Annotated in this window: 89 protein-coding genes (2 of these 89 running past the window's edge); 26 read left to right on the top strand and 63 right to left on the bottom strand. The window is 40.4% G+C overall.

The window, feature by feature from the left end; all coding sequences use genetic code 11:
• Window positions 1–112 carry the beginning of a hypothetical protein gene (locus FLL46_RS12255; protein ID WP_210418685.1) on the bottom strand. Its footprint begins 1,190 nt before the window's first position, so 112 of the gene's 1,302 nt are visible here — the first part of the coding sequence; it begins with the start codon at window positions 110–112; its stop codon lies off the left edge, out of view.
• Between the two features lie 207 nt (window positions 113–319).
• Window positions 320–1,219 carry a sensor domain-containing diguanylate cyclase gene (locus FLL46_RS12250; RefSeq protein ID WP_142893813.1) on the bottom strand — a complete coding sequence of 300 codons (900 nt, stop codon included), beginning with the start codon at window positions 1,217–1,219 and terminating at the stop codon, window positions 320–322.
• Between the two features lie 401 nt (window positions 1,220–1,620).
• On the opposite strand from FLL46_RS12250, the gene FLL46_RS12245 reads away from it, so the two are divergent.
• From FLL46_RS12245 to FLL46_RS12235, 3 genes are all read left to right on the top strand, one after another.
• The gene (locus tag FLL46_RS12245) at window positions 1,621–2,757 is read left to right on the top strand and encodes an efflux RND transporter periplasmic adaptor subunit (protein ID WP_142893812.1); all 1,137 of its coding nucleotides are present in this window, start codon (window positions 1,621–1,623) and stop codon (window positions 2,755–2,757) included.
• A complete protein-coding gene (locus FLL46_RS12240; RefSeq protein WP_142893811.1) occupies window positions 2,750–5,893 on the top strand; it encodes an efflux RND transporter permease subunit in 3,144 nt (1,047 codons plus the stop codon). Before FLL46_RS12245 ends, FLL46_RS12240 begins: the two co-directional genes overlap by 8 nt.
• Before the next feature lie 141 nt (window positions 5,894–6,034).
• On the top strand, window positions 6,035–6,895 hold the full coding sequence (locus FLL46_RS12235; protein WP_142893810.1) for a hypothetical protein: 861 nt from the start codon (window positions 6,035–6,037) through the stop codon (window positions 6,893–6,895).
• Window positions 6,896–7,103: 208 nt separating this feature from the next.
• On the opposite strand, the gene FLL46_RS12230 is transcribed toward FLL46_RS12235, so the two are convergent.
• The 6 genes from FLL46_RS12230 to FLL46_RS12205 form a co-directional block, all read right to left on the bottom strand.
• Complete coding sequence (locus tag FLL46_RS12230) at window positions 7,104–8,030, bottom strand: M14 family metallopeptidase (protein ID WP_142893809.1); 927 nt, start codon at window positions 8,028–8,030, stop codon at window positions 7,104–7,106.
• Window positions 8,031–8,196: 166 nt separating this feature from the next.
• On the bottom strand, window positions 8,197–9,354 hold the full coding sequence (locus FLL46_RS12225; protein ID WP_246119307.1) for a MalY/PatB family protein: 1,158 nt from the start codon (window positions 9,352–9,354) through the stop codon (window positions 8,197–8,199).
• A 325-nt stretch (window positions 9,355–9,679) separates the two neighbouring features.
• A complete protein-coding gene (sigZ, locus tag FLL46_RS12220; protein WP_142893808.1) occupies window positions 9,680–10,201 on the bottom strand; it encodes an RNA polymerase sigma factor SigZ in 522 nt (173 codons plus the stop codon).
• Between the two features lie 222 nt (window positions 10,202–10,423).
• The gene (locus tag FLL46_RS12215) at window positions 10,424–11,146 is read right to left on the bottom strand and encodes a glutathione S-transferase family protein (protein WP_142893807.1); all 723 of its coding nucleotides are present in this window, start codon (window positions 11,144–11,146) and stop codon (window positions 10,424–10,426) included.
• A 218-nt stretch (window positions 11,147–11,364) separates the two neighbouring features.
• Window positions 11,365–12,609 (bottom strand): acetyltransferase domain-containing protein, encoded by a 1,245-nt coding sequence (locus FLL46_RS12210; protein WP_142893806.1) that lies wholly within the window; start codon window positions 12,607–12,609, stop codon window positions 11,365–11,367.
• A complete protein-coding gene (locus FLL46_RS12205) occupies window positions 12,602–13,546 on the bottom strand; it encodes a hypothetical protein (RefSeq protein WP_142893805.1) in 945 nt (314 codons plus the stop codon). Before FLL46_RS12205 ends, FLL46_RS12210 begins: the two co-directional genes overlap by 8 nt.
• A 49-nt stretch (window positions 13,547–13,595) precedes the next feature.
• On the opposite strand from FLL46_RS12205, the gene FLL46_RS12200 reads away from it, so the two are divergent.
• Window positions 13,596–15,203, top strand: coding sequence for a winged helix-turn-helix domain-containing protein (locus tag FLL46_RS12200; RefSeq protein WP_142893804.1), 1,608 nt, complete (start codon window positions 13,596–13,598; stop codon window positions 15,201–15,203).
• 3 nt (window positions 15,204–15,206) lie between these two features.
• On the opposite strand, the gene FLL46_RS12195 is transcribed toward FLL46_RS12200, so the two are convergent.
• The gene (locus FLL46_RS12195) at window positions 15,207–15,962 is read right to left on the bottom strand and encodes a hypothetical protein (protein ID WP_142893803.1); all 756 of its coding nucleotides are present in this window, start codon (window positions 15,960–15,962) and stop codon (window positions 15,207–15,209) included.
• Between the two features lie 401 nt (window positions 15,963–16,363).
• On the opposite strand from FLL46_RS12195, the gene FLL46_RS12190 reads away from it, so the two are divergent.
• Together FLL46_RS12190 and FLL46_RS12185 are read left to right on the top strand one after the other, a co-directional pair.
• On the top strand, window positions 16,364–17,167 hold the full coding sequence (locus tag FLL46_RS12190; protein ID WP_142893802.1) for a coiled-coil domain-containing protein: 804 nt from the start codon (window positions 16,364–16,366) through the stop codon (window positions 17,165–17,167).
• Between the two features lie 182 nt (window positions 17,168–17,349).
• Window positions 17,350–18,528 carry a serine hydrolase domain-containing protein gene (locus tag FLL46_RS12185; RefSeq protein ID WP_142893801.1) on the top strand — a complete coding sequence of 393 codons (1,179 nt, stop codon included), beginning with the start codon at window positions 17,350–17,352 and terminating at the stop codon, window positions 18,526–18,528.
• Window positions 18,529–18,603: 75 nt separating this feature from the next.
• Here FLL46_RS12185 and FLL46_RS12180 read toward each other — a convergent pair whose 3' ends face one another.
• Window positions 18,604–20,358, bottom strand: coding sequence for a hypothetical protein (locus FLL46_RS12180; RefSeq protein ID WP_142893800.1), 1,755 nt, complete (start codon window positions 20,356–20,358; stop codon window positions 18,604–18,606).
• A 214-nt stretch (window positions 20,359–20,572) separates the two neighbouring features.
• Between FLL46_RS12180 and FLL46_RS12175 the strand changes: the two genes are divergently transcribed.
• Together FLL46_RS12175 and FLL46_RS12170 are read left to right on the top strand one after the other, a co-directional pair.
• Window positions 20,573–20,998, top strand: a complete 426-nt coding sequence (locus FLL46_RS12175; protein ID WP_142893799.1) for a hypothetical protein — start codon at window positions 20,573–20,575, stop codon at window positions 20,996–20,998.
• 346 nt (window positions 20,999–21,344) lie between these two features.
• On the top strand, window positions 21,345–21,755 hold the full coding sequence (locus FLL46_RS12170) for an ExbD/TolR family protein (protein ID WP_142893798.1): 411 nt from the start codon (window positions 21,345–21,347) through the stop codon (window positions 21,753–21,755).
• Window positions 21,756–21,912: 157 nt separating this feature from the next.
• On the opposite strand, the gene FLL46_RS12165 is transcribed toward FLL46_RS12170, so the two are convergent.
• Window positions 21,913–22,269, bottom strand: coding sequence for a hypothetical protein (locus FLL46_RS12165; RefSeq protein WP_142893797.1), 357 nt, complete (start codon window positions 22,267–22,269; stop codon window positions 21,913–21,915).
• A 102-nt stretch (window positions 22,270–22,371) separates the two neighbouring features.
• A complete protein-coding gene (locus FLL46_RS12160) occupies window positions 22,372–23,001 on the bottom strand; it encodes a gamma-glutamylcyclotransferase (RefSeq protein ID WP_142893796.1) in 630 nt (209 codons plus the stop codon).
• 187 nt (window positions 23,002–23,188) lie between these two features.
• On the opposite strand from FLL46_RS12160, the gene FLL46_RS12155 reads away from it, so the two are divergent.
• Together FLL46_RS12155 and FLL46_RS12150 are read left to right on the top strand one after the other, a co-directional pair.
• Window positions 23,189–23,974: a cobalamin-binding protein gene (locus tag FLL46_RS12155; RefSeq protein ID WP_142893795.1), complete on the top strand. Its 786-nt coding sequence runs from the start codon at window positions 23,189–23,191 to the stop codon at window positions 23,972–23,974.
• 716 nt (window positions 23,975–24,690) lie between these two features.
• A complete protein-coding gene (locus FLL46_RS12150; protein ID WP_142893794.1) occupies window positions 24,691–25,419 on the top strand; it encodes a hypothetical protein in 729 nt (242 codons plus the stop codon).
• 152 nt (window positions 25,420–25,571) lie between these two features.
• On the opposite strand, the gene FLL46_RS12145 is transcribed toward FLL46_RS12150, so the two are convergent.
• Both FLL46_RS12145 and FLL46_RS12140 read right to left on the bottom strand, forming a co-directional pair.
• Window positions 25,572–26,159 (bottom strand): hypothetical protein, encoded by a 588-nt coding sequence (locus FLL46_RS12145; protein ID WP_142893793.1) that lies wholly within the window; start codon window positions 26,157–26,159, stop codon window positions 25,572–25,574.
• Between the two features lie 117 nt (window positions 26,160–26,276).
• Window positions 26,277–26,654 (bottom strand): hypothetical protein, encoded by a 378-nt coding sequence (locus FLL46_RS12140; RefSeq protein ID WP_142893792.1) that lies wholly within the window; start codon window positions 26,652–26,654, stop codon window positions 26,277–26,279.
• Window positions 26,655–27,660: 1,006 nt separating this feature from the next.
• Between FLL46_RS12140 and FLL46_RS12135 the strand changes: the two genes are divergently transcribed.
• Both FLL46_RS12135 and FLL46_RS12130 read left to right on the top strand, forming a co-directional pair.
• On the top strand, window positions 27,661–28,902 hold the full coding sequence (locus FLL46_RS12135; protein ID WP_142893791.1) for an efflux RND transporter periplasmic adaptor subunit: 1,242 nt from the start codon (window positions 27,661–27,663) through the stop codon (window positions 28,900–28,902).
• Window positions 28,899–32,036, top strand: coding sequence for an efflux RND transporter permease subunit (locus FLL46_RS12130; RefSeq protein WP_142893790.1), 3,138 nt, complete (start codon window positions 28,899–28,901; stop codon window positions 32,034–32,036). The genes FLL46_RS12135 and FLL46_RS12130 overlap by 4 nt, the downstream gene beginning before the upstream one ends.
• 76 nt (window positions 32,037–32,112) lie before the next feature.
• On the opposite strand, the gene FLL46_RS12125 is transcribed toward FLL46_RS12130, so the two are convergent.
• From FLL46_RS12125 to FLL46_RS12105, 5 genes are all read right to left on the bottom strand, one after another.
• On the bottom strand, window positions 32,113–32,568 hold the full coding sequence (locus FLL46_RS12125; RefSeq protein WP_142893789.1) for a GNAT family N-acetyltransferase: 456 nt from the start codon (window positions 32,566–32,568) through the stop codon (window positions 32,113–32,115).
• Window positions 32,569–32,801: 233 nt separating this feature from the next.
• Complete coding sequence (locus tag FLL46_RS12120) at window positions 32,802–35,015, bottom strand: TonB-dependent receptor plug domain-containing protein (protein WP_168204142.1); 2,214 nt, start codon at window positions 35,013–35,015, stop codon at window positions 32,802–32,804.
• 251 nt (window positions 35,016–35,266) lie between these two features.
• Window positions 35,267–38,233, bottom strand: coding sequence for a S8 family serine peptidase (locus tag FLL46_RS12115; protein ID WP_142893787.1), 2,967 nt, complete (start codon window positions 38,231–38,233; stop codon window positions 35,267–35,269).
• A gap of 605 nt (window positions 38,234–38,838) precedes the next feature.
• A complete protein-coding gene (locus FLL46_RS12110; RefSeq protein WP_142893786.1) occupies window positions 38,839–40,476 on the bottom strand; it encodes a YfiR/HmsC family protein in 1,638 nt (545 codons plus the stop codon).
• Window positions 40,477–40,795: 319 nt separating this feature from the next.
• A complete protein-coding gene (locus tag FLL46_RS12105) occupies window positions 40,796–43,429 on the bottom strand; it encodes a GEVED domain-containing protein (protein WP_142893785.1) in 2,634 nt (877 codons plus the stop codon).
• A 1,072-nt stretch (window positions 43,430–44,501) separates the two neighbouring features.
• On the opposite strand from FLL46_RS12105, the gene FLL46_RS12100 reads away from it, so the two are divergent.
• Entirely contained in the window at window positions 44,502–47,489 is a 2,988-nt protein-coding gene (locus FLL46_RS12100) for a TonB-dependent receptor (RefSeq protein ID WP_142893784.1), read from the top strand.
• A 137-nt stretch (window positions 47,490–47,626) separates the two neighbouring features.
• On the opposite strand, the gene FLL46_RS27400 is transcribed toward FLL46_RS12100, so the two are convergent.
• From FLL46_RS27400 to FLL46_RS12085, 3 genes are all read right to left on the bottom strand, one after another.
• Window positions 47,627–51,445: a collagenase gene (locus FLL46_RS27400; protein ID WP_142893783.1), complete on the bottom strand. Its 3,819-nt coding sequence runs from the start codon at window positions 51,443–51,445 to the stop codon at window positions 47,627–47,629.
• A gap of 709 nt (window positions 51,446–52,154) precedes the next feature.
• The gene (locus tag FLL46_RS12090) at window positions 52,155–52,730 is read right to left on the bottom strand and encodes a HutD/Ves family protein (RefSeq protein ID WP_142893782.1); all 576 of its coding nucleotides are present in this window, start codon (window positions 52,728–52,730) and stop codon (window positions 52,155–52,157) included.
• Between the two features lie 64 nt (window positions 52,731–52,794).
• On the bottom strand, window positions 52,795–53,145 hold the full coding sequence (locus FLL46_RS12085; RefSeq protein WP_142894189.1) for a RidA family protein: 351 nt from the start codon (window positions 53,143–53,145) through the stop codon (window positions 52,795–52,797).
• A 268-nt stretch (window positions 53,146–53,413) separates the two neighbouring features.
• Here FLL46_RS12085 and FLL46_RS12080 point away from each other — a divergent pair, with 268 nt between their 5' ends.
• On the top strand, window positions 53,414–54,028 hold the full coding sequence (locus FLL46_RS12080) for a LysE family translocator (RefSeq protein WP_142893781.1): 615 nt from the start codon (window positions 53,414–53,416) through the stop codon (window positions 54,026–54,028).
• A 210-nt stretch (window positions 54,029–54,238) separates the two neighbouring features.
• Here FLL46_RS12080 and FLL46_RS12075 read toward each other — a convergent pair whose 3' ends face one another.
• Both FLL46_RS12075 and FLL46_RS12070 read right to left on the bottom strand, forming a co-directional pair.
• Window positions 54,239–54,577 (bottom strand): hypothetical protein, encoded by a 339-nt coding sequence (locus tag FLL46_RS12075; RefSeq protein WP_142893780.1) that lies wholly within the window; start codon window positions 54,575–54,577, stop codon window positions 54,239–54,241.
• Between the two features lie 142 nt (window positions 54,578–54,719).
• Window positions 54,720–55,052 (bottom strand): hypothetical protein, encoded by a 333-nt coding sequence (locus FLL46_RS12070; protein ID WP_142893779.1) that lies wholly within the window; start codon window positions 55,050–55,052, stop codon window positions 54,720–54,722.
• A gap of 255 nt (window positions 55,053–55,307) precedes the next feature.
• Here FLL46_RS12070 and FLL46_RS12065 point away from each other — a divergent pair, with 255 nt between their 5' ends.
• Entirely contained in the window at window positions 55,308–55,640 is a 333-nt protein-coding gene (locus FLL46_RS12065) for a hypothetical protein (protein ID WP_142893778.1), read from the top strand.
• A gap of 45 nt (window positions 55,641–55,685) precedes the next feature.
• On the opposite strand, the gene FLL46_RS12060 is transcribed toward FLL46_RS12065, so the two are convergent.
• The 6 genes from FLL46_RS12060 to FLL46_RS12035 form a co-directional block, all read right to left on the bottom strand.
• The gene (locus FLL46_RS12060) at window positions 55,686–56,153 is read right to left on the bottom strand and encodes a restriction endonuclease (RefSeq protein ID WP_142893777.1); all 468 of its coding nucleotides are present in this window, start codon (window positions 56,151–56,153) and stop codon (window positions 55,686–55,688) included.
• A gap of 110 nt (window positions 56,154–56,263) precedes the next feature.
• Complete coding sequence (locus FLL46_RS12055) at window positions 56,264–57,130, bottom strand: hypothetical protein (protein ID WP_142893776.1); 867 nt, start codon at window positions 57,128–57,130, stop codon at window positions 56,264–56,266.
• 163 nt (window positions 57,131–57,293) lie between these two features.
• On the bottom strand, window positions 57,294–58,583 hold the full coding sequence (locus tag FLL46_RS12050; RefSeq protein ID WP_142893775.1) for a hypothetical protein: 1,290 nt from the start codon (window positions 58,581–58,583) through the stop codon (window positions 57,294–57,296).
• A 174-nt stretch (window positions 58,584–58,757) separates the two neighbouring features.
• Window positions 58,758–60,278 carry a GAF domain-containing sensor histidine kinase gene (locus tag FLL46_RS12045; protein WP_142893774.1) on the bottom strand — a complete coding sequence of 507 codons (1,521 nt, stop codon included), beginning with the start codon at window positions 60,276–60,278 and terminating at the stop codon, window positions 58,758–58,760.
• Between the two features lie 2 nt (window positions 60,279–60,280).
• Window positions 60,281–60,826 carry a heme NO-binding domain-containing protein gene (locus FLL46_RS12040; RefSeq protein WP_142893773.1) on the bottom strand — a complete coding sequence of 182 codons (546 nt, stop codon included), beginning with the start codon at window positions 60,824–60,826 and terminating at the stop codon, window positions 60,281–60,283.
• Window positions 60,827–60,882: 56 nt separating this feature from the next.
• Window positions 60,883–61,455: a response regulator gene (locus FLL46_RS12035; protein ID WP_142893772.1), complete on the bottom strand. Its 573-nt coding sequence runs from the start codon at window positions 61,453–61,455 to the stop codon at window positions 60,883–60,885.
• A gap of 162 nt (window positions 61,456–61,617) precedes the next feature.
• Between FLL46_RS12035 and FLL46_RS12030 the strand changes: the two genes are divergently transcribed.
• Window positions 61,618–62,919, top strand: a complete 1,302-nt coding sequence (locus FLL46_RS12030; protein WP_142893771.1) for a response regulator — start codon at window positions 61,618–61,620, stop codon at window positions 62,917–62,919.
• 147 nt (window positions 62,920–63,066) lie between these two features.
• On the opposite strand, the gene FLL46_RS12025 is transcribed toward FLL46_RS12030, so the two are convergent.
• Window positions 63,067–63,561 (bottom strand): YcxB family protein, encoded by a 495-nt coding sequence (locus FLL46_RS12025; RefSeq protein ID WP_142893770.1) that lies wholly within the window; start codon window positions 63,559–63,561, stop codon window positions 63,067–63,069.
• A gap of 124 nt (window positions 63,562–63,685) precedes the next feature.
• On the opposite strand from FLL46_RS12025, the gene FLL46_RS12020 reads away from it, so the two are divergent.
• The 3 genes from FLL46_RS12020 (at window position 63,686) to FLL46_RS12010 (ending at window position 67,491) form a co-directional block, all read left to right on the top strand.
• Window positions 63,686–64,528, top strand: a complete 843-nt coding sequence (locus FLL46_RS12020) for an AAA family ATPase (RefSeq protein ID WP_142893769.1) — start codon at window positions 63,686–63,688, stop codon at window positions 64,526–64,528.
• A 56-nt stretch (window positions 64,529–64,584) separates the two neighbouring features.
• Window positions 64,585–65,760: a vWA domain-containing protein gene (locus tag FLL46_RS12015; RefSeq protein WP_142893768.1), complete on the top strand. Its 1,176-nt coding sequence runs from the start codon at window positions 64,585–64,587 to the stop codon at window positions 65,758–65,760.
• A 285-nt stretch (window positions 65,761–66,045) separates the two neighbouring features.
• Window positions 66,046–67,491, top strand: coding sequence for a transporter substrate-binding domain-containing diguanylate cyclase (locus tag FLL46_RS12010; RefSeq protein WP_142893767.1), 1,446 nt, complete (start codon window positions 66,046–66,048; stop codon window positions 67,489–67,491).
• Window positions 67,492–67,536: 45 nt separating this feature from the next.
• On the opposite strand, the gene FLL46_RS12005 is transcribed toward FLL46_RS12010, so the two are convergent.
• Window positions 67,537–67,935: a hypothetical protein gene (locus tag FLL46_RS12005; protein ID WP_142893766.1), complete on the bottom strand. Its 399-nt coding sequence runs from the start codon at window positions 67,933–67,935 to the stop codon at window positions 67,537–67,539.
• A 294-nt stretch (window positions 67,936–68,229) separates the two neighbouring features.
• Here FLL46_RS12005 and FLL46_RS12000 point away from each other — a divergent pair, with 294 nt between their 5' ends.
• The 3 genes from FLL46_RS12000 to FLL46_RS11990 all read left to right on the top strand — a co-directional run bounded on the left by FLL46_RS12000 (window position 68,230) and on the right by FLL46_RS11990 (window position 73,113).
• Window positions 68,230–68,664, top strand: a complete 435-nt coding sequence (locus FLL46_RS12000; RefSeq protein ID WP_142893765.1) for a MarR family winged helix-turn-helix transcriptional regulator — start codon at window positions 68,230–68,232, stop codon at window positions 68,662–68,664.
• Between the two features lie 166 nt (window positions 68,665–68,830).
• A complete protein-coding gene (locus FLL46_RS11995) occupies window positions 68,831–69,988 on the top strand; it encodes an efflux RND transporter periplasmic adaptor subunit (protein WP_142893764.1) in 1,158 nt (385 codons plus the stop codon).
• The gene (locus tag FLL46_RS11990; protein WP_142893763.1) at window positions 69,988–73,113 is read left to right on the top strand and encodes an efflux RND transporter permease subunit; all 3,126 of its coding nucleotides are present in this window, start codon (window positions 69,988–69,990) and stop codon (window positions 73,111–73,113) included. Before FLL46_RS11995 ends, FLL46_RS11990 begins: the two co-directional genes overlap by 1 nt.
• A 125-nt stretch (window positions 73,114–73,238) precedes the next feature.
• Here FLL46_RS11990 and FLL46_RS11985 read toward each other — a convergent pair whose 3' ends face one another.
• From FLL46_RS11985 to FLL46_RS11910, 17 genes are all read right to left on the bottom strand, one after another.
• Entirely contained in the window at window positions 73,239–75,599 is a 2,361-nt protein-coding gene (locus FLL46_RS11985) for a glycosyl hydrolase family 18 protein (RefSeq protein ID WP_142893762.1), read from the bottom strand.
• A gap of 238 nt (window positions 75,600–75,837) precedes the next feature.
• Entirely contained in the window at window positions 75,838–76,590 is a 753-nt protein-coding gene (locus FLL46_RS11980; RefSeq protein WP_210418684.1) for a type 1 glutamine amidotransferase domain-containing protein, read from the bottom strand.
• Window positions 76,591–76,947: 357 nt separating this feature from the next.
• Entirely contained in the window at window positions 76,948–77,508 is a 561-nt protein-coding gene (locus FLL46_RS11975) for a thioredoxin domain-containing protein (RefSeq protein WP_142893761.1), read from the bottom strand.
• 223 nt (window positions 77,509–77,731) lie between these two features.
• Window positions 77,732–79,876, bottom strand: a complete 2,145-nt coding sequence (locus FLL46_RS11970; protein ID WP_142893760.1) for a DUF1631 family protein — start codon at window positions 79,874–79,876, stop codon at window positions 77,732–77,734.
• A gap of 108 nt (window positions 79,877–79,984) precedes the next feature.
• Window positions 79,985–80,389 carry a VOC family protein gene (locus FLL46_RS11965; protein WP_142893759.1) on the bottom strand — a complete coding sequence of 135 codons (405 nt, stop codon included), beginning with the start codon at window positions 80,387–80,389 and terminating at the stop codon, window positions 79,985–79,987.
• A gap of 20 nt (window positions 80,390–80,409) precedes the next feature.
• Entirely contained in the window at window positions 80,410–81,993 is a 1,584-nt protein-coding gene (locus FLL46_RS11960; protein WP_142893758.1) for a cation:proton antiporter family protein, read from the bottom strand.
• 105 nt (window positions 81,994–82,098) lie between these two features.
• Window positions 82,099–82,446 (bottom strand): hypothetical protein, encoded by a 348-nt coding sequence (locus tag FLL46_RS27395; RefSeq protein WP_210418683.1) that lies wholly within the window; start codon window positions 82,444–82,446, stop codon window positions 82,099–82,101.
• A gap of 225 nt (window positions 82,447–82,671) precedes the next feature.
• Complete coding sequence (locus FLL46_RS27385) at window positions 82,672–82,833, bottom strand: hypothetical protein (RefSeq protein ID WP_210418681.1); 162 nt, start codon at window positions 82,831–82,833, stop codon at window positions 82,672–82,674.
• 435 nt (window positions 82,834–83,268) lie between these two features.
• Complete coding sequence (locus FLL46_RS11950; RefSeq protein ID WP_142893757.1) at window positions 83,269–83,880, bottom strand: hypothetical protein; 612 nt, start codon at window positions 83,878–83,880, stop codon at window positions 83,269–83,271.
• Between the two features lie 623 nt (window positions 83,881–84,503).
• Window positions 84,504–85,196, bottom strand: a complete 693-nt coding sequence (locus FLL46_RS11945; protein ID WP_142893756.1) for a hypothetical protein — start codon at window positions 85,194–85,196, stop codon at window positions 84,504–84,506.
• Between the two features lie 366 nt (window positions 85,197–85,562).
• Window positions 85,563–86,435 (bottom strand): hypothetical protein, encoded by an 873-nt coding sequence (locus FLL46_RS11940; protein ID WP_142893755.1) that lies wholly within the window; start codon window positions 86,433–86,435, stop codon window positions 85,563–85,565.
• 3 nt (window positions 86,436–86,438) lie between these two features.
• A complete protein-coding gene (locus FLL46_RS11935; protein ID WP_142893754.1) occupies window positions 86,439–86,816 on the bottom strand; it encodes a hypothetical protein in 378 nt (125 codons plus the stop codon).
• Between the two features lie 1,065 nt (window positions 86,817–87,881).
• On the bottom strand, window positions 87,882–88,103 hold the full coding sequence (locus tag FLL46_RS11930; RefSeq protein WP_142893753.1) for a hypothetical protein: 222 nt from the start codon (window positions 88,101–88,103) through the stop codon (window positions 87,882–87,884).
• A 17-nt stretch (window positions 88,104–88,120) separates the two neighbouring features.
• Window positions 88,121–88,600, bottom strand: a complete 480-nt coding sequence (locus FLL46_RS11925) for a hypothetical protein (protein WP_142893752.1) — start codon at window positions 88,598–88,600, stop codon at window positions 88,121–88,123.
• A 247-nt stretch (window positions 88,601–88,847) separates the two neighbouring features.
• Window positions 88,848–89,828, bottom strand: a complete 981-nt coding sequence (locus FLL46_RS11920; protein ID WP_142893751.1) for an endonuclease/exonuclease/phosphatase family protein — start codon at window positions 89,826–89,828, stop codon at window positions 88,848–88,850.
• A 197-nt stretch (window positions 89,829–90,025) separates the two neighbouring features.
• On the bottom strand, window positions 90,026–90,856 hold the full coding sequence (locus tag FLL46_RS11915) for a hypothetical protein (protein ID WP_142893750.1): 831 nt from the start codon (window positions 90,854–90,856) through the stop codon (window positions 90,026–90,028).
• A gap of 31 nt (window positions 90,857–90,887) precedes the next feature.
• Window positions 90,888–91,589, bottom strand: coding sequence for an FRG domain-containing protein (locus tag FLL46_RS11910; RefSeq protein ID WP_142893749.1), 702 nt, complete (start codon window positions 91,587–91,589; stop codon window positions 90,888–90,890).
• Between the two features lie 778 nt (window positions 91,590–92,367).
• On the opposite strand from FLL46_RS11910, the gene FLL46_RS11905 reads away from it, so the two are divergent.
• The gene (locus tag FLL46_RS11905) at window positions 92,368–92,769 is read left to right on the top strand and encodes a tetratricopeptide repeat protein (protein WP_168204141.1); all 402 of its coding nucleotides are present in this window, start codon (window positions 92,368–92,370) and stop codon (window positions 92,767–92,769) included.
• A gap of 22 nt (window positions 92,770–92,791) precedes the next feature.
• Here FLL46_RS11905 and FLL46_RS11900 read toward each other — a convergent pair whose 3' ends face one another.
• The 14 genes from FLL46_RS11900 to FLL46_RS11835 all read right to left on the bottom strand — a co-directional run bounded on the left by FLL46_RS11900 (window position 92,792) and on the right by FLL46_RS11835 (window position 111,961).
• A complete protein-coding gene (locus FLL46_RS11900) occupies window positions 92,792–93,646 on the bottom strand; it encodes a HEPN domain-containing protein (protein ID WP_142893747.1) in 855 nt (284 codons plus the stop codon).
• A 174-nt stretch (window positions 93,647–93,820) separates the two neighbouring features.
• Window positions 93,821–94,084: a hypothetical protein gene (locus FLL46_RS11895; RefSeq protein WP_142893746.1), complete on the bottom strand. Its 264-nt coding sequence runs from the start codon at window positions 94,082–94,084 to the stop codon at window positions 93,821–93,823.
• A gap of 226 nt (window positions 94,085–94,310) precedes the next feature.
• Window positions 94,311–96,509 carry a hypothetical protein gene (locus FLL46_RS11890; protein ID WP_142893745.1) on the bottom strand — a complete coding sequence of 733 codons (2,199 nt, stop codon included), beginning with the start codon at window positions 96,507–96,509 and terminating at the stop codon, window positions 94,311–94,313.
• A 1-nt stretch (window position 96,510) separates the two neighbouring features.
• Entirely contained in the window at window positions 96,511–97,674 is a 1,164-nt protein-coding gene (locus tag FLL46_RS11885) for a hypothetical protein (RefSeq protein WP_142893744.1), read from the bottom strand.
• A gap of 36 nt (window positions 97,675–97,710) precedes the next feature.
• Window positions 97,711–100,890 carry a type I restriction endonuclease subunit R gene (locus FLL46_RS11880; RefSeq protein ID WP_142893743.1) on the bottom strand — a complete coding sequence of 1,060 codons (3,180 nt, stop codon included), beginning with the start codon at window positions 100,888–100,890 and terminating at the stop codon, window positions 97,711–97,713.
• 11 nt (window positions 100,891–100,901) lie between these two features.
• The gene (locus FLL46_RS11875; protein WP_142893742.1) at window positions 100,902–101,894 is read right to left on the bottom strand and encodes a Fic family protein; all 993 of its coding nucleotides are present in this window, start codon (window positions 101,892–101,894) and stop codon (window positions 100,902–100,904) included.
• 60 nt (window positions 101,895–101,954) lie between these two features.
• On the bottom strand, window positions 101,955–103,691 hold the full coding sequence (locus FLL46_RS11870) for a hypothetical protein (protein WP_142893741.1): 1,737 nt from the start codon (window positions 103,689–103,691) through the stop codon (window positions 101,955–101,957).
• Window positions 103,684–105,099, bottom strand: a complete 1,416-nt coding sequence (locus tag FLL46_RS11865; protein WP_142893740.1) for a restriction endonuclease subunit S — start codon at window positions 105,097–105,099, stop codon at window positions 103,684–103,686. Before FLL46_RS11865 ends, FLL46_RS11870 begins: the two co-directional genes overlap by 8 nt.
• Window positions 105,092–106,825 carry a class I SAM-dependent DNA methyltransferase gene (locus tag FLL46_RS11860; protein ID WP_142893739.1) on the bottom strand — a complete coding sequence of 578 codons (1,734 nt, stop codon included), beginning with the start codon at window positions 106,823–106,825 and terminating at the stop codon, window positions 105,092–105,094. The genes FLL46_RS11865 and FLL46_RS11860 overlap by 8 nt, the downstream gene beginning before the upstream one ends.
• Window positions 106,826–106,979: 154 nt before the next feature.
• Complete coding sequence (locus tag FLL46_RS11855; RefSeq protein ID WP_142893738.1) at window positions 106,980–107,783, bottom strand: 5'-nucleotidase, lipoprotein e(P4) family; 804 nt, start codon at window positions 107,781–107,783, stop codon at window positions 106,980–106,982.
• A 95-nt stretch (window positions 107,784–107,878) separates the two neighbouring features.
• Entirely contained in the window at window positions 107,879–108,754 is an 876-nt protein-coding gene (locus FLL46_RS11850; protein WP_142893737.1) for an SGNH/GDSL hydrolase family protein, read from the bottom strand.
• 158 nt (window positions 108,755–108,912) lie between these two features.
• Window positions 108,913–109,626: an ion transporter gene (locus FLL46_RS11845; RefSeq protein ID WP_142893736.1), complete on the bottom strand. Its 714-nt coding sequence runs from the start codon at window positions 109,624–109,626 to the stop codon at window positions 108,913–108,915.
• A gap of 526 nt (window positions 109,627–110,152) precedes the next feature.
• A complete protein-coding gene (locus tag FLL46_RS11840; protein WP_142893735.1) occupies window positions 110,153–110,893 on the bottom strand; it encodes a hypothetical protein in 741 nt (246 codons plus the stop codon).
• Window positions 110,894–111,088: 195 nt separating this feature from the next.
• Window positions 111,089–111,961 (bottom strand): hypothetical protein, encoded by an 873-nt coding sequence (locus tag FLL46_RS11835; RefSeq protein ID WP_142893734.1) that lies wholly within the window; start codon window positions 111,959–111,961, stop codon window positions 111,089–111,091.
• A gap of 754 nt (window positions 111,962–112,715) precedes the next feature.
• Between FLL46_RS11835 and FLL46_RS11830 the strand changes: the two genes are divergently transcribed.
• From FLL46_RS11830 to FLL46_RS11820, 3 genes are all read left to right on the top strand, one after another.
• Entirely contained in the window at window positions 112,716–113,084 is a 369-nt protein-coding gene (locus tag FLL46_RS11830; RefSeq protein ID WP_142893733.1) for a MerR family transcriptional regulator, read from the top strand.
• A 12-nt stretch (window positions 113,085–113,096) separates the two neighbouring features.
• Complete coding sequence (locus FLL46_RS11825) at window positions 113,097–114,257, top strand: isovaleryl-CoA dehydrogenase (RefSeq protein ID WP_142893732.1); 1,161 nt, start codon at window positions 113,097–113,099, stop codon at window positions 114,255–114,257.
• 186 nt (window positions 114,258–114,443) lie between these two features.
• On the top strand, window positions 114,444–115,343 hold the 5' portion of the coding sequence (locus FLL46_RS11820) for an acetyl-CoA C-acyltransferase (RefSeq protein ID WP_142893731.1). It continues 285 nt past the right edge of the window; 900 of the gene's 1,185 nt are visible here — the first part of the coding sequence; it begins with the start codon at window positions 114,444–114,446; its stop codon lies beyond the right edge, outside the window.

Below are 115,343 nucleotides of genomic sequence, written 5' to 3'. Positions count from 1 at the left end.
GCGGCGGTGTTGTAGTGGTGGTTGTCGAAGTGGTTCCTCCACCGCCGCCACAACCAGCCAACATCCACAGAAAAAATGCAGGAATAAAAGACAAGATGACATACTTCTTCATAGTAACTACCCTCAACCCGGTGATTTTCGACTTAATTGGCATTGATTTCGCAATCAGATAAATAATTATGTCTCAACTTACGATTTGTTGTGGTAAGGCTGGGTCAGCGATTGTAAGGGTTTGTCAGGAATTTAAAGACCGGAGAAAACGAGTAATATGAAGCTTACTCAGAGGAAAAGGGAAATGGGTTTAAATACGTTCGGAAAACTACGCGTTAACTGCAGATAAACCTGCAAACCTGTAACAATTTCTGCCCGATTTTTTCGCGTCATACAGCGCATGATCAGCCGCTTTTATCAAATCGTTAAAATCAGAGTTTTCATTACTCAGCGACGCAATACCAACACTAACCGATACAGACACCTTTTTCTGATCAAGCTGAATTTCTAACTTTGACAACTCATCAAAAAACTTCTGAGTCCAGAGAGTAACTTGAGCAAGATCCGTATTAGGCATCACAATCGCAAATTCTTCACCGCCGATTCTCGCCAAAATGTCAGATTCTCTCGCACAGGAAAGGCAAAACTTACCGAAATCAGCAAGTACCTTGTCCCCTGCCGGATGTCCGTATAAATCATTAATATTTTTAAAGTGATCGATATCGAAAACGAGTACTGTCAGCGATTGCTCATATCGCTTACTATAAGCAATCGCTTTTTGTGCCAGTTCGAAAAAAACACGGCGATTGTACAAACCAGTTAGCGAATCATACTCTGCATGTTTTCTTAAATTTTCCTCAAGCCGTTTTCTATTTGTCATATCTCTGGCAACAGCAATAATAACTTTTTCCCCGGCGTAAACGCCCTGATTAATAATAACTTCTTTTGGAAAAATGACGCCATCGCAAGTCTGAGTCCAGAATTCAAACCGTTGTGGCTGACCATCAATACATTTTTCCCAATACTGCCTAATTTGCTTCAAATCGTTATAGCCGGGCACTGCGAAGTCCGCAGGTGTTTTTCCGATAAAGTAATCGTGTGGATACCCATAAGTTTTCTCGACTGCCTTATTGACTTCAATAAATTTCCCTTCAAAATCATGAATATAAATACAATCTTCAATAAGCTGAAAAAGGCAATGAAAACTATCAGCCATATCATTTTTCATAACAAGGGCTCACAATACACTTGAGTGTCGGAAATTGAGGGTTCAACATTTTGGGCGTAGTACTCTACAACATTTCAATTCGAGATGGGAAAGAAGATTATTTAATAACGCGGCATCATTGCTCAAGTGAATTATTTCACAAGTTAATTTTATTTTTCGCAGGCTTCACAGCGAAAAATCGGGCTACCGAAGGAGCTTAGTAGTTTACTCATTGATTTTTAATGATAAAATTTCAGGGTGTCTGACTTTACGCTAATTTGACGTGTTAGAATGATGTAATACCGCGCTGATAGCAAAGGAAAGCACATCTCATTAATTATTCGTAACATTTACTAATAATTCCAAAGGTAACTTACCGGTACAATACACCAACACTCTGCGAGACTATCAGGAATTTTCAATTGGCCATATCAACAGTTCTCACCAAAAAACCCTGGATCATCGCTATCGGCGTCATTGCAATTCTGACTATCTGGATGATGAGTGGTAGCAAATCAGAAAATAATGCGAAGGAATCTGCCGAAAAGCTCGAAAACAAAACACTCACCAAAGTCCGTGTAGAACGTCGACTAGCCACCGAAATAGCGAGCGTTATCGAATTACACGGCAGAACTGAAGCTGACAGACGAGCCAAATTAAGCGCGGAAACTTCAGGACGAGTAAAATCAATCCTGGTTAAACGCGGCGAAGTGGTGGAAAAGTCTCAAGTGTTAATTAAACTCGATGAAAAAGACAAACAATTACGCTTGCAACAGGCTAAAGCCACACTGAAACAGAGAGAACTTGAATTTCAAGCCGCTAAGAGACTACGCAAAAGTGGATTAACTGCGCAAACCCAAATGGCAGAAAATCAGGCGAACCTTGAATTAGCAAAAGCCGAAGTCGAACAAGCTGAACTCGATTTAGCTTACACAGAAATACGGGCGCCTTTTGCCGGGATCTTTAATGATCGCTACGTTGAAATTGGTGATCTGTTATCTGTCGGCAGTGAAATTGGAGAAATCCTGGATGTTAATCCCATCATCGTCCGCGGTGATATTCCCGAGTTAGCCGTTGCCAACGTGTCTATCGGGCAAGTCGGTACCGCTAACTTAATCACCAAACAAAAGATTGAAGGTAAAGTTCGATATCTTTCCGCAGCTTCTGATGACGCGACCCACACATTTAAAGTTGAACTTGCATTAGATAACCAGGAATACAAAGTCCCGGTTGGTGTGAGTGCTACCATTGAACTACAAACTGATCAGGTCCTTGCCCACAAAATATCACCGGCGGCGCTGTCTTTGAGTAAAAATGGTGGTTTAGGCATTAAAGTCATCGACAGTAAAAATCAGGTTTTATTTAAGCCTGTCGAAATTGTTCGCTCAGAAAAAGACGGCGTCTGGTTGTCAGGCCTGAACACCAACGAAAATATTATTACAGTTGGCCAAGGATTTGTTGATGACGGTGATATCGTCGATCCTGATTTTACTTTAAATGACTCTGACACTGCTGTTTCCGAGGTGAACAAAACCGCGGGAGCAACCACCAATGAATAATTTGATTGGCGGTCTTTTAGATAAATCACGTGCGGTTATCCTGGTTTTCCTGTTAATTTTGATTGCGGGTGCCGGCCTGCTTTCATCTATCCCTAAGGAAGCAAACCCAGACGTCCCTATTCCGTATATTTATGTTTCACTGGTCCATGAAGGAATTTCCCCGGAAGATGCTGAACGCATGCTGATTCGTCCGATGGAAAATGAGTTAAGAAGTCTCGAAGGAATAAAAAAAATGACCTCGCGGGCCAGCGAAGGATCGGCTTCCGTGACACTGGAGTTTTACCCCGAAGTGGATGCCGAAAAAGCACTGGCTGATGTCCGAGACGCGGTAACCCTGGCAAAGGCCAAATTGCCGAGCGAGTCAGAAGAACCGAGTATTCACGAAATTACCATGGCAGAACAAAACCCGGCTATTTCTGTGATTTTGTCCGGCACTGTGCCCGAATATACCATCGCAGCGCTAAGTCGAAATCTGCGCGATCAATTAGAGAGCTTAACAGAAGTACTCGAAGTTAAAATCAATGGTGCGCGAGAAGATATGCTTGAAGTTGTGGTTAATCCACAAATTATGGAAAGCTACAATATCACACCACAAGAACTGTTCAGCCTGGTTGGTAACAACAATAAATTAGTAGCTGCAGGGACATTGGACACGGGAAGCGGTCGATTTGCCGTCAAAATTCCAGGATTGGTAAAAGACCTGCAAGACATGTTAAGTATGCCGGTTAAGGTGGTTGGTGAAAAAGTAGTGACTTTTTCAGACATAGCGACCATCCGCAGAACCTATAAAGATGCCCGCTCTTTCGCCCGTCTGGATGGTGATAAAGCCATCACGTTGCAAATCATAAAACGCCCCGGCGAAAACACCATTGGCACCGTTGATAAGGTCAAAGAAATCGTTAAAACTAATTTCGACCAATGGCCCTCCGGAATCACTGTTAACTTCACCGGTGACTCCTCAAAAGATGTAAAAAGCATGTTAGGCGACCTTGGTAATAACGTTTTATCAGCCATTCTTCTGGTCAGTATTGTCATTATTGCCGTGCTTGGATTACGTTCCGCCGCGTTAGTGAGTTTATCAATTCCCGGTGCCTTTTTGGCGGGCATAACAGTGTTAGCTACATTTGGTGTCACACTCAACAACGTAGTTTTATTTGCGCTTATTATGGCGGTGGGAATGTTGGTAGACGGTGCCATCGTGGTTATCGAATATGCTGACAGAAAAATGAGCGAAGGCGTGCCCAAAAAGTATGCTTATCTTGAAGCATCACAAAGAATGTCCTGGCCGATTATTGCATCCACTGCGACAACACTCGCAGCCTTTGCTCCCCTCTTGTTCTGGCCAGACATTATGGGCGAATTCATGAAATATTTGCCCATGACTTTAATTGCTGTATTAGGAGCATCTTTATTGATGGCTCTGGTGTTTGTACCAACATTGGGCTCAGTGTTTGGCAAGCCTCGTTATATCAGTGAAGCAACGAAGAAAAACTTGCTAGAAGCGGAAGACGGCGATCTGGATAAAGTGACTGGATTCACCGGCAGGTATATAAAAATGCTGCGAGTTGCTACCGGACGACCAGTATTAGTTTTATTTATTTCAATTGGCGTACTCCTTAGCGCTTTAGTGGGATACGGTATCTTTGGTCACGGTGTCGAGTTTTTCCCGAATACAGAACCCAGCGGTACTTCCGTATTGGTGAAAGCGCGCGGAGACTTGTCAATCGATGAAAAAAATATCCTGGTCAAGCAAGTTGAAGAACGCCTACTGGATCTTACTGACGACGTTTCTACATTCGTCACCCGCGGCGGCGGCGAAGATGTGATTGGTCGCGTTAAACTGAATTTTAAAGAATGGGACCAACGCAAAAAAGCCGCTGAAATTTACAAAATGATCACGGAAAGGACCAAAGACATTTCTGGCATTCAAGTCACAATTCGTCAACAACAAAATGGTCCTGGCGGTGGACGAGCATTTGATCTGGAACTCAGCTCAAAAATTCCAGCGCTGGTTGATGAAACGATTGAGAAAGTTCAGCAAAAGATGATGGAAATTGGCGGGTTTGTTGACATTGATGATGATCGCTCTCTTGCAGGCATCGAATGGCGTTTGCAAGTTGATCGAGAAAAAGCAGCCAGATTTGGTGCCAGCGTTCAAGCGGTCGGTAATGTGGTTCAGCTAGTCACCAACGGTATTAAAGTCGCTGAGTATCGCCCGGACGACGCTGATGAAGAGGTGGATATTCGCATTCGATATCCAATCGATACGCGAAATATTGAGCAACTAGACAACTTACGTATTGCAACCAACCAGGGATTGATACCTGTTGGTAATTTTGTGAAAAGAATTGCCGCACAAAAAGTTGATACTATTCGTAGAATCGAAGGAAAGCGCGCTAACCGAATTACTGCAGATATGGCACCCGGGGAAAACTTTGCGCAGAAGCTTCAAGAACTTCAGGCTGCGATCCCTGAAATGAATATTGACCCAAGAGTCAGTTTTAATTTCCGCGGGCAAAACGAACAACAGCAAAATTCACAGGCGTTTTTGAAAAATGCATTTATGATTGCACTGGCAGTGATCTTTATTATTCTGGTGGCTCAGTTTAATAGTCTTTACCAGTCATTTCTTATTCTTAGTGCAATTTTATTTTCGACCACCGGTGTATTCATTGGACTGCTAATCATGAATCAACCCTTCGGAATAGTTATGTCAGGAATCGGTGTGATCTCGTTAGCCGGAATAGTGGTGAACAATAATATTGTATTAATTGATACTTACAATCATCTGCGTAAGCAAGGCATGCCGGTGCAGGAAGCTATTTTAAGAACTGGTGCGCAGCGGCTTCGGCCAGTATTGTTGACTACAGTCACCACTATTTTAGGATTAATGCCGATGGTGCTTCAGGTCAATATCGATATTCTCTCTCGTGATGTTTCCTATGGCGCACCTTCAACAGAATGGTGGGTACAATTGTCCTCCGCAGTGGCTGGTGGATTAGCCTTCTCTACCCTGCTTACGCTGATTGTTACGCCCAGCATGTTAATGATTGGTCACAGAACTTCAAAATTCTTTAACCGGTTATTATCAAATCGAAAAGCAGTAACCGCCCAAAAAGCTTCTGTGTCTCAATAAAGCAACTCTACCAATGGATCTCTATCTTGTTAGTTCAAATAGAGATCCAATTATTCTCCGAATTTTTTAACTGATTCTTACAGAAAATTACCAAACTAAGCGTTAATATGACGAGTTCACAATATTAATAAGTAGGAAAACATGAGCATTATTCCACTGATTATCGGTAGTATTTTTGTCGTATTTGGCGCCCATATTATTATTCAATTTTCTCGCTTCAAAAATGAAGGTATAAAAATTTCCGGTTATGTGAAGGGAATCGAAAAGTACGTCTCAACCACAAGAAACTCAAATGGCGCTCGTAGCAGTATGTTGATGTTTCGCTCGATCGTTGAATACACTTTCAACGGTCAAACACGTTTTGTTAAAAGCGTTAGTACTAACGAAATTAGACACCGACTCAATCAAAAAGTACCAGTCGTGGTAATTGAGACTGAGGACGGAGGCATTCGAGCCAGAATTGATGATGCTATGCATTACTTTTTGGGTTTTATCTTCCTGGCTGTTGGATTAATAGCTGTCGCTGTCTATCATTTTTCTGAAAATAGTTCGTCTGTTCTCACAGCAATCTTGTTAATCGGATCGTTGGGAATTGCTTATTTCATCAGCCCTCTTCTACAGAAGTTTAAAGTTCAGGTGAAGTCTGATGACGATGATCAGTTTATCGGCGAAGGTTCAACATTACTTGAAACGCAAGAAGATTACCTCAAGGAACTCAATACCCACGGTTTCGTAGGAAAAATAATCGCACTAGTCGCCTTGTTTATTGGTGTTGGTTTAATTTATTGGGGTTTTTCCTATTTGTCGGGACCACAATTTAAAGCCGGAGAACTACAGGCACTCTTGTCTGATATCGGCGGCTTGATTGGACTAATAGAGTCTGGAAACCTGCCTTCCAAATGGGAAAAGCCCCTGATACTAATTGGTATGGGAGGTTTATTCTTCTTATCGGCAATACATTCTTTTTTCTATCAACGGCGCAAACATCGGAAGCTGACCTGATAGAGAATTTTCTGAGCCAACAAACAAGTTAAATATCTTCTGCTTGAAAAATCAGAAATTGAAAAACAACTTGAGTTGTTGTCTCTTGAGAAATTCTTAAAACCAGCAATCTTTTTACATTGTCATGTTCTTTTACAACGCATTTCCTCCCAATGAGTGCCCAGTTTAAAACGGGCACTTAAACGGCAAATTCAAATGACAAATTTAGTTAAGTTTTCTCAATCAAGTAATCAAGCCCACCTTTTATCGCCGCCACCTGCGCCTTTACACAGTCCTCATCGGTAGCCTTCGGGCTATCGGGGTAAACCTCAGTTGTCGTCGGATATTGACTATTAGTAAAGCCAGCGCATAACCCTAGTTTCTTTTTAGCGTAGTTGATAACGCCTTCCTGGGTAATTGGTTCACCGATAATTTTTCCATCTTCGTCACAGGGTGCGATATGAGTCACTTTTTTAACTGATTCAATAATAGAGGTCTGGAAGTCATCAACTGGATTTTCCGTATCGCCGACCAGATAAAAACCATCAGGAATATTCCATTGTTCTTGTTCAATTCCATCTCTGGCCGCCAGCGCAGGTCTGAAGACCGTGTTATCGGTATCAGTCGTTTCATGAAGATCGATATGGGCCACAATTTCGGTGTTAAGGGAAGCAACTGCTTTCATTAAAGCCGCTGATTCTTCTGCAGGGCTATCCGCTTTAAATGATCGATTTGGATCAATGGCATTAGGATTCCAGCGATTAATAGTTTCATAGCCCCAGGGGCTGACACAAGGTGCTACAACAATATTAAACTGCCCGGCATAGTTGAGCGCTTCAGTTTCCAGAAAACTCAATGCACCATGTACGCCGCTAGTTTCATATCCATGCACACCGCCGGTCACCAAAATAGTCGGTTTTTGCTTATCCCATTCCTGTGGTTTAACAATAAACAAAGGGTAGTTATCCGGCGCACAAGGTAGCGTGCCATATTGCTCAATTTGAAATTTATCTTTTAGCCGATCCAATCGGGCAACAACATCTTCAAGGTATGAGCGCTGAATAGTTTGTTCCGCAAACCAGGCGGACTTCTCCTTATCCCCCCATTTTACGGTGTTTTTATTATTCGTATTTGTATTAGCTGTTGTATCGCTCATAAAATTACCTTCATTGACATCTGATTGCCTTGATATTCTGTAATGTACCAAATGATAATAGAAAATCAGGCAATTGTCTTATCAATAGTCCATGGCAAATCGATTAATGAGCAGATACACCTTGTTTAATAAACTCCAAGAAATTCCACGCGTTTTATAAAAAGATTCAGTTTAATTTTAAACGCCTGAAGTTTTCCTGAATTTTCGCGAGTGGTGATGCGATATTCATTCTAAAAAAATTTTCATGTTCGGCATCAAACCAGTTTCCAGGGGTTAGCCCTATCTTTGCTTCCAGCAACGCAGCTTTAACTTCCTCGGGAGTACGACCAGTCTTCGAAAAATCAAGCCATATCTGATAGGTACCTTCAACCGGAAACATTTCAACGAGTGGGATTTCTTTCTCGATAAATGACTGAATCCAGCTTAATGTTGTTTGCAAATACTCTAACAGCGAATCCAACCATTGATCGCCTTTCGAAAACGCAGCAATAGTCGCATATGTCGTCATCGCATTACCATGGCCTAAATACATAGAGTCAACAACAGCTTTGACTCGTTCGAATAATTCTTTGTTTTGAGAATAAATATATCCATTAGAAATACTCTGCATGCCAAAAGTTTTAGCCGGAGATCCGATAAGTGATACATGATTGCCTTCGGTGTAAGATGCAATGCTATTAAATTGGTGCCCGCTATAAATAATATCTGAATGAATTTCGTCACTAATAATAGAAATATCATGCGCATTAGCTAACTCTACCAGTTTATCCAGTTCACTTTTACTCCAAACCCTCCCAACCGGGTTGTGTGGATTACAAAGTATCATTGACTTAACATTGCCTGAGGCAAACTGATTAGCAAGATCCTCATAATCCATTTGATACTTTCCATCTTCGATTTTTAAAGGACTCCTGATGACATTTCTATCTGCTGTTGTAATAAGGCGCTTAAATTGATGATAAACAGGAGTTTGAATGAGCACCCCATCGCCAGGTTCAGTTAGCTCTCGAATCAACAACGCAATGCCTGTCAACACGCCTGGCACCTGAACAAATAATTCCTTTTGTAGGCTGATATCATGTCGACGTTGATACCAGTTAACGATGGCGCTGTAGACACTCTGGCTATCAAACTCGTAGGCAAATCGACCTCGAATTGCCAGACGCTTCAACTCATTAATTATTGGTTCCGCTACCTCAAAATCCATGTCCGCAACCCAGTATGGTTCCAACTCAGTTGCCCCAAAGATCGATTTGAGCATATCGGGATTATGTCTAATAAAGTTATTCTCAAACTCTTGATTACTATCGTCAAAATTTATCAAAAGAAGACCTCTTAATCTCTAAAAAAGTAAATTGAAATGTGCTTTTACATAAATTAAGACGTTCATTGGTCACAAAAGACGAAATTTTTTTCAACTATATCAATGGTAAAATTTTTTCGCCTCGATATAGCCTGTTCCTTTTCGGCGTTATCGTAAAAGCAGGCTTCATCTTTTAGAAAAAAAACACTCAAATAGTGAGAAAGGTAAAATCAAATTACAATGGAGAAGTAACCGACGACGAGTGATATTATTTGAGCAGTATCGAAAACCCAAAGCATCCAATAACTTTGCTCTTAGTGAATATTTTACCGCGCTTACTAATTGTCTACTTACGCTCGCAATCAATAACGTCGCCACGATTATTCTTGGTGAAGTGACAGCAACCTTCAAAGAGCTCGCGCAATTTTACCCGGCTTTTTTGCACCCTGGATTTTAAAGTTGAATAGGATATTCCCATTTCACTGGCAATCATTTTCTGAGACACTCCTTCGATATCAACTTTTCTCAGTAATTCTCGTTCATCTTCGGGAAGTGCATTAATAAAAGGTTCTATGCATGACAACATTTCTTGTCGAAACTCGGGGTCATCTCTCTCGTACCAAAGGTCATCCACCGATAAATCTTTTTGTCGAGCACGTTTTCGATAGAAGTCAACAATGATATTGTTGGTTACTTGAAATAGCCAAGGCTTAATACCACTTTCAGAACGGATATTATTGATATTATTTTGAATTTTAATCAATATTTCCTGTGACAAATCCTCAACGTCTTCTGGGCTAGAAACTTTAGAATGAAGAAAAGCTCTCACCGCAGATTCGTATTCGTTCCAAATAGTCGTTAGTTCCATATCAATTGCTAAAAGCCCCAATCATTTTAACATTAATTTAAAGCGAGTTTTCTATAACCCACACTCTACTAGAAGTGATTAATATTAAGGGATCCGACTTTAGAAATAAATAGAGAAAAACTACTCAGAGCGAAAATATCGCATTACAGAAACAATAGTGCTCTCGATAAAAAGCATGCTCGAAATACAATTCAAACATGCTTCATACTATCAAATGATAAACTAGCAACAGCCATACTCGTCCAGCCCAACGCAATTGCTTTTAGATTCTGCGGTTTCATCCTTGTTATTACACACGATTTGACCTAAATAGGTGCTATCCGCTAAATAAAAACCAGTAAAAGCTTCCTCAAAATCTTTTGCTACAGTTTTATCTGCCAGCCCAGTTGCAAGTAATGCTTCTTGCCATGCTTTTATTTTGGGAAAGTCCTCAATAAAATCATAACAGGTATGCTTTCTTATTATCGCTGCACGATGAAGCAAAGGCAGCCAGGCAATATCGACGTTGCTTAATGTTTCTCCTTTGAAATAAGGCCCATTGCCAAGCTTTTTCTCAACTTTTTCGAACGCCTTCGCTAATTTTCCCGCGCGCTCTATCAGTAATTCTTTATCGGGACTACGTTGTGCCGAACACTGAACAAGGTAATGCTTACTTGCTTGATAACTCCAGGCACGATCCTTTGCCCGTTGTTCAGGTGTAACTCCCGGTTCTAGTGGTGTAGTCACTTCATCAATGTATTCAATAATTGCATCGGACTCAAACAATGCTTCACCAGACTCGGTTACTAGAATCGGAACTTGCCCTGTCGGCGAAATATCTAGAAACCACTGCGGTTTATTTTTCAGGTCAATATATTCAAGCTCATAGGGTACACTCTTCGCTTCCAGTAACGCTGTAACTCTTTGTACAAAAGGACATATTTTAAAGCTTACTATTTTAATCATAAATAACTCCGACAATTCAAAATTTTAATGGCTTTACCTATAAGACGAGAAGCTTTTGGAAAAGACGAAATTTAATGCGGAAAAAAATAGCAAGATACAAAATAATATTTGAGTTGTTCTAATAATGAAGACTTGGACAGTCAGTTCTATTACCTACAATGAGCATAATCAATGGGGCTACCAGAATGTAGCCCAACATTAGCGATATCGGCTATCAACTATAAGTAACTAAGCAACCGACTTTCAGATTCTCGTTTAATCTCACCGAAACGCTTACAAGGATAATAAAGCAATCCAACTAGAATACACCAGGCTACATACACTAATAGTAGATTTGGCGTATACCCTTCAGGCCACACCGACTGACCATAAAAGAAATTGACCGCTTCGCCATAACGAAAATAAGTGTAAATATGCGCACTAATATTAATAATCGGTACGTGCAGTAAATAGAAAAATAATGGCACGGCACCAAAAACTTTTAACCAGCGAAATAATCGATAAGTTCTACCTGAGCGTTCTATTCTATCTAGCAATGCCAACAGGACCAACCCAGGGCCTAATGTCATCAACAGGAACTGAAGCGAGGCAGGATACTTGGTTGTGTTCAAAAACGAGAGCCAGGATAAAATACTGTCTGAATTATTTTGCCAGATACTTGGATCACCATATCCCCCACTCGCTCGTAATAAAATAAAAACCAGAGAAAAACTCACTCCCATTAATAAAAGTGCCCTTTGCCTCTCAATTGGCTTTTTATTAAATAAATGGCCAACAACATAACCAAGCGCCATAACCGAAAACCATGGGAGCAATGGGTAAGTAACCACGAGATAAAATTGTGTGTCGAAAAGCCGAAAAGCATTTCGTTGATGGAGAACGCTCCACAACCAATTACTCTCTCCAAATAACCGAGCCATTTCTGCGTCATTAAATAAGTTATGCAGTAATATAAATGGAACAGTCAAAATCAATATCCAATGATTCGGCAGATAAATGAGTATGGCCAACACCAGCATTGAAAATCCGATTGCCCAAATGACCTGAATAAACATCAGGTTCATTCCAAACTGCCAACTGATATTGACCAGGGTAATCTCTAGTAATATTAACCAGATCCCACGGCTCAATAAAAAGTTTCTGAGTTCACGTTTTGACCGTACTTTCTGCCCGTAAAGAAAAGCACTCATACCGGTTAAAAATACAAATAAAGGGGCACAAAGATGCGTCACCCAACGCGTAAAAAACCAGGATGGACTGGTTTGAGAGAGATCCGTTGGGCTAAATCCTGCAGCCCCCCAAAAATCCCTTGTATGATCTAATGCCATTAAAACAATGATAAGCCCTCGTAAGATGTCGATGGCGACTAGTCGATTGCCGGGTTGGTTAGCGCCAGCATTAATTGAATTTCCTTTGTTCAATGATTTAGTGATTGAACCATTATTCACTGCGACATTATTCATAAATCTCTTTCCTGTTATTTTTTAACGCTTCAGAAATAAGTGCAGACCAACGACCTGTGTGTTGACCATCCTTTGAGCGAGCATAAATGGTTAAACGAGTCTTATCAGTTACCTTGAGACTACGGATATCAATAACGCCGGAAAAGCGGCTTTCGTCTCGATAACCCAAGTCAAAACTGGCTAACTTGTCGGGCCCCTGATTGATTTCAGCCCACACATTCGCATTGTCACTGCGCCAGATGCCATCGCGGCTTAAAGCACAGCCGCACAACATTCTTACGCGAGCGCTGATATTCAGTTGTGCATCATTGAGATTAAACTTGTTTTTCGTTAGCTCAAACTGGCCTTCGACAATATAACCAGCGAGTTTGACGAAAACCGGCGTGTCTTCAACGCCCGGAAATAGCCAACGAGAAAGACTTTGCTGATGGATAGACTGCGGAAAATTCATCGGCGCACTAACTTCTATCGAAATTGGCGTTGGTTGTTTTATCGACAAACGAGCAAGATAAAAAGCGGCATCACTGCTTATAGTTTGTTGCATTGATTCAGCATTAATAATTTGCTCAGTGTTCCCTGTTCCGCCTGAAGTAATCCCCCGGGACAATATTTCACCCGTTTCACGATGTTTAATTACCACTTGCGCGCCGCCGGTAAAATCTCCAATAAACTTGGCGTCCTGCGCCATAACGTAAACGACCAGGCGAGTTTCAGTCGCATCACTATCAAGGGAAAAGGCTGATAAAAAAACAAACAGACTAATCACGAATAAATGTCGGTTCAGCTTGCAATACATTGATATCTCCCGAGTGATTATCTGCCAAGTTTGAGTCGCGCCGGGATAAGCAGCGTCGACCTTTGAATGACTATAATACTGAATGCATAAAGATACCTGACAAAGCAGGTTAAATTGGGTGACATAAGGTGACATCATCATCAAGCCCTTGTATTATAAAGACTTTCGTTAGTCGACAATAAACTTCTTTATGGGCAAACTTCAAATCGGTGACGACCTGGTCATCGACCGAAATCAGCGAACCATCTACAAGAATGGCACTGAGCTTGCCCTTCCAGAACGCTCTTATCGCTTGTTGCTTGCCCTGGTTGAAAATTCTCCCGAAATAGTCAGTCATGACAAACTGATCGAAGCTGTTTGGCAGGAACAGGTCGTTTCAGACGAAAATCTTAAACAACGAATTTCTCGGTTACGACGCTCACTTGCGGATACGTCGGAGACTGCGACTTACATTGTGGCTGAACGTGGCATTGGTTATCGTTGCATTGCACCGGTGAAACAATTAGTCGAAACGGAAATTAAGCCAGTCCCCACTATTCAACAAACCGACAAACTCTCTGCGCCAAATAAGTTATTATCGCGCCTTACCAACTTTAAGGTGTTAATGGGTTTCGGATTAATCTTGTTAGCAGGATTTATCATAATATTCTGGCATCCGAACGCCACGATAGCCCCCGATGCCAAAATAGGTGATTTTACTGCCAGAGATTATAACAACCAGGCGAAAGAATATTATTACCGGTTTAAACCACAAGATAACAAAACCGCGATTAAACTGTATCAAAAAGCAGTAGCAACTAACCCGAACGACAGTCTTGCTTACAGTGGATTAGCGAACGCTTACGCACAGGGCTATTATCAATTCGGACAAAACGAAGACTGGCTGCAACAATCCATTCATTATTCACGCCGAGCCATCGAAACCGAGCCGGAGCAGCCATGGGGATATAAATCACTCGGCTTAGGGCTTCATCTTGGCGGGCAATTCGAGCAATCGTTAGCCGCTTATAATCAAGCTATCAAATTAGCGCCATGGTGGTCAGGTCCGGTCAATAATAGCTCTCTTGTTCATCTGGAAGCTGGTCGTCTGGTACTCGCCTATCAAGACGCGGTTACTGCAGTAAAAATGGATCCCACCGATCCTATTCCTTATCTTTTTCTCGGACTCTGTTACCGCGATCTGGACATGAGCGAACATGCACTAAGCGCAATCGAAAAATCGGTCGAATTAAAACCTGATTATTTACTAGCTCACAACTATCTCGCGGAATATTATTTAATTGTCGGCAATGATAAAAAGGCAGAGGAACTACTTAGCCAAACATTACAGCAAGCGCCGGAAAATCAATTTTCTTTCTGGTTAAATGCGCAACTTTATTTGCGCCAGGGAAACCAGTCTAAAGCTGCGCAAAATTTCGCACGAGCGGCAGAACTAGGTGGCCGCTATCAATTACCAGCAAAAATTAACCTTGCCATTATCAATCGCGAGACAGGCCAACTCGATCAGTTTTATCAAGCGTTAGAAACTAAAATTAACCAGGGCAATATCTGGTCAGAACTGGTATTCAGTCAAGCATTAATATTGACTGCCAACGGAGACTTTCAATCAGCGGTAGCGAAGCTTCAAAAAGCAATCGACTCAGGTTTGAGTCATGCTTATCGGCTACAAAACTCTACATTGTTCGAATCAATTGCAGATCAATCAGAAATTAAAAGCCTGATTTTGAAACTCGATAATAGAAAAAAAGCGTTTCGCCAAAAGGTGATGCAACTCGAAAAAAATCAAAAAGTATTATAACCGTTAGAGCGTAGCTTCGGAACTTTTGACTATGGTTTTTTCGATAGCGACCTGGTGCAAAGCTCTGAATCGTCGATGGCAAATCGGCGCACCGACTTTATCTTGCCATAAAGTTTCAAATCCCTCATTCAAAATATCAAACCGTCCAAAGGTAATCCATTTTCCTAAGTGTTTTATTTCGAGAAATGGCCCATTGAGATTCAAAGCATCGGCCAGATACTTTTTTAACAAAGAATCTCTAAATACATTCGACTCTACTTTTGCATCCGATGAAAACTCGACTGTTTTGTTTTCCTCAACAGGAGGATTAATCACATTAAATTGTGGGATCTTTTCTGACAGATGGCCAACATGGCCTGCGCTGATAAATACGGCGAAGTTGGACGATTGTGGCGCAGCTTGATGAATAATTTCAGCGGCAATAGTGTCAAAGCCACCTCCCCACCTAAAGTAGTTTTGTGCCATAAAACTGCAACTTCGAATATTGACGTAGGCCTTGTCAGACAATCCATGAACACGAATATCTTTATCTCTTAACCAGGTTATCAGTTTCAAATAAGCGTCAACAAGCAAAGGCTTTCGTCTGGCGCTCATATTAGTAAACTCTTGTTTTAACAATGACTCGTTGTTTGGTGGGTCACTGGTCAGAAATTCCACAAAGACAACTTCTGGTTTTGGTTCGCAAACGGCTATAAATTTAATAAAAGCTTCAATGTTTGCAGGATCTTCCGGATTATGATCCAAAAACAAACTTGGCATTTTAGCCACTTACCTTAACCCCGTATCGAAGGACCGTGGCTCTCAAATTACTGCAAAACACCGGCTAATAAAATTACAGGCAATTACATGTTCAAATGCTAGCAAACTGCAGCTCCTGATGACTCACTACATCTTTCTATCGGCATTTCCATGCCATACCAGCTCTGGGCATGTTTGAATTGGCATAGAAGGTAAGCATTTGATTTATAAAACAAATTACTCCATTAATGAAAACCTGTTGATTATTCGAGCTATTCAGTGTTGCCGCCTGACCGGATAAAAACACTATCTAACCGTTTGGTTTCGTCCGATTGCAACAATTAGCGTGACAACTTCACTTTTTTGATAAGGGCTGGCGTGGTATCCTCGCCTTTTAATAATAACTCAACCAATAAAACCATATGAAAAATCGTTGTATAGGGTGCAAAAGAGAGATTGCAAAGGGTCAGCGTGAGTGCCATATTTGCGGTTCATCCCAAAGTTTTGTTCGCTATCACATGAAGAGCGGAATTATTTTTCTGTTATTGCTTGGCTCTCTGGCATGGGCTGCTCAATGGTATATTAATACTTCAACCAAACAAGCCGAACTAAAAACCAATAGCCTGGTAGAAAAGAAAACGGCACAAGCAAATGCAAGGATCCAACAGTTGGAAGCAATGCTTGAAGCGGTAAACGAAAAGCTCGCACAAGCGGACGAAAAAATTAAACAGGCCGAAGCAAGCGTATCAGAAAATTCTTCTCAAACGAATAAGTTGACGGCTCAACTTAAATCAAAGCTCGACGACGCTGAAAAACGCGCCAAAAAACAAGAGGATCGCGCAGGCTGGTTAAGCCGTGAAAACCGTCAGCTGAAAGCTCAAATCAAAAAACTCTCAGATGAAAATCAACAATCCAAACAAGAAAACCTCACAACTGGCAGCGTAGAAAAAACCACAAATACAACCATTGCTTCGTTAAGACAAAACCTGGTTACCTTTGAAAATCAAAAACAAATGCTGGCTAATCAAATTGCTTTGAAGAAAAAAAAACTGGAAGACAATTGGCAACAGACATCAGATGGAAACAATAGTCCCGAGATACTTGCGCAACGAGAACAAGCCGTTAAACAAGCCACTCAAAATGAACAAACTCAATTAGACTCCCTGGAAAATCAAATTACAGCCATTAAGAAACAAATCCAGGAACTTGAAGCTGTTAATGGATAACCCTTTGCACTAATTTGTTTAACCAGTATTACTCAGTAAAATTACTACATCATCGTTATTCTCATTTCATAGTACAAAATCAACATCATTCTTCACAACTAGCACTATTCACAACAAACACTATAATTAATTAAAGATAAATACTTTATTCGTATTCATATTCAAAAAATAAGCGCAAAGCAATGCACAATCTACCGGTCTTACTACTAATAGTTTTTGTATTCACTGGCTGCGGCGGCAGTGGCAGCGAAACAACAGCACCGCCACCTGATACAAGCATCAATATGAATAAAGTACTGGATGACTTTATTGCGAATAACAGCCACATTGCTTCAATATCAATGTTAGTGGTAAAAAACGGTAATGTTATTTTTAGCCACGGTGCAGGATTTTTCGACGCGGAAAAAAGCAAAGTTCCTACTGAAGAGACCCTTTACAAAACATCGTCAATTGCAAAGCTAATAATCTCGGTAGCTGTAATGCAATTAGTCGAATCCGACCAGTTGAATATTGACCAGGACATCAGCCAATATCTTGATTTCCAGGTCCGTCACCGGGACTTTCCTGAAAAAGTAATCACAACAAAAATGTTAATGCAACACGCAGCGAGTCTGGCTAACCCCGCACCTGGAGAGGTAGTCGACGACCTATTTTTATCATTTGATCCCACCGATATTTTACAACTACATCCATTAATTGAAGACGTACTCACACCTGGAAACGCCGCTTACAAAGAAACTATCTGGCTAACAGAAGAACCAGGTACTCTCTACAAAAATTCTAATTTCGGAATGGTTTTACTCAGCTATTTAGTCGAAAAGTTGTCTGGGCAACATTTTATTGATTACTGTCAACAGAACATATTCGGACCACTTAACATGAACAACACCAGCCATTACTTTCCAGCGCTGGCTCTTAACCATGTAGCGACACTTTATGACGGAAATAACAGTATTACCGCCCCCAGCTCCAATTGGTTTTACCCGATAAGTGGCCTTTATACATCCACTGGCGACTGGGCAAATTTTATGCGCGCGATTCTCAACGGTGGCAGCCTGAATGGTAGCCAAATTTTACAATCTGACTCTGTTAATCAATTATTAAATATGACCACACCAACTAACAATCAGCTCGCTTACAACTCCAGTATCGGGCTTATCTGGCGGCAAGCACAAGCCAACCCGGGTTGGGTCGGGCATACCGGTGCAGGAACACAGGTGACTCATGTAACTGAACTCAATCCTGAAAATAATATCGGGTACGTTGTCTTTACTAACGAAGGAAGAATTGACGCTTTAATCGGACCAGGGGGGAGTTTAAATGTTGTCATTCACCAGTGGCTACAGCAGCAAATAGATTAATTGCCCCAAATTAGGGTTCGCTTTTTTTAACTCTCTTCGCTACCAATGATTAGTCTTTCAAAACCAATGCCAGCGTTATGGCTCGGACATCAAGTTATAACCACAATTACTGAGCAGACAAATACCGAAGTCTTTGACAAATACCTGAGTTCCAATAGAAACATTCATGCCAAAAAAACGATGCCTCTCAACTTCCTCTTCAACCGTCTTAAAGACTTCTTTTCCGTTCACTAAAAAATAAAGATTCGATTCTTTTCGGCAAATACTCAAGGTATTTTCGCCACTGTCAAACCCGTTAATTTTTTCATCGGATTGCCAGCCACGATTTAATTTGGTCACTGGCCGAGAACCGCTGGCTGAAAACCGCTTATAAACAGTAAATTCTGTTCGATTGCTAGCGCCTGCATCTTTACTTAAGAAAAATTCATACCCCTGACGCTTATCATCTCGCCACAAACTGATGCTGTACCTTGGCCGCTTTTCTTCAGCTGCAAAGTCGCCCCCCTTATATGTCCCCCTAATACAACCATTACCATAAAAAACCATCGGCGACATGTAATAGGCAACTCGAAGCCTTTCATAGGCGAGATAAGGCACATTAATCCAGTTGTCTTCCACTTGTTTAGATAACCGATTAAGTGCCACCGGTTCAAATTGATTTTTGACAGCGAGATTAGGTTGGCTTTGTGATCCTTCATCTCCACCAGGAACTATTGGTTTAATTTTTTTGTAGAAATTTGACGCCTGCTCATAAGCACCGCTCGATATTAGTTGGCTTGCCAAACGGACTTTGACTGCTGGCTCGATGGCAACATTACTAACATCTAGCCGTTCAATTATTTCTTGTACGTTTGACCAATAAGTAAATTGATCACTAATTCCTTTTTGCTCATTTGACAACACATGCCTGACGTAATAGCTGGCATCTTCCAGATTGTTCATCAGGATTCTCTGCGCATCCAGCTGATCTTTTAAGTTCTCGCTAGACAAAAGTTCATTCAATTTACGCACGACATAATCTCTATCCTGCCCCGCGAAAATACTACCAGCAGCCAAAGCCTGTGGAAATAGCGCAAGCCTCTGTTCAATAGGCACTTTAGTTTTCCGATAGCTTCCACTTGCGAGCCAGGGAATTTCTTTTAAACTCTCTTCACCTTGAACCTGTCGCTTTAACCGCCCTATTTTTCCAATAGGATCTTCCTCATCTGGCATGTACAAAACGTGATAAGGTAGTCCAGATAGAAGTTCTTCATCAGTAAAAGAAAGTTTGAATCGTTTTTTTAACAAACGGCGGTCTTTGACGGATTGATTTTCCCCAACGCTATCAGTCATCCGCGATGGTTTGGTTTCTTCATAGACTTGCTGAAAGACAAAATAAAAGTCGCTTAGAGATTGATCGTTAATTAACACCCATTCGTGCCGATACTCATCGCTTAAACCTTTGTCAATTTTGGAGTAAAACTTATCGGGTTGATCAAGGGTAATAGAGTGAGAAATTCCTGCCAGTTCTGAACCACCAAGCGGAGAGTAATTTTTTAAACCACTAAAATAACCTTTGACCAAAGGGTCACCAGATTTGTGTTCAAGAAAGAATTTTTGCGCAACCCAGACAATCACTAACACGGTTGCCAGAACAAACACGCCATATAAAATGATTCGATGGTTACGCTGATAATATAACCGCTCTTTATCATTTTTTGCAGTATCAATATTTCGTTTTGCTACCGTCCATAAAATCAATGCAAAGAAAACAAATAACGCATAAGGGCCGTATTGCGCCAATTGTTCTATCCAGAAACTCATTTGTTGGGTGTCAGTCGCGTCAATCATAACAAGATCCATTTAGTAATTTGATTTAACTTCTTTTTGTTTTTCTTCTAGGATTGTAGCTTAAGGCGCCATAAATTACCTCAAAATTAACCGCATGCCTCAGTCAATGGAAAGTTTAGAATCACTCTAACTGTGCGATACCGACCCCTTGTATTCTCGTTGTCAATACTCCAAAATATTCACTAACTAATCGTCTGGATAGTCTGTGGAAACGATGCACTTAAAAGCAAAACTTAAAATCTATTACTTCACTGCCATATTTAGCGTCTTTTTTGCAATTGCTGGTTTCTCGTACAACACCTGGCGAATGGAAGTAACAGAAGACAACAATAATATTCGAACCGCTGCATTTGAAGTGATTATTGTGCTTGCAGAACTGGAGCAAGTCATTTACGCCGCACACTACGATCAAAATGAGTCAGAAGGAAATCCTCGAGTTGGGTGGGTAAAAGTTGGACTCGCCTCAGATTTGAGTGCCCTGGTCGGCCCCGAAATAGAAAACAGCATGAAAAAAGTTACCGCAGAGTGGAGTGATGCTTCGCCTTATTTGACTGACAGAGATACAAATGTCAAACCGCTGATTGATTCAATTACCGAAGTTAGGATGAAAATAAAACATGTGTTAAAGACCCTTGATTAGCATTTTCCAATGCGCGAATTTTCATAAATAAATTTCCATAGATAGATTCCCATAGATAGATTTCTACAGATAATCCCTCCACAGATAAATTCCTATAGTCATTTCAATCGAAAACTTCAATATCAGCGCCCTAAATACTTTCAACCCGTATTCAAGATCGCGCAAAGTGCCTGATGGCCTTTCTCTATTCGTCAGTTAAATGGTTGCTTATTCAATTAAACAGTGTTTATCGGTCTAGTTGACACCGAAAACTCACACTGATAGCATAGCTATTACATTCGTAACAGATGAGAGACCAGCGTCATCAGCAGAACGACGATTCCAGAGACCAAAAGGGGGAAACATTATGCGAATTCGTAGAAAACACAACGCAATTGAGCCGGAAGTTGATATGACACCAATGTTGGATATCGTTTTTATTATGCTGATATTTTTCATTGTAACCACATCATTTGTCAAAGAAAGCGGAATTACCCTTAGTAGACCATCCCCTAATCAAACCACCAATCCTATTGATGACCCTAAACAACCTATTGTGTTGGAGATTGGCAGTCAAAATACGATCACTTTAGCAGGAAGAATTATCGATCAAGATTCTATTCGAGCCAATGTCGAAGCTGAGAGAGCGAGAAAACCAAGCGCGCCTGTTGTGGTTCGGGCACATGAATCTGCAACTACAGGTGTTGTTATCCGTGCGGTCGATCAATCAAAGCTAGCGGGCGCTAGCCAAGTGACAGTAGTAAAGCCAGGAAGTTAGACATTTAGAATAGAATTTCTACTAAATATTGAATACGTTTTCCCTCCCTCTAGCTCCCTCCCAAAAGGAGGGAGAACACAATTCTGCGCAGCCTGGTGAGTAGTAAATCAGGGAGAGGTCGAAAACACTGGGATCGGAACAAAGAAATTATCGACGCCTACTGCACGGATTTCGTCAGCTTCGCCAATCGCGTTCGTATTTGAAAAATGCCCATGGCATTCGCCTGTTCAGGATTATTTTCATCAAGCGCGAAATAAATATTCTCCAGCCGAAGCGTATTAAGATTCACTCGCACAATCTTTTTCTGACCTTGTTTGAGCTCTCCGTCTGCGCGCTCAGCCCACTCATACTTAGCTTTTGCATCAGAATCGATTGAGTCGATGGTGACACAAAGTGAATAAACGTTATCCCATTTTCCGCACCATTTACCAACAAATGATTCATCAGTGATCTCTTCTCCGTCAGCGGAGTAGGAAACAAGAAGAAGTAAAAAACAGAGCGATAATTTTTTCATTAATAAATTCCTATTTTTTAGCTGATAAGCTTTGATTATTCTCGTTTCAATATTGCGCTAGAATAGAACATTTTATTAACAAATGCTGCACCTATGTCCCATTTATTGATCGACTACCAAATTTGGGTGCTTGATAGAGCCACAACCAAAATCATTTTTGGCATCCATTAGTTGTTTCAAATATCCTTCTATAGCAAATACATGATCATCTCTAGCATTCAAATCACGCAAAGACTCAGCTAACTGAAAAACATAATCTCGATTGTGTCCACTCGGCCCACAACTGTATGCAATCTGCTTGGCAATGTCATAACTTGACGAAGGGCCTAAAAATGCAGCGTTATCTTCGGGCGCAATATAGACTAGTCCCGTTTTTTTTAATGAAGGCGAAAAGTGAATATCAACTTCAAACCGCAAGTATCCATTCTTTTCCCGGTGATCAAGATGATCAAACACCTCGTGAGTCACCCGATACGCCATACCGACGCATTCATCCGAATCTAATTCAGAACGGACCAAGGTCACCACTCGTCCAGGGCGTTCAGGAGTGCCACGATGATCATGACTCCCCTGCCAAAATCGACGCACCCAGCCCTTAATACTCGCCGATGCTTTTTCTAAATAAGGAAAGTCGACTTTATAAATTAATGAGCCATAGCCGAATACCCAAATCTCGTCATAGTTTTGCAATTCTTGGCGTGTTTTGTTTTCTGATGTTGTATCAAATGACATATTAGTGAGACCGAACCGATTATCGCTATGAAACAAATACCCGATTAAAATCGTTAGAAAAAGGCATATTAACATCAGAGTCCATATAACGCATTTGAATTCTGTATCCTTTCCTTTCCCTTGAATATTTTAATGATTTATACAATCATAGCACCTCCAAATAAAATCTTATTGTCAAAGGCCCGTTGTGCAAATCGACTACCCATCTCGCATTGTTTGTTTAACTGAAGAAACCACCGAAACCCTTTATCTGATGGGAGAGTCCGAGCGAATAGTGGGTATTTCAGGCTTTACGGTGCGCCCTCCTGAAGCAAGGAAGGAAAAACCCAAAGTATCTGCATTTACCTCCGCTAAAATTGATAAAATACTTGATCTTAAACCCGACCTTGTACTCGGCTTTTCCGACATGCAAGCAGATATCGCCGCTGCGTTAGTTAAGGCAGGAGTTCAAGTTCATATTTTTAATCAGCGGACGATCACCGGCATCCTACAAATGATCCAAACTTTAGGCGGACTAATTGGCGAACCACAAAAAGCCGCAGTGCTAATTGGTGAATTAGTAGACAAGATTGAAACAGTGAAAAACTTAACCAACACCAAGAAGACAAAACCAAAAGTTTATTTTGAAGAATGGTATGACCCTTATATCGTTGGCATTACCTGGGTTTCTCAGCTTATTCAACTGGCGGGCGGCGAAGATGTATTCGCTGACATTGCTAAAAATGGTCAAGGGAAAGATAGAATTCTCGCCGACGGCCAACCGGTTATTGAAAGCAACCCAGACATCATTATCGGTTCCTGGTGCGGGCGGCATTTTCGGCCTGAAATAGTGAAAAAAAGACCAGGCTGGCAAACAATTAACGCGGTTAAAAACGAGCGTCTTTACGAAATAAAATCTCCATTAATTTTACAACCGGGACCAGCATGTCTTACCGATGGACTGGATGAGATGATAAAGATTATCGGTAGCTAAATCTAGTATTTAATATCAGTCTCAAAACACGAAAAAGTGACATTTTCGCTTTTTCTGTGTTTTCTACTTCCCAATCAAGATAAGAACTCCTAACGAGTAAACCACCCACATAACTTTAATTTTTCATTCGTATTTTCCCGGATCGCGTTCTAAACAAGTGCTCCTAACCTGTGACTAATTTTCACGCCCTTTACTGAGTCTTCTCCTCATTGTCATCTCGACCGCAGTGGAGAGTTCTCCCAAAGATTGCATGATATTAAAATGCTAGAACTAATCGATACTCAAGCGCCATCCTTAATGAAAAAAAGCGAAAGCTGATAGATTTCTAATGCCTGATGGAGATCTCTCCACGTTGGTCGAGATGACAAGCGTCGTTTACCTGGACACTCATTAGGAACACTTATTTAGCAACATTCCAATAATTCAACTTGTTTTTCAAGTGGCAATGCTTTTGAGATAAAACAACATAGTGAGATTTAATTTCAAACAGTTCCACTATTAGCGCCCTCCTGTAAAAACTTTTCATTTTTCTGTCATCAAATATAGCAACAATAACTCAGACGTGACTTATTTTTGTGAGTCTGCCTTACTAAGTGTTTTTTACTCCTTCACGGACCAAAGAACGTAAAAGTCAGTCAACAATTTAAAGTTGCGCCTCATAAATACACTTTAGCAAGATAACTTGAAATAAATTATTTATTCACGGAGAAGAAAAAATGAAATATCGAAGTTCTCAACTTTTTAAAACACCAAAAAAGATTTTTCAACTATTATTTTTTAGCGCCATACTTAGCGTTTCTTTTTCAAGCGTAGCCGATAACCTCGAAAGTACGAGCCCTCGGCTGGAAGTTCAATCTCCGGACTTTTCTGCTTCACCAGAAAAATATGAAGGGTCAACCAATACACTCGCGGCGGCAACAGACACATTCAAAAATAAAGGTCATCAAAACTATGAACCTGGGTTTATTTCAACCTCAGCCGAAGCGATCATCACCGACAAAGCAGAACAAACCTATCAAAACGAGCTTATGGGCCGCGCTCCCCTATATCGATATTGGAACCCGGGAATTGGCGATCATTTCTACACAACAAACTTCAGTGAGCTTCGCTATGGAAAAAATGGATGGACGCTAGAAGGCATTCAAGGCTACGTTGAAAGCTCTCCAGTCAACGGCTCTACGCCTTTGTTCCGCTATTGGAACCCAGGAATCGGCGATCACTTTTACACCACAAATTGGGGCGAGCTCGGCACAGGAAAAAATGGATGGCGATATGAAGGAATTCAAGGGTATGTATTTCCATCGCCACAAACCGGAACGGTTCCGCTTTATCGCTATTGGAATCCCGGAATTGGCGATCACTTTTATACTACTAACTGGAGCGAACTTGGCGCGGGGAAAAATGGATGGAACCTGGAAGGAATTCAGGCATATATTTATCCATAAAAATTATCAATATTAACTGATATCAGTTTAAGCTTTTAAATCCCCCTCGGTCTTTTATTATTTTATTCTACTAAAAAGTAATGAAAGGCCGACTTCTTTAAGTTTAATCAGTGAGTAAAGTCTAGGTCGAAACAGTATAAATTAGTTAACCGTTATTGAACTTCAATCATATCCAGGGGCATCTCCGGTACAATCCAGCCTTCATTAACCGCATTGGCATATTGGGTTCTTATTGCTAACTCTTGTTCGATAGTTAAATTATTTAAGTGACTCAACAATTGCTTTGCAATATTGGAATCCCAGTGGCTTGTCTCAACGGCTTGATTAAGCAACTGTTCAGCAGCTTGGTAAGACAGCACCTGCTGCTCAGTGTTTTCTTGAAGTAATTCTTGACTACCTTCCGCCTTATTGTTTTGACTAAATTGTGTTCTTTGATTTAATAACTCGTTTGGAAAAGCCGAGCGTTCACTCAAGTACACCGACAACTGTTTTTCTATTTCGTCACGAATAACTGCTTCGACAAATTTTTTAAATTTAATATTATTGCTATGCCTGCTTAATTGGTTTTCGCTCGTATAATTTTGCTGGTTGCTATCTAGTTCGATAGTTTCCGATACATCATTACTTTTATCGAGCTGTACATCTGAGGATTGCCACAAAGGTATCACTACCACTCCTAACAATACCCCACAGCAGATGTACACAATTCGGTTGAACAAATCAACAACTGATGGTTTCATTTGACTAAGATCCCACAATTTATGAATGCCACAACCGCTTCCCCAAAACATGGCTTATACTCGAACATGTCTATTTCAAAAATACCAATCACTGAAATACAACCTGATGGTATTGAGTTAGAGTTCTTTAGGCGCAAACAAAGATCCTTTATAAACTCTAACCGTATTGCAGGTTCCCCCAGAGTGTGAAGAAATCAAATAAGAATTCGATGTTGCAGAACGAAGTGCTGCTAAATGCCCAGCATTATTTGTCGTACAAGATCTAATATCCCCAGCGGCGTTCCGTGCCCAGATAGTTGCGATGCTTCCAGTATCACCGATATGTAACACCTGCACGTTATCAGCAGAGTTACGAGCAGAGCCAAAACTACCAGCAATTGTCGTGTTAGTCGCAGTGACATTGTAAGTGCTTTTAGTTCCGGCGAAAGCTTGAAGTGACACTACTGCAGATAAACTAACTAAAATTGATAAAGACTTTTTACTAATGTTTTTCATAAGATCATCCTTTCTTAAACATGTCAAAAATCAACTAGATTATTTTCAATATTGCATGAGCAGCTAGTATCATGTAACAAACCGGTATCGCGTGACAAACCAGTATCATGTGATAAACCAGTATCACACAAAAGAACTCTAACCAAAACTGTTCAATGCAATTTCAGGCAACGGAAAAATAATGAAAAAGCAATAAAAGGGAGCCAAAAAGAAGTGTTAAAACGATAAAAACTTTTAGGATTGATTAGAAACAACCCTGTTTGCGTCCCTGCTATTTTTAAATCAATATCTTTACCCGGAAAATATTATAGCGAGAATTGCGTCGATAACAAATCATAAGTTGCGATATTATTTCAGATAATTTTTGCTCACCTAGAACTCACTGAATTAATTAAACTTTATTGGATATAAAACTAAATAAAAAAATCATATACGCAATATCCTTTTTTAAATCCTCCAAAAACTCAACGAAATGCAACTAAAAAATATCAATACAATTCAATTCTTAAGCTTGAGATATCACCATAAACAAAAGACTTTTCATTATGAAACCACCTCTTCTACTTTTCACTCAATAAATTCCAACCACTACTCTATAAATTCCAACCACTATATCTTGACTCAATTGATAGCCACAACTCGGTGATTTATTTTAAAGTCGACACCAGGTTATTTTTATCAATAAAAAACCTTCAGGAATCACTTAAAAAAAACAATTGCAATAGACTTAACGAAACAACAAAGCTATGCCGAAATTTGTTCATTTAACTTTGGTCAACATCATCGATGAAAAAAATTGACTAAAAAATATATTTTTAATATTTTATTTCGTTAACTGAATGGCGCCTTTTATTTGCGCTAATTGTAAGGGGATATTTCAAATACCCCACACTCCCCGCCCTGTCTGGCTTCCCGCACAGTTTTAAGTTTTTAATTCAATGCAAACAAAATTGTTCTGTATTACGTCTTAAGAACTAATATTTGCAAATAATCCATGAGTGATCACATGAAAGGAATAATAATTAAGGTCGTCGCACCCATTGCAATTGTTCTCGTTGGCTTCGGCGCCGTCAAGTTACTAGAAGCCAGCAAACCCCAACCGGAAAAGAAAACTGAAGCCATCAGACCTGTTAGCGTGTATGTCGAACGTGCGAAACAGTCAAATGTACCTTTACTGGTTTCTACTCAAGGAGAAGTTAGAGCGCGCACTGAGGTAGCTCTGGTTGCACAGGTTGCCGGGCGTATAAAGTCAATATCCTCAGAATTTACGGAAGGTGGTATTGTCACTTCAGGTATTGCACTGATTAGCATTGAAGATACCGATTACAAACTTGCCCTTTCCCAGGCACAGGCGGCTGTCGCCGCCGCCGAAGTTGAACTTCAGGAAGCATTAGCTACAGCAGATGTCGCGCGAAAACAATTGATTAATCCCGCAAAAGCCTCCCCGCTCGCACTAAAAAAACCGCAAGTCGCGCAAGCTCGGGCAAGACTTGAAGCGGCCCGCGCTTCTTTATCTTTGGCCGAACTCAACCTTGCACGAACCCAAATCTCGTTACCCTTTAATGGACGCGTTATTGAAAAAAGCGTCGACATTGGGCAGTACGTCACGCCAGGGACTTCTTTAGGTCGGGCCTTTTCCACTAACATCGTTGAAGTTCGTGTTCCACTGGACGATGATGAATTAGCCTCTCTGGACCTTCCCATAGGTTTTATTGCCGACGGCAAAGACCCACTAATTGTCAACCTGAGTGCATTGGTTGCCGGAAAAATGCAATATTGGCAAGGCGAATTAGTTCGGCTTGATGCGTCAGTCGATAGCCAGACCCGCTCCGTGTATGGCCAGGTTGAAGTTCGTTCTCCTTACGATGAAAACGTGTCGCAAAATAACATGCCACTTGCCGTCGGGTTGTATGTGAAAGCGGAAATCCAGGGTCGCAAAATCAACAATGCAACGGTCATACCGAGAGACGCTTTAAGAGCTGGCAATAATGTTTTCGTTATCGACTCAGAAGAACGCCTTGATATTCGTCAGGTAAAAGTTGCCCATAGTTCACCGACAATGGCGATCATCGACTCCGGCGTTCAGCCAGACGAGAGAGTCATCGTATCATCTATTCGAAACCCGATACCAGGCATGCGTATTTCCGCGCTGGAAAATTCACCTGCAAACACTGTGAAAAAAAACGACAAGAAAAAGAATGAAAAAACTGACACCAAAGCAGTCGCAATTGCAGGTGGTCTAGAATGAAAAAGTTAATTAACTGGTGGGCAAACAACTCCGTCGCTTCAAATCTTTTAATGGTAGGTATTGTGCTCGCCGGAATACTCGGATTTTTAGCCATGGAGCGCGAGACGTTTCCTTCCTTTAAGCCTAGCCAGGTTAGAATTGAATTCGTTTGGCCCGGCGCCGCTCCACAAGAAGTTGAAGAACAGATCATTGTTCGCGTCGAAGAAGCATTAAGCAATCTAGACAACGTCTATCGCATTTATTCCACCGCGACCGAAAACTACGGCGAAATCGAAATCGTTACCTATCCAGATGTTGATCTGGACGAGTTCCTTAACGAAATCAAAGGTATCGTTGATTCTGTCAACGCTCTCCCCCGCGACATGGAAAATCCCAGAGTAAGTCGTGTTATTTACCGTCAGGAAGTATTAAGAGTTGCAGTTCATGGCGAACTCGATGAAAGAACTTTGAAAAACTTAGCCGAGGATCTAAGGGATGAAGTTGCAGCCCTTCCCTATGTATCTATCGTCAACCTGTTCGGTACTCGGCGTGAAGAAGTCACCATCGAGGTATCAGAAGATTCTCTGAGAAAATTTGGTTTGAGTTTCGCCGATGTTGCCGACGCCATTCGAAAAAGTTCAATTAATATTTCGTCGGGTCGAATAAGAACCGAGACCGGCGACGTTTTGCTCAGAGCGAGAAACCTGGCCAATTCAGAAAGGCAATTCAAAGAAATTATCGTCCGTCAAAGTGAAAACGGTGCAATCGTACAATTAGATGATGTGGCATCGGTTATTGATGGATTTGAAGACGAAGAAATTCTAGCGACGCTGAATGGTGAGCCGGCCGTTTTGATTCAAATTATGTCAACTGACAATATGCAGATCGTCAAGCTTAGCGATACCGTTCGCGAATGGATGGACAAAAAACAAAAAGCACTACCTGAAGGCGTGAGTTTGTCGATTTGGCTAGACCAGGCCAACACCTACAAGTCGCGTATGAATACTATCAGTAGTTCTGCCACGGTCGGACTGTTCCTCGTGTTTTTGGTGCTTTTCTTATCACTGCGCCCCAAAGTAGCCGTTTGGGTAACCGTGGGTATTGCCGTTGCGTTTATGGGAACTTTTGCCATGCTTCCGGCGAACGATGTTTCGCTGAATATTTTGTCAACCTTTGCATTTTTATTAGTGCTCGGCATCGTGGTTGACGATGCCATTGTAGTCGGTGAAAGTATTTATGAACACAGCCATAAGTTTGACGGCGTTGAAGCATCAGTTCAAGGCGCAATGGCGGTTTCTAAACCGGTTATCTTTGCAGTATTAACCACTATAGTCGCATTCGCCCCCTGGTTCTTTTTGACCGGCGAAGACGCCCAAGCGACGAGACAGTTATCAATTGTTATCACCGCCGCACTAACGATTTCCATTATCGAAGCCTTCCTGATATTACCCGCACATTTGCGACAGCTAAAGCACCGAGAAACTTTAAATTGGTTTGCGCAATTACAAAAAAATATTGCCCAGAGCATCGTTAAATTTTCCCACAGTACTTATCGTCGCTGGGTAAAATCCGCAGTAACCCATCGTTATGTTACCAGTAGTATTTTCCTGGTTTCGTTTATGGTGAGTTTCGGTATTTATAATAACGGTTGGGTAAAGTTTAATTTTATGCCAGAAGTGGAAGCGGAAATAATTTATCTAAACGTCACTTTACCAACCGGCACACCGTACAAACGAGCGCTGGAAATACTTGACCAATTACAAAAAGCGGAGCTCAAGTTAATTGACGAAGTCGAATCTCGCGCTAAGTCAGAAGGCGGAACCGGCAAGCTAATTCAAGGTTGGTACACACGCTCACGACGTGACAGTGTGATTGCCATCATTAGTTTAGCACCACCAGAAGTCAGGGACTTGTCCGCCAAAGAAGCCGCGACAAGATTGCGAGAACTAGTTGGCGATGTCCCTGACGCAGACGAAATTGAAATTAACTACACCATGAATAATTCGACGCCTCGCGTGAGTTTTGTACTGAAACATCACGACCTGGCAATGTTGCAAGCGGCCGCTAATGATCTCAAAGCTAAACTTTATGAGTATGAAGGAACGTTTTATGTTCGCGATAATATGCGCGGCGAAACTTTTGAGCTTTTGATTAAATTATTGCCGGGCGCAGAAAAGCTAGGAGTCGATCTGGCGACAGTTTCGCAGCAAGTTAGACAAGCCTACTATGGTGAAGAAGTACAGCGTTTACCGCGAGAAAATGGCGACGTCAGAGTGATGGTACGCTACCCGAAAGAATCTCGTTATAACCTGGAAAGCTTGAACAATTTTAGAGTTCGTTTACCAGACGGAAGAGAGATCCCTTTATTATCGATTGTCGAAGTTGAAGTCGCAGCCGGAGTCCGACGTATTCAACGCCAGGATAACGAGAGAGTCGTTAGAGTAACCGCCGATGTAACCAGCGATGTGATGAGTGACATCAACAAAGATGTGGTCGATAATTTCTTACCGGAGCTGGCGATAAAATACCCCGAACTTGTCGTTAACCATAGTGGGCAAGCCCGAGCCGAAGCCGAATTCCTCAACGAACTTCGCTCACTCTATTTTATTGCGCTGTTTATCATGTACGCGTTAATCGCCGTCGCTTTTAAATCCTATTTTTTGCCACTTCTTATCATGACGGCCATTCCTTTTGGATTTATGGGAGCGGTCTACGGCCATTTAACCTTCGGAATTTCCATGGCAATGTTTTCTTTCTTTGGTATTGGTGCCGCCGCCGGGGTTGTCGTCAACGATAATCTGGTGCTAGTGGATTATATTGAGAAACTTCGCGCCAAAGGCTATTCGGCAATTGACGCAGTGATAGAGGCCGGTGTAGCCAGGTTTAGACCGATCATGCTGACGACAGTAACCACATTCGTCGGGCTAATTCCGATTATGATGGAGCGTTCAACCGACGCTCAGTTTCTAAAACCTGCGGTACTGGCACTAGCCTTCGGCGTGACATTTGCGCTATTTGTTACTGTGTTTTTAGTTCCGTCTTTGTATTGTGTTGGCGATGATATTACTAACTTGAGCCGAAGATTTTGGCACTTTATCAAGGAACAGTTCGGCGTTAAAAATACAGAGTACGTGAATAAGTCCAAAACATCATAAGAAAAAGATCAATAAAAATAAACTCGACAGGGACAAGTTATCGCTCATCAAACGACTGGCTTTGAGACAGAAATCCTCAAAGCTTTTTCGTCATAAACACACTATTGGGATCTTCGCGATAATCAGCAAACGGACCGCAATAATCAAAACCATACTTTTCGTAAAGTTTTCTGGCTCGATTAAATGCATCCATTGAACCCGTTTCCAAACTCAATTGTTGATAACCTCGATGTTTCGCTTCAGCCAACAGATGCTCAAGAATAATATTCGCAATTCCCTTCCCTTGATGGCGATAGGTTACCCGCATGGATTTGATTTCAGCGTGTCGCCCATTCATTTCATTTAACGCACCGCAGCCTAATAGTTCTCCATTTTCCCAAATACTCCAAAAGGTAATTTCCGGCTGCCTTAACCCATGAAGATCGAGTGCATGAATACTCTCTTTGGGAGAATGTAAATGCATTTCTTCCATATGTTCAGTTAAAAGTTCGGCAATTTCGCGACCGCTTAAATCATCAATTTTAATTTTCATAGTGTTTAATTTTTAAAACATTTAATTTTCAAAACATTTGGTTTTCTTCAATTGCACTTATTTGGAACGAACTCAATATAAGCCGCACTCAAAATGTGCAAAGTGATAGTTTTACTCAGCTGGCAATAACCTCAAACAGCACGTGAACACTGGTGAGATTATTTTTTGTCTAAATTTTTAACTTTACAACTCCAAAAATAATGCCAACTTTTGTGAAGCTGCTCCTCACTGCATCATTTCATTTGATAACTAAGAAAAAAGTACCATGCCCTTTTGGGTTGAGGAATAAGAGGATTTGCAAAGCCCTGACTTCGAGAACTAAAATCATCACCAGCGTGATTTTCGACGAGATGTGCCTGAAAATTATCTTTATCGAGTAAATTCTTAATTTTGAGCCCAGCTCTCCAGTTACTATGTTTAAATTGCACTGCGGTTGAAAGGTCGAAGACACTGGGCGCTTTGTCGCCTCTCAGGCGAAAAGAATGTCCAAATAAAAATTTCTGTTTAGCATCATAACTTGCTCGAACATTGACGCTCCAATTATCATTCAATACAAAGGTGCTGCCTAAACGGATTTTATGGGGAGCGCTTCCTCCGACATCAACAGTTCGAAACTCATCAATTCCTAATGAGGAAAGGACGTTGAGAGCCACCGTTGAATCAGTATATGTGTAATAAAGGTAACCGCTTAATTTCTCGAGAAAACTCAGACCTGGCTGCCATTGATATCGCCCTCGATATTCTAAGCCTATCGTTTCATGTTCAACCACTTGGCCCTGACGTACACTATTATCGTATCTGGCTTGATATAAGGAGGCATCGTGCTGCCAGTTCTTATGTTCAAATTGCCAGATTAACTCCAGATTTTTAGTTTCTTCAGGACGCCGCTCTGGATCGGCATTACGATCACTAAATCCGCCAAAAAGAATTAATGCTGACGGCTCTAAAAACGCTTCCTGGTAAGAAAGTTTTACTCGTGACTTTTCACTCAAATTATAAATTAGTGACAACCTGGGGTTAAAGCTGCTGCCATAGATACTATTTTTGTCAAAACGTCCCCCGAGGTGATAACGAAAATTGTCGGTGTTTATAATCGATTGAAAATACACGCCGTAATCATCGGTGGTTTGTAAATTGTCAGAGGGCATTTCCTTATCCGGGAACGGGACCAAACTATAGGTAAGGTTCGAACTGTGAAAAATAGCCGCTCCCAAACCCAACGGTCCCAACTCAGTGTTTGGCACGGTAGAACTAAAGGCGCCATAGTAGCCCGGAATATCATAAGCTTTGGTTAACTCTTTTCGCTCGAATTTTATTCCACCATTTATCGTTATATCTGTACTTAATTGATACTCAAAATCTTCTTTTAAAAGTGTACTATGGCTGTAAGTATTCCATCGTGTGTAACTGATAAGAGATTGAGTTTCATCTGGTGTCACAAAATCGGGCAATGCCTCTGCCCAATTTCCCCAGATTCTACTTTTACGGTATAACAACAAACTAGTTAAGCTTAATTCATCGTTAACAAGCGTTTCGTTTTCCAGAAAAATCTGATTCGAATTATTTCGCCAATACACATTATTCTGTATTCGATCTGCCGCGTAAGTCGGCCCATATCCCTCTTTCGTTTGCCAACTATGAACCGACAGACGAGTGTTGCCGTAGCCTAACTTCGCTATGACTCCCCAGTCCTCAGTTGGATCCGCGTAATGCCCTAGCGAAAGACCATCTTGCCTGACATCTAATAGCGGCCCCCAAACTCGGCGATCACTATAAAGCTCATTAGATAGAAATCCCCAACGACTTGAAAAGTCGGGCTCATCGCTTTCAAATGAACGCGCTGAAATCGAGTAGTACAACTCCTCTTCTCGTCCCATCGCACTAAGTTCGATTGATTTTGTCGAATACTCTCCCGAGTAGCCATGCACGCTCACCTTGTGGTCGCCAATGTCCAGAGACTTACCATCATTGGTAATTACATTAACCACTGCCGCCAGCGCGTTCGGACCATGAACCGCCGAGCCAGGCCCATACATAATCTCAATTTGTTTAATATTTGAGAGTGGGTATTGACGACTAAATACAGGAGATAAGTCCCAAAGCGTATTTTCAACAACGCCATCAACCATAAACAAAGTCGACGGCAAACTTGTGTGGCCTCGAGCCTGAACAATGGTATACAAAGAGCCATTTACAAAACGAACATCAAATCCCGGTAAATCAGCTAATACTTCGGCGAGATCATTATATCCCCGCTCAGCAATCTCATTTTGGGTGACAATTATCATGGCTGCGGGGGCATTTTTTACTGACTCTTCGATACCTGATGCTGTTTTTACTCGTACAAATAAAAGCTCTTCCAGGCTTAAATCAAACAGCTCATAAGGAGACTCTGGAGATGCGATTAAGGGTGATAGAGCGACTAAAAGTATTAAAGTGCGTAGCATATATAAATCCATTTATGCAGATTATGACCACTAGAATACAAACCTAGTACAATCCCGAGATTTGCACAAACTTGTTGGTCATATTCTCGCTCTTTTAGTTAAGAAGTTATTCAACTGTCACCAAAAAATACCGTCTCTATAACATGCAGTGTTTGTCAAAAATTGCCGCAACTGATAATCGGCAATCTCTGACAAAACGCAATATTTCACTAGCACGTTACTAAAACACTCATCTCATAAAATAACCGACTTCAACATGGTTCAACGAGCTCCCATGGCCCCCAAGGTCCGCCTGTTCCCGGTTCGTTTCCTTTAGTCCACCATTTACTTCGATAGATAAAATTATTGTGAGAAACTTCTATACCGGCGGCTGAATAGGTTTGTGAAGCACTCCAGGCAGCAACGCCATCGCAATCATTCGCCACAGGCTTCTTCAACGTCAGCGTAATTTGTTCGCTGGCCTGGCCGCCTTCGTTATCGGTGGTAATCACTTTTATCGTGTGATTCCCATAATCACCCGGTAACCAACTCACTGAACTACCACTGACTAAATCGCTTCCATTAACCGAAAACTGAACGCTCAAAATACTTCCGTCAGAATCTGTCGCTGAAGCGGTTAAAGTGATCGCAGTCAGGTTTTCTTGTTCAATAATCTGGCCATTGGTATGCGAGGTAATACTGACGCTGGGTAGTTGGTTGACATCTTGTTGGATGGTCAACGTAATTTGTTTTTCCGCCGTTGCTCCATCATTATCTGTAGCAACAACTTTAATTGTGTAACTACCATAATTGGCAGGTAACCAGTCCACGGAACTGCCTTCAGCGAGCGCTGTTCCATTAACTGAAAATTGCACACTGGTAACACTACCATTACTATCAGAAGCCGACGCGATTAATCTAATCACGCTCAAATTTTCTTGTTCGATTACCTGCCCATCAGAGTGAGAAGTAATATTGACCGTTGGCGCGACGTTACCGCTACAAGCTCCTTTTTTCTGCCAGATACTAGATTTACCCGGAATATCATCACCATCAACATACCATTTATTACGATAGATGAATCCTTTGAAAGCCACTTCTGCGCCGCCTTGATAAGCAATATCCTGCCAAGGCAAAATGGTGCCACATGGCGTAAAAGTCGTGTGAAACTCAACCGAACTATAATCCGAATAGACACCATTGTTTGCCGACCTAACCTCAAAGCGATAACTTGTGTCAGGAACCAGATCTTCCGCTTCTTTTTGCGTAAAAGTCGTCACGGGAATCACTGACCATTGAGTTTCATCGGACTTTTTAAATCTAATTTCATAATCAATAGCGCCGAAGACTTTTATCCAATTCAATTCGGCTTCAGCTTCTCCGACATTGCTCACAGAAAAATTGGCCGGCGCATCAAGACTGGTTACGCCCGCAGTAAAAGACGATTCAAAAGAATAACGTGAAGTACCAGTATTGCTGATCGCCCTTACCTGTACGATATATTTTTCACCTTCAGCTAATCCGTTAATTTGTTTGGATGTTGTATTTGAAGAAACAGTAATCCAATTAGATGTTTCTGCCGGTTTATATCTAATTTCAAAATTGCTGGCATTGGTTAACGATGTCCAGCTGAGATCAGCACTGCTCGTAGTGATATTACTTGTTCTCACTGCGAGCGGCATATCTCTGTTTTGCCCAGACACAAGCGCTTTATAGGCATTCACTCTGCCTGAGCCTAGCAAGTCTTTATATTCCGGGTTTAAAAAGTCAATTGGGTCGGTAGTTTTTTCTATGATAGTTCTCAGGTCTGCCGAAGTCAGGCTGCCAAAATTATTAGAAACAACCAAAGCGGCTAATCCTGAGACATGGGGAGTGGCCATCGAAGTTCCCCAAGAAAAACCATATCGATTATCTTTTGTTGTACTGAGCGTAGACATAGTAAGACCTTCCCCAGCCGGCGCCGCTACATCAGCGTTAGCGTGATAATTAGAATAAGAGGCTCTCTTATCGCGATTAGAAGTTGCAACCACCGAAACCACCGGCTCATAAGCACCAGGGTGCTGATTAGATTCAGCGTCGTCATTTCCTGTAGCAAAAAAAACGATTCCTCCATCCATGGCCTGTTCATTACCGCCAGCGTTAGCGATAAAATAATCAATCGCGGCATTGATTGCCGATTGGCCATTACTAGAACCGCCTCCCCAGCTATTTTGCGAAATAACCGCCCCATTATCCGCGGCATAAACAAACGATTCCGGGATACGATTAGCACCAACACCACTCGGCCCAAATATCGCGCAACTCATTAATCGAACGCCGTCGTTATTTCCCGTCCCACCGGCAATACCTGCAACACCAATTCCATTATTAGTTTCCGCGGCAATTGTTCCGGCCACGTGGGTACCATGTCCGCCGGCAATAATTACTCCGTTGTCATCGTTAAAATTGTATCCGTTAACATCATCAACAAATCCATTGTTATCATCGTCAATTCCATTACCAGCAATTTCGCCCGAGTTGACCCACATATTACCGGCTAAATCTTCGTGGTCGACTTGAATACCTGTATCATGAACAGCAACTATTACCCTTGGATCACCGGTTTCAATCGCCCAGGCATCTTGAGCTCGAATATCACTCCCCGGCGTGCCACCTGATTGTCCGGTATTGTGATAATGCCATTGTTCTGGATATCTAGGATCGTTTGGTGCGCCATCAAATGACAAGGGATCCAAAAATTCCAAATCCATTTTGGAAATTGACGGTGGTGTATCTATATTTTCATTCCAGCCATCACTAATACGCGCTTCATACACCGCGTTCGCAACTTCAATCACAGAGATTTGTTGGTAACTATCCACCACCGTATTCACTTCATAGGCAGGATCGAATGTAATTCGATACCACAAATGCAATCCATGGGCTCGGTGCCGGGCCTCATACTTACCGCCCGGCCTGAAAATTCTTTCCATTGAGTTAACTTTGAATTGTTGGTTTCTTTTGTCTATTTCATTAATGCCGGTTGAAACGTAACCATACTCTCCAACGGTAAATTGACGTGCATTGTTGTTTTTTTGTTTAGCCATCAAATCGAGTGCGCGGGTTTGTTTCTCCGAAAATTTGACATTGACAACGCCCACATATTGATTCCATTGATTAAGACTTTGCTGCGCGAATAATTTACTCGCGAAAGTCACAAAAATTAAAGACCATAAAATAAATAGAACTTGCTTTTTCATTGTTATCACCTTCCGGTTAGAAGAGGTTAAAGAAGGTGGATATATTTTGATTTATTCTTATTAACGGCAATACCAATCAAATTTCGCGCTACGTCTTTTTGACAATTTTTTTATTATCTTTCGGAAATTCAGTATAGTATTTCTTTTTACTGGCAATAAAAAACATGCGCTCTAAATTGTAAATCTGCTAAAATATTTTTGAAAAAATCTCAGCCAATAATTTCAGTAAAAAATAGTTTTCAATCGAATTTTACGCAACAAAAAAGCCGAACAACTAATTTATTGCACACCAGAAAACTTGTTCACCATCTCTTTCAGGGCCTAAACAGCCGCCACATCTATTACAAACAAAAAACCAGAAGTCCACTAAAAATTTAACAACTGATTAGTTGAGCCGAATTTATCATATTTTGACAAGCTTTCTTTCAACACTCGAAAGTGCCGTGCATTTTCTTCGAAAATTTGTTGGAAGTGTTTGTTAAAACCAATAGGCTTTTATAAGGAAAAACAAGCAAAGCTTTTAACTGGATAATGTTAACCTTGTTTCTATCGGTTACTGATAACTGTAAAGCAAAGTCTGGAGGCAAAGCTTTCGAATACAAGCTTCACTTGTAAACGAACTTTTCAATGACAGGCTCATGGTTAATATCATCTGAAAAAGTAACGACACGGTTTCGACCACTACTTTTCGCTTTGTAAAGCGCTTTATCTGCACGAACAATCGATTGTTCAATATCGGTGTCTTCAATATTGACCGGGCTTAATCCGATGCTCACGGTAACGCGTAATGAAATGCTATCGCTGGCAATTTCACGTTCGGAAACCCGTTTACACAATCGCACCGCTATTTCAGTTGCCTGGTTGATATCACAATCCATCAACATCATGGCATATTCTTCGCCACCCAGGCGCCCGACGATATCATATTCTCGCATACTCGCTTTTAGAATATCCGCGACAACCCGAATAACCTGATCTCCCAAAGGGTGACCATAGGTATCATTAACATTTTTAAAATGATCAATATCGATCATCATCAATACCGAGTGGCTATGGGTACGTTTTTCTCGCAGTAGTTCTTTTTGTGCAGCTTCAAAAAAATAACGACGATTGTATAAATTGGTTAAACCATCAGTCGTCGCTAGCTCGTATAGTTTGGAGTTCAGCTGCTTTAGTTCATTGTTTGCTTTTCTTCGCAGTCGATTAGTTTTTAACAGAAAATAAATCATGATGAAAAAAACCAAAGATACAAATAAAATGACTTTCATCCAACCTTGTTGTTCAACGATGGTCTCGTCTCGGCTTTCAATGGTTTTTTTTTGTTTGGTAATTCTTACTTGTTGTTGAACTAAAACTTGCTGGTTCAAGTCAATATTAGATTGTAGCATCGCTACTTCCGACTCCTTTTCACGGACTTCCTGGAGCCTTTGCGCCATAAGTTTTTTTTGATTAGCGATATCTTGCTCGTTTTTTTTAATCTCTTCCACTGAGTCTTTAATTTCCTTTTCTAATTGAGTGAGTTGTGCCTGATTCTCTTCTAGCAAAAGATTATTTTTAGATAGTTTTTGTTTTTCAAAGTCTAGTAGTCTTGTACTTTCCTTGAGTTTTTGATCAAGAACGCCTAACTCTTTCTCTTTTTCTCCTACTTCAGCGACAAGCTCTTTTAATCTCGAATCTCTATGTTTAAGCTCATCGCTCAAATCCTCTCTGGTGCCTGCAAAATCCAGCAGGTTTGCGGAAATGAAAAAGCCTCGTTGGGAAATATTTTCTCGATTTAATTTTATCTTGACTCTATCTCGATCGGTTACCAGGTTGATCAATTGTTCTTGCGAACCAACTCTTCCGTCTACGATAATGAGTGCTTTATTAAATTGGGAAAATATTTGTTTATTCAATGAGCGTTTGTTACGCGCAATGTAGATTATTGAATAACGGTCCGACAGAATTGATAAGTCATCAATACGTTCAATCTGAAAAGCTTTACCTCGAACTCTGGTTAACTTCCTTTGTTCAAATGCTTCGACTAACCCTCGTTCATGGCCAACAATACCGATAACAAAATGCGGCAGTGACTGTTCGTCCGGCCATCTGATTTGTTTAACCACTTCGATTGTGTAATGGACTTTGGTTTCGGTTAAGTTTAATTCTGCTTCTTGGCTATTGGCAGGAAAAATCAAAAGGCAGTTAATGACAAATAAATTTGCCAGGATAATAACTCGTAGAATTAGCCGAGTATGTTTCATAACTCGATAAGTATAGTTGCTGCCGTCCTATTAAAGTATATATCTATAAATGAGATTAAAACACTGATTTGTCGTTATTTTGTACTAATTCAAGTTAAAAATAAGCAAACAGTCGGTGAGAAGCGTAAAAAGACATACCAAAAGGCTGAGAATAAAGGTATAGAGGGAGCTGACCGTCAGTCAAAATATATCGTCATGACAATTAATGCCATGACGATAGAAAGGAATTACTTTGATGTTTTTATCCAACAATCAACTCGATTTGTATTCGGCTACCAACCCGACTTCAGGTTGGTAGTCATTCTAATCAGCGTCGAATTTAAAATATCTCGACATTGACTTCAATCCAGGCATTAGCGGTATCTTCTGCACCACCTTTTGCCGTCGGAGTGATACGGAATCCACTCCAAGGATCGGTGAAACTTTTGCCAATAGCTAACTCAGCATCAGTCTCATCTTCAAGCGCCCAATTTGCGGTACTCTGTGAATTTGGCGTCATGTCCAATAGCGCTGATCGGTGATTCCAGAATGACGGCAATGATTCATTTTCCATATAACCTTGAATATTGACCAACACACCATTTTTAGTGCGCGCATTGTAGCGATCATTTGTAGTTCTATATTCAAGCCAATAAGTATATAAACCGTTACCGGATTTTAAACGAATACCAATATTGCCCGGGGCGTTGGTGCCACTCGCAGTTCCATGGTCAAAAGCATAAATACGATAAGTCCCTGAAGATGTTATCACCGGCACGTCGCTGTCTTTGACCCAGTCTTTGAAGTAACTCTTAAACATCAGGTTATATTCTTCAAGGGTGTGTGCCCCCATGCCCATCATGGCGTGAACATTACCATAGTTAGTAATAGTGTCATTACCCGAGTTAATGATGCTATTTCCACCTTCAACGGACATTGAGTGACGAAGACCTAGTGCATGTCCCATTTCATGAGCGATGGTTCCCGCCTTGTAGGTATAGATTTCCATTAACGGTGGTCCAGCTTGTGAATTGATATAGTTAGTTGCCTCTGTACCAATCGGCGGAGCTGCCACCATAATTATCGTCGCCTCACCTGGAAAACTCGGATCAGTACCTGCTTCAATAAGTTTTTCTTTATAGGTAGGATTCCATAAACTCTTATCATTATCATATTTCGATTTAGGATCGCTGATGTAAATTGCGGGCTTAATTTCCCAGGTCACATTGAAGTTGCCATAAGATTGCTCATCATAATACTGCTTGGTCTTTTGCATTTCTTCATTGATCTGCGCGGTAGTCCACTCCAACGGCGTCCCATTGAAATTGAATGGGTAGATCAAAACATTAACGGAGTTATATTGGTACCCGGTATTACCTGGATCAGAAGCACCTGGGGTCGCCCGACATTCTGTTGCATTTAAATCAGCAACGATCGTAGCGCCTTTGAACAGACCTCTTAAGGTCGAATTGGTCCAATACTCTGTCGGGTTGTTGATAATGACGCACTCGGTATTACCAACATGTTTGGAGCGAACACTGTCATCACCAGGTTTTGGCCAGCCTCCGCCATTTCGAGCTTCTAACGTGAGATTACCTAAACCATGAGCCGTGGTAATCGCAATACTCGTTGGATTGTTGACACCTGCAATACTAAAGCTGGTAAATTGAGAAGTGCTTTTCACACAAACCGGCACGCCATCAGTCAAACTCGTTTCTGTCGTCGGCTCTGAAGTCGCACACATATCCGGCATATCTGTCGGCGGCGGTGGATTGGTTGAATCGCCAATAGTCACAGTATAATCTTCAACTTCACCGTAACTGAAATTTTCACAAGGTCCAGTAACCGCTGCGTTATATTTCATCGAAACGCGCATTCGCGTGGTTACATCCGATGCTGAGGCCGGAACATTTAATGTCGCTGTAACTGCGGCGTTACCACTTAATGTTCCAGTTAATTTCTCACCTGAATCGGCAAAATCACCGTCCTTATTAAAATCAATCCAGACCGCCCAGTGCTCGGTATAGGCGCTATTATTGAAACCAGGCGTCAGGGTGATCGTATTCGCACCAACTTTCAAGTTTGCCGTCTTGTTGGTAAAGTCAGTGTAAGGCGTTGCGCCTGAAGAAGTATTATTCAGATTAGCAACTTTAACGCCGGCTATCCATTCGTAAGTGCCTCCTCCAGAGCTTGTACAATAGTTACCTGGTGGTGGTGTGGTACCGTCGGTAATCGTTGCGGTGGTGGTGGTAGTTCCAGTTGCACCGTCATCATCTGTCACCGTCAGCGTGACGGTGTAAGTACCAGCCGTGTTGTAAACATGATTTGGATTAGGAGAATTGCTGGTTGACCCGTCACCAAAATTCCAGAGCCACGATACAATATTACCGTCACTATCTGATGAGTCGTTACTACTCATAGCAACACCAACTCCTTTTTCCGCGGAATAAGGTCCGTCTGTTCGTGCAACCGGCGCAACATTAGGCGTACCACCAGAAAATGAAACCGTGTAATCTTCAACTTCACCTGATGTCAGTCCGCCACATGGACCAGGCACCGCTTGATTGTATTTCATTAACACGCGCATACGCGTAGTGCCCGAAGCATTGGTTGGCACAGTGATTGTCCCGTTAACCGAAGAACTTCCACTCCCGGTCATCACCTTCTCGCCCGCATCGCTAAAATCTTCGTCCTTGTTAAAATCAATATATACCGCCCAATGCTCGATATATGAATTATTAACGAATCCCGGGGTTAAGGTGACAGCATTAGCGCCTACCGCTAAATTAGCAGTGAGCGACGTATAGTCGGTGTATGCGGAAAGACCACTCGATGCATTATCGAGATCCGCAACTTTCACATTGGCAATATACTCATAGTTACCTCCTCCGCTAGCCGTGCAATAGGCGGCATTAGCCATTGGCGAAGCCAATATTAATGCCGCAAGCAGTGATAATTTTGAAAATAATTTCATATTTTCCTCCTACCTTGTGTATTTTGTGTTTTATTGTTTTGATTACTTATTTTTCATCTCACCTCTCGACGACTTACACTTTATGGTTTTGCTTAACTGCCCAAATTTTGTACAGAAAAATGAGATAACTATGTGTAACATAAATGTAATATTGCGTTCAATATTTATGCTTTTGCATGCAATAACTACTTGTTCTTAGGTTACCCGCTGTTCACTTTATAAAACATGATCAATAAACATATTGGGCATCTGACTTCTTTTAAATTAAGTTCAATGGACTCATTTCTCGATTAAATAAAGGACTTTATCGCTGCAAATTTTTAGGCGTAATTTCGATGTTTATTTGTTTTTTTTATTTTGGGGAGGTTAAAACTTTGAGGTTTCTTTTGAAATCTTGAATACGCAATAAATTCGATGTAACAGCGCCAGAAAATCACGTTTAAAAGGTGAGCTTGATGTCTCACTTTAGTTGGACCTTCAATTCTTCAAGGTCCATTTTTAGCTTTTCGTTTCTATTTATCAACACTTACTAAGGAGAGTTTTTAGGAGATATTCGGCAAGGTATCTTATTTGAATTTTAGCATCTTAATTTTACCGATGACCGCCTCTTTCACTTTAACTTGCACGTGCATAAGTTGGGCCAGGCAACACTGAAGCGCGCCTGAATTCAAGCGATTTAAATCTGGCTTTTATTGCCTGAGAATAGTGATTCTAACCTGGCAAAATTCGATTTTTAATGATGGCGTTCATCAATTTGTAATAAAGCCAATTGAAAGCCTGCAAAAGCGCTCACATGTCGACAAAAGAACTCACCTAAAAAAAGACAACCTTTCATTTAATTCCGTTCAGAAGCTTAGCCATAGAACCAAAACTGACACGGTTCAAATTACTTAAAATTATATCTCAGATATATCTACGATTTAACCGATATGGTAGTTTAAGAACTATAAAATATCCGTTTACTGACAATATTTTGCAGAAAAATTGGATTTATCAAATCCCTGATGTCGCAAAAGCATACAACACAATTAACCAAAAATATATGTAAAAACAATAGCTTGGGGAGATATTAATGAAGAAAATAGCTAAACGGCTGATAACTTTGGGCTTGTCTTTGTGCGCCGTGAAGATTATGGCGGCAGACACCGGCGGAGAAATCCGAGGTCAGGTTGAATCAAACTATGGAAAAGAGATTGCTAACGCCGTAGTCACCGTCACCCATAAAACCAAAGGAACGACTCGTACAATTTCAACAAACGCGACAGGAAACTACGTGTTGCGCAACTTACCTGTCGGTGAATATTCAATTGTTGTATCGGCCGATGGTTACGAAAGTGATAACAATACGATCAAAATTGTTGTTGGTAATCCAGCCATTATTGAGACCACTTTAGGCAGCCAGACTACCGATGGTAAAGTGATTCGAGTGGTCGGCTCGGTGATCAAAAAACTGGATATGGCGGAGACGACTGCCGGTCGCGCATTTGACTTTCAGGAAATGGAATTAATGCCCGTTAACGCTAATTTTGAATCATTAATATTAATGACTTCGGGAACTGTTGAAAATGGTGCACCCGTTGCTTTCAATGGCGCTTCTTCTATCGGTGGTGCATCCTCAGCGGAAAACGGATTTTATTTAAATGGAATTAATATCACCCAGATCCAATCAGGTCTCGGCGCTTTTGATATGCCGTTTGAAGCGATTGCGCAAACCAATGTTCAAACCAGCGGTGTCACCGCAGAATTTGGCGGCGCTCTCGGTGGGATCATTAATTCAGTTTCAAAAACCGGTGATAACTATTTTAAATTCGGTGCCGAAGTCCGATATGATCCCAGCTTTGGTTATACCGCACACGACTCTGTTCGACTAAAAAGCACGCCAGAAACATACAGTATCAACAACGAAAGAGATGCATCTAAGTATCAAGAATTCAATGTCTGGGCAAGTGGCCCAATTATGGAGGACAGAGCTTTTTTCTACGTGCTCTACAATCCAATTCAAGACAACGACGAGTGGGCAACGAATGCCGTTTTCGTTTCAAGAGAAAGAAAATCAGACCGCTGGTTTGTGAACACTGAGTGGTTTATTACCGATAACCACTCAGTTAAATTAACGGCTTTTAATACCCAACGAGACGAAACTCGAGTCACGCAAAATTATGATGCTTTAACGGATCAAATTCTACCACTTCAACCCGGTTCAGATGGAAAGTCCTTTTCCCAACTGGGCGGAAATTTTGTTGGACTAACCTATCACGGAGAACTAAGTGATCATTTTTCAATGGACGTTGTCTGGGGAAGAACAGAAGAAGAAGAAGTTCCTATTCCCGCAAATGATTTACCTGCAGTGCAAGATTGCAGCACTGGCAATTGTGTAACTTATAGCACCCACAGTGACAGCGCACTTGAGCCACAAGAATTCACCCGCGATCAATTTCGAGCAGACTTTCAGCTCGATTTAGAAAACCATAATATTTCCTTTGGTATTGATCAATACGAAATTGATGTATTGGTTAATAACCGTCAAAATGGCGTAGCAGTCGGTGATCTGAATGCTGTTGATGCGAGCGCGGCAACCGGCTGGTGGAGCTATGGTTTTGCAGGGGTCGGCAGTATCGGCGCATCAGCGGTTAACGATGGTCTTGCTGATGGAACAGAATTTATTCGGCGTCGCATTAGAAATCGCTTTTCAGATTCTATCGTCAGCTCTAAAGCATATTACGTTCAAGATTCATGGCAAGCGTCCAACGAGCTAACTATTAACCTGGGAGTTCGATTTGTTGATTTTGAAAATACGGTTTCCAGTGGAGAAGCTTACGCAGATCTCGATGGTAATGTTGCACCTCGCTTAGCCGCAATCTGGGATATTGGCGCTCAAGGTGAACATAAAATTCACGCGTCATTTGGCCGCTACTTTCAGCCTGTTGCGGCAAGGATGAATATTACCCAGGGAAGTTCAGCTTTCGAGTATTTTGATTATTACGAAAATCCGACGCCCGGCGAAAGGCCAGTCCTTTTGCCTGATGGTTCGCCAACTCGAGGCAACACGCTCATCCCCCGCTTTTATCGACAAAACGGTATTACTGATCCAAACCTGATAGCGTCTAAAAATCTCAAAGCGATGTTTTCTGAGCAATTCTCTATTGGTTACGGCACAGAAATAAATGGATTCGAATTCAGTGCCACGGCAATTTTTAATGAACTAAAACGATCTGTGGAAGACACCGACTATGGCCCAATTTTAGACATCAAGTTAGCCGAGCTAGGAATCGTTAATAACACAGGTCAAAGCAGTTTTTATGTTTTGTCTAATCCTGGCGAAGAAATAGAACTGGCGTATGATTTTGACGGCGACGGTACTGTCGATAATATAACTTTAACTCAAGAAGATCACTTATTGCCAAAAGCCGAACGAAAATATACTGCCTTTGATTTTGTCCTGAGCGGTCCGTTAACGGAAGACTTTAATATTTACGCTGCTTATACCTGGTCGCATAGTCGAGGAAATACAGAAGGACTGGTTAAAACAACCAATGGACAAGCCGATCCCGGTTGGACGTCTGACTACGACTATGGCGAATCTCTCGATTTCGCCAATGGCGATTTACCAAACGACCGCCGACACTCAGTTAAATTTTCCGGGCTATACCATCTAAATGACAGCATGACTATCGGCGTTGCTTATCGAGGGGCGTCCGGCAGACCACTCAATAAATTAACACCGCATCCATTAGGGGTTGACGGGTGCGCGCCCACCAGCCCTTGGGCAGATTGTCAAAGCCGGAGTTATGTCGGCGCATTCTACGATGCTGACGGCAATCCAGCTCCGCGCGGTACAGCGGGTCGACTAGACTGGACGCATAATTTTGATTTGTCTTTCAACTACCGAAACGACGATATTCTTGACGGATTATTATTGAAAGCAACACTTTACAATGTGTTTGCTGCTGACACAGCGATTGATGTTCGCGAATGGACCACGCCGAGAGAAGACTATGGAATTGCAGAAACGCTACAACGAGCGAGGTTTTTATCGCTGACTGCGCGGATTGAATTTTAATTAATCGCAATATTTTTGCGTTGAGAAATCGATTTTAAGTTCCTTCGATTTGGCAAATAAAAAACCACTTTATATCAAAATAAAGTGGTTTCTCGCTCAAAAGGTGCGACATTTACAACCGCACCTGTATTGAGTTTTTACTGTCGACAAGCTGCCGTATCATAATCAACCACTATGGAAGCTCCACCAGTGGATCCAGATACTTTAATCAACCCCCAATGGTTAGTTCCACCGGTAACATAAATACATTCGGTGTTACCTGCATTAGATGAACTACCATCATTGTTTGAACCGTTTGGCCAGCTTGAGTTACTGTACTCAATATCCAGATTTCCGGCGCCATGGCTGGTGGTAATTGCAATGCTGTTGTGATCATTAACATCTGGAACCGACAACCAGATAACCGATTGATCTCCTAAACAGGCAGCATCGCCGGCAGTCAGTTGACCAGAAGTAATCGCAGACTCAGTGGCACACGCGTCAGGTACAGACGATACAGAACCGCTGGTAATTGTTACTGTTGCAGTATCAGTTGCCTGAGCTCCCTGATTGTCAGTTACCGTTAATGTCACCGTATAGGTTCCAGCGGCTGCGTAACTGTGGCTTGGATTCGCTGAAGTTGAAACTGCGCTGTTATCACCAAAGTCCCAACTGTAACTTGCGATACTTCCATCAGAATCCACCGAACCGTTACTGCTGAAATTTACCGCCGCATTAACCAGTTCGTTGTAAGGACCATTGGCATTTGCAGTCGGCGCCTGGTTACCGGCACTTGCGATAGAAACAGTATAGTCTTCCACTTCACCTGAACCGATGCTTCCGCAAGGCGAATTGACAGCTGCATTATATTTCATTGAAACTCGCATACGCGTGGTTACACCAGCGGCTGATGAAGGAATATTCAATGTTGCGGCAACCGCGGTTCTACTTTTCAAACCATTCACCAGTTGTTCGCCAGCGTCTTCAAAATCACCATCTTGATTGAAGTCTATCCAAACAGACCAATACTCATCATAGCTACTACCATTTTTGAAGCCCGGAGTGAATGTTGCCGCGTTATCACCAACTACCAGGTTCGCTGTTTTGCTGGTGAAATCAGTATATTCTGCGGCGCCGGATGAAGCGTTATCAAGACCACCGACAGCCACATTGGCAATCCATTCATAGGTGCCGCCACCGGTGCTTGAACAATAACTGACAACATCGTCGGTAATCGTCGCCGTGGTTGACGATGGCGTTGATTTTTTACCGAGGTTATCCGTTACCGTTAATGTCACCGTGTAAGTATTCGCTGACGTGTAGGTGTGGCTTGGGTTAGCATCGGTACTGGACGAACCGTCGCCGAAGTCCCAAAGATAACTGGCAATAGAACCATCGCTGTCTGACGAACCATTACTACTAAAACTGACGCTCGCATTGGTCTTGCCCGTGTAAGCACCATTAGCATTTGCAATAGGCGCCTGGTTGCCAGTAGCAGAAGAAATAACCACTGTATAATCTTCTACTTCACCATAACGATGATCAGTACAAAGTGTTGCAGCATTTTTATACTGTAACGCCACTCGCATTCTTGTCGTCACATTAAGACCTGCCGGCACATTAATGTTGCCATTAATCGTTGCACCGGTAATCGATTCACTAAACACCTGCTCATTAGCATCGGCGAAATCACCGTCACGGTTATAGTCAATCCATACCACCCAATGTTCCGAAGTATTAGTCGCATTAGTCGTTAATGTCAGCCTGTTAGCAGCACCGGCAGTCAATGACATTTGCGTTGCAGTGAAGTCACTATAACCACCATTCTCTTTACCAGAGGTATGATTGTTACCTGCTACGTTAACGCTGGTAATCCATTCATAATTTTGATCAGTGGCTTTTTGTTCACAGTAATTTAATTGACCGTTAGTCGGATCATTCGGGAAAGGATCAGAGTTATCGCCAATGCCATCACCGTCAGTATCTTTAGTTTCAGACGCATCGTTAGGAAAAGCATCTGCGTTATCGCCTACACCGTCGCCATCGCTGTCTTTGGTTTCAGTCGGATCATTAGGGAAGGCGTCTTCTGAATCAGGCACACCATCGCCGTCACTATCAACATTGTTGTTTCCACCGCCAACAAGATCTTCATCGACGATATAAGCATTGTCTGCTCCGCTTAACGACGCAATACCAACACAAGAATTGTTATCTCTTAGTATTGCCATGCGATCATATTGAGACCAGATATTATCTTCAGTATAAGTTTGGCCGTTTTCTAATCTTGCGTATTCGCTCGTACTATATTCTCCGGTGTACATGCTTACCCAGTATACTTTTACCGGTACATCCGTGGTGTTAGTGATCGACACTTTCGATTTAGTGCTAGAACGGAAATAAGGACGCTTCAAATCACAACTACCAATTTTATTTGCGTCAGGTAATACATCAGCCACAATATTTTGTACCAGACTTTCACCAATGCTGTACGTGTTAGCACCTGTTTTTAACACTGCCACACCAATACATTCTCTATTGTCACTGAGTAAAACAATGCGGTCACCTTCGCTCCAGTTATCATTGTTGTAGCTTTGGCCACTGATTAGTCTTGCTTGCTCACTGCTGTAGAGCGGTTCACCGCTTTCAAGATCGATCCAGTAAACACGTACCGGGACGTTAGTCGTATTAGTGATAGATACAGACGCTTTACCAGCATTGTCAGGACGGAAATAAGCGTGATTCAATGTACAACTACCAATTTGATTGGCGTCTGGTAAAGTTTCAACGATAACGTCCTTCACCATGTTTTGATCAACGGTAAAATTACCAGCCGAACCTTTGATAACACCAACGCCCAAACAGTCTCGATAATCGCTCATTATCAAAACTCGGTCACCGTCTCGCCAGAATTCATTATTGTAACTTTGCCCCGGCTCTAATCGCGAAATTTGACTGCTAAGTTTGCCAGAGTAGTTGTTTACCCAAAATATACGAACAGGTTTGTTGGAACTATTAGTCACACTCAATGAAGCGTAATCTGTTGTGATCAAATCTTTGACATAAACTTGTTGTAAATCACAGCTACCGAAAGTATTCGTCGGTGGTAGTGTTGCAGCCGGAGGCGCAGCTTTTGCTTCTGTGATTGAAAGCACATAGGCTTCATAGCCATTGCCGATGCGGTCGATAACACCGTTTACTGTATCGTAGTAGGCATTTTTATCCCCTGCTCTCGCCGCAGAAATAACTAAGTTATATTCATTGGGATGTTTCTCGACCATATACCTTGTGGCATAGTAACTCCATCGGTATAAATTTGGATGTGTGTAATTAGCAAACATGATGTTGTAAAAAGGAGGAACCTCTTCCCCTTTTACTTCTGCAAGGGTACGCGGGTGATCTTCACCAAACATAATGTACTCAGAAAGACCTTCGTTAAGTCCTGCAACAAGATTGTAATATCCAAATCCTCCGTACAAGTTGTAGCGGCCATTCAGATAGTGAGCATATTCATGTTCAAGGTTATAAACTTTTCCTTTGTAAGCGCAAGAGTACGGCACCCAACTATCTTCACAGATATAGGCGTAAAACTTCGCGATATTACCAACCTTTGAAGGATCGCCTTCGATGAATATTCCGCCGTTATTAGTCGAGATACCGAAGAGTTCGTTACCATATTTTTCGTAATCAGCGAGTGTATGGAAAATAAAAATTTCTAGCATCTCCGTTTTGTCGCTTGGTAGCGGCGAACCTTGAGAATTAAAAAGTTGGTGGAACTTTGTATCAGCAACAGACATTTCACTACAGCTAGTTGAAAGTTGTTGTTCAGTAACACCTGTCTGCGCGCGAATACTGACTTCTTCGTTACAGGTTTTGGAAACCGTAAAAATTTCATCGACTGTAGCAGCGAATAAATTTTGGGATATGAATAAGACAAAAATAGAAAAAAACCGCAGAACAAAACTGGCAGTTCTCGACATAACCAAACCTCCTGATTAACTATATTAGAGTGAAAAAACGCGAATAAAATTGCGGATTAACACATTATTTTTTTCAGGCAATTTTGTTTAGAATATTGTTATTTAAGAGTTAAAATTGCCGTTCGGCAATATTATTAAAATGAGTAGGTATAATTATTATTTTGAATAATTTTAGATTTTACTTAATTAAAATTACTAGCTCGGTATCTTTTATTTCAACCGTTAATAATGATAAAACCGTTCTGCTTTTTAACAACATAGCCTTAGTCACCCAATCACCAAATAAATATTATCGCACACGATAAAACATATAATGCATACAATATCAACTTTTGACGAAAGCGAGCTCAGCCTAGCAAAAAGCCCTGAAGCTGTAAACGCTTGAGATGTTTAAAAAACAACCAGAAATAAAAAGGTGGTTTGGCTATTGATCTTAGAAAATTGATAAAAGTTTTGTTTTAACGCGTAAAAACCTGAGCTTCGCGAAATTATATTAGCTAAATATCTCAATTTGTATAATCTATGAAGTTAATATTTTTGTCATTTATTGATGTTAATATTCACAGTTTTTAAAAATGCTATGCATTGCTAATTTTTTGATAGCGTTATGTTTAACTTACTCTTCTTCAGGTTGACCGACTTTCTATTTGGAAGGATGTAGAATCAAGACGATATCATTACCTGTAAATAATATTTTCCAGCTTTTTATCTAGCGTCGATTAATGTAAACAATAATCAAATCTTGGCCGGCTACCGAATAACCTGACTCACCATCACTCAACAATTGTACCAGGTCGCCTGAGGCAACTTGCCTATGTGCTGAATGATTGGTTGAGTATATTTCCAGACTTGTGCTTAATCCATAAATAAAACAAAGCTGCGAATTTCTTATGGTGACCTGATGTATACCTCGATAAGTTTCCACAGAACCAGAAAAACTTTCTGTTTTAGTCATTAAGTTAAAATCTGTGATCGGGCCGGAGATTAATTCTGCAGTCGTTTTACTAGCGCCGTCAAAAGTTGAAAACGTCAATAACTTTTCCAACCGATCAACTTGCTGTTCATTGTGATGAAGCACTATTCCATTTCCTTCGATAAGAACCAGATTCCTGTTGTATCCGGCGAAGTCAGAAAACGCACCATCTTCATCAACCGTTGCGATGCTCAGCCGCCAGTCAAAATCAGCTAACGAACCACCTTCATTAATAGCTAATTCCAGAGTAGAACCTTTACCGTTCTTCCACGGAATTTTCTTGAATGATTTTTTTCGGATTATTTTAATCATTAAGTATGCACTTTTCAGGGATTGATGATAAAAGATAGCAAATCATAAAATGGCAGGCAGAAAATCAGATTTCTGCCGCCACCACAGATATTTCTACCAGCAAAGCTTCGCGAGCCATGTTCGCAGTCACACAAGCTCTCGCCGGTGCATGCCCTTCTGGAACCCAGTTGTCCCATACTTCATTCATCTCCGCAAAGTACTTCATATCTTTAATATAAATTGTCGCTGATAGCAGGTGTTGGCGATCACTTCCAGCCTGCTCTAATAAAGCATCCACCTTGTCCAACATGGTTTGAGTTTGCTCCTTAATCCCCTGAGTGGCGTCGGCGCAAACTTGTCCACATAAGTAAATAACCCCGTTATGTTTAACGATTCTGCTCATGCGTTGTTTAGTTTCAAGTCTCTCGATTGACATCATTATCTCTTAGTAATTGATTAGCATTGATATTTGGGTTCACCTTATAACATTCAAGTTTATGGCAGGCAAGCCCGCTGGTGTAAACGTCTCAATCGGTTCTTAATAATCACCTCAGATATTCTTAAAAAAGCCACCCTCCGCAATTTTGAGACCATCACAGTTTTGATCATTTTTGCACCAATTCTGTTTATTTACCCAGCAGAAATAAAATTGGACAATCATTTAATCATATTTATTGAATCAAAGAGTCAGAGTTCGAGTTGAAATGGAATATACTGCGCTAATATTATTTACCCTTGCCACGAGTATTACACCGGGCCCCAATAACGTGATGATAATGACGTCTGGCGCTAATCACGGATTTCGAAAAAGCATCCCTCACTTGTTGGGCATTGATTTGGGCTTTCCAATTATGTTGATAGCGATTGGCCTGGGCGCAGGACAAATATTTCAACAATCGCCTTCAATTTTTATCTGGCTAAAAATTATTGGTTCGCTCTATCTGACGTATCTAGCATATAAAATAGCAACAGCCCCGGTACAAAATTTCGAAGCGAAAAAAGCGAAGCCGATGACTTTTTTTCAAGCGGTATTATTCCAGTGGGTCAACCCCAAAGCCTGGATTATGTGCATCGGTGCGGTGGTAACTTATACAGTAGCTGAAGGTTCTTACTTTCAACAAGTATTAGTTATTGCTTTACTATTTTTCACCTTTGGTTCGCCCTGCACGGTAACCTGGCTTTGGTTTGGTTCTTCATTGAAAAAGGTATTATCAAATCCCAAATATTTAAGAGCATTCAATTTGAGTATGGGTTTACTGTTAATGGCTTCATTGTTACCCGTGTTACGTGATTTGTATGCGAGTTTCTCCATTGATTAAACTCTGGGCTAAAATACTAAATTAAGCATTATTTTTTCACCGAGTTGGAACAATCGAATATTTTCTTTCTATCACTTTTAACTAGCTAGCTAAGCATGCTCCACAAGACTGGCCCCCTCTCCTTGAGGAGAGGGTTGGGGAGAGGTGTGAACTTTAAGTCCCTAAAACAATTACAGAGGCTCTATCACAAAATGTATTTAAAGGTCCAATTTACTTCGCAGACAAACACTGCATTTTACTGCCGCCACATTTATCCGCCGATAGTGTATCGACTTCAAAGGTAACTCTCGTTCCAGCCTGTTCAACTCTGCCAGGATCTGCAGGGTTCTCCGGCAGAACGAGCATCGCCCCATTAAACTCCTTGAGAAAAACCAGGATAGTTCCTTTACCGTCCCCAGCCTGTTCCCAATGCTCAACAGTTCCTGTAATTGTCTTAGGGAATGGACCAGCAATGGTATTTTTAGCCGACTCAGACTGATTTGAAGAATCTTCTGAAGAACAAGCTTGGAGTAACGTGACGACAAATATCATTTTCAGTAATAGACGCATTTTTTATTCCTCAAAATTTATTGTTTTAAAAACACTTATAACACTCTCATAAATCTAAATCACTCATAAATCTCTCATAAAACCTTTCAAAGGTTAGCATAGTATTCGTTGAGTTTCTGTTCTGGTTTTTCTTTGGTCTGAGCTAATCATCAATTCTTGTCAATCGAACACCATCAACTGTCATATACCATTTACCCTCGAACTCATGCGGCGGCTCAGAGACTTCAAAAGTTGTATCCATAAACAAAATACCAACAACAAAATCATCGCCGATAAATTCTTTTAACGGTGCATCAATTGACGTGGTTGTACTACCACTTTTGCGCTCATATTCCACGCCTCCATCTCGCGAAATAAACAGGTACATGTTTTCCCCTTCCCATTCTCCAGCATAGTTCAAACGCTCATTGGGTAAGGGATCTGAGCAGCCAATCAAAATCAAGGCAACGAATATGATTAGAATATTTTTATTCATCTTGGAGGTCCGTTGTATTTTTATTGAACAGTTTAGCTAGGTATTGGCCCTGCAGTCAATTTCTTGGTTAAATAACTGTCGAGTTAACTATCAATGCCAATTCGGTCCCATAGGTTCTATTCAATCAAAAGTGTGGAATTCTGGTTAGATAATTAAAGTTCATACCTGTGGCACATTTTTCACAACCAGTGAATGACTCATAACTAACGCTTCGCTATAATCAGTGAACTCTAATCTAATCCAAGCGAAATCAATTTGTCCCAACCACCGCTAGAAATTCTATCTGATCGACTCACTGAAGCGCACGGCCGTATTCAGCATGACTTCCAGAATATTAACCCTATTGTTGGTCTCAGCCGCAAAATGAGAGATATTGGATTTCCTTCCGATACATTGACAATCGACTGCCTTAAAACTCGACGTCGAATTATATTAATCTTACATGATGAGCAGCCAGACATTGTGAGTTATCAATTTACCGGCATCGATAAAGATCCTGATGAAGAATTTGAAGCAATAGCGTTTAATGAGCTTACAACGCAAGTGATTTATGATTGGATAAAGAGCTACTTTTCGAAAATGGATTAACAGTTGTAACGCAGGCATTCTCCAATGCTGCGTACAAGTTTCTTTTTATGTCAGTTGACTAGTAAATTCTTTAAGCACTTCAGGTCTCAGGCTAAATAAAGTTAATACCGAAGTTAAAGAGCGTTGCGCGTCATCAGATAAACAATCGCGCTTAACAGTCCCAAGCCAGTTAACTTTTCGAATATTGCGATAATCATCAACATTAGTATCAAGAAATAAATATTGTCCCAAATCTTCTCCCACAAGATAATTTCTTGTTTTGGGCTCATATGTCACTACATAATCGCCTGTTTTGATATTGACAAATTTATCGATTATGGCGACAGAATTTCCTGTCTTACTCGGCTTATCATTGCCATAGTTTCTAACGTAAGCCGCTTTAATTTCGGCTTTGTCTTGGTACTGATCGAGCGGTGCCAGAAGGTTCCACCCGACTGCAACAAAACCACCATCAGAAAATTGTTGAAAAAGACGACCACCGCGCCCCGCGCGTACCATCCAGCCATTTCTCATTTTTTATCCTTAATCTTTTTTACGTTCCAGGCAACTGAACAAAACCGGCAATTCAGTTCTTACCTATAGAATCCTATTTAATCGATAGAATTGCGACTTTCCGATTTCAATTAAAGTCCGGTTTGTAATTGAAGGCTGCTATATTGACCAATTCTCTTTCTGCAATCTTTAACAGCTGACTTAAAAAATCCTCGTAGATGTTTCTTTAAATGCTTACTCGCACTTTTGGCTTCAATGTTCTTTAATACACAAAAAACGGCCAATGCATAAGTCGCTTCTTCTTCGCTCAAGAATACCTGCCGTACCGGTGATTGCCCTCCACCGCAGCCACCACATCCACCTGCACGAGGAACCACCGCACTATTCGCGAACATAATACCAAAGCCCATAAATATACCAGCAAGTTCGCCGGCCATTGGTATGTAATCAGCCCCACCCGGTGGCGGTGTTGTGGCGGAGCTTACCAGGTGGTTGGACAAACCATGAGCAAAATGGGCAATAATTCCTTCAGGACTTTTCAGTTGCTGCGGGTGGTAGGTGAATACTATGTTGGGATCTGGCTGAGGCATACTCGAAATGGGCATGCTTGACTGAGGCATCGCAGATTGAAAAACAATGCTTTGGGCGCTAGGTGACTGGTTGGATTGCTCAATGGCTTTCCTGCCACGTAGGGCGCCACTTATTACGACTGGCTGACTTTGTGGCACCTGGCCGTTGCTCTCAGCTAAGTTATAAAGTTGTGTCGGCCAGTGCGTCATCCCCGCATAGTTTTTAACCTGGTCAAATATCAGGCTGGCCATGCCTTCCGCAGAGGTTTCCTTTCCTGGAAAATGCTTATTATCAGGGATAACTAAAGTTGACTCATTCAAGAACACGTCCCTATCAAACTGCTCAAGCGCCCAAGCGTAACAATTGAATATCCAGTCGATGATATTTTCATCTAATAATATTTTGGGTTGAGAAAATAGGTTCAACATCTGCCAGTCCGAGATATCTTGCTTATCATAACTATAAAGACTGTTGATTATACCGTAACGTACAAAAACCGACAGTCACTGTGTAACCAACTAGTGGGGATTTTCTAATCTAAATACAAGAAGGATGGCTGAAAAGCTATAAATATTAAGTCGTTATCTAATATCACTGTGCCAGCAAATAATAATTATTCCCTTTTTTATCTAAACGAATAGAATAACCATCCGCTAATTCTAAAACCCAACCATCACCAACGGCCCTGTTTTTGCTTATTTTTGTTGGCTTGCTAACTGAAACTTTATCCCAAGTAGTAGCCAGCAGAGCCCCATTTTCAACAGTAAGAACTCCCCAAGTATCAGTTATTTTTAAATTTGGATAGACTGTACCATAACCATCAAGAGGAACTAAATTTCTAGGATCAAAGGTAATATTCATCTTTTCCAGTTTGATCGCCAAATTCGAATTCTTCACAAATTTATTGATATACTCTTGTTTAATTCTTTTGATTTCTTCATCTCTAAGACTTTCTTCCTCGTAAATAGCGATACCGTTATAGTCATCGCTGAGTTCATTTGGCAAATCATTTTTTCGTATTGTTAATTGAATTTGAAAAACCTTTTGCAAATAATCAATCAAGTTATCATCAGATGAAATTTCCTTATGCCAGTTTTTGTTATTCGTGAATAATAAATATCCATATGCAGGAGTCGTCACATAAGCAAACGATCTAACGAAACTTGGATTGGAAACAAAAGAACTCAGGTTGTTAATTAGATGTGCTTTAATTTGATTGCTTCCTCTTCCACTCATCATTAGACCAGTATATTCCGCAAGCCCCTCATTTAATTCTAAAAGATTTTCTTCGACTTTCGCTTCGTTAAAGCTCTCTTGTCGATATGTTCGAAAAGTCAACGCGCTAATAATGTGCTTTTTTCTCTCGGAAATAGTTTCGGCGGCTATAGCTTTCTTTAACGCTTGCAGTTCTAAACGGAAAAGTATTCGGCCTTCTTTTTCATTCAGGTGACTATTTGATGGATTATTCGCGGGGAAACCTAATTTCACCTGAGAACAATGAAATAGTTCATGAGTTAATAAATTTAGTCTTTCTGACCGGTTATCGGAAATCGGTAACATGACCATCGCCCAACTTTTACCTTCCCAGTTAACACAAGTATTAGCAATACCTATATTGTCAGGTAGTTTTCCTATAAAAACCTGCTCTTTTTTTTCCAAAACACCAGAAGACGCCTCAACATTTGCAAATATATTTCGGCTTTCAGGCTCAACCAATAATATCGGACCGTATAAATCAACTCCCCAGAATTTTTTATTTTCTCCGGTAGCACTTCTGGCTTCGTTAAAATAGCTACCTATTTCTTTCAAATCATTAGCGAGTGCAGCTCGAAAAATTCCAAGTAATATTAAGAAAATAAGTACGCCGATTTTTTGGAACATATACTAACTCTCCTGGAGGGAATGATAGGTGACCTACTAATAGAATATGGAGTAGCCTTTAGATATAAATCAGTTTGCCAATCTTTTATATATTTATCAATTAATTATTTAGCGAAATCAGAGCGCTTTGAGAAAACCTTAGCACATTGATATTGCCCGGAGTCATACAGGAATCTAACTTACAGGTATAGGCAGCACAATGGTAAACTTTGTTCCCTTCCCTGGCGTACTTTCTACTTCAATTTTTCCTTTATGCTTTTCGATAATGCCATAAGAAATTGATAAGCCTAATCCTGTACCTACACCTACGGCTTTTGTGGTGTAAAACGGGTCAAATATTTTACTTAGTTTTTCGGCTTCAATACCAGAACCATTATCTTCAACAATGAAAACTGCATTCTCATTATGAACTTTTGTGGTAATTGTAATTAACCCATTTTTCTGGCAGGCATGACTTGCATTGATCAGTAAATTCATAAAAACCTGACCAATTTGTCCCTCATTAATATTTAATAGAGGAATTTCGCCATAGTTTTTAACAACCTCACAAGTGTACTTAATCTCGTTCCAAATAATTTTTAGCGTGTTGTCAATACACTCATTAACATCTTTGGGTTCCAGCTTTCCATCTTCATCAGCGCGGGAGAAGTTTTTTAGATTAGCGACTATATCTTTAACTCGTTTTAACCCTTCCTCAGAGTCGGAAACCATTTGACAGATATCTTCTAACAAAAACTCCAGGTCTTCTTCTTCCTTGATTTCTGAAATATCATTTAATTTCTTTTTCATTTCATTAGAAAGTTCTTTGGGCAGAATTTTTTCTAATTCAGCGTACTCTTTAATAATTCTTTCAAATACGCTTGCATAGTCTTTCATTGTTTCGATATTGCTCATAACGAAACCAATTGGGTTATTGATTTCATGGGCGACACCAGCGGATAATTGCCCTAATGAAGCCATTTTCTCAGACTGAACCAGTTGAGACTGGGTGTGTTTCAGGTCATCGTGGGCCTTTCTTAATTTGGATAAATTTTTCTCGGTATTTTTTTGCGCATCACGCCTTTCTAACGTAACTCCAAGTTGCAATGCTGCAGAATTGACAATTTTTAACAAACGCTCAGGAAAATTTTCCCATGAATGCACACCAATTTCGATAACAGCGACCACATGGCCATAACGTTTGATTGGCACTGCATAACAACCAGCGGTGCTAATCTGCTCTCTGATAGCCACTCGCTTTGGTGCAATTTCAGCTTCTCCACACCATTTTAAATCTTTACCGGTTTGTAATACCTTTCCAGGAATGCTATTACCACATGCATATTCGTTCTCCGCCACAAGTTCAGCAAGCGGTTTCGGAAATTCATCTGTAGCCCATCGAATGTCTGATGCCTTCAAGTTATTTGTTTTACTATTAAATAAATAGACAATGATATAGGCCGCCTGAGTACCATCTCCTAAGACAGAAATAAATTCACTTAAAGCTTTAGAGAAAGACAGTTGTTGTTGAGAGAAGTTAGCAACGGTCATCAATAGCTCTAGTTCTCTTTTCTGCTCCATCAAGGTATCAAATTGTTGGGTAACCATCGTCATACTTGATGCGACTTCTTTGATTTTTTCGTCAAGTAACTTTTCCGCGGCTAATCGTGCAGTTCTTTCTCTCTCATAAGCAATTTTGTATGCATCATCTGCCATTCTTAATCACCAAAAGCGAGTTCTAATCGACAGTGATCGTCGTCTTTATGGAGGCACTTTGTGTGTTTAATATCTACATGAGTATCGTAGTGCTTGCCGGCACCATAAATAAGACCTTCTGCTAATGTGCACATTTTTCTTTTGGATTGATAGAGCATAACCAGCCGGTTATCGGCAGGATCTTCATATCGGAATGTCGGTAGATAAGCGTTGGGGTGAATATGTTTAACGCCAACATGAATAACAGAGTCAACTTGTTTGAGGAATTCTTTGGCGGTAATTCCATCGGGTAAATCACAGGGGTTTCTTGCCATGAGAGCGGGAAAAATATATTCGCCAAACTGTCTAATTAAATCGGCCACAGGAACTGAAAGTTTGTCAGATAAAAAATGAACTATCGATAACAGTTCTTCATCGTCATATTGCTGGCCAGCGGTATAAGCCCCACCCGATTTTGGCTGGACTTGATTCAGTACATCATTCCAAGCCGCCATTCCTGCTTGCTCAATCACCATATCGCTAAGTAAAGTATAGATAATACCCTGCATACAACTCTCCTGATTAATTGACCTGAAAGCAAGGTGAGAGCAATGGATAAGGCCTGTTAATTTACACCTATCAATTGGCTAACTCTTGCTACTAATTCGCTGTTCTTAAAAGGCTTACTTAATGCGTCGCTAGCCCCCTTTTGAACCGCTTCGTCTAGCTCTTTTTGATCCTGTGCTGACACAACCAAAATTTTCAAATTTACTAGTTGTTCTGAGTTTTGAACGTAATGAATAACTTCCAAACCGCTGATTCCCGGCATTTTTAAGTCCAGTGTCATTACTGCGGGTTTAAAAACTTCGAGCTTCGAACCCGCAATAAAGCCATTGTGAGCGATATCGGTATCAAAACCTGCTTTCTTTAGCGTTCTGGATATCGCTCTAGCCATTTTCTCGTCGTCGTCAACAACCAAAACTCTCTTATTTACGGTTTCGATCTCAGATGGAATAGGCATATTGTTGTTTTTCAAGAACTTAACAAGCGAATCTTCGGTAACACGGTTATCTCCGCGTCCAGGTAATTTATAGGCTTCGATATACCCTTTTTCTATCCATCTTATAACTGTGCGGAAATTTACCCCGCAAATTTTAGCAATTTCCCCGGTAGTGTACGTCTTTACCGCTAAATTCATAATTACCCTATTATCCGAATTTCTATCAATCTTTCATTTCTTGTTAGTAAATATAGATACAATAACAACATTAGTCAAAATATAATTTAAAATTACATTTGACAGGTTAGACAGGTTGAGCTTTACTTAAATAACAAAATGAATTGAGTCGTGGAGGTATTTATGAGTGAAGATGTCCAAGTTGCCCGAATTCTCTGCGTTGATGATGAACGCTCGGTGTTAATGTCTTTGAAACGGTTATTTAGGGGAAAACGCTTTAAAGTAACGCTAGCCAACAGTGGGCAAGAAGGATTGGAGGCTATTGAGAATAAAGAACCTTTTGACTTAATTATTTCAGATATGCGTATGCCAAATATGGACGGCGCAGAGTTTCTTGAAAAATCACTTAGCCAATCTCCAGATAGCGTCAGGCTGTTACTAACCGGGTACTCCGATCAGGACGCAACTATTCGCGCGATCAATAAAGGAAAAATTTTCGAGTACATCAATAAGCCCTGGAAAAATGAAGAGCTGAAAAAAACTGTTGTACGCGCGTTAAACAAAAAATCAGAACTTGATAAACGCAGGAAACTTATTGCGAAATTGCAGTTAAGTAACAAAACCCTATTTTCAAAAGCCAGTGCTCTGAACAAGAAAGCACAGTCCACTCAGGAAGAACTTAAACAAACGACTTCATTTTTGGATTTTGCCAGGGTTGAACTCAACGAAGCTTATGAGACAACGATAAAAGTTTTCGCCAACATAATTAATCAAAGAGTTGGTAATACACCAAAATTTATAGAGCAAGTGATAACGCAAACATGCAAACTTGCCGACCACTTGGAATTGCCAGATGAAAGAAAAGGCAATTTACAAAATGCGGCAATGTTGTACGCATTAGGAAAGTTCAATTTCTCTGATGAACTTTTAAATAAAACAGTTAGCGAAATGACACCTGAAGAGAAAGTTACCTATGCAGGCTATCCCAAATTAGGCGAATCAGTTTTAACACCTTTAGTGGCGCTACAAGATGTGGCTCGAATTATTAGTTGCCACAAAGACCCGCTTTCCGACGAGGAACGAGTGCACGGCCTCGAAAAACATAGTCCCAATATTGAAGCAAGAATTTTACGTATTGTTGTGGATTTTAATGAATTTTTAACAAAGGAAAAAACTAAAAATATAGATGACGCAATCGTAATGTTAAAAAATGGAAGTACCAAAGAGTATGACGAAAACTTAGTGGCGATGTATCTAGAAATTCTACAAAACGCCCCAGCACTGCCTGAGTTTTGTGATTCTGTTAAATCAGTTTGTGAATTAGAGGACGGAATGAGAGTTACTCGTGACGTTTACAGTAGCACTGACGCTTTACTAATATCGAAAGGTACCATTGTCTCGCAGGTGTTGATTGAAAAAATGCTGAGTTATGAAGTTACCAATGAAGATATTCTTAGTATTTATGTGAGTAATGAAAATGACTAAGCACCAGCACAAAGTATTTGGAGCCTGCGCAGTCTGTTTGCGCGCTCATTTAATTTGATAAAAACTTATATGCACTTTGTGCGATATACGCTGACATTAACAGTATCCGATATCATCGACTTGGAACCCACTTTTTCGTGAATTAGATCAAGTATTTTCGATAGATGCTTTTTTATCATGTAGTAAAATAAACGCGACTATCTCATCACTAAGATGGCTATTAGATAGATAATTAACGCCGCCTTGATGTCTTAGCAACAAGCCTTTTTCGGTTTGCTCTACCGCACTAACATCTGGCCACAAGATCTGTGAATTAACATATGTAGACTCAGTCGTTATTCCCTCTTCATTGATGATGAGCTTAACCCGACCATTGGCTGACTTGCCCATTAACTGACGCCACACCCACCATGTTTGGCGATAGCGAATACTGAAGAGCTCCAAAATAGCGAGCCCGATTAAAAAAAACAGAATGTAATAATGTTCGGTCTCCACAAAGATTGACGCGAAAGCTGCCAGGCCAAAAATTACAGCCTTGCCATAATCCCTGGCTTGTACCGGTGGTGCGGATTGTTCAAAGCATTCCTGAAAATGGGCTTTATCTAAAACAAAAGTCACAGATTGGTTAAATGGCTGGTTCATAAATTCAGTTTTTGTATATTTTGGCGCAAGTGTAACGATTTTGGGAAATAAACGCTATTGCCTTCTGTCGATTAGCTTGTGCTAAAATGCGACTAATTTCAAGCTTGAACATTTTGGAAACACAATGAGTTTTACCGGTACAAAAAACTATATCGCAACCGCGGAGCTGCAAATGGCCGTCAACGCTGCTAAAACCTTAGAGCGTCCGCTACTCATTAAAGGAGAGCCAGGCACCGGTAAAACGATGCTAGCAGAGGAAGTCGCGGCAGCGTTAGACATGCCCCTGGTTCAATGGCATATCAAATCTACCACTAAGGCTCATCAAGGCTTGTACGAATATGATGCGGTTTCTCGACTACGCGACTCCCAACTGGGTGACGATAAGGTCCACGATATTAAGAACTATATTAAGCGTGGTAAGCTGTGGGAAGCTTTTGCATCTGAGCAACAGGCGGTATTACTCATTGACGAAATTGATAAAGCCGATATTGAGTTTCCTAACGATCTTTTACAAGAACTCGATAAAATGGAGTTTTTTGTTTATGAGACAGGTGAAACAATAAAAGCTGTTCACCGTCCGATTATCATTATCACCAGTAACAATGAGAAAGAATTACCAGACGCATTTTTAAGACGTTGCTTTTTTCATTATATTAGCTTCCCCGACAAGGCAACGATGGAAAAAATTATTAATGTTCACTTCCCTGACTTAAAGCCAACCTTACTCAAAGAAGCCATGGAAATATTTTTTCAAGTGAGAGAGGTCCGCGGCTTAAAGAAAAAGCCGTCCACCTCTGAGCTGATTGACTGGTTAAAACTTTTACTCGCTGACGATATTTCCGAAGGCGTATTAAAAGACCGTAATCCCTCCAAAGCCATCCCACCACTCTATGGTGCGCTACTCAAAAATGAGCAAGACGTTCATTTGTTAGAAAAGTTGGCGTTTATGATTCGACGCGAATCATAGGTGAGTGATGAATTTTAAGTGGGCGATGAAACTCAAGTAGGTAATGAGTCACAATTATGTTAATTGACTTTTTCTATACACTCAAAAAAATGGGGCTAGCTGTTTCTATAAAAGAACTGCTGCATTTATTGGAAGCGATGCAAAAGCGATTAGCCTTTTGTAGTTTGGACGATTTTTATTTATTGGCAAGACTATGTCTGATCAAAGATGAAAAATATTTTGACCGCTTTGATAAAGCCTTTGGACTCTACTTCAACGAACTTGAAAGTATCGATGACATTTTAGAAGCATTGATCCCGGAAGATTGGTTACGCGCAGAGTTTATGAAACATTTATCTGAGGAAGAAAAAGCTGAAATAAAAGCCTTAGGCGGTCTTGAAAAACTGCTAGAAACTTTTAAGCAGCGATTAAAAGAGCAACAAGAACGCCACGCCGGTGGTAATAAATGGGTCGGCACTGGTGGCACCTCCCCTTTTGGTCACAGCGGTTATCATCCCGAAGGCATTCGTGTCGGTGGCGAAAGCCGGAATAAGTCTGCGGTTAAAGTCTGGGAAAAAAGGCAGTTTAAAGACTTAGATGACGGCGTTGAGCTGGGCACCAGAAATTTAAAAATGGCCTTGAGAAAATTACGAAAATTTGCCCGAAGTGGAGCCCACAACGAACTCGATCTGGATGATACGATTAGCAGCACGGCGAGGAACGCCGGCATGCTAGATATTAAAATGGTTCCCGAGCGTCATAACGCAGTTAAGGTATTACTTTTCCTAGATGTTGGCGGCTCAATGGATCCCTTCATCAAAATCTGCGAAGAGTTATTCTCTGCTTGCAAGACTGAATTTAAACATCTTGAGTATTATTATTTTCATAATTTTATCTACGAGAACGTGTGGAAAAATAATGCAAGAAGATACACTGAAAATATTCCATTGGAAGAAGTTTTGAGAACTTATGGTAGCGATTATAAAGTGATTTTTATCGGTGATGCTTCAATGTCACCTTATGAAATATCCCATCCAGGCGGCAGTGTCGAGCATATGAACGAAGAGCCAGGTTATGTTTGGATGCAACGACTTAAAGCTAGCTTTGACAAAGTAGTTTGGCTAAACCCGGTGGAAGAAAAATACTGGCACTACACCTATAGTATTGAAATGACCACTGAGTTAGTAGAAGGTGAAATGTATCCGCTTACCCTGGCCGGGATGGAACAAGCGATTAAATCTCTTAGCGGTTAATACTCCAAAGAAGTCCCCCTTTTTTCTAGTCGGGAAATATTGAGTCATCTAAGCACCTCCCCCTCTATGCTCCTAACCCTGTAATCTCTTTATGGCTGAACTCCCAGCTCTTCAAAATCTTTTGTTGAAACAGTCCTGACCTTAAAAATAACCACAAATAGCTAATATGGTCTAAACTTTACCAGAGGTTTCGATAAATAAGGGTTTAGGACGTTCGATATTTTGCAAATGATTAAGGTAACTGTTCGTCGAAGTGTATAGACTAAACAAGGTATTCCTAATTTGATGACAAAATTCGTTCATATCACATTATTACTACTGAACCTCGCGTTAATAAGCATGAACTGTCTAGTTTTTGCCCAAGATACAGAGACTTCTCTTAATAAACAGCCTTCTAGCCCGTCGGATAACCAGCCTCTTTACTCCTCTCAAATTTTCACACCAGAGGAAAGAGCGCTAATAGATAGCAACAGAATATTTAAAGTATGTAATGTGATTCAACAGGCAAGTAATGATGCCAGCATTGGTATTGTGAGCTTAATCGCGAATAAAAGCGGGCTTCAATTCGAAGCAACGCCACTGCTTTCCTGGGCGAAATCACTCGAAGGTCTGAAGACTGGACGCTGCGACATCTTACCCTGGGCGACAAAGACAGAAGCCCGCAGCAAGCTCATGAATTTCACTCGACCCTACGTGAGAATAAAACGTGTTGTCGTCGCTAAAAAGCAAGAACCTTATATCAGAGATTTAGACGAAGTCTCTGATAAAATATTCGCAATGCTGAAAAGTAATTATGCGGTCACCCAGGTAAGAAAAACCCATCCCAATGTTCAGTTTGTTTATGTCGATACCGTTCAGGACGAAATCGATTATATATTGCAAGATAAAGCCTACGGCACAATCGTTTCATTATATTCTGCCGCCAATTTGTTTAACAACGAACAAGTCAGAGAACTAAAGGTCGTTGGCGTACTTCCTCCCATTTATGATGATATTGCATCACTTGCTACGCGCAGAGAAGATAGCGCCTTACATAATATTTTAGAAAAATCACTAATTGCAACTAACCCAAGACTTATCGAAGAGTTCATGACCGAAGGTGCCGTTGTGAGTTACGATCCGGATGTCGATTATCAAAAATATTGGGGGGTCGCAGTATCGGTTATTTTTGTGGTGTTAATTCTCGTTTGGTGGAATCGTTATTTAAAAACACTCAATGCCAAACTAACAGACTCTCAAAGAAAACTAGAATTGCTTTCGGTAACGGACCCATTAACCAACGTCTATAATCGTCTAAAAATGGATGAAGCGTTTACCCAGGAAATTGAAAAGAGCAAACGATACCATTCCCCACTTTCTGTCATCATGTTAGACGTTGATCATTTTAAAAATATCAATGATGAATATGGTCATGTTGTTGGAGATGGTGTATTAAAAAAGATAGCCCAAACAATACAATCGAATTTACGCACTAACGATTTTCTCGGGCGTTGGGGCGGCGAAGAATTTTTGATCATTTGCCCTTCAACCGATATTGATAAAGCACAGCTGGTTGCCAAAAAACTCCGATCAACTTTAGCCAATACCGAATTCTCACCACTCGGAAAAGTCACTGCCAGCTTTGGTGTCGCCGGCTGGGAAAATGGAGAAAGTCAGGAGTCCATCATTTCACGAGCCGACTCTGCTTTATATCGTGCCAAAGATAGCGGTAGAAACAAGGTTTGCATTTAAGCTTATCGCAACCGCTACAAATAAGAATAAAGCCAGGATTATATTTCAATGGCTTGAGTTCAAATCTTTACTGGCGCGCCTAAAAATATGAAGTGCGACTTGCGATAAAACAAATAGGCTAAATGTAAAAACTAAGCCGCGTATCATGACTGGATCATACTGTTCGTTAAATAAAGAAATGACTCGAGCAGAACCATTGAAAAAGAAATAAAGAGACGCAGGAAGAAGTAACAGCCATTCTTTTCGGTAAATTGCGAATATCGTTATGATGGCCAAACTTAACAATGGTGCTCCTAACGTACGGAGATTAGTTTTTCCATAATCGGTCGTGACATTAAAACCACCGGCGGCATTGATAGCTTCCGGAAAAAAAATGCTAGTTATTGCGGCTGACAAAAGTATCACCACGAATATAGCAGATAAAACCTGTGCGAAACGAATCATATTAACTCCTCTTGATAATAAAATATTGTGCCGTAGCGTTATTACTTGCTGTGAATAAAACGAGACCTATGACCGCTGCCGCGGCTTCGATAAATGTGTAGGCAAGAGCGGCAATAGCGACCCTGCTTAAAAGTTGTTTTCGTGTAAATTGGCTCATGGTTTCTTAAAAGTGACTTGAGTCACAATTAGTTGACATTTATCAACTATCGCAATTTATTTGATATTTGTCAACTAAAAAGATAAATTAACATTTTGAGGTATTCATTAGATAACAGGATGTAAGAGAAACCTTTTATGAAAAACAAGCAAAGCGTGCATGAAGCAGTATTCCAGTTGAGTTATGACCTGGGCTTACAGATAGCCCCTAAATTAGAAAACTTGAACGTAAAACTTGCGCCTCAACAACTACGCGCAATGCGTCAAATTTGGGTTGATGGAGAATCAACCTTAATTGATATTGCTAAAACCTTAAAACGGGACAAGGCACAAATTAAAAGGCTCTTAGACGAACTATGTAGTTTAAAGATGATCGAACGAATACCTAATCCGAACGATGGGCGCAGTAAACTTTTAATACTGACTAACAATGGTCGTGAGTTTTTCGAAAAGGTTGAAAAAGTGGAAGCTGAGTTCTCTAAACAATTAACAAAGGGTATCGAAAAGGAACAGTTGGATACCTTCTTTTTGGTTTCAAGCTGCTTAATAGAAAACTTACGGAATATCGATTAGTTTGTTACATTAGCCTGCGACTTCCACCTCTCCCTAGCCCTCTCCTTCAAAGGAGAGGGAAATTCCTATTAGCTTTCGCATGTGCAATCAACAAATAACACTGTTGTAAAAATCTCAATCGAGGCATAATAGCCGCTAATAACAATGATTATCATTTGAGGTTTACATGCAAAAGGCAATTGTTCCAATTATTAGCCTGTTTTTCACCAGTATCGCTTTGACTTCGCTGGCAGAGCCAATTCAAGTGGAAGTCTTTTATCCTGAACAAGAAATCCATAAATTATCCCTGGAATTAAGCGGAACAGTCGTTGCCAAACAAGACGCCCAACTAGCTCCATTGGAAGCTGGATTAGTTAAGAATATCCTGGTCGAAGCCGGCGACAAAGTGAGTGCTGGTCAGGCTTTACTATCACTTGACGATACCCTGGCAAAGCTTCGCCTGGCTCAAGCGGAAGCAAATCAAATATCGGCACAGGTTCAGCAACAGGAAGCGAAACGACAATACGATGAAGTCGTCTCGCTGGCCAAGAGTAAGCTCGTCGCCGACAGTTTATTAGCAGAGCGTAAAGCGAGTCTGGCAAGTGCCAATGCGGCCCTAAGCAATAGCCATGCGCAAGTTGCCTTACAAAAAGAAATCGTCAAACGCCACACAGTAACAGCCCCCTTTGACGGTGTTATTGCGCAGCGTAATGTGGACCTTGGTGAATGGATTAGCCAGCAAAACCAGATTTTTCAATTAGTTTCTGATAAATCACTTCGTTTAATTGTTGATTTACCTCAAGAACATCTGAAAGCAATTTCAACCTCATCTGACTTGATGGTCCTGATCATTCCCGACGCAACACCAGACCAACAATACCGATTGCCACTGACTAATATTGTAACCGTCTCTGAGCCAGTTAGCCGCACCCTTCAGGTCAGAATTGATCTTCCAGAAATTAGTTTACCTGAAACCAATTCATCAGAAAGTGACCTATCAGAGAACGCTTTGCCAAAGAACGAACAGCCAAACAATCAGGTGCTGATCCCGGGAATGTCAGCCAGAGCAAGATTCGATTTATCGAATAAGGATGACAAACTCACCTGGATACCGAGATCCGCACTCAAGCGTCACCCCGATGGCGGCAACAGTGTTTTTACCGTGAACACCAATAAAATTAAGCGGCATAAAATTAGCCTGATCAAAAGCGAATCGGATCGCATTGCCGTCACCGGCCTGCCCAACGAACCTGCAGTAGTCGTATCGGGGACTGAACTACTAAAAGACAACCAGACAGTCACTCCGGTCACCGTCACCGGCTTCAACAACAGAGGTAAGCGCTAGTGTTTCAGTCAGCTGTTAAACATGGCACCTTAGTCGCCGTTATTGTCTTTATTGTGACTATTTTAGGGGTTGTCGGCGCGTTAAAAATTCCAGTGCAAATGATCCCCGATCTGGAAGTGCGTACCATCAGCGTATCCACCGGTTGGCCGGGCGCGACCCCGCAAGATGTTGAAAAGGAAATTCTGATTGAGCAGGAAAGATATCTGCGTAATCTGCCTAATTTAAAACGCATGACCTCTTATGCAGAAATGGGTTCAGCGTCGATCGAACTAGAGTTTCCGTTTGGTGTTGAAGTGAGTGATGCGTTACTAGATGTTAACAATGCCCTGAGTCAGGTTCCCTCCTACCCTGAGAACGTAGACCAGCCTCGCATCTTGGCCAGTTCTTTTTCCAGTAATGCCTTTATGTACTTCACTTTGCGCCCGCAAAAAGGCAATCCACTTAAGTTGGATATGGACCTTATTCGTGATTATGCCGAAGACTATGTGCGACCGCGAATGGAAACGGTTCCCGGCGTTTCTGAAGTCCGAGTCGGCGGCGGCGCAGCCAGGCAAATCCAGATAAAAGTTGATCCATCAAGACTCGCCCAAAGAGGCATTAGTTTATCCCAAGTGCGTAACGCTATTCGTCAACGCAACCGAGACGCATCGGCAGGCGATATTGAGGGCGGTAAAGAGCGGTTTCTGATCCGAATGGTCGGTCGGTTTAAACAGGTTGATGAATTAGAATCACTGATTATTGCCCGCAAGGGAGAAACTAATATCTACCTCAGCGACGTGGCGACTGTCGAGCTGGATCATTTTGAAACCCGAGCGGTTTCCTACTACAACGGCGAACGAACATTAAGTTTAGCGGTACGCCGTGAATCAGGTTCTAATGTAATCGACATTAAATCGCAGATGTTAACCGTGGTCGAACAAATCAATCAGGATCTGTTGCAACACAATGGCCTGGAACTAAAACTAACCAGTGATGATGTTAAATACGTACAAAGCTCGCTACAAAATGTTTGGTTTAATTTAGCTCTGGGAGCCCTGCTCGCCACCTTGGTGATGTATTTGTTTTTGCGTTCTACTCAGGCAACCATTATCGGCGTGCTGGGAATACCGCTATGTACTATTGCCGCATTTTTAGGTTTACTTTTATTTAATCGAACAATCAATGTGATTTCATTGGCGGGGGTAGCTTTCGCCATCGGCATGACCGTCGATAATTCGATTGTCGTTTTAGAAAGTATTATGCAAGCCAAGAAAAAAGGGATTACTCGTTTTAAAGCGGCAGTCAGTGGTGCTCAAGAAGTATGGCCAGCAGTTCTCGCATCAACCACCACAACCATATTGGTGTTTGCCCCCATCCTTTTTGTGCAACAAGAAGCCGGGCAGCTTTACTCAGACATTGCAATCGCCATTTCCGCAGCCATTATTACCTCAATGCTGGTCGCTATTTTTGTCGTTCCCGTCGCTTTAGCTAACGTCAGTAAAAAAGATGCTGTTGATGACGCGCAGCAAATTCAACTCTCTGACAAATGGTTAAAGTTTGTCGATTTTTTTATTCAGAGTAAACAAAAAGCCAGAATTTCAGCAGCCGCTATAATCGTCACCGTCATGGGCGCCGCCTATTGGTTAATGCCTGCAGCAGAATATTTACCGGAAGGTGAAGAACCCAAAGCCTTTTCCATGATGATCGCGCCACCCAGTTATAACCTGTCACAAATGAAAGAGATTGGCGTCGAGCTGAGAACCTATTTTGACAGTCACGTTAATGCCTCAGAAGAGGACTTCATCAACGGCAAAACCGATATGCCGCCCCTCGCCTATTACAGTATGCGAGTTGCCGTGAGCCGCATCTGGGTTTTAAGCGCGCCAGTCGACCACGCCAATATTCAGACTATGATGAATACGATTACACAAAAATTTAAAAGCTATGAAGGAATGCGCGCATTTTCTTCTCGCGGTTCAATAATATCGAGTAACGATGGCGGCACTCGCGCGGTCGCAGTTGATATCGCCGGCCCAAGAATTACAGAACTTTATCAGGCGGCAGAAGCCATTTATCAAGCAGCGGAAAAAACCTTTGAAAATCCGCAAATTAATTCTGATCCGCGATCATTAAGTCTTAATCAACCAATGATCGAAATTAAACCTCGATGGGATCGCATCGCCGAATTGGGTTTGAGCAGCAGCGAGTTAGGTTATTCGGTGTCTGCTCTGAGTGACGGTGCTTATGTGGATGAATTTATTTTGGAAGACGACAAAGTCGATATCTTTTTATTTAGCAGCGCAGGTAATCAACAAAGTATCGACCAGCTAGCCAATTCGCCAATAATCACCCCGGCTGGAAAAGTCATGCCGTTAAACGCGCTAACCGATTTGAGCGTTAGTAAAGGCAGCAATAGCGTGCGTCGCGTAGATGGCAATCGAACCGTCACGGTCTATATTATTCCGCCGCGGAATGTGGCGCTGGAAACCGCTGAACAAATGATCAGAACCGAAATGCTACCGTCACTCTGGCAACAGGGAAAAATAGCTCAAGGGATTATCGTTAGCATCAGTGGTGCGGCGGATCAGTTGGAATCGACCCGGGCTTCCCTGTCGAGCAACTTTGCGATTTCAATTGTATTAAGTTATCTACTGCTAGTGGCAATTTTTATCCACTGGCGATATCCCTTGTTTATTTTGGCGACAGTGCCTCTTGGTATGGCCGGTGGTTTGTTAGGTTTAGTCACTGTTAACGGACTGGGCAGTTTGCTCAATAGTTTAGGCTTGGGTGGCATTCATCAACCGTTTGATATGATAACTATGTTAGGTTTTTTAATTTTGTTGGGGACGGTCGTAAACAACCCGATTTTAATCGTTGATGAAACGCGCAAGTATTTACAGCAAAAAGGTACGCAAGTCACTGAAGCTGTCAGGCACGCGGTTAAAAAACGCTTGATGCCGATCTTAATGTCAACGGCGACAACGATTTTTGGTTTGGCGCCGCTAGTATTTATTCCGGGAGAAGGTGCAGAACTGTATCGCGGTGTCGGCATTATTGTTTTAACCGGGATATTGTTTTCTACTTTGTTAAGCCTTAGTTTTCTGCCGGCATTGTTAGTGAGTGTGATGAGGGAAAAGGAAGGTTAGTTGTTGTTAATGAAATGATTAATTTGATGAGAATAAAAAAATCCTGATCAAGAATAACTTCGATCAGGATTTTAACGGTCTGCTTATCAGAAACTGAAATAATCAGTAAAACAAGACGAGTTTTTTTATAAATTATCTTTAATTGCTTTGATTAATTCACCATTATCGGTATCACCGCCAAGCTCCCAGAAAAACGCTCCGCCCATTCCCTGTTGTTTAACGTAATCCATTTTTCCTGAGATGGTAGCGGGCGTATCGTAGCTCCACCAATCACTACCGCATTTAGCATAGGCCGTGCCACCAACAAGTCCTGTTGCAGGACAACTATTTTTCAATATTCGATAGTCGCCGTTTCCTTTTGCAGCGCCTGTTGCTGATCCACCTGGCTCAGACTGTGTTACGCCAGTCCAACCGCGTCCATAAAAACCGATACCTAATAATACTTTCTCAGCAGAAACCCCTTTGCTTAACAAGAGTTTCACCGCGTAATCGGAATTAAATTCACGAATGGGAATACCATCATAGGCATACAACGGCGAATGCGGAGCGGTTGGGCCTTTAGCATCCCACGCACCGAAGAAGTCATATGTCATCAACATATAAAAGTCGACATACTGTGAGGCTGTACCATAATCAGCCGCATTCAACTTAGACTCCCCTGCTCCGATGGCCGCTGTCACCAACCGATCGCCGAAACGAGCACGCAATGCTCCCATTAATCTCGGGTAACTGTCATAGCCACTGGTGTCACATTCCTGACCGCAAGCATTCGGGTATTCCCAGTCGATATCGATACCATCGAAAAGTCCGGACCAACGCTCATCGTAGACAAGGTCAAAACAAGAGTTGGCGAATGACTCAGCATTGGCAGCAGCTTCACCAAATCCACCGGACCAGGTCCAGCCGCCAAACGACCATAGAATTTTCAAATGGGGGTACATTTTCTTCAAACTTAATAATTGATTGAAGTTACCGCGTAACGGCGCGTCCCATTGATCAGCTACACCGTCAACGCTACCATTTTCGTCATATTGTTGCTCAATCGCCGCATATTTATCGCCCATCACACACTTGCCGCCAACCACATTACCGAACGCATAAACAATGTGAGTCAGTTTTTCAGCTGAACCGCTGGTATGAATATTTTTTACATGGTAATTGCGGTCGTAGACTCCCCATTCGGTAAAGTAGCCCACCACTTTATCACCATTACCTGGATTACCCTTCGGTGAAACAGTTACTGTTGCCGAATCCGTATGACTAGCACCATCATTATCTGTCACAGTCAGACTAGCATTGAAAACGCCCGGCGCACTGTAGCGATGTTGAGGATTTGCCATTTCACTTGAACCACCATCACCAAATTCCCAACGATATTTAACAATTGAGCCGTCAGTGTCCGTCGAGCCCGCACTGCTAAATGAAATCTCATCTCCCTCTCGTCCGCTATAAGGCCCATTAGCGTTCGCTACAGGTGATTCGTTACCACTATCATCTGAAATTGAAACTGTTGCAGTAGCGCTGCTTGTAGCGCCTTTGTCGTCAGTGGCGGTAAGGCTAACTGAATAACTGCCAGCCCTGGCATAAGCGTGAACGGGATTAGCTTCTGAACTTGAATTGCCGTCACCGAAATCCCAGTGGTAAGAGACAATCATTCCGTCGGGATCAGCAGAACCTGCGCTAGAGAAAGATACATTCTCATTGACCTTCGCGTTGTAAGGTCCATTTGCATTAGCAACCGGCGGTTTGTTTTTCGGTGTATCATCGCACTCGCCAACGTCTGTCCAGGCTGAGTTCCAGTGGGCACCAACACCAGGTTCATATGCCCATGCTGCCGATGAGGAACACCAGCCAGCAATATCGCATCGGTATTTTCTGCCAACATTGGCGACAATATCGCCTGACTCGTAACGAGTGCCTGCCGAGTACTGGGACGCATCACAATCATCGCCACCACCATCTCTTTCGATGTTTGCAGTTGTACTCGCGGAGGCGGAAGCCCCTTTATTATCAGTGACAACTAACTTGACGGCGTAGCTTCCCTCTCGAGAATATTGGTGTACAGGATTTGCCTGCGTGCTGGAATTTCCATCGCCAAAATCCCATGCATAGCTCGCAATATGCCCATCGTTGTCGGCTGAGCCACTGCTGCTAAACGCAATGTCAGTATTGACCTTTCCGGCATATGGGCCGTTAGTATTGGCGAAAGGCGGCTTATTGTCTGGATCTCCACCATCGCAATTTCCAAGATTTTTCCATTCCTGCCACTGGCCAGAATGTGTTTCCGGGCTGTTTCCCTGAGACCACCATTTCGCCTCATAGCCCTTGTTGCTCTGCTGAACCTGGTCTCCACCAGTATAGATATTCGAACTATTCCATTCAGGTAAATTACTACAATCGATTGCGTAGGCAGGTTGAGCTAAAACAGAATGAAAAAAGAATAATGCGCCTCCCACAAAAAACAAGCGCTTTGAGTTTATCTTCATAATATTTCCCATTAATTTAGTAAGATTTATTGAGATATTTATAATTTTGTTTGCGAATAAAAGGTCAATAAATCCGAGTGAGTTTCATTAATGGAAAATATCACTATATTGCCTTGATAATTTTAAAAAATGGGACTGATATTTTTGATTGAGGGTCATAATTATATTAAATAGATATAAAGCAGCGAGTATGAAACTCACTGCGTAATTGTGCTTTGACGCTAGTCCAATCCACAACTTACTGCTTTCGTAAAGCCTCAATGATACTACGAGCGACTTTCTTCGCCGATGCAGGGTTTTGGCCGGTAATTAATCGTCCTTCAACCACGACATTTTCTTCCCAGGCTTTGCCATATACATGAATAGCGCCTCGCTCAACCAGTTTGTCTTGCAATAAAAATGGAACGATTTCAGTTGTACCTAGTGACTGTTCTTCTTCATTGGTGAACGCAGATACTCGTTTATCGGCTATCAAATATTTTCCATCAGAGAGCTTGATATCAATCAGCGCTGCGTTGCCATGGCAAACCGCTGAAACAATGCCATTTCGCTCGTAAATTGCTGACGATATACGACTAATATCTTTATTTTTCGGGAAGTCCCACATTGGACCGGAACCACCGGCAAATAAAATAACCTTATAATCCTCTGGATTTACTTGAGATAACGGGATGCTGCGTATGACTTTCGCCATAAGTTCGGCATCGTTGAGGAACTTTTGGTGATACTCATCGGCTTCCTGAAAAGCTTTAGCGTCTAGCGGAGCCATGCCTCCTTCAATCGATGCAACATCAACGGAATATCCGGCATCTTTAAATTCATAATATGGGTGGGTTAATTCTGGTAACCAGAATCCGGTTTTCTTACCGGTATTTCCCAAGTCCGAGTGACTAGTTAAAACGATTAGTATTTTGGCATCAACATTAGCATGACCGGCAGTTGAAATAAGAATGATGAACAACATCAAGGAAAAGTTAAGAATTTGTTTCATGGTATCTCCGTGTATGCGCGAGTAAAGTCTATGTTTGATGGTTGAAGCTTACTTGCTGAGATACATTGACGCATTTACATAGGTTGATTTGGGGAAATAAAACTGGGCTGATAATGGTTTTGGTTCGTTGCTTTGAAACCAGTGCGCAGGGTAATGTGAAACATTACAGTCCGTTCCCTGCAAATATTCTGAGAACGGTCTGTTTTGAACAATCCGCATTGTCAAACCGAATCCAGCGGCTCGTTATTGAGCCACTCGAAAACAGTGACTATGCCGATATTCAACGGCGTATTTCAAAACTATCTGAAAAGTCGCAAAACCTGGCTGTCAAACTAATGGCTATATTGTGCCTGTTTGTTATTTTTCATTCTGTATGATTTTTTCTAAGTCTTCCAAACTATGTTCACCTTTAAACACTTTTCCGTTAACGATAAAAGATGGTGTCCCTTGAATGTCGTACTTTTCATATGCCGCTTTTTGATCAGCCATTATTTTTTTCCCAGTCTCTTCGTTTTCAAGACATTTATCATAACGAAAGGTATCTTCTTCTTTTATTTGGGCATGTTTCTTAAATGCTTCGTTTCGATTTTTCGGTGAATACCAGTCTTTTATATTGAAATAAAAATTATTCAGTACTTCATAATGGTTTTCAGCGGCACACTCTACTGCGATGGCTGCTTGCAGAGCAACTTTGCTTGTTGGGTAGTGACGATAAATAAATCTTACCTTACCTGACTTAATATATTTTTCTTTAATTATTGGAAGTATTTTTCGATGAAAACCTATGCAGTGATCACAGGTTAGTGAGCCATATTCGATCATTGTGATAGGACTATCTTCTTTACCAAGCGCAATTTCAATACTAAATGTTTTTTGAGAGGCAAAAATAAGACCCAAAATGAGAAATTTTTTTAACATCGGCAACACCTTTTTATTCCTTTTTCCTATCTAAATCTGTTTAATATTTATATATATCCTTCATATTTGCCCGATACACTTTTTCTACCATGGCGAGCTTCCCTAAACGAACAGTCTTGGTTTATTCTCTGCATTTAATTCTATCATAGGTTCTTAAGGAAAGTTAATTGCACTAATTTGTTGAGTTTGTTAACCCACCGTTGTATCTCTCTAGATAAAATGGTTAGCTATTTTTATCTGACTTCAAACTTCGCATACTAGATATAATAGTCGTTAACGCTTCATCAAACAGGCCTGTTTTTTGTCTAAGTTTAAGTTGGCCTGATTCAAACATTTCAACCAGCTCTTGCTCAGTACATTGCATCACTTTGTTGCCATTTTGATCAGCAAAAACAAACATTCCGGTAGAAGCTATTTTCGCAGCAAGTCGACACCATTTTATTTCACCTTTTAATTCAAGCTCTACCCGTGTGCCTAATGCTAAGTTGGCAATATTTTCTAAAATGTGGTTACGCTCCCCTTCAGTCAGTTGACTGATTTCAATTGCCGGCTGTTTTTCTCTTAGCTCTAAATCGGCTTTCTTTAACGCTGCTTCTTTTTCTTTTTTCTCTTTTTCCCTTTTGTCTTTTTCTTCTTTCACTAATTGCTCGGCTTGATCTAGTTTCTTCTTAATCGTTTCAATTTCTTCTGCTTTTCTTTGTTCTTCTTTAATTTTTTGTGCTTCTCGTTGTTCTATCTCTAGTCTTTCTTGTTCGGCTTTTAAATGAGCTGATATGAACTCGTCAACGACCAGGCGATAGGCTTTATCAAATGCAGGAGATGGATCAAGTGCTACAATTTTTTTATCACGAAATAGCTGGTTTAATTCACTACTATTAAACTCGGCTATTTTAGTACCTGCCCCATCGACAAAAACATATTTATCAATCAGCTGAATGTAGCTGGAAAACCTGACTCGAATATTATGTTGCTCTACCATAAGCTCAAACCACGGCGATTTTTGTAAATCGGTTAACGTTTCCAGATTAGCGGTAGTTTTCTTTTCAATGGATTCATCATTAATTGTGGTTAAATTTTGTGCATCGACGGGCAACTCAGAAAAAACGTTATCAACCCATTGATTCAATTTTTTCTCCGCCATTGATGTTGAAGTTGCTCTTGCCCCAGATTCTGATTGATTTTCTTCAATAACATCATCGCTATGTTTATCATCAAATATGTCAATCGGTTTTAAACGAATTATTTTTTGTGATTCCTTTTCTTTAATAGTAATTTTAGCTTGAGCTAAAATAGCTTCATACTGGTCGTTAAGCTGTTCAAAGAATATATCAGCTTCACTATATGGATAAGCGACTTTTAGCAGGCCACGTTTAAGCCTGTCTATTAATTGTGATTGAAGTGTTTTGTGGTTTTCTAATTCTTCTTCGTCGGATATGGGCTGCAAGCTGACAAGCAATTGTTTCGCGGTGAACAATGCTTCACTCTGTTCTTCGTCGTTGACTTTTGTTTCGTCGTTGCCCTTTTTTCCGTCATTCTCTTTAAGTAACTCAAGAAAAATGACGCGTTCCCAAGCTTTATTAAAAATATTGAGTACGAAAAGCGGGATATCTTTTTTGCAAGTGACTTTACTTAGCAGTTTTTTAGCAGCAGCTTGAGTTGATTCTGCGCGAGCTTTACCTTCTTCTGATTCTCTTAGTCGTTTTTCAAAGATTTCAACACGCTTGACTAATCCACTGGAAAACTGTCTGAACTGCTCTTCTGCGCAGGAGAATACTTTATTAATATCTTGTTCTTTGCTGGTTGAAATGATCTGTTGGATAATGACTTCTAACTGTTCTTTAATTTGAGACGTTTTTGGATCTTGTGCAGACCATAGTAGGCCAACTTTGCTTATATCATTGAGTAGTAATCTCGCTGGATGGGAAGTTTCGGTCAACAATGTTTTGTCGTTTAGCGCTAATTTAAAGAAAGGAATTCTTATCTGGCTAATGAGGTTTTTTATACCTTTTTTCAGGTACTTATCAATTAACAGATTATCGAATAATTTATCGATTAATTTGACTAGCTTAAAAAAATCTGCGGAAAGAGTTAAGTCTTGCTCTAAAAGTTGTTGCTTGAGCAATATAGACATCGATGGAAAAACAGGGTCATGTTCGGTATTGATAACCTGTTGTTGCAGTAAAGGATTTATCAACGGATCGATTGCCTGGTTAGTCGCAACATCTTTCACACCTGAAACACCAGAATCACCTAAACTAGACTCATCTTCGTCAATCGAAGATACGGCGCCAAATAAGTGCTGAATAAATTCTTGTTTATCAATGGGTTGTTTCTTATTGATCATTATACGTGAGACTTCAAAACTCATTTTAGATAATCGTCTAACTAATTATAAACCAATTGAAAGAACAGATTCGCTAATTTTCTCCGCTAGCTAATTCAATTATCAGGAGGTCAAGTATCAGAGTGGAAAACTCTACTCCCAAGGATTGTAAGAACCAAAATTCCACAAGTTGCCCTCAAGATCTAAACATGAGTAGGCTCGGCCTCCGTAATCCTGATCTTCTGGCTGAAGGACGACCTTAGCACCTGCTTCAAGCGACCTCGCATGGTGTGAGTCGACGTCCGACACTATGATATAGGGGCTCTGTGTACCAACACCACCAACAGCTTTGGTTGTTTTTTGAAAGCTATCAAACTCGTTGTCTCTCACTGAACTCAGCATGATCATTCCATTACCAAACGTGAGTTGCGCGTGCTCAATTCGCCCTGCTTCGCCTTCTACAACCAAATGTTTCTTAAAATCGAACGCTTTGCAGAGCCATTCAATGGCAGATGCCGCGTCTTCGTACTTCAAGGTAGGGATGATAATGCTCGACATGATGTTTCTCCTCGCTTTGATTAGTTCGTTGCCTTTAGATTTGCTTCTACCATCGCCATACTTTCATCAGCTAAACCAACACCGGCTTCATTGAAAAAGTTGAAAACCTTATCAATTCCATATTCTTGCAATTGAATTCGTTCGTCATCAAAACGCGCAATCGCAGCAATCATACCTTGATAATTGGCTGTCTTAAGTTGTGTGGTTATGTTCATACAATCTTGAACAGATGGAACCGCTAGCAAAACTAATTTGATCTGGTCTAAATCAATACTTTCCCAAAAATCGATATCTTCAGCATCGCCTTTGTAGACGTCAAAATCCTGACTTTGAAGCCAGGCAACTTTACTACTATCAGCATCTAACCCCCAGGCCTGTTTGCTATGGTGTAAATCTAGTGATTTATAGGCTCCCATTCCGACTCGTCCCATGCCAATGACAACAATGGGGGCGGAACAAGGTTGAATAAACACATCTTCGGGTAATCGCTCTGGGCGTTGATATTTCTTTATCATGGTTTTGTATTCGGTGAAGAAATCATGAGCGTATTTGTAGACGACATTAGTGAATATAAAAGAAAGCGTGACACTCAACGATAAAATGACCAGCCAGTCGTTTGTTAACCACCCCGACTTAACACTGATAGCCGCGACGATTAATCCAAACTCACTGAAGTTACTTAACGCCAGCGCCGACAGAAATGAAGTCCGCGAGCGTAATTTAAGTTGGTTAAATAATACAAAGAATAAAAGGAACTTCACTGGTATGAGTAAGAATAAAACGCCGGCAATAATTATCATATTCAATGTGGGTAAAGCGCTAAATCCAATAGAGAGGAAGAAACCGATTAAAAAGAGATCTTTGAAACTGAGTAACGATTTAGTGATCTCACTGGCCTTAGTATGTGTGGCTAAAAACATCCCCGCTAATAGCGCGCCCAAATCACCTTTTATGCTGACTAACTCAAACAGCTCATAGCTACCGAGTGCAATAAAAAATCCACCTAACGGTATTAGCTCTCCATGGCCTATTTGATTAATGAGTTTAAATATTGCTTTTCTCAACGGAAAAATTGCGAGTAGGCCCAAGGCATAAATAGAAGGTATTTTTCCGGTAGCGGCAACGATAAAACCAACAGCAATGATGTCCTGAATAACTAACACACCGATAGCCAACTTACCGTGGCGTGTTCTCATTTCGCCGCTTTCTTCCATTAGTTTGACCACGCAAACCGTGCTACTAAAACTTAACGCAAAAGCAACAATAAATGCTGATGCGTTAGATAATTCAGCGAAATAGCTTAAAGCTAATACACCTAAGAGTTTAATAGCGCCGAGAGCTAGAACCAACCAAATGATTGAGTGAGAAAGGCAACCTCCCCAAATTTCGGTTTTGGCTAAATCTTTGATATTAAGTTTGAGACCAATGGTAAACAGCATTAGCGTAATCCCAATATCAGCAAGCATCTGTAAACTATCATTGGAGGAATAGCCTAAATAATTAAGGACAAAGCCTGCTGCTAGATAACCAATAGATGGGGGTAATGAAATGACTTTTGCCGAAAGACCCAGGGCGAATGCAAAAAGTATCCAAATAAAATCCACTGTCACCTCTATATTTATTATTCTAACCAAGGAAGGCTGTTCACTTGGTCGTTTGTCAATGCCTGCTTTGAAATAATAAGCATCATCATGGATTCTATCAAGGTATCAAGTGGTCAGATTCGCCGATTTAGTTAAATTCCCTCTATTTTGAAATTTTGAAGACTTTCTATCGCCTCCCATTCGCAATGGAATTTCTCTGCCCGTTTGCCTGGTAATTTGTTTAACAAACTGCTCCTCGCCTAATATCCGCGCTCTTTTAGTCGCGTCTCTTATCTCTTTAAGAGTCGAATCTGGAATTTCGTCATTAAATAATGCTTTGTAGTTAGCTTCTCTTTCTTCTTGAGTTTTGCCTAACGAAGAGTAAATTTTATGCTGTTTTAACAACTTTATGGGCTTACCTAAAGCATTATGCTGATAACTCGACCAAGGATATTCTGATGGATGAGCAACCATATTTGCCCTAACAGGATTAAGTTCTATGTATCTGCTAACAGTGAGAAAATATTTCTCGCTATCAATAATAGAGGATTTAAATCTCCCCTCTCACAAGGTGCCTGTTCTGCTATAGGTTTGATTAATATAACGAACATAATACCGACCAAGCCACTGCAATAACAAGCTAGTTCCAGTTTCCGTTGCGGGTTTAAGCAGTAAATGAACATGATTTGTCATAAGCACCTAACTGTGAATAGAAACTCTAAACTTTTCAGCATATTCGTGTAACTTTGAGAGATACAACGCATAGTCTTTTTCTTCGAAAAAACACTCGTGGCGATTATTGCCACGTTGTACAACATGTTGCGAAATACCTGGAATGGTTAATCTGGGAGGCCTGGGCATTGGTTTCTTCCTTGATTTAATTTTAATCAATGAGTTTGAAGAAACGCTTTATTTAAAACTAGAAGAATTCGATGAAATAGCTTTAAGATTATCGAGTTTTTTTGTGTAAGAAACTGTCAGTACCAGATATCGGAGAAAATCAGCAAGTCTGACGTCTTGGTTGTTTATTCTTTTTGATTATCTGGCTTAACAAGATTTTCAGGATTACCCAAAGAGTTTTCTTTTTCGAGTTATTCTTTAATATCTTCTATTTTTTACTTAAAAATTTCCTTTGCCGAATCTCTAGCCTTTTCTTTAGCGTATTCAATTCTTTGTTCTAAATTCATAGCCATTTCTCTAAATCAATCAAGGGAGCAGTTTTCAGCGAATCTGACCCCGTGATTCGAAATCCTAAAGTTCGAAGAATGATTTATGCCTATCTTGTAGTTTGCTAATCTATTTACTCATAAATGCTGATATATCAAAAACAATTGATATCTTAAGCTCATCAAAAATCTTTTCCTCAAAAAGGAACTTATCATAATTAATATATTTTCCAACCTCCAGTCCTAGAATTGGTTCATATTTCGAGTCAGAGGATCCGTTCTCTACTATAGGAAAAGTAAACCCGACTCCCCATTTAAAAGAAGCATCGTAATCTTCAAAAACACTTTCGGTTTCGGTAACTTTGGACTCGCTTATATTCTCGATTCCTAGCGAGATGAATGGTTTAAACTTCCTATAACTTTCTATCGAGCTAAAACGAAGTCCAAGCCCATACTTTTTAGTTTCGGTCTTTTCTGTTGAAGACTTTGAGTCACTACGTTCGGCCGAAACATCAAAGCTGAATTGATATTTTTCCTCAAATATTTTGAATGGTGTATGCTCTATTTCCATACTCCAAACCATTCCATAGGAAGAGTCGTCCTTCGTCAGAGAGTCTTTTGCTGAATAGGTGAAATTCAGACTATTCTTAGTTACTTTGTTTTCGGCCAGCAACCGGGCAGGACAATCAAGTGTAAAAACACAGCATGCGAAAAACACTAGAGGTATTAGAATACTTTTCATTTTTGCTCCTTCATCTTTTGTTAGTTAAGATTCATTCATGTACTCTAAATATGTGTAAGGGAATCTGAGTTTATCTCACTTCAATTGATTTTTTATAGAAGTTAAAAATGTTTGGTACTTTGAGTATCAGCAGATCAAGTTGTTCTTAACCTTCTACTCTTAAATGTACTACCTGGTTATTTTATTGACTAAGAATGGTATTTAAAGTGATGTTTTCCTGTTCACTGAGTCCTGCGAGAAATACCATACATTGAGTTCTAGAAGGTCAATTTGACTACAATCCATTCCTTCGATGAAAAAATCTAAACTCAAATATAAGGGTAGAAAGTTAAGAGCTGCTTTTACTCTTAACTTTAAGTTTTGAGAAAAACCTCATTGAAAGTCGCCATCCATCTACATAGATATTCTCCAGGGTGGGTAGTCATTTTAGCTTTTAAGGGAATAAGCTCGATATACCGACTCACAGTTAGAAAATACTTTTTCGCATACTCATTTAGCTTTGGCAGGTATAACGAAACTTATAGAGTTAAAGAATCAAATACTTTGTCACATTAACACGTGTGGTGAGCGGAGTCTGACTTCCAGAAAGCCAATTATACAAAGTAGTCGAAAGTCTCATATAGTTATTTTTTACCAGGGTTACCGAGTTCATTCCCTAATTCGATTAATAGTGATAAATAGCTCTTCATCTCTTCTGTATTAAACATACCTTTAAACAACTCATAGTTTGGTTTTCTCTCTACAGTTGTTCCACAACCAGCAGCAAGCAACTTACCAAAGACTGGAGACTGTCTGAGCTTTTGAACTTTTTCAGCAATATCTCTCGAAATACGCTCGTCATTAGCTCTTACTGCACTTTCCATTATTCTCATACCCATCGACGTTTGTTTACAAGCCAGCTGACCTAAATTCCATTCAGCGTACTGAATTACTTTAGTTTTATTTTTGAAATTAACCTGATCAAACTTTGCTAACATTCCACTATCTCGAATATTTTTAATCGCGTTAATACTCACCTTACTCTTCTCACCTTTAACCTCCCATTCTAGCAAGAAAAATATTGAAGCAACTTGCCGCCAACCTGTCTTGATATCCTTTAGTGCAATTTCTTCATATACCTTTGAAGTCAGATAATCGTCTACAGATTTATATATTGTCAGAGATATTCCCAAACTGGCAACAATTGCAGCGGTCCACCCCAATCGAGTTAACTTTATCTTTCTTTTTTTCTTAGGATCGTAAGTTTCGCCAAATATGCCAGTTATCGCGCCTAAAAGCGTAAGAACATGTCCCAAAATTGTTATAAATATACTCATTCTCACTTACCTCTAAATACTAAAAACTTTTACGTCTCTTATAGTAAATGTATTTACCTTAACTGTATTAAATTTTTAACACTTTGAAGGGATTAACAAATGTATTCAAGCTAACATCCGAGACCTAGAACAACTTTAGATTAATGACGTTAAGAATATAAAGCGGTTGTTTTAGCAGTAAGATAACAAGCAGTAATCTCTTCTTCGAAAAACTGGATTCCAATATATCCTTTCGCCTGTCATTTAGTAGATTTCCTAAAACTTGACCTACAGCCAGTATTTCTTTTCTCTATCGATATCAAAATTAAAGAAATTGAGAAGTTGTAAGTTACGAATTGTGCCTGCCTGGTTATTTTTCACAATTTATTAGAATAGGTTATGTGTTAATCCTACCTTGAGTACTTTTTCTTCTTGAAGATCAAAAGGCAACTCACCTTTGCTATAAGCTATGTACAACCCATGTTCGAACTTAAGAACAATTGAGTATCTTTTGAACTTATCCAGCCCCGCAGATTTAATTGATTGCGGAGCGCTTTTTTCTGAAAAATATCGATAGTTAATTCCTATTGATTTTGGTTTATATTTTCTACTCTCACCGAAATCTAATTTATACTTAAATGCGACTTCTCCTGATAATCGGTCGAACTTATCTATGGTAGTTAAAGCCATTCTCTGCTCATTTTCGGATGCATCGACCTGTCCGAGTTCTATTATTGAAACAATATAAGTACCTTTGGGATTTCCAAAATATCCTGAAAAACTTGCGGAGGTAACTTCTTGTCGATTGTCAAAGTCCTGATCTCCTTCCATTGAATATGCTAAATAGAAATCAAAATCCTTATTCCAGGAGTCAGACGGCCGGAAATAATCGTATCCCAGCTCTATTTTAACTTTTGAAAATGATTCCGGGTTAGTTTCTTCCTCACTTGTCCAAACCCCACTAAGTTCGTATTTAAGATAACCAGAGTTTCTTCGCACTTTCTTATTTACATCATCAACCCAATAACCATTCTCATCAACATCACTATCGCTATCAGCATATTCATCTTCTTCACCCTTGAATACCCACCCATTACTCAATCCATATTCGATACCTAAAGCTATGGAGTTCGAGTTACTTCCATCTAATAAAACTGGTTTTAATGTATAACCCTCTTTTTCACTATTTTTTTGCCCTTCTTCTGCCCAAACGCTTATAGAAAAGTAAAAAAAAATAGATACTAATATTATTTTAAGCATCTATTAATCCTCCATTTCATCCTTAAACTTACAATATTCGTCCTGAACTTCTGCAATATCAGTTAAAGTCTTATCACCATCTTTAAAAAGATTAGTTAATTCACCATGCCATTTCTTTAATGTTTGGCTTGTCTCTTCTTTTTTTGGTTTATAATCTTTAATAGTGAATCTAATAAATTTCACAGCGATATTTCTTGCCGCTTTTTCTTTCACCTTAGGACTACCATCATCGGGATAGAACGCCATGTATGAAACTTTATATTTCCCAGCACTTTTATCCAACGGTACTAGTTCTTCCTCAAATTGGTCTAATCGGTCATCCCTTTCTAAGACTCGATATGTTGAAAAACAAGCCAGGTTTTTTCTCCATTTATACGCCATGTTCTCTCTCCTATAATTTAATAAAAACATTTTCACATCAATCGAACAAAGATTTATTCTTTGCAAACAAATGCCTAATACCCACTCATTTACTGACTAATTACTGTAACTCGTTCTAATTTGTAGCTAGCTCTATTTACATAGTGCTTTCAATTAAAGTATTATCCCAGCAGTTTCAAAAAAACTTCATACAATTCCAAAACCAAACCAAAAAAACTAACAGCCACCTTATAGATTTTTTCTTTAAGATAATTTCGAAAACAAAAACAACTAGTCACTATGTTGATTTTTCTCGTAAATAGCTCCTAGATACAAAGAGCATAGAAAATTGCGCTTAGAAGCAATCCTTGTCGATGAAGAACTACTCAAAACTTATCGCGACCGGCTAAGGAGCCTCTCCTAGTCGATTCGTTCGATTAATGAACCACTCGCCAAAATGTCAAATTGAGAAGATAGTTGCAAAGGGCATCTTCTTAAATCTAGATTTACACCTCAAGTCCTTCTTGATAAATCAGCCGTTTTAACTTGTATGGTTGATGTTGACTTAAAATCGACTCTAGCTGGGCTCAGTAAATCAATAGAAAATAGCGACTACATTAAGTTGTTCTAGTTAAAGGAATGTTCATTGTTCATCCTGGCAAATCAGCGACGCCTGCACATATTCATTCCGTATTGATTCGACTAGATATCATTACAATCATTGACTGAGTCTAGTTAAATCTTATGCTCATAATTATCCGCGCGTTGTTAGAACTATCGAAAACACTAATCCTAAGACACGCTACTTAAAACAGCAGTGGCTCGAAGGTATTAAAAATATTGAAGGGTTGTTTTTTAGTTGCAAAATAATCAGCGAGTTAACTTCTTTCTCTATAAGAACAAGCTCCTCCTAGCTTCGCCTCTCTGTGTTTTAGTAAATTTCCAGAAATTTACTTGCGGCCTGACTTATTAGTTACTTCTTTCTCATAAAAATTGAAATTCGCCTGCTCAAACAATCTCTAGAGATTGAAATGCTGTAAGGTTTGAAATATGCTTGTCTACTTTTGTTCTTTTCCGCCTCCTACTTTAAAAACCATAACCTTTCTTAACAACTCCAGAACCATCACATTTGTCACATTTTTTACCTGGAGGTAAAAGAACTCCTGCGGAAGCTAATAATGCCCCGTATAACTCTTCAAAAATCTGTTGCTCTCTATCGTTTAAATTTGCGTCCAAGTTATCAAAACTAGAAAGCATCATATTTAATCGAGTCATTTCACTGAACAAAACTTCCACATTTTTTTCCATTTCTATTTCCTCACTTTTTACTTTTGATATTTATGGCAATTTTTCATTTCATTATAAACTTTTTGAATTTCATCATTTTTATTCAACCAATCAATACCATAAATGGGCTTCCCATTGAATGTTCCAGAACATCCTATCATGCTTTCATACAACGCTACATACTCTTCACCACATATGTTACAAATGGCTCTCTTCTCAGCGCGATTATTTTTCCAAATATCCATCGTATATTTCAGTTTTCGGTACGATTCCACACACATAGCATAACTGGCATCTTTCCGACTAAGTTCTTGAGTACCAACCCAGCTACTTGTCAAGTCCTTTATGACGCTATTCTCAGCAGTTACCTTCGCCACTTCAGCTCTCTCCCGCCTTAGTTTATGAGATAAGACGAAAACAATAATCGACAGTACAATACTAAAAATCGTTAATGCAATACTTAAAATGCTTGAATTTTCAGGACAAATTTCTGTAACATTTTGAACAGAATCAAACATCGTACCCTCCTTGTATTTTTACCACCTTTAAAACGTAAATCACCATTTCCAGATAGTCGCTAAAGGTCTGAGCTGTGACTATCTAATTGTTTTATTTATAAACCGGAAAACTGTACGTTTGATAATTTTCCTGTCTAATATTTTTTCGATACAGTCATAATTATATTGCCTATGCTCTCCTATTTATTCTCCAACTAAGGCCACTTCAGACTAGTAGAAAAGCCAATACAAAAGAATTGGTTAACAATCAAACTGTTATTTTTATCGATACTGGACAATGATCTGAAGCTTTCTTGTTTTTTTCTATACCTGAGAAAAACTTCTTGACTCGCTTAGGTTTATTTTTTTGGTTAACTCTCAATGGCTGCCCACGTCTCTCAACAAGCGGCTTAACTGTGGAGTTTTTATTGGCAAGAGACTTGGATAGCAATATATAATCTAACTGGCGATACGACTTGTTTCGCTTGTAGAAGTGTGTCCACCTGTCATTTTTTGGCAAGCGCTCCGAGACATTTACGAGTTTCTTATTATCCAGCAGAGGCTTCATACCCGATTCATTTTCTTTACCAACCTCGATATAATCATTGAAGTCTCCGAGTATAACAAAGTCTTTCCGTCCGTAGTTTTCACCAAATCGTTCTTTTAGTATCTCAACCATACCGTTAGCTTGAGCTAATCGGCGTTTTTTTGTCGCAGGTCTTCCGCCAATCATTGACTTAAAGTGATTAACGAATATAGGAAGTATTTTATTATCGTTGATCTTTATGTGAACTTCTAAACAGTCTCTAGAAAACAGCTTGGTAGACGACCTAGGAGTCTTGGTGAATTGATGTGTTCGCACAAAATCAATTTCAAAATTAGACAGTAAACCAACATCTATAAACCTGGGGTCATTCCCATCAATCACCAAAGGAAACTTGAATTTCTTTGACTTGAGATATGTCGAATTAAATAGTTTTAGCGTATCCAAGCTTTCAACTTCCTGTAAACCTATAATATCAGCTTTTATTGCTTTTAATGCCTTAGCTGTTAGCTTTCGATTAGGTTCCATGTATCGTTTGAACACCTTTTTATCTATGATAAAACCGTCTTTTGTTGCCTTAGCTAGTTCTTTCGGTGTGTATTCTACGTAAGTGCTCTTCCCATTTTTCTTTACACGTTTACCGCGGAAATTATACCTCGTGAAAAGATTCTCAACATTAAAAGTAGCGATCGTAACTTCGGTCATAAGAAACTCCTTTCGATTATTGTTTTTCAGAACAACAAAAGAGATAGAGCAATCTGGATTTCTCTATCTCGATACAATTCGTTTGAGTACTAACATTAAGTAGTTCAGATAATATATAACCAGTAATGAACTATTGGCACTCAAAACATTTGTAATGTATTCATTTCCTCGTTAGTAAGACTCAATAACTAAGAGCTTCAAATTAAGGTTCTAATTTGTCTAGCAACTGGCTTAGTAAAATCTCTATCAGTCCAATATCCCCCATGGCTCATCGGATTCCATCCCCGCCATAACTTACCTAAAAAACCACCATCTGCGTTGATTTCGTGATCTTTGAATACTGCATTCTTATAGCTATAACTCAATGGCTTAAGGGGCCAACCAAGTACATCATCTTCATCATAATAGTTATGCCATTTGAAGTTATACCCCTTTGAATCATGAGCAACTGCTTTTATATCATCTTCATCCCAAGCGCTTAAAAATATAGGTATGTTGCAACCTGTCGTGTAAAGCGTATTTAAACTCTTCAATCGGAGAAAGTTATCTTCTTTAGAATTGTCTTTCGTTTTTCCTTTCCATATGCCTCTACCGGCATTAGGCATTTGAGCATCCCAGATATAATTGTTCAGCACTTGACCTCCTAAAGAATGACATATGAATACAACAGGGTTACTTTCATTGTTCATTGCTTGAAATGCTTCTGAAAGCGATGTTCTGATTCTGACTTGTGTTTGATAATAAGGAGAGTCAGTCAGATGTGATTTGTGCTCAAGACCAACAGCATCTGAAAAGCCATAAAGAAAAAACCTTCGAAGTTTCTTATAGTCGATTCCAGCTTTTTTCATCTTTTTAAATACTCTTTCTTCATTGGGCTGGAGAATATCCTGATAATAAACGCTGCCAAAATGGACTTTTCTCTTGTCAACACCAATATATTTTCTAAGCTTTTCGAAAAGCTCATCAGCATAGTCTTTTTCAGTATTTCCCATTCCATGAATAGTAATAACAGCGACTTTTTTCGACATTATCTTATCCTCGTTTAACTCTCTTCAGTTTTTAACTGTAATCCAAATTCACAAACGCCCAATTAATATGCTTAGACAATCCATCCAAATCAGGAAATAGCCCTAAAGAGTTAACACCATAGTGTGATAACTCTTGCGATAGTTCTTTTTTCACTGATTTATCAATAATGATTTTCAGTAATCTTTCATCTTTATGTAAATTCTCTTCTAAACATAAATGAGGTGCGCTATGAACAGTAAATATCCCACCTTGTTGTGCAATTCTTGGGGAAACAGTGTTTGGCCGAAAGCGGCAAATGCCACTTATGTCAAATGGGGACTGATGGTTTTCTGTATCAACAAACTCTTCAGTTGAATAATGTGCAAATACAACACAGTTGTCTTTTTCGTTAACTTCTAAGCTTCCACCATATAGTGCGAAGTAAAGTGCATTGAGTGGATTAAAAGACCAATCTAATAGTCGAGTCGCTAATCCATGATGTTGGGCGACGGCGAGTGCTTCCCAGTCAGTTAAGTGATTAATATCTTGAAGACCAACGGCATGTCGATACCAAGCTTCGAATAAAGCTTGATCATTTTTTGCCTTACTTAAAAATGGTTCTCTTCCGGCTTTGGGTGTGAGTTTATAGTTTTCTTTAGATTGGCCTCTGTAAAACCAACAGTGCCATTGATTTTTATTTTGATTGATTACGTCGTGAAATTCGTTGAGGCTTTTAACTTGGGTAGATTCCATTCTCTTCGGTTCCCTGCTCTTTTTGTTAATTCGTCAAACCAACGAATAAACAAATGATTTATTAGATTCTAGACAATTTAGTAGCCAATTTCAAAAATTAACCAGCAGCAAAAAACTACCTGGCGCTATTTATTTGCATGAATCAGCATTTGAAACTCTGCCAAAACCACTTTATTCCTTGATACACAGTGTTGAAAAAGCGCTAAAGATAAATAACCTAAATTTAAAATCTCATTAAGTTATATCAAAGGGATTTCAAATTAACGTTTCTTCACTACGCCGATTTTAACAGCTATGCTTATCCTGCACTGCATCAAAGTATTTCTGGTTGACTTGCCAAAGCTAAATTAAAACGAAGTTAGTCATTTAAAAACAGACCTAAAACAGCTTTGGATTAAAAGTATCAAAAATATTGAGCGGTTGTTTTTAGTTGCCACGTAATAACAAGCTGTTCAACTTCTCTTGTTAAGAAGTAAAATTCAGAGTGTCTGTTTTTGGTTTGATTATTTTTCGATGCATTGGAACTTTCGCCTAGAAAGTTGATTATTTCTCAGTGGTATGTGAGACTTTCGCTATAATGTGCCTGTCTGGTATTTTGGTTTATTAAAATCAAGGGATTTCGATGTTACGAAATTTTTACATTTCATGGTTATTGCTTTTTAGTTCTTATTCTTTTTCTAATAATACGCAAAATCAACTTAAAGCTCATATAGCCAATGGCGACTTTGTTTCAATACACAAGCTCGCGATAGAACAAGTTAAGAATGGCAATTGCGAAATGGCAGTTATTGCAATGGAACATGCAGTGAAACTCGATTATCCAAAAGCCCTTCTAAATTATGGAAATTGGTTAGAGCATGGAAAATGTGTAGAAAAAGACTATGACCTCGCTTTCAAATACATTGAACAATCGGCGCAAAACGGACGCCCAATAGCAGTCGCTAAATTAGGCTGGATGTACGAAAATGGACTTGGCGTTAAGAAAAGCTATAAAACAGCGGCACAACTGTATAAAAAAGCAGCCGACGGAGGCAATCCTATGGCAATGAATAACTTAGGATATTTTTATCAGCATGGGTTAGGCGTTCCTAGAAATCTAGAGAAAGCTAAAAATTTTTATTTGAAAGCCGTTTCGCTTGGCAATAAATTAGCTGCCGAAAACTTAGCGACTCTATTATGAGTATTCAAGTAACATGAATAAATCAAAAACGCTCAATCTTTTCCCGGCACAATTTCTTCGTCAGCTCTTTGAGTCTTTCAACGCACTCAGCTAACCATTCTAGTTGTTCTTGATTAATCGTGTAGGTTTTGTTGTAACGGGCATTCACGTAAGCTCGGCGTAGCAATTTAAACAGTTTCTGTTCTTTGTCGGTAGTTAATGGAAAAGCGGTGATAAATTCGTTGTGTAAGCTGTTGACTAGTGAGTAGAGTTTTTCGATATCATGGGTGCTGGGTTTGTAGTGTGTAAACACTAGGAGATTAGTAGCTAGAAGATTTTCTGTGGCTTGATGTAGTTCAAAAGCGGCGATATTAAAACTCTTTCTTTTTAAAGCGGCATTAAAGTTTATTAAAAATTCATTTGCGTTATTAAACCAGAAATCCAGATCTTCTTGTGCTAATTTTTTTCGTAAAACGTCATCAATTTCAGCAGGCTCATCCAGTTTAAGACGACCTGAATCAAACAATAAGATGCCTTCCCTTTTAATATCACTGAAAAAATACTGTTGCTTGCGTAAATTAGAGTTAACCGACTCGATTGACTCAGCAATGATGCTGATGGGTGTTTTTCTGATCCGACTTCTCAGGCTTTGATTCATATGTCCGTTTTCTTCCACCTTTTCGGCCTGTTTTGCCGTTTCGGTGATCACCAATAAATCGAAGTCGCTCTGGTAGCGGTAATTCATGGTTTCTTCGTCAAGATCATCGACCCATTCGCCACGGGCATAGCTACCGAAAAGAATGATCATTTCGGGGTCGGTGTATTTTCGAACAATCTCAACAGCCGATTTGAGCTGGGATTGTTTGTTTTCTGGCAAGTGGTCGATTGATGTTTTCATTGGGGTATCATAATTGAAAATTGGGGTGGTTGGTAGCTTGTGGATGATAAAATTTGGGTGATTGTTCTGCAGTCTAATGTTTGCAGGCGGGTTTAGAAACTTGGGAATGTTTTTGGTCACTTGTCGCCATTCTTAACCGAGTTTGATTGGCACTTTTTTAAACAGCTTGATAGGTTATGTTGACTCTGCAACTTTCTCCATTAAAACATCCCGCTTTAACCTGTTGATTTTAAATAAGTTAAAATCAGGGTGTCTGATATTGGCTGGGGTACAGGCTTCTACTTTATCGTTTCTGTAAGAGTAGATCTTTTCATTTCCATAAAATTTTATCTCAGTTGTCTTTTCACCCTTTTTATATTGGCATATCTTTGCCGTGCGATCTTTCCAGCGGCCTCCATTCTTATTATAAACAAGTATTAGGTATGATTTTTCGTCCATTGAAATTCCGTTTACTAAATAGAATTACTCTCAGCGAATCTGACCCCGTAATACGGAAAATAGAAGAACAGTATCGTTAATTAGCGTTGTCATTGTTTTCTGTTTTTAATCTCTTTATTTTAAAACATGTTCTTTAACTCATTGAGTTTAAATAATTTAAAATCAGAGTGTCTAATATTGATTGTTTATTGATTATAAATACAAACTTTTACAACTCTATCACTCACTATAATTGAAATTCGAATTTTATTTGTTCGACTAGCAACTTTGCATGCGGCTCCACTAAATGTTCTTCAGCATCAATTAGTAACTTATTTAATGCTTTTTTACTGAGCTTTATCCATCTTAGAGCGATTGCGATTAGTAAATCTAAACAAACCTCTCCTCGTTCAGAATTACATGAAACCATAATTTTAGATAAGATTCTTTGAAAATCATTACTCAATACTTCAGAACGTCGGTAGTCTAACTCTGAAGGATACGCGGCTCGCCATATACAAGATTGGAGTAGAGAGTCATTGAATCTAACAAAGTTTTCTGGAGCTATTACGCTATGTTGATAAATATTTGAACCTAATTTTTGACCGGAAACGTAATTGTCGCGAGCGTTTTGTAGAATAGCGCAAACAGTCATATAAACTGCCTCATGGCAAACCTTGTCAACCTCATAAGATGGAGGCCAAAATACAAAATCAGGTGCAAACTGTAGCTTTCCAGTTGAATTACTGAACTTCAAACCTACTTTTCCATCTAGGCCTGTTCCTACTTTCTCTAACATACTTTTTCTACTCAACCAATAATGTAATCCCGGCTCTTCATCTTTTGCACCATTTATTAAACCTGTAATCCACATTTTCTCACTTTCCCAAGAAGAAATGCTTTTATCTCCTAAGCTTATTTTTTTATAAGTAAAAAAAGCATATCTAAAACCATTAAAACCTTGAGTTAGACTTTGCTTAAACAAATTAAACTCTTTAACCGTATGAGACGTTGTAAATGCGGTAACAAAGATCCTCATTCCCTTGTGTCCAGCCAATCTTAACGCACGATTTACATCTACAAAGTTATGTCCTGAGCTGATAGCAGAACTTAATATTAACACTCCACCTTCGCCAATCTCGCACATTTCACTGTGTGAATCTGCATGAATTTCAGTTATATTCTTCAATTCGAATCCATTGTTCTTTAAAACATGCTTTACATCTTTAAGAAAAATAATGTCGGATTCATCATTACCTATAACAATACATTTCAAATTCTTTGGAATTGACCACTTTACAACTTGATTCAGCCACTCAAATAACTTTCCGGAAACCTTTCCTTTAGATAAATAGTTCTTTCTGAGCTCTGAATAATCCACGTGTACTCTTACGGATTTTCTGTTCAACGAAAAAGTACCTTTTTTTGTATATTTATAAATTGCGCTGTCAATAAGTTTGGGTTTGTGCGCTAAACCGAACAAAATAGGTATGGGGGTTGAAATTTCGGCTGCAAAACTCTCTCCTTGGACTTGTACTTTAACTGGAGATTTGCTTTTATCATCTCTACTTGAATAATCATCAACTGAAAAAACAAGCGCATTTCCAATATTGTCTTCTGTATCAGCCAACGTTGACTGGTACGATAATATTGTAATCACTTGTTTAGGGTTTAATCGCCAGGACTTGACTATTTTCTTTCCCATACTCATGCTCGCTGAAGCAGAAATAATAACCCAGGCACTATCTGTATTATCAGGGCATTGAGTATCCATTCCATCATACGAACTAAAACTCTCATATTTAACTTGTTTACAATTGGTATTTTGAAAACGTGACAAATAATAAGTTAAAGATTCTGCAATAGCTGAGATGCTAGCAGTATCGATGTAGATATACTCTATTTCTCTATCAGCCGGAAAAAAGCTTAATAAAGACATTGCTAAAAACTGATGTTCACAACTATTTCTAGCCAGAGCAGAAGCATAGATAAACTCTTCCTTTTCTTTGCCTGATGGCTTCACAAAGATAGTACCAGCAGGAGAGCGCACTAAAACTTCATTTTTTCGCAAATCTAAAAGATGTCGGTATCCATATTTAGTGATATCTCTTGACAAATATTTCATATCTGGTAACGCATTGGAATTACCCTCGTTAGACAAGTTTTTCTGTATTTTTAACACGCCATGTTTATCGAAATGTACACAAATAACCTGAGAGTGTTTTTGCCGAGTAATGTCAATGATAAAGCTGTTATCTAACAACAATTCTGAAATTTCAGAAGAAATGTATTTAGGATATAAAAATATAATAACCTCAGGAGTTAAACTTTGTTTGTATGCCTCTTGAATTTCACTTGATAGTGATGCTCTAGATCGCGGATCATATTGTCCTAAAAACAATACTAAGCAATTCTTTTCCTCGGAATAGCAATCGAATACAAACATTCTAACACTCCCCTTTGTTTGTATTGTTATTTAAAGGAATCGAAATATGTAAAGATGTCCCCGCTACTCTATTTCCCACAATTACTATATCAGATATATCTATTCCTTGACTGGTACCATGAAAGGTTTTTTCAAGTAATAGATTTCCAGTTCGAATTCTTATCCACCCCTTATTTTCAGCCACTTTGTTTAGAATTTTAGTAAAACCTTCTCCTCTACTGCTTCCAGACAATCTAGACTTTCCATCCTCTAAGCACCAAAGTAAGATTTCTTTGCTATCCTCAAGCCTGGACTTAACTTTTGCCAACTCTATGATTCCGGCTCCTAAATCTACAACTGATATATCCAATATATGGCTTTTCATATTTTTTGAAAAACAGCTTTCTCTGAACAGTTTTTGTTTAAGAGTAGGTTTGTCTCCACACCAAATATCGAAATACTCACTTGTTAAATCTTGTTGTTGAACAATCATTCCTCTGAAATTCGATGACAATTCATTTCCATTCTCTTCAATTCGGCCATGATCATGGGTGTTTTTGAACGATTCCCAAAGCAACTCAGATAATTCTCCCACCCCAATTCTATTATTTAACCTCTTTACCCTGCTCTTTCCACCAATCACATAATCTAAAACGCCTTTAAGTAAACTTTCAAACGGCCCGCTCTCTATTACCTCGGCATCCCCTTTTTTCTTATTGTACACTGGCATATCAAACTCTCTATCGTAGCTCGGAGTTTTTATACATGGGATACCAAAATATCGGCTAGTAAAGCTTTCCTCAAACTTCTTATTTCTTAATTTTTCAATGCTGAGCTTCGCCTCCTCTAACGCCAGCCCTTTATTTACGTATGACTTTTCGATATCCCAAACTTCATCAACAAGCGACAGTCCCGCAATTCCATAAATTGTAGAACACAAACCTTTAAAATCCTCTGGCTGAGGTCTCTGATAACTATGAAGTATTTTTTTATATTTCGAACTCTTCAACCAAGTTCCAATCAGTTGGATAACTGCGACCTCAATCCCCAAGGCTCCACGAGTATTTAGGCGCGACGGAAGCCTTATTTTATATTGAGTTCCTGAACTTACTTTTTCAATAAAATCTTCTATAGATTGTAAAGATTCGTTTGAAGAAATTGATATAGTTTTTAGATTATTCGCCATTAGGCTATACCCATATGTAGTTTAACAATTGCGAAATTAATTACTCCAACTCTCACTTAAAGCTTCAGCCTGCTTCAAGCATAGGTCAATGGCTTCATCTGACTTGTCCGGAGGATATTTCCATCTTTTAAGTGCTCTTCTAACAAGGTTTCTCAACTTCGCTCTAACGCTGTCTCTTACCTGCCAGTCAACTGTAGTTGAGCTTCTTAATTTAGCCGTTACAAACTTAGCTAGCTCTCTAAGTTTATTATCTCCTAATTCCTTTATCGCTGACTCGTTTTGAATAAGCGCCCGATAAAAAGCGATTTCGTCGGGATTCAGCCCAGACTTTTCTGCCATCTCTGCATCGGCAGCCATGTCTTTGGCCATTTGGATCAGTTCTTCAATAACCTGTGCAGTTTCAATTGCTCTGTTGTGATATTTCCTTATCGTTTCTAATATTCGATCTGAGTATTTTTTTTCAGACACGACATCCGTTTTAAGACGTGCTTTTATTTCGTCTTTCAGTAGTTTTTGCAGCAGTTCAACAGCTAAGTTCCTTTCTGGCATTTGAGCGACATCTTCCATAAATTCAGGAGAAAGTAATCCAATATTTGGCTTGTCTAAGCCGACTAAATTGAAAATGTCATCTACTCCTTCAGAGACTATTGCATTGTCTATTATTTGCTTTAACGCAGAACTCTTCTCTTCGTCACTTCGGCGTTTATCTACGGAAGTAAACTTCATAATGCCTTGTTTGATGTAACCGAAAAACGCGATTTCTTTTTTGATGGGGATTACCTCATCCAAAGTACTACATAGTGAGTATGCTTTGTTAATAGCGGCAACAACATCAAGGAAGCGTCTTTTTCCATCAAGCTTGTCGTTCGCGCCGACTAACCCCATGATGTGGCCCATTGCGCCAGGTAATAGTTTTACTGCTTCTGTTTCGTATTTGCTTATGTCGAATGTTTTTCCTTCTACTGGCGTTGCAAACATAGAGCGGGCGACTTCCATTTTTTCCATTAGAACTGAGTAGGCTTCATGGCTGTCATGTGTTGGCTTGCCTTTGCCATTTGCGCCTGTGTAGGTTTTAAGCGCTTTCTTAAGTTCGTTGGCTATTCCGATATAGTCGACAACTAAACCACCCTGCTTGTCTTTGAACACGCGATTAACTCGAGCAATCGCCTGCATCAGATTATGCCCTTTCATGGGTTTGTCGATATACATGGTATGACAGTTAGGTGCATCAAATCCGGTTAACCACATATCGCGAACAACGACTATCTGCAGTGGGTCATTAACGTCTTTGAATCGTTTTTCGAAGAATTTTTTTACTTCTTTGTTGTAAATATGCGGCTGGAGCTTTTCTTTATCTGATGCTGAACCGGTCATTACGATTTTGATTGAGCCCCTTGCGGGATCGGCATCGTGCCAACCGGGTCTAATCGCTTTGATTGCATTGTACATATCAACACAGATCTCGCGGCTCATACAAACTATCATGGCTTTGCCAGGTACTTTCATTCCCTTATTTCTGTTCTTAAAATGTGTCACTAGATCATTGGCGACTTGTTTTAACCTTGGTTCTGCACCAACGAGTTTTTCTAGCGCAGCCCACTTGGATTTCGTTTTTTCTCGCTCAGCGACGTCTTCTTCGTCTTCAATGACTTCTTCAAATTCGTCATTAAGTGATTCGATTTCACTTTGTTTAATATCGAGTTTGGCTAAACGTGATTCATAATAGATAGGAACAGTTGAACCATCATCTACCGCATCTTGAATATCGTAGATAGATACATAACCACCGAATACCGCTTGGGTGTCTTTATCCGCATTTGATATTGGCGTTCCGGTGAATCCGATAAATGAAGCATTGGGTAAGGCATCACGCATATGCTTGGAATATCCAAAGACATACTCGCCAGTTTGTGGATTAAATTTACCTTTATCACCATATTGGCTTCGGTGTGCTTCATCGCTAACGACAACAACATTTCTGCGTTCGCTGAGCCTCGGGTGTTCTTTTTCGTCTTTTAATAAAGCGAACTTTTGTACTGTAGTAAACACGATACCGCCCGCTTGTCTTGAAGCTAGTATATCTCGTAAATCGTCTCTATCACTTGCTTGAACAGGTGTTTGCTTTAAGGTTTCACTGGCCATACCAAATGTATTGAATAATTGTCCATCCAAATCATTTCGATCAGTAACAACTACAATAGTTGGGTTATTCATTTCCGGTTGCGCCAATAATTTACCAGCGTAGCAAACCATAGAAATAGATTTACCTGAACCTTGGGTATGCCACACTACCCCGGCTTTACCAGAACCAGGCTCAACCTCATTAGCGTAGTTCGCTCTAGGTTCCGCAATTTCATTTTTCTTAGCAGCAATGACGGTCGCTTTAACTGCAGCGCGAACAGCATGAAATTGATGGTAACCCGCGATCTTTTTAATAATTTGGTCGGCGTCATTCTCAAATAACACAAAGTGCCGGATGTAATCTAAAAACAGCTCTGGTTTAAAAAATCCTTTTACTAGTGTTTCTAAAAAATACTCATTGAGCGGCTTGTCGTTTTCATTATCAACAGTTCGCCAAGGCATAAAGCGTTCTTTGCTAGCGGTTAGTGAGCCAACTCGCGCATTAAGACCATCGCTTACTACCAACGCTTCGTTAAAAATAAATAAATCCGGTATTTCTTCTTTGTAAGTTTGAAGTTGTTGGTAAGCAGACCAAATATCCGCATTGTTATCTGCGGGATTTTTAAGTTCTAATACGGCCAAGGGCAATCCATTAACAAACACAACAACATCAGGGCGTCTATTACCTTTGCTACCGGTGATAGTGAATTGGTTTACGACTAGGAATTGATTATTTGTCACCTTGTTGAAATCAACCAGCTGAACGTATTCTATTTTCTCTTCACCGTTATTATCTTTAAATTCGACTTTTACGCCTTCGAGTAGGAATTGATGAAAGGCTTTGTTGTTTTTTATTAATACTGGTGTTACTGGTTTAGATAATTGAGCAGCGACTTGTTCGAGAGTTGTTATTGGGATGTTTGGGTTTATAACTTCTAATTGACTCAGTAAACGATCATGAAGAATTATTTGACGATAGTCTTTTCGTTCGGGACTATTTCCATCAGGTGCGATATCGTAGCCGCAGATATAATCGTAGTTTGATTCTTGGAACCATTCGATACAGAGTTGTTCTAGTTGATCTTCAGTTATCATTCTTGTACCTTCTAATCCAATACCTTCCAGTGACCTGATCGTGCTGAGCCAATTCGTTTCAGTAACCCCATATCCTGAAGCGCTTTTAGGTTATATTTCACGCCACTTTCAGTTATGGTATCAATCATTTCCGCCAATTCTTTTCGGCTAGCTTGGGGATGTATTTTTAAATAGTCTAAAATGGCTTGCTGATTTTGAGTAGTCTTCTGGGTAGTTTTCTGGTCAGTTTTCTGGGTAGTTGAAGTTTCTGACAATTCTTTAATGGCTTGGTAAATCATCCCTAACATAAATTCAATAAAAGGAGTTGATTCGCCTTGAGCGGTGCTTTGCCTGATCGCCAGATAATAATTGTCTTGGTGTTGATGAACCAGGCTTTCTACTGGAATGTAAGCGAACACTGAATGCCATTTGCTGAGGATTAATGTTTGCCACAATCGCCCCATTCGACCATTGCCATCGGCAAAGGGATGAATAAATTCAAATTCATAATGAAATACGCTGCTGGTAATTAGCGGGTGTGCATCGGAATTTTTTAACCAGGTAAATAGTGCTTTCATTAAACCCGGTACGCGTTCTGCTTGTGGTGCCATGTGAACGACTTTTTTGCCGGACATTACGCCTACTCCGCCACTACGATAAGTTCCAGCGTCATCTTCTAAGCCGAGCATTAACACTTTGTGGGCAGCCAACAGATGTTTTCCTTTTTCTGGCTGCCATTGATCGAGTTGCTCATAAACCGCTATGGCATTACTTGCTTCTTTAACTTCTTTAGGTGGTGCGATAATTCGCTTGCCATCTAATATGGCGGTGATTTGTTCTTCTGAGAGTGTATTGCCTTCTATCGCTAAAGAGCCTTGAATGGTTCGCATTCGATTAACGCGGCGAAGTTTGAGTGATTGTTCTTGTTCGAATACAACAGATAAACGTCCCATTGCCTCGCTGATCTCTGCAACTTGTGAGAGGATTTTGTTGTTGAGGGTAAATGGGGGTTGGTGTTTAGGCATGGCTGTATTCATTACCCTTATGGTCTTTGCTACAGAGTTGAACTAGTTGGTGTTCGGTTATCAAGAAAACACCTCGGCAATCATCTTTCTAATAGTGAAGTTCTCTAGCTTGGCAATTAAAGGTGTTGAGTAATCCCGCTTATTATTCCAATGCAGATTATCATTATAAATTAGTCCTAAAAGATAGTGGGATTCAGGTACATCCATTCCAATACCATGACAATAATCTAGCTTTTTGGATGTCCCGTGCTCTTCAAGAAATGCTGTTTGCTGCTCCTGGTTAGCTAACTTTCCGTAAGCAATTTCCTCGATTTTAATTCTTACTGCAAACAATATTGCTATAGGATCAAACTCTCTTGACTCAAGATATTTTCTCAATTCTTGATTTACTGCACTGTAGAATGAATGAGATTTCCCCCACGCTTTTCGCATATTAAGACGCTGAAAGTCGTCTTCTAAATCTACTTCGTGAGGGTGATAGTGGAAATGATACTTGCTTAGTTCATTTTCAATCGCTTGATCTTTCCTATTTTTAACTATTTTAAGGAAAACAGGTTCGTTTAATTCTGAGTCTCTATTGAGATATCTAATTTGTAACTTATGCTTATTAAAACAAAAATGCTTAAAACATCCAGGGTCTAAGTGTGTAAGAAGCAAAGGAAAAATGTTTCGCTCTTGTTTTTTGAACCGTTCGATAATCTGAGTCACATAGTATTGGAACGCGACTAAGTTGGCATCATCTAAATAGTCGAATATTTCATCAATTACTAGGATGCAGTTTTGTTTTTTTAGCTTTTTAAGTGATCTTTGGATTTGAGCAATGAATGACAATATATCTCTCTGGCCGTTAGACATATCATCAGCATCAGGAAAATTAACAACCAATCGTTTTTTTTGCTTTTTCTTTTCTTCTTTAGTTTTAATCTTATGCCGAGTGGTATCAGCCGCACTTAAAAGCTCATCGAAAAACAGCTTCTCATTCAAATAAACTCTATATTCTATCGCTAATTTGAAGTCAGGATTTCGTGATAATTCAGCAATCTGCCAAGCTAATAAATAAGCTTCTACTTCAGAAGTATCATTGTACTCTCGTATAAGGTCGGCTAAAGATTTTAAAGCATCAACCGCACGCAATTGGTCTAACAAGTCAGATTCAATGCGAGCTTGAATCTGAACTGCAGTTCCCTCAAAAGTATTAATCTCTTCGACAACTCGAGTAATTGGATTTTTATACTTCAGCTTCTTTTTGAAATCAGAAAAGTTAATCTCTCTTTCTATTAAACTAACAAACGCCAATTCAGATAATAGTTTCGACGCATTAGGCAATGCCTTACCACTGGGGCCGAATTCAGTTTTAAGATCTGAATATTTGTACGAAAAATCAACCTTATCAGGAATATTGTCAATGAGCACTACAGGGCTAACCTTTAAGGATGTAGTTACTGCAGTAAAACCACCTATCCTTCGTTTTTTAGCATCTGGAACCACATGGCTATTGATGACCGAAACTCCCAAGTTTTTCAATATCGTATTCGAGTTCTCTGTTGCTTTAAATTGAGTTCCGTCAAATTGAATAACTATTTCAGGCTTTTTAGCTTTATCTTTATTGAAATGATTACATTCAGCCAGGTCTATTCTGGCATTATTCATTGAGTTAAATGCACATGCTAATGAGCTTTTCCCAAAACCGTTCGGAGCTACCAAAATCGAAGGTTTATTTGGAAACAGCTGTAGATCAAACGATTTGTTTGAAATTCCTTTTATGTTCTTAATAGCTATCTTTTCAAGTTTAGACATACATATAGCCTTTATCTTCTGCATCTAACAGAGGATCTATATCGCCTGACAGTAGCTTAGGCAATAGCATATTTCGAATATTCTTAAGAGTTTCACTTTCTCTTACAAGCTCATACGATTTTGGATAAAAAAACTTAACTAGACTCGAATATCTTTTTCTCAATTCATTCGAAGGTAATATAATCTCTAGACCTTGAATCGCGTTTTTATCTCCTCTAGGCATTTTTGCACCTTTAGAAGTCAACATCATGAATTCGAAGAACGAATCTTGATAAAGAAAATTATAAAGATATTCAACTTGATCCGGTTCTTTGCATTTAAACCCTAACACGTCTCCCGAACGCCCACCTTCGAAGTGAGCGAGCCATATTTTTTTGAAGTAAGGACGAATATTCGAAACTAAAATATCCCCTTTTTCAAAGCGCGGGACAGTTTTCACTTTGGGTAACGATGAAGCCCTTGTAATGCCACTTTTATTTTCCAGCATGTTCTCAGTTGAAATGTAGTTTTCAAAAGTAAGTTCAGAAACTTCAAACCTCTCTCTTTTAAATTCCGCAAGATCACTTAGTTTACCAGTTCCCCACCCCGCAGGAATCTCCCCCAACTCACTATCAACCAAAGCATCAGGAAACAAAGCTGCTGTTTCTTTTAATTGCTTTAGCGTCGCTCCTGCGCTTCCTGCGCCCGCGACATTAGTGCTTCCATGCTCGTCATGCTCTTCACAAAGTCTATTGATTTCTTCTAACGACTTGCCACTAATAGCCGCCATAGCCGCTCGCTCTGGGTCTTGTCCACTTTGTTTGGCTGCAATTTTTGCACGAGTGGGATCAAAATCTACAAACCAGCTTCTAAAAATGGCTTGAGCGATTTGTTCGAGGGTTTGGTTGGTTTGGCGGTTGAGTTCGATTTTAGCGTCTAATGCTTTTAAAACTTCAACTGTTCTCTTCTGTTCATCAATGGGCGGAATTCTTATTTCAAAAGATGGCATTTCTTTAAGTGCTATTCGATCAACTGTCGCACCATGAATTGTATTGGCTCGGATGGTTTCTTGAAACGCAGGAGAAAGATACGCATATAATAAATATTCAGGAATTACCTTTTCTCTATTTGGTCTTAACAACCCCATTCGTCTCCCCAAACAAGCAGTTATTCCAGGCAGCATTAAAGCAGCATCACCAAGACGTGTTTCATAAGAAAACAAAACATCCCCCTCTTTAGGGGTTACTCTTTTAGTCCATTTTTTAAAGTCTTCTTCACTAACGTGAGCTGATTTAGATAAATCAAGAGCTCCTTTTTCGAGGCTAGATATACTTAAGAAATATGGCCCTTCTTCTATTTTCTTTGGCGTAGCATGAGGTCCATCGAAGACTTGTGCGATATCACCTATCGTTGATACAAAATCAGACATCGTACCCCAACCCCGCCAAATTCTTCTTAATCTCCCCTTCTAAACTATCCGACTCTTCAAACTGAGTTTTCAACTGCCCTGTTAATCGCGCCATTTTTTCAGCAAATGGTTCGCCATCATCTTCTTCAGCCGCAGCGCCAACATAACGCCCAGGCGTAAGCACATAATCGTGCTTCTGCAATTCCTCTAACTTAGCGGACTTGCAGAAGCCAGGGACATCGCAGTAGTCTGTGGGAGATCTCTCCACTTTGGTCGAGATGACAGTATTGTCTTGTTCATTAATAGGTTTAGATGTTTGCCAATTATGATAAATAGAAGTAACGGCATTTAAATCTTCCTGAGTAAAATCACGCACCACGCGATCTTTCATATACCCCAAATTACGTGCATCAATAAATAGCACTTCACCTTTTCTATTGCGTAACTTTTTACCGTAAGCCGAAGTTCTCTCTCTTTTGTTTTTGGTTAAAAACCAAATACACGCAGGAATTTGCGTGTTGGTAAACAACTGCCCCGGCAAAGCCACCATACACTCCACCAAATCATTTTCGATTAAGGCCTTGCGAATAACACCCTCGTTATTGGTGTTAGAACTCATTGAACCATTAGCTAATAACAACCCCATGCTGCCATTAGGCGCTAAGTGATAAAGCATATGTTGTAACCAGGCAAAATTGGCATTACCTGAAGGAGGACGACCATATTGCCAACGAGGATCATCATCACTCACACCGGCATCCCACTCCTTCATATTAAAAGGCGGATTGGCCATCACAAAATCGGCACGTAAATCAGGATGTTGATCGTTGGTGTAGGTATTCGCTGGTTCTTTACCGAAATTAAAATCGATACCGCGAATAGCCATATTCATTGCGGCTAACTGCCAAGTGGTATGATTGTATTCCTGCCCATAGATAGATACTTCACCAATCTTACCTTGATGCTCAGTGATAAAGTGTTCCGATTGCACAAAGAAACCGCCAGAGCCCATCGCGGGGTCATACACACGGCCTTTAAACGGCTCTAGCATTTGAACAATTAAACTCACAATGGATTTAGGTGTATAAAACTGACCACCCTTTTTACCTTCAGCTAAAGCAAACTGACCTAGAAAGTATTCATACACATGGCCCAAAATATCTTTACTGCTAAGCGAATCGTGTGAGAAAGGAACCGTCGCAATTAAATCAATTAACTCTCCCAACTTCGCTTGGTCGATTTGGAGTTGGGTATAGCGCTTGTTAAGAACCCCTTTAAGTTTCGGGTTATCAACCTCAATAGCTTCTAAAGCATTGTCAATTAAATGACCGACAGAACTAAGTTTGAGTTTATTGCCATCATCAAGGATTAACTCAGCACCCCCAATAACCGTTTTATTGTTATCTTGCAAAAACTGCCAGCGAGCTTGAGACGGCACCCAGAAGACATTAGCTTCAGCGTAGTAATCGCGCTCTTCGAGTTCTGAATTTAGCTCATCTTGGTATTCCTCGCTTTCAGCACCATCGTAATCTTCTGGGTCAAGGAAATATTCGTGGTCAGGATTTTGGAATTGAGCTTTAAGCTCCTCTCGACGGATATCAAAGGAGTCTGATACGTATTTTAAGAAAACTAGACCCAATACTGTGTGCTTGTATTGAGCCGCATCTAAGGTAGAACGCAGCTTATCTGCCGCCGTCCACAACTTCTTTTCTAAACTATTTAAAAATTCTTGTTCTTCGTTGTTCACTATTTATACTTCTTTTAATTTAAACGGATGCATAACTTTCGATTGTAAGCTATCACTGAAACCTATTCACTATTACTTATGCAAATATCTGTATTTACTAATAAACTGCCGATTAGGAAAAGCTCAAATGTACAATTAATCATCAATATCGCCCCTAATTATAATCCTCCCCCCCAATCAACTTAACCCAACTCCCATACATCGGATTAGCCAGCAAAAACCACCTCTCCCCCCAATATCCCTTATACTTCACAACCGCCTCATCCCTCTCTTTTTTAGACAACTGCTTAGCACTAATAAAATCATTCAAGTCATCACCAAACAACATAATCACCTGATAATCCTTAGCCACATAAATCCGCCGCGAAGCCTTATCACTTGTCCAACCCGGCTTTTCATTTTGCAACAAAACCGTATCAACACTTTCAGAAATAGGAAAACCAAAACGCGCTAAATTTTTTCGTGTCGCCGCTTCCAAAGAAACATCCCGATTGGTCACATAAAAAATCATTACTCCTTGTTTCGCCGCCAATTGCAAAAACTCAACCGACCCAGCCAATGCAGGCGCCTCCGCCTTATTCACCCACTCATCCCACAACTCAGGCTTATATCCCACAGAAGCAAACTCCTTTTGCACCACCAAATTACTCAAAATCGTCTCATCAACATCCAGAATAATCGCAGGCTTTTTCTCATTTGAATCAACCTGCGAATCCACTTCAGAAACAACTTCTGTAATAGCCGACTCCATCTTCTTCAAACGATCATCTAACTGATCAGTCGCCGCCCGATAAACCTCAATCGTTCCCGCATGGTATTCCGGCGCAACCTCAACCCAATCAATCCCCTTTTCCGCTTTATCAGTCGAATTATTAGCAGAACCACCGGTATTAGTTACACACCCAAATACAACAACCGTAAGTACAACAACAACCATATTCCTTAAAATAAGTTTCATCGTCTTACCCTCGCAGTTATGTTCCGATTTATTCACAGTCCGTATTTATTAACAGCCCTTATCTATTACAACCCGCATTGATTGCCGGCTCGTATTTATTGCAAGCCAGGAAACTTCAACTTCATCTCCTCAAACATCAACTCAGCAATCGACTTAAACCCTTTCGATGTCGGATGGATCTCATTTAACCATTCCTTCTTTCCAACCAAAGTCCCTCGCGTATCCACCACAATAAACCCACTTCTTTTACTCGCAATCTTCAACACCTCTTCCGCCATACCATCCATAAACACCTTAATCACATCTGCCTGCAACTCTTCCTTAATACCCGCCGCATCCATAAACCGCTTCATCCATGCTTTAGTCTTTATCAACCCACCCAAAAACACGCCACCGGTTAACGATGGATAAGGGTAATCATAAGTGTGAGTCATAATTAGCGTATCCTGAGTATAATGATCGCGAATATCCAACAACTCCTGATACGCCAAACCAATCTGCTTAATCTTCCGATTCAAACGCGGCATATTCACACACTGCTTACCCGTGGTATAACTCGGCTTATAAGGCTTAAGAAAACGCTCAAAATCATTTTCGCCCACAATATCGTTACCGCCACCACTAAACAGCAACAAATCAATCGGCTTGCGATGCTTTGCCTTAGTATGCCAACGCAACAAATCAACCAACTGATGCTTTTGTTTACCCGACACCATATCCACCGCTTCATCACCATTCGACGCCATCGAATAGAAATTTGCTTTTCTTCTTGTCCATCCAGTGATGTGCGCGATTAAATTTGACTGTTTACCCCACACCAGCCATTTAGGTGGATAGGCAAACCAGGAATCTCCCTCACTTACAATGTTGACCCTTTCTGGAAATAGCTGACGCATTTGCGCAAACTCTCGTTTGGTTGCCGCTTTCTTCTTTTTACGTAAACTATTAATCTCTTTTGTCGTTAGTGCCATGATGACTCCTGTATTTTTTTAGTTGCTGATAGTTTCAGCCTTTTTTTATGAGTGAATCTTTACGCTCCCTTATCTCAGCTGCAAATGAGCAACCCGCAAATGAACAATGCTAAAAATGAAACCACAATGCGCTTGTCACGTTTTTAATAACACTTCTTCTACTCGATATCTTTTCTTGCCTCCTGAACTCCACTCACAATCAGCCCGGTTGGTACAGCAACAATCCCCAACCCGATAATCACAATAAAAAACGTAAAAAATTTACCGCCTGCAGTCACCGGCACCACATCGCCATAACCCACAGTGGTTAAAGTCACCACCGCCCACCAAAGCCCGTCAAAGACAGAACTAAAAGCTTCTGGTTGCGCCTCACTTTCAAAATGATAAATCCCCACACCACTCACAAATAAAAGAATTGAAGATACAGCCCCAAACAAAACTAATTCATCTTTAATGATTCCATAAGCCGCGCGAAGGCGCGCCGTCGACTTGGCAAACCGAAACAACTTAAATAAGCGCAACAAACGAAACATTCGTGCCGCTCTCAATGCTCGAGCGTCAACGCCGGTAAATAAAAACAAATACAATGGTGCAAAAGATAGAAAATCAACGATGCCGAAAAAGCTAAAGATAAAACGCCGTCGATTAGGAGAAAAGTAAACCCGACAGCCATACTCCAGCGTAAAGATTATCACGATAAAAACTTCAATAGCGAAAAGCTCAGCGGCCATGACTTCAGCAATATGGGAAACGGTGGACAAGCTGTAAGCCACCATAGAAAGAACAATCAGAGAATTAACAAACAACATTAACCGCCTTCCTTGCCTGGAAGCCGGATCATTAAACATATCTTCGAAATAGCGGCGACTCAAAATCCTGAGATCCTTTTTCGTTTATTGTTATTATCGCTTTTAGTTGCGTTTTATCAGAGCCCTTCCCTAATTCCCGTACGACTCTTAAATTCCCCAACCGATCATCACAAAAGGTCAGGAAGTTTGTTCTTCACGCAAAGTTAAAAGTAGCAGGGTCAGCGGATATTGTAAATGTTATAACTTGATTGAAATCAATTGGATGAGTTTAATTTGAGTGAAATTAAAGTTAAATTTGAAATTTGGTTTTGAGATGGCGCAAAATATTTCAATTGGAGATTAAACTCCCTCTCACTCAGGGAGAGGGCTGGGGAGAGGGAAATCTCTGCTTTCTACTAATAAACCTGAAGTTCATTTGAAAAATCTCCACCTCTCCCTAACCCTCTCACTCTGGGAGAGGGCTGGGGAGAGGGAAACTCTGCTTTCTACTAATAAACCTGAAGTTCGATTGAAAAATCTCCACCTCTCCCTAACCCTCTCCTCAAGGAGAGGGGACAAATTCGAAAAGTATTTCTCAGAATAGCTTTCTTTACTGCGTAGAAGGCTCGGTTTTCTTTTGCTGACCCGCAGCTTCTATCAACATTCGCAAAAGTTCCTGCGCCCGTTGCTCACGGTGTTGCTCCCGCATTGCCAACATATAGGCAGACTCCGCCGGAACTGTGATCGCGGTAATCAATTCTCGCGCAATAACATTCTCATCCGGCAATCCTAAATCTTTGCCTTTCAGCAAACTAAAACGTACCTTGATAAATTTATCCTGCTGAATAAACAGAAAAACAAACGAACGATAAAGTTTTCCATCATTCATGGTTAAATCTAGCGAAGACTTTACTCCCTGCCACTCGCCAAACTTAATCTCACCGGTCTTTTCAACCTTTACCGCTTTGTAATGCTTTCGCTTTACCGCTTCATTGATCTCGTCCAACACCTTTTGATTCTCATGCATTAAAGTTGCAACTTCATTATCCCAGTTGGTCGCTGCAATCGGATACACAAACACATCAACGATATCGTTTTCCGAAAAGATATGAGCATAACGCAACTGGGTGCCCCAAATAGGATCATCAAAAGTTTTCTGGGTGACAAACTGAAGTGAATAAACACTCTGCGGGTAAACCAGATTGTTTTCATAATCACTACTCGCTAAATCACTTAAATTAATAGCGCTTGATGAACTTTCAGCCGGTGACCCATGGCGAGATTGATTACTCCGCTGATTCGCGCAGGCAGACAACAACAAAATAGAAAACAATAAAGTCAAACTTCTCATCAATACTCTCATTCAATCTTTACGAATATTTCAGGGGGCTGATACGTAATAAAGCAGGTCCATGCTCAATATTTTTTTTTAGAAATTTCTTACCTATTACACGAATGCAAGTCGATTTCGGGGTTAAACAAGACTGAGTAAAAATCTTCAGCCACTAATTCCTGATTAATAATTCCTAATTAGCAATTCTCCCCCCTACTCTTCCTCCGGCGCGGGAAACTGATTGGTCAATAATAAGAAATGTTGAAAATAAGGCCTTGCCACCACCAACTTTTCAGTTAATGAAAACCGTTTCGCTTTATCCTGATCGGTGGCTTTTTTCATCAGTCTTAACGACAAAATGAAAAAGTCATTACAACCAACACAAACCTCACCGTCAACGCAATAATAGTCTTTCATCGGCACATTGAATATTGCCTCTGCCTGATCCATAAAATCGTAATCGGCGGTTAGAAACTGAGTTTTTAGTTGCTGCTCATCGCTGTGGTAAAAGCCGACCAATCCCGGCTGCTTTTCAACCCACTCATGACAGGCTTCACAGAAAACTACTGAGTTGGATATCTGATAAGTTTTATAAATAGGGTAAATGATCACTATCACCACTTCAGCTAACCAAACTGCCTTCAGTAACCAATGGCGAAATTCAATAGTCACAAAACTCATCGAGTATTCCTGTGCAGACTGCGCGATATAACTCAAGGTAAGCCCAGGATTTTTTAAGAGTATCTCAGAAGAAGTTTCGATTCCGATAGTGGCCAGAATTTTTGGTAAACTAAAAATCCAGGAAAAGTACAAAGCGGTCAAACCGAGTAAACCGCCACACAATATCGCGATACCAATATTTCGAATATGCCCCCAACGAACCAACAGACCGGCCACAAATCCGGTAACTGTTACTTGTATGAGAAAAACAATCGAACCAAGATAGCTGACTTGAACGGCTTGAACTAACGAGCTCCCCACAAAACTAAGTGCGATGATGAATAGGAGTGAAAGCACAAGCTTCCAGCTCAACGAGATATCAATTTTTCCCGACGGCCGATAGGATTTAAGACGGTGAGTTGACATGATCGCTCCGATTATTCTTATTATTTTTTATTTTGCGTGGTGGCAAACGAATTTAATTTTCTCAAAAAGGTTAGCAGTTGGAATTGATAATGTAAAACCAACCGACTAAGCGCTTATCTCTACACACCGCAATGTTCGTTAAGAAAATCGAAGCGTAACGCGGTATTAATAATCGTACTTTATCTCATCAAAGTAATTATTTTCACACCATACGATTAAAAAAAATCGTTATTTGTGATGTTTTTTAAATAAATAATTTATTCACTTTTTTTTGCGGAAGCTTTGCTCTATTTTGTTAGCCCAGTTTAATTTGCCAGCCTGGTTTATTGTTACGCTGAAACCGGCGTGAGAGCTTGTCACAATTGAGTTGTCAGGCGATAAACTAACGGATTCCCACTTGTATTATTGAACTGCCAGCCAATACGTATGCATCAAGGCCTTTCAATCGACTGGCGATGATAGAACTATTGGCGAATATCTAGTGTAGTGCTTAGCCCCGTTTTAATCGGGGCTTTTTTATTAACTAAATATCAATGATTGATTGCTCCAGTCCCCATTCCAGCCCGACATTGCAGCCAAAGCTCCACCTTGACCAGTTTTTGAATTAACCATAAACGACTAACCGCCGTCCCACTTTACAGCCTACTACCTCCTTCATTACACACAGACTGATTAATTTTCAATCTGGTCTAACCTTTGCTAAAATCTCACTTTTCAAGTTTACGTTAACGTAAAGGTTAATTATAATTTTACAATGAAAGAAAATAATCAAACTTACACAATTAGCGAATTATCAAAAGAATTTGGTATTACGCCCCGCTCCATTCGCCACTACGAGGACGAAAAACTGATTTCGCCTCAGCGCAATGGCTCTCAACGAATTTATGGCAAAGGCGACAAGGTCCGACTGCAGCTAATTTTGCGCGGTAAACGGATTGGTTTTTCGTTGTCGGAAATCCGCGAAATCATATCAATTTATGACCTGCCCAGCGGTGAGCAAAAACAGACCGAATATTTATCGCAAAAAATTGTGGAACGGCGAGAAGCTTTGTACCAACAACAAAAAGATATTGAAACCATGCTGGGCGAGCTTGCCCGGCTGGAAAAACGAATTAACCAATAAACGAGGCATAACATGTATTCAGGTTTGAACTTTAACCTCGGTGAAACAGCTGACATGATCCGCGATTCCGTCAGAGCTTTCGCCGAAAAAGAGATCGCGCCCATTGCGGAGCGGGTTGACCAGGAAAACGAATTTCCCAACGAGCTGTGGCCCAAACTAGGTGAAATGGGCTTGCTAGGTATGACCGTTGAGGAAGAGTTCGGCGGCTCTGGGCTTGGTTATCTGGAACATGTTGTTGCTATGGAAGAGATAAGTCGTGCCTCAGCCAGTATTGGATTAAGCTATGGCGCCCACTCAAACCTTTGCCTTAACCAATTACGTAAAAACGGAACACCTGAACAAAAAGCCAAATATCTGCCCAAATTATGCACTGGTGAACATATTGGCGCGCTGGCTATGAGTGAGCCTGGTGCGGGTTCTGATGTTGTCGGGCTGCGCTTACGCGCGGAAGACCGTGGTGACTATTACCTGTTAAACGGCAACAAAATGTGGATCACTAATGGCCCTGATGCCAACGTGTTGATTGTCTACGCAAAAACCGACCCATCGGCAGGCTCTCGCGGGATCACCGCATTTATCATCGAAAAAGATTTTGCTGGATTCTCTACCGCACAAAAGCTCGATAAACTGGGTATGCGCGGTTCAAATACTTGCGAGCTGGTGTTTGAAGACTGTGAAGTGCCGAAAGAAAATATCCTCGGCGAACTGAACGGCGGCGTTACCGTGTTGATGAGCGGATTAGATTACGAACGTGTCGTTCTTTCAGGCGGTCCAACGGGTATTATGCAAGCCTGTATGGACATTGTGATTCCTTATGTTCACGAGCGTAAACAATTTGGCAAGTCCATTGGTGAGTTTCAATTGATGCAGGGTAAATTGGCCGATATGTACACCACCATGAATGCGTCAAAATCTTATGTTTATAATGTGGCCCAAGCTTGCGATCGTGGAGAAACAACCCGAAAAGATGCAGCAGGCGTGATATTATATGCGGCAGAAAAAGCCACTCAGATGGCACTTGAAGCCATTCAATGCCTGGGTGGAAACGGTTATATTAATGAGTTTGCAACAGGTCGATTATTACGCGACGCAAAACTCTATGAAATTGGCGCCGGTACATCAGAGATTCGCCGCATGTTGATCGGCCGAGAGCTGTTTAAAGAAACCTCTTAATCCTTGGATTATTGTAGGTTGAGTTGAGGAACGAAACCCAACAAATGGTTGAATTAAAAAACGCAACCAAATAAAGGAAAACGCGAGTTATCGTTGTTATCTTGAAAAGATTACAACTTGGGTGAAACGTTTTTTACACCGTTTGGCCCAATGAATACACAGTTTAAATATTTGAGGAAAAATTCAATGTCACAGCAAGACCCTATCGTAATTGTCGGCATGGCTCGTACCCCAATGGGTGGATTTATGGGCGACCTTTCTGCCGTTAAAGCCACCGAACTAGGTTCAACAGCCATCAAAGCCGCGGTTGAGCGCGCCGGAGTGTCAGGTGAAGATATCGAAGAAGTGATCATGGGTTGCGTTTTACCAGCGGCACTTGGCCAGGCGCCAGCGCGTCAGGCAGCTTTAGGTGCTGATTTACCTTTATCAACCGGTTGTACGACTATCAATAAAGTTTGTGGCTCTGGTATGAAATCAGTCATGCTTGCAAACGACCTGTTAACTGCCGGAACCAATTCGGTCATGGTCGCCGGTGGTATGGAAAGCATGAGTAATGCGCCTCATATGTTACCAAATGCACGCAGCGGTTATCGCTTCGGTCACGTTAAAGCTTTAGATCACATGGCATTTGACGGATTGGAAGATGCATATGAAGGTCAGGCGATGGGTGTTTTTGCGGAAGACTGTGCCGATCGTTATGAATTTTCACGGGAGCAACAGGACGAATTTGCGATTACTTCATTATCACGCGCCAAAGCCGCTATTGAAGATGGCTCCTTTGCCAGTGAAGTCGTTCCGGTGACGATTAAATCACGTAAAGGCGAAGTAACCATTGAACACGACGAGCAACCACTTAAAGCTCGCCCGGATAAAATTCCAGCCCTTCGCCCTGCTTTCAGAAAAGACGGCACTGTGACTGCGGCTAACGCCAGTTCGATCTCAGATGGTGCTGCGGCTGTTGTGTTAATGCGTCAATCTGAAGCAGAAAAACGCGGCCTTAAACCCTTAGCAAAAATTGTCGGTCATGCCACACATGCGCGTAAACCAGCAGAATTCACCATAGCACCAGTAACAGCGGTTAAAAGC

Source organism: Aliikangiella coralliicola (assembly GCF_007004725.1).
GTDB classification, from domain to species: domain Bacteria; phylum Pseudomonadota; class Gammaproteobacteria; order Enterobacterales; family Kangiellaceae; genus Aliikangiella; species Aliikangiella coralliicola.
The sequence above is the reverse complement of the archived record's forward strand: the minus strand, read 5'-3'. Positions and strand labels throughout refer to the sequence as shown.

What these genes read in the sequence shown, in the direction of transcription:
- FLL46_RS27400 (WP_142893783.1), bottom strand. Translation starts at nt 51,445, where the DNA reads ATGTCGAGAACTGCCAGTTTTGTTCTGCGGTTTTTTTCTATTTTTGTC.
- FLL46_RS12110 (WP_142893786.1), bottom strand. Translation starts at nt 40,476, where the DNA reads ATGAAACATACTCGGCTAATTCTACGAGTTATTATCCTGGCAAATTTA.
- FLL46_RS12150 (WP_142893794.1), top strand. Translation starts at nt 24,691, where the DNA reads ATGAAATATCGAAGTTCTCAACTTTTTAAAACACCAAAAAAGATTTTT.
- FLL46_RS11905 (WP_168204141.1), top strand. Translation starts at nt 92,368, where the DNA reads ATGGCAGTTATTGCAATGGAACATGCAGTGAAACTCGATTATCCAAAA.
- FLL46_RS12090 (WP_142893782.1), bottom strand. Translation starts at nt 52,730, where the DNA reads ATGATTAAAATAATCCGAAAAAAATCATTCAAGAAAATTCCGTGGAAG.
- FLL46_RS12070 (WP_142893779.1), bottom strand. Translation starts at nt 55,052, where the DNA reads ATGAATAAAAATATTCTAATCATATTCGTTGCCTTGATTTTGATTGGC.
- sigZ (WP_142893808.1), bottom strand. Translation starts at nt 10,201, where the DNA reads ATGGAACTAACGACTATTTGGAACGAATACGAATCTGCGGTGAGAGCT.
- FLL46_RS11995 (WP_142893764.1), top strand. Translation starts at nt 68,831, where the DNA reads ATGCAAAAGGCAATTGTTCCAATTATTAGCCTGTTTTTCACCAGTATC.
- FLL46_RS11855 (WP_142893738.1), bottom strand. Translation starts at nt 107,783, where the DNA reads ATGAAACTTATTTTAAGGAATATGGTTGTTGTTGTACTTACGGTTGTT.
- FLL46_RS12195 (WP_142893803.1), bottom strand. Translation starts at nt 15,962, where the DNA reads ATGCCAAGTTTGTTTTTGGATCATAATCCGGAAGATCCTGCAAACATT.
- FLL46_RS12130 (WP_142893790.1), top strand. Translation starts at nt 28,899, where the DNA reads ATGAAAAAGTTAATTAACTGGTGGGCAAACAACTCCGTCGCTTCAAAT.
- FLL46_RS11970 (WP_142893760.1), bottom strand. Translation starts at nt 79,876, where the DNA reads ATGAGTTTTGAAGTCTCACGTATAATGATCAATAAGAAACAACCCATT.
- FLL46_RS12000 (WP_142893765.1), top strand. Translation starts at nt 68,230, where the DNA reads ATGAAAAACAAGCAAAGCGTGCATGAAGCAGTATTCCAGTTGAGTTAT.
- FLL46_RS12125 (WP_142893789.1), bottom strand. Translation starts at nt 32,568, where the DNA reads ATGAAAATTAAAATTGATGATTTAAGCGGTCGCGAAATTGCCGAACTT.
- FLL46_RS12025 (WP_142893770.1), bottom strand. Translation starts at nt 63,561, where the DNA reads ATGAACCAGCCATTTAACCAATCTGTGACTTTTGTTTTAGATAAAGCC.
- FLL46_RS12080 (WP_142893781.1), top strand. Translation starts at nt 53,414, where the DNA reads ATGGAATATACTGCGCTAATATTATTTACCCTTGCCACGAGTATTACA.
- FLL46_RS11980 (WP_210418684.1), bottom strand. Translation starts at nt 76,590, where the DNA reads ATGAAACAAATTCTTAACTTTTCCTTGATGTTGTTCATCATTCTTATT.
- FLL46_RS27395 (WP_210418683.1), bottom strand. Translation starts at nt 82,446, where the DNA reads ATGGTTGCTCATCCATCAGAATATCCTTGGTCGAGTTATCAGCATAAT.
- FLL46_RS11890 (WP_142893745.1), bottom strand. Translation starts at nt 96,509, where the DNA reads ATGTTTGTATTCGATTGCTATTCCGAGGAAAAGAATTGCTTAGTATTG.
- FLL46_RS11825 (WP_142893732.1), top strand. Translation starts at nt 113,097, where the DNA reads ATGTATTCAGGTTTGAACTTTAACCTCGGTGAAACAGCTGACATGATC.
- FLL46_RS11885 (WP_142893744.1), bottom strand. Translation starts at nt 97,674, where the DNA reads ATGGCGAATAATCTAAAAACTATATCAATTTCTTCAAACGAATCTTTA.
- FLL46_RS11985 (WP_142893762.1), bottom strand. Translation starts at nt 75,599, where the DNA reads ATGAAGATAAACTCAAAGCGCTTGTTTTTTGTGGGAGGCGCATTATTC.
- FLL46_RS12030 (WP_142893771.1), top strand. Translation starts at nt 61,618, where the DNA reads ATGAGTGAAGATGTCCAAGTTGCCCGAATTCTCTGCGTTGATGATGAA.
- FLL46_RS12115 (WP_142893787.1), bottom strand. Translation starts at nt 38,233, where the DNA reads ATGAAAAAGCAAGTTCTATTTATTTTATGGTCTTTAATTTTTGTGACT.
- FLL46_RS11900 (WP_142893747.1), bottom strand. Translation starts at nt 93,646, where the DNA reads ATGAAAACATCAATCGACCACTTGCCAGAAAACAAACAATCCCAGCTC.
- FLL46_RS12135 (WP_142893791.1), top strand. Translation starts at nt 27,661, where the DNA reads ATGAAAGGAATAATAATTAAGGTCGTCGCACCCATTGCAATTGTTCTC.
- FLL46_RS11875 (WP_142893742.1), bottom strand. Translation starts at nt 101,894, where the DNA reads ATGCCTAAACACCAACCCCCATTTACCCTCAACAACAAAATCCTCTCA.
- FLL46_RS12040 (WP_142893773.1), bottom strand. Translation starts at nt 60,826, where the DNA reads ATGCAGGGTATTATCTATACTTTACTTAGCGATATGGTGATTGAGCAA.
- FLL46_RS12045 (WP_142893774.1), bottom strand. Translation starts at nt 60,278, where the DNA reads ATGGCAGATGATGCATACAAAATTGCTTATGAGAGAGAAAGAACTGCA.
- FLL46_RS12205 (WP_142893805.1), bottom strand. Translation starts at nt 13,546, where the DNA reads ATGATGATGTCACCTTATGTCACCCAATTTAACCTGCTTTGTCAGGTA.
- FLL46_RS11935 (WP_142893754.1), bottom strand. Translation starts at nt 86,816, where the DNA reads ATGGCGTATAAATGGAGAAAAAACCTGGCTTGTTTTTCAACATATCGA.
- FLL46_RS12105 (WP_142893785.1), bottom strand. Translation starts at nt 43,429, where the DNA reads ATGAAATTATTTTCAAAATTATCACTGCTTGCGGCATTAATATTGGCT.
- FLL46_RS12035 (WP_142893772.1), bottom strand. Translation starts at nt 61,455, where the DNA reads ATGAATTTAGCGGTAAAGACGTACACTACCGGGGAAATTGCTAAAATT.
- FLL46_RS12075 (WP_142893780.1), bottom strand. Translation starts at nt 54,577, where the DNA reads ATGCGTCTATTACTGAAAATGATATTTGTCGTCACGTTACTCCAAGCT.
- FLL46_RS12100 (WP_142893784.1), top strand. Translation starts at nt 44,502, where the DNA reads ATGAAGAAAATAGCTAAACGGCTGATAACTTTGGGCTTGTCTTTGTGC.
- FLL46_RS12120 (WP_168204142.1), bottom strand. Translation starts at nt 35,015, where the DNA reads ATGCTACGCACTTTAATACTTTTAGTCGCTCTATCACCCTTAATCGCA.
- FLL46_RS11865 (WP_142893740.1), bottom strand. Translation starts at nt 105,099, where the DNA reads ATGTCTGATTTTGTATCAACGATAGGTGATATCGCACAAGTCTTCGAT.
- FLL46_RS12250 (WP_142893813.1), bottom strand. Translation starts at nt 1,219, where the DNA reads ATGAAAAATGATATGGCTGATAGTTTTCATTGCCTTTTTCAGCTTATT.
- FLL46_RS12190 (WP_142893802.1), top strand. Translation starts at nt 16,364, where the DNA reads ATGAAAAATCGTTGTATAGGGTGCAAAAGAGAGATTGCAAAGGGTCAG.
- FLL46_RS12020 (WP_142893769.1), top strand. Translation starts at nt 63,686, where the DNA reads ATGAGTTTTACCGGTACAAAAAACTATATCGCAACCGCGGAGCTGCAA.
- FLL46_RS12185 (WP_142893801.1), top strand. Translation starts at nt 17,350, where the DNA reads ATGCACAATCTACCGGTCTTACTACTAATAGTTTTTGTATTCACTGGC.
- FLL46_RS12180 (WP_142893800.1), bottom strand. Translation starts at nt 20,358, where the DNA reads ATGATTGACGCGACTGACACCCAACAAATGAGTTTCTGGATAGAACAA.
- FLL46_RS12055 (WP_142893776.1), bottom strand. Translation starts at nt 57,130, where the DNA reads ATGTTGAACCTATTTTCTCAACCCAAAATATTATTAGATGAAAATATC.
- FLL46_RS12215 (WP_142893807.1), bottom strand. Translation starts at nt 11,146, where the DNA reads ATGATTAAAATAGTAAGCTTTAAAATATGTCCTTTTGTACAAAGAGTT.
- FLL46_RS12230 (WP_142893809.1), bottom strand. Translation starts at nt 8,030, where the DNA reads ATGAGCGATACAACAGCTAATACAAATACGAATAATAAAAACACCGTA.
- FLL46_RS12010 (WP_142893767.1), top strand. Translation starts at nt 66,046, where the DNA reads ATGACAAAATTCGTTCATATCACATTATTACTACTGAACCTCGCGTTA.
- FLL46_RS12165 (WP_142893797.1), bottom strand. Translation starts at nt 22,269, where the DNA reads ATGAAAAAATTATCGCTCTGTTTTTTACTTCTTCTTGTTTCCTACTCC.
- FLL46_RS12240 (WP_142893811.1), top strand. Translation starts at nt 2,750, where the DNA reads ATGAATAATTTGATTGGCGGTCTTTTAGATAAATCACGTGCGGTTATC.
- FLL46_RS11850 (WP_142893737.1), bottom strand. Translation starts at nt 108,754, where the DNA reads ATGGCACTAACGACAAAAGAGATTAATAGTTTACGTAAAAAGAAGAAA.
- FLL46_RS11840 (WP_142893735.1), bottom strand. Translation starts at nt 110,893, where the DNA reads ATGAGAAGTTTGACTTTATTGTTTTCTATTTTGTTGTTGTCTGCCTGC.
- FLL46_RS11965 (WP_142893759.1), bottom strand. Translation starts at nt 80,389, where the DNA reads ATGTCGAGCATTATCATCCCTACCTTGAAGTACGAAGACGCGGCATCT.
- FLL46_RS12145 (WP_142893793.1), bottom strand. Translation starts at nt 26,159, where the DNA reads ATGAAACCATCAGTTGTTGATTTGTTCAACCGAATTGTGTACATCTGC.
- FLL46_RS12050 (WP_142893775.1), bottom strand. Translation starts at nt 58,583, where the DNA reads ATGTTCCAAAAAATCGGCGTACTTATTTTCTTAATATTACTTGGAATT.
- FLL46_RS12005 (WP_142893766.1), bottom strand. Translation starts at nt 67,935, where the DNA reads ATGATTCGTTTCGCACAGGTTTTATCTGCTATATTCGTGGTGATACTT.
- FLL46_RS11975 (WP_142893761.1), bottom strand. Translation starts at nt 77,508, where the DNA reads ATGTTAAAAAAATTTCTCATTTTGGGTCTTATTTTTGCCTCTCAAAAA.
- FLL46_RS11910 (WP_142893749.1), bottom strand. Translation starts at nt 91,589, where the DNA reads ATGGAATCTACCCAAGTTAAAAGCCTCAACGAATTTCACGACGTAATC.
- FLL46_RS12235 (WP_142893810.1), top strand. Translation starts at nt 6,035, where the DNA reads ATGAGCATTATTCCACTGATTATCGGTAGTATTTTTGTCGTATTTGGC.
- FLL46_RS12085 (WP_142894189.1), bottom strand. Translation starts at nt 53,145, where the DNA reads ATGTCAATCGAGAGACTTGAAACTAAACAACGCATGAGCAGAATCGTT.
- FLL46_RS11940 (WP_142893755.1), bottom strand. Translation starts at nt 86,435, where the DNA reads ATGCTTAAAATAATATTAGTATCTATTTTTTTTTACTTTTCTATAAGC.
- FLL46_RS12200 (WP_142893804.1), top strand. Translation starts at nt 13,596, where the DNA reads ATGGGCAAACTTCAAATCGGTGACGACCTGGTCATCGACCGAAATCAG.
- FLL46_RS12210 (WP_142893806.1), bottom strand. Translation starts at nt 12,609, where the DNA reads ATGAATAATGTCGCAGTGAATAATGGTTCAATCACTAAATCATTGAAC.
- FLL46_RS11915 (WP_142893750.1), bottom strand. Translation starts at nt 90,856, where the DNA reads ATGTCGAAAAAAGTCGCTGTTATTACTATTCATGGAATGGGAAATACT.
- FLL46_RS11945 (WP_142893756.1), bottom strand. Translation starts at nt 85,196, where the DNA reads ATGAGTATATTTATAACAATTTTGGGACATGTTCTTACGCTTTTAGGC.
- FLL46_RS12170 (WP_142893798.1), top strand. Translation starts at nt 21,345, where the DNA reads ATGCGAATTCGTAGAAAACACAACGCAATTGAGCCGGAAGTTGATATG.
- FLL46_RS27385 (WP_210418681.1), bottom strand. Translation starts at nt 82,833, where the DNA reads ATGCCCAGGCCTCCCAGATTAACCATTCCAGGTATTTCGCAACATGTT.
- FLL46_RS11830 (WP_142893733.1), top strand. Translation starts at nt 112,716, where the DNA reads ATGAAAGAAAATAATCAAACTTACACAATTAGCGAATTATCAAAAGAA.
- FLL46_RS12175 (WP_142893799.1), top strand. Translation starts at nt 20,573, where the DNA reads ATGCACTTAAAAGCAAAACTTAAAATCTATTACTTCACTGCCATATTT.
- FLL46_RS12140 (WP_142893792.1), bottom strand. Translation starts at nt 26,654, where the DNA reads ATGAAAAACATTAGTAAAAAGTCTTTATCAATTTTAGTTAGTTTATCT.
- FLL46_RS11880 (WP_142893743.1), bottom strand. Translation starts at nt 100,890, where the DNA reads ATGATAACTGAAGATCAACTAGAACAACTCTGTATCGAATGGTTCCAA.
- FLL46_RS11870 (WP_142893741.1), bottom strand. Translation starts at nt 103,691, where the DNA reads ATGTCTAAACTTGAAAAGATAGCTATTAAGAACATAAAAGGAATTTCA.
- FLL46_RS12015 (WP_142893768.1), top strand. Translation starts at nt 64,585, where the DNA reads ATGTTAATTGACTTTTTCTATACACTCAAAAAAATGGGGCTAGCTGTT.
- FLL46_RS11835 (WP_142893734.1), bottom strand. Translation starts at nt 111,961, where the DNA reads ATGTCAACTCACCGTCTTAAATCCTATCGGCCGTCGGGAAAAATTGAT.
- FLL46_RS12160 (WP_142893796.1), bottom strand. Translation starts at nt 23,001, where the DNA reads ATGTCATTTGATACAACATCAGAAAACAAAACACGCCAAGAATTGCAA.
- FLL46_RS12060 (WP_142893777.1), bottom strand. Translation starts at nt 56,153, where the DNA reads ATGAGAAATGGCTGGATGGTACGCGCGGGGCGCGGTGGTCGTCTTTTT.
- FLL46_RS11925 (WP_142893752.1), bottom strand. Translation starts at nt 88,600, where the DNA reads ATGTTTGATTCTGTTCAAAATGTTACAGAAATTTGTCCTGAAAATTCA.
- FLL46_RS11950 (WP_142893757.1), bottom strand. Translation starts at nt 83,880, where the DNA reads ATGAAAAGTATTCTAATACCTCTAGTGTTTTTCGCATGCTGTGTTTTT.
- FLL46_RS11920 (WP_142893751.1), bottom strand. Translation starts at nt 89,828, where the DNA reads ATGACCGAAGTTACGATCGCTACTTTTAATGTTGAGAATCTTTTCACG.
- FLL46_RS11895 (WP_142893746.1), bottom strand. Translation starts at nt 94,084, where the DNA reads ATGGACGAAAAATCATACCTAATACTTGTTTATAATAAGAATGGAGGC.
- FLL46_RS11930 (WP_142893753.1), bottom strand. Translation starts at nt 88,103, where the DNA reads ATGGAAAAAAATGTGGAAGTTTTGTTCAGTGAAATGACTCGATTAAAT.